Here is a 111,734-nt window from a genome sequence, read left to right as displayed (position 1 = left end):
CGTACTCCTGGCTGCCGAGCACCTCGTGGTGGCTGGTCGGGGCCGGGGCGCTGCTGCTCTTCAGCCCGCCCGGACGGCTCGCGATCGCCGCGGGCGGTGCGCGGCTGCTGCTGCGCGGTGTCCAGCCGGGCCGCTACGCCCGCGGTGGCAGCCTCCACCTGCGGCTCTGGACGGCCGAGCGGCTGGCCGAGTTCACCGGGGCGACCTCGCTGACCGGCTCCTGGCTGGAGCGGTACGCGCGGGCGCTCGGCGCCAAGATCGGTCCGGACGTGGACCTGCACTCGCTGCCGCCGGTGACGGGGATGCTCAGGCTGGGCCGGGGTGCCGCCGTGGAGTCCGAGGTGGACCTGTCCGGCTGGTGGCTGGACGGCGACCGGCTGGAGATCGGCGCGGTCAGGGTGGGCGCGCACGCCGTCGTCGGCACGCGCAGCATGCTGTTCCCGGGCGCCCGGGTCGGCAAGCGGGCCGAGGTGGCGCCGGGTTCGGCGGTCACCGGCCAGATCCCGACCGGGCAGCGCTGGGCGGGCGCGCCCGCGGTCAAGCTCGGCAAGGCCAAGCGCAACTGGCCGAAGGAACGGCCGGTGCGGGGCACGTACTGGCGGGTGATGTACGGCGTCACCGGCCTCGCGCTGACGCTGCTGCCGGTGCTGGCGGGCGGCGCGGCCTTCCTGGTGGCCCGTCCGTTCCTGGCCGGGGGCTCTCCCCTGACGGGTGCCTTCCTCGCCCTCGTCCCGGCGACGCTGGCCTTCGGTCTCGCGTACGCGCTGCTGCTCCTGGTCGGCGTCCGGCTGCTGAGTCTGGGGCTGCGCGAGGGGACGTATCCGACGCACAGCCGCATCGGCTGGCAGGCGTGGACCGTGACGCAGCTGATGGACCTCTCGCGCGAGACGCTGTTCCCCCTGTACGCCGGGCTGGCCACGCCGGTGTGGCTGCGGCTGCTCGGGATGCGGATCGGGCGGGGCGCCGAGGTGTCGACCGTGCTCGCGCTGCCGAGCCTGACGACGGTCGGCGAGGGCGCGTTCCTGGCCGACGACACGCTGACCGCGCCGTACGAGCTGGGTGGCGGCTGGGTGCGGATAGGGCGTGCGGAGATCGGGCGGCGGGCGTTCCTCGGGAACTCGGGGATGACCGCGCCGGGGCGGAGCGTGCCGGACGGCGGGCTCGTCGGGGTGCTGTCGGCGACGCCGAAGAAGGCGAAGAAGGGCACGTCGTACCTGGGTCTGCCGCCGGTGAAGCTGCCCCGGAACACGGCCGACAGCGACCAGAGCCGGACGTACGAGCCGTCGGCGGGGCTGCTGTGGGCGCGTGGCCTCGTGGAGCTGTGCCGGATCGTGCCGGTGTTCTGCTCGGCGGGTGTGGCCGTGCTGACGGTGGCCGCGCTGTGCGTGCTGGGGCCGTGGGCCTGGCTGCTGGCCGGGGTGGTGCTGCTGGCGGCCGGTGCGCTGGCGGGTCTGGTGTCGATGGCCGCGAAGTGGCTGCTCGTGGGGCGGCACCGCAGCGGGGAGCACCCGCTGTGGAGCGGCTTCGTGTGGCGCAACGAGCTCGCGGACACCTTCGTCGAGGTGCTCGCGGTGCCGTGGCTGGCGGGCTCCGTGCCGGGCACGCCGGTGATGACGGCGTGGCTCAGGCGGCTCGGCGCGCGGATCGGCAAGGGCGTCTGGGTGGAGAGCTACTGGCTGCCGGAGACCGATCTGGTGACGCTGGAGGACGCGGCGACCGTGAACCGCGGCTGTGTGCTCCAGACCCACCTCTTCCACGACCGGATCTTGCGGACGGATACTGTTGTTCTCCGTGAGGGTGCCACGCTGGGCCCTGGCGGGATCGTGCTGCCCGGCAGCACGATCGGGGCCCGCACCACGCTGGGTCCCGCGTCGCTCGTCATGGCAGCGGAGTCCGTCCCGGACGACACCCGTTGGCTGGGCAACCCGATCGAGGCATGGCGTCCCTGAAGGCGGGCCACTCGGTTCCGGTGAGCGGTGTGACGGCGCATCCGAGTGGCAACGCAGCGCAGGGAGCAGAAGCGGCAGTGGCAGTCCAGCAACCGGCGGGTTCGGACCCGTACTTCCCGGACCACGGTGACGCGCGGTACCGGGTGCACCGGTACGAGCTCGCGCTGGACTACCGCCCGGGCCCCAACCGGCTGGCCGGGAGCGGCAGGATCAACGCCATAGCGGGGCGTTCGCCGCTGGCCGAGTTCATGCTCAACCTGTCCGACTTCAAGATCGGCCGGGTCCGGGTGGACGGCCGGCAGGCGCACTACACGCACCGCGGCGGGAAGCTGCGGATCCGGCCGTCGAAGCCGGTGCGGCCCGGGGCGGCGTTCACGGTCGAGGTGCACTGGTCGGGCAACCCCAAGCCGGTGAACAGCCCTTGGGGCGGGCTCGGCTGGGAGGAGCTGGAGGACGGGGCGCTGGTGGCGAGCCAGCCGATCGGAGCGCCGTCCTGGTACCCGTGCAACGACCGGCCCGCCGACAAGGCGTCGTACCAGATCTCGATCACCACGCCGTCCGCGTACGCGGTGGTGGCGGGCGGCAGGCTGCTGACCCGGACGACCAAGGCGTCCACGACGACCTGGGTGTACGAGCAGGCCGCGCCCACGTCCAGCTATCTCGTCGGGCTGTCGATCGGCAAGTACCAGACGGTGCTGCTCGGCGATCCGGGTCCTGGCGGGGTGCCGCAGCACGGGCACATCCCGGCGCATCTGCTGCCGGAGTTCTCCCGGGACTTCGCGCGGCAGCCGCAGATGATGGAGCTGTTCCAGGAGCTGTTCGGGCCGTATCCGTTCGACGAGTACGCGGTCGTCGTCACGGAGGAGGAGCTCGATGTGCCCGTGGAGGCCCAGGGGTTGTCGCTGTTCGGCGCCAACCACGTGGACGGGGCCAGGGGTTGGGAGCGGCTGGTGGCGCACGAGCTGGCGCACCAGTGGTTCGGCAACAGTGTGTCCATCGCGGACTGGCGGCACATCTGGCTGAACGAGGGGTTCGCCAAGTACGCCGAGTGGCTGTGGTCGGAGCGCTCGGGGGGCCGTACGGCCCAGCAACTGGCCGTCGTCGCGCACCGGTTGGTGTCCACGCTCCCCCAGGACCTGCGGCTGGCCGACCCGGGCCGCAAGTCGATGTTCGACGACCGGCTCTACGAGCGCGGCGGGCTCGCCGTGCACGCGCTGCGCTGCGCGCTGGGTGACGAGGCGTTCTTCCGGATGCTGCGCGGCTGGACGGGGCTGCACCGGGGCGGGGCCGTGACCACCTCGACGTTCACGGCCCATGTCAACCGGTACGCGGACGAACCGCTGGACGGGCTGTTCGACGCGTGGGTGCGCGGGGTCGCGTTGCCGCCGCTGCCCACGATGTTCCCGGCCCGGCCCGCGCACCCGCCCACCAACGCCGAGTCGGCGTAGGCGGGCGGGACCTGGGCTCCCGCGCCAGCACAATGGTGGTCATGTCCCGACGTACCTCGAAGCCCCGGCCCCTCGCCACGTCCTGCCCCTGCGGTCTCGCCGAGACCTACGACACCTGCTGCGGCCGTTTCCACCGGGGTGCGGCCGCGGCGCCGACCGCCGAAGCGCTGATGCGCTCGCGGTACTGCGCCTTCGTGAAGCGGGACGAGGCGTATCTGCTGCGCACATGGCATCCCCGGACCCGGCCGCCGGGCGTCGACTTCGATCCCGGGATGCGCTGGACCGGCCTGCAGATCCTCGGGGCGAGTGACGGATCGGCGTTCCACAGCACCGGCACGGTGACGTTCCGCGCCTCGTTCAAGGGCGGTTCACTCCACGAGCGCAGTCGGTTCGAACGGGTCGACGGGGCCTGGGTGTACGTGGACGGGGACTTTCCGGGCTGAACTACGGCGCCAGGATGTCGAGTTCCTGCAGGGCCCCCACCGCGATCTCGCGGGTCAGCTCCTCCGCGTGGGCGGCGTCGCCCGCGCGGATCGCCTCGGCGAGGCGGACGTGGAGGGTGACGGCGGCCGGGGCGGGGTCCTCGAACATGACCTCGTGCTGGGTACGGCCGGTGAGGACCTCCGCGACGAGGTCGCCGAGGTGCGCGAACATCTCGTTGCCGGAGGCATTGAGGATCACCCGGTGGAAGGCGATGTCGTGGAAGAGGTAGCCCTCAAGCCGGTGGCCCCTGGAGTTGGCGACCATGCCGAGCGCGCACTCGGTGAGCTGGGCGCACTGCTCGGCTGTCGCGTTCTTCGCGGCCAGGCCCGCCGCCACCGGCTCGATCGCCGAACGCAGCACGGTCAGCGAGCGCAGTTGCGCCGGGCGGTCGGTGCCGGCCAGCCGCCAGCGGATGACCTGGGGGTCGTAGACGTTCCACTCGGCCTTGGGGCGCACCGTCACGCCCACGCGGCGGCGGGACTCGACCAGGTGCATGGACTCCAGGACCCGGACCGCCTCGCGCATCACCGAACGTGAGACGTCGAAGCGCTGGGCCAGTTCGTCGGTGCGCAGAACGCTGCCCGGCGGGTACTCGCCCGCGGTGATCGCGGGACCGAGGTTCTCCAGTACCTGGCCGTGCAGCCCCCGGCCCGATGTGCTCATGCACTCAGCGTACGTGCCGGATCACACCGCCAAAAAGTCAGACTTATTTGCGCCAGGGCCTTGAATAGTCGTACCTAATCGGTTTCAGTTGCGTCGACATCACATGTCGAAGACGAACCAGACGGTGAGGCAGCGATGAGTACCCCCCATGTCGTCGTGGTCATGGGCGTAGCGGGCACCGGGAAGACCACCATCGGTCCCCTGCTCGCGGCCCGGCTCGGCGTTCCGTACGCCGAGGGCGACGACTTCCACCCGCCGGCCAACATCGCGAAGATGTCGGCAGGCACCCCGCTCACCGACGAGGACCGGTGGCCGTGGCTGGACGCCATCGGCTCCTGGGCGCACGGGCGGGCGGGGCTCGGCGGGGTGGTCAGCTGCTCGGCGCTGAAGCGGTCGTACCGCGACCGGCTGCGGACCGAGGCACCCGGGGTCGTCTTCGTGCACCTGGCGGGCGACCGGGCCCTCATCGAGGACCGGATGTCGCACCGGCAGGGGCACTTCATGCCCACCGCGCTGCTGGACTCGCAGTTCGCCACGCTCCAGCCCCTCCAGGAGGACGAGGCCGGGGTCGTGGTGGACGTGTCCGGCAGCCCGGAGGAGATCACCGGGCGGGCCGCCAAGGCACTCGCCGAACGCCCGTAAAGCCCCTTGAAACACCTTTTCCGAAGAACGTCCCCGTACCTGCAAGGGAATCCCCCGTGACCAGACTCAGCGTCGAGATGCTGGCAGCGGACGCACCCGAGCCGATCACCTCGGCCGGTCACGCTCAGCTGGGCATCGCCGTCCTGGCGGGCATCGCCGTCATCGTCCTGCTCATCACCAAGTTCAAGCTCCACGCGTTCCTGGCGCTGACCCTGGGCACGCTCGTGCTCGGCGCGGTCGCCGGGGCGCCGCTCGACAAGGCCATCGCCAGTTTCACCACCGGCCTCGGCACCACGGTCGCCGGTGTCGGTGTGCTGATCGCCCTGGGCGCGATCCTCGGCAAGATGCTCGCCGACTCCGGGGGTGCCGACCAGATCGTCGACACGATCCTGGCGAAGGCGGGCGGCCGTTCCATGCCGTGGGCGATGGTCCTGATCGCCTCCGTGATCGGACTCCCCCTCTTCTTCGAGGTCGGCGTGGTGCTGCTGATCCCGGTCGTGCTCATGGTCGCCAAGCGCGGCAACTACTCCCTGATGCGCATCGGCATCCCGGCTCTCGCGGGTCTCTCGGTGATGCACGGCCTGGTGCCGCCGCACCCCGGCCCGCTGGTCGCGATCGACGCGGTGCAGGCCAACCTCGGTGTGACCCTCGCGCTCGGCGTGCTGGTCGCCATCCCGACGGTGATCGTCGCCGGTCCCCTGTTCTCGAAGGTCGCGGCCCGCTGGGTGGACGTCCCGGCGCCCGACCGGATGATCCCGCAGCGTGCCTCGGAGGAGCTGGAGAAGCGCCCGGGCTTCGGCGCCACCCTCACCACGATCCTGCTCCCGGTCGTCCTGATGCTCTCCAAAGCGCTGGTCGACATCGTGATCGACGACCCCGACAACACCGTGCAGCGCGTCTTCGACGTCGTCGGCTCCCCGCTGATCGCGCTGCTGGCCTCGGTCCTCGTGGGCATCTTCACGCTGCTCCGCCCCGCCGGGTTCGGCAAGGAGCGTCTGACCCCGCTCGTCGAAAGGGGCCTCGCGCCCATCGCCGGCATTCTGCTGATCGTCGGCGCGGGCGGCGGCTTCAAGCAGACCCTGATCGACTCCGGTGTGGGTCGGATGGTCCTGGAGATCTCCGAGGACTGGTCGATCCCGGCGCTGCTGCTGGCCTGGCTGATCGCGCTGGTGATCCGGCTGGCGACGGGCTCGGCGACGGTGGCCACGGTCTCCGCGGCCGGACTGGTCGCGCCGCTCGCCGAGAACATGTCGACGACCCACGCGGCCCTGCTCGTCCTCGCCATCGGCGCCGGTTCGCTCTTCTTCAGCCATGTCAACGACGCCGGGTTCTGGCTGGTCAAGGAGTACTTCGGACTGGACGTCGGGCAGACCATCAAGACCTGGTCGCTCATGGAGACGATCATCTCGGTGGTCGCGGGCGGGCTGGTGCTGCTGCTCTCGCTGATCATCTAGCGGTTCTTCCAGCGGTCTTACGGCTCCTGCGGCCCGTCCTCCTCGCGAGGACGGGCCGTTCCGCCTCCCCCTCCGGCATCCGTTCGTCCCTGCTTTCGCAGCCTGGGCCAAGTCGCTTCCCTGGCACGGGGCTTGGTCCCATCATGAGGTGACTTGGCAGCGGGGGTGTCATGGCGATCTCACTCGGGATGCGCGTATCCGGATTACTTCTCGCGGGTGCGCTGGCGATCGGGACGGCGGCGGCCTGCGGTGGGGGCGGGGACGAACGCTCGGGAGGTTCCGGGGAGACCGGTGTGTCCGGAGAGGCTTCGGGGGGCGGGAGCGGGGGGTCGGGAGGTTCCGACGGCTCCGGTGGTTCCGACGGCTCCGGTGGTTCCAGTGCTTCTGGTGGTGGCGGATCCAGCGCTTCTGGCGGTTCTAACGGTTCCGGTGATTCCGGTGATTCCGGTGGCGGCATGCCGACGTGGAAGCCCTCCGACGACGGCAGTGGGAGTGGCGGGGGCGGCGGGGGCGGTTCCGAAGGCGCGGGCGGGGGTGGCGGCGGCTCCGGCGGAAACGATTCCGGGGGCAGCGGGCCGAGGCCGGCGGAGAAGCCCGACTGGCTGCGGCCGGGCCCGCGTTCGCCCAACACCGAGCAGTCGCCGGATCCGGAGTTCGTCTACGACCAACTCGGGCGCAAGCCCGGCGAGTGCAAGGCCACGCTGGGTGTCATCGAGGCACAGCCGGACAAGACCGAAGCCGCTTGGCAGGTACTGCGTGGCTTGGCCCACGCATGTCTCGCGCTCCAGGGCCGGAGCGGCGGCACATGGGACGAGGCGGCCGAGTCCTACGCCGCCGCCAACGGGGGTGCCGGCACCTGCAAGGGGCGCGCCGCGTATGCCGTACTCGGTGACATGCTGCGGTTCCACCGGCAACACCCTTCGGTCACGGCCAGGTTGAGCGGTTCGGACGAGACCGGCGGCACGGCTGTCTGCACCTTCCGGATCGCCAGGGCGACCCCCGCCGAGGTGAAAGCGGGCGAACAGATCACCGTCCAGGTCAGCGGTGCCCCCTTCAGCCCCGAGGACCTGATCTCGGTCCAGGACTTCCTCATCGGTGGCGAGAAACCGCTGGACGGGCTCACGTTCGTCAAAGGGTCCCAGTCCGGCGACCAGTTCTCCTTCACCACCACGGTCCCGTCCTTCGCCACCTATCCGCGGACGGTCGACATCTGGATGAAGTACGGCGTCGCGGACACCCTCGAGAAGGCCCTCACGGTCGTGGACCCGAATCCCACGGTCCCCTCGCCCGCGGACTCCACCTCGGCCGCCGTCTCCGCGACGCCCTCGTGACCGCCCCCGCCCAACTGCTCCGTCTCCGACGGACCCTGGCCCGCGCGGGCGCGAGAATCGGCCGTACGCCATCCCCACCACCGCCGGACCCTCCAGCGCCGGACCCACCACGGCCCGGCCCACCGGCACCGGATCCCACACCACCCGGCCTCCCGCCGAACCCCACACCACCCGCGCCGGCACCCCCACCCCCTCGCTCGCCCGAACCCCGCAGCTGGCTGGAGCTGATCGGTACCGTCGGGTCCTTCGTGTCCCTCTTCACCGCCGTCCTCTTCTACTTCGGCTGGGCCAGCACCGACCAGGAGACCCGTGCCCTGGGCCTCAGGGACACCCTCTTCCGCCTGTCCACCGCCGACTACCTCCTCCGCAGCGTCGACGCCCTCTACTTCCCGGCACTCGCCCTGGCCGCCGCCGCGATGGTCGCGGCCGTGCTGCACCGCAGGGTGCAGCGGGCCCCGGAGAGGGCCGCGGCCGTACTGCGTGTCCTACGGCACGCCTGGCTGCCCGCGCTGCTCCTGGGCTCCCTGTACTACCTGTCGCCGAGCCTGCTCGACCTGCTCATCCCGCTCGCCGCGCTGATCGGCGTGCTGCTGAGCGCGTACGCCCGCACCAGACCTGAACCCGGGGAGGGGCTCCGGCGTCAGGCGGCCGCGCGGATCTGGGCGCCCGCCCTCCTCGTGGCCGTAGTCGCCCTCTTCTGGGCGGTGTACGCGTACGCCGGGATCATCGGGCGGGCCCGGGCCACCGAGACGGCCGCCACCGTGAACGGCGGTTTCCCCGTGGTCGTCGTGTTCAGCAAGCAGGATCTGCTGATCCGCGGCGGCGGCAGCTGTGTCGCTGCCGTGGCGGAGAAGGGCAGTCCGTACCACTTCCGGTACGCCGGGCTGCGGCTGTTCCATGTCTCCGGCGACCGGCTGTTCCTCGTGCCCCGCTACTGGTCCCCGTCGGACGGCACGTTGTACGTGCTGCGCGAAGGGGATCCGGCGCTGCGGGTGGAGTACGTCAGCGGGGCGGCGCGCCGCAGGAGCGAATGCCCGTAGGGCTCACGGCCGCCACAGGGGGTGTTCGCGTTCCGCCCAGTCCCTGTCCACCGTCCCCGTCCGCAGCCCCCTGCGTGCCTCCGGGTCGCCGAGCGCCATGCCGATGTGGCCCGCGAGGACGATGCCGACGGTCAGGGCGAGCCAGTCGTGGACGAAGGTCGCGCTGGTGCGCCACTGGATCGGGGTGAGGTGGGTGAACCACATCAGCAGACCCGTGCCCAGCATGACGAGGCTCGCGCCGGAGATCCAGGCGGCGTAGACCTTCTGCCCCGCGTTGAACTTGCCCGCGGGGCGCGACGCCCGGCGCTTGTCGCGGCGCAGTGCGGCGCTCAGCCAGATCCGGTCGTGCGGGCCGAAGCGGTTCAGGAAGCCCAGGTCGGCGCGGAAGGCGCGGGAGACCAGGCCCACCAGGACCGGTACCGGCAGGGCCAGACCCGCCCATTCGTGGACGCGGACCACCAGCTCGCGGCGGCCGACGAGTTCGGCGAACTGCGGGATGTACAGACAGGCGGCGGTGGCCACGCAGACGCCCATCAGTGCGGCGGTCGTGCGGTGGACCCACTTCTGGCTGCGGCCGAAGCGGCGGATCCTTGTCCGCGGCGGGGCGTCAGTTCGTAGGTTCATCGTCCCGCCCGTTCGACTTGCCGACCCAGGCGTCGACGTCATAGCCCCGGTGCTCCCAGTAGCCCCGCTCCACGTCCTCGGTGACGGTGATGCCGGACAGCCATTTGGCGGACTTGTAGAAGTACATGGGGGCCACGTAGAGGCGGACCGGGCCGCCGTGGGAGTGGCCGATGTCCTTGTCCTGCATGCGCAGGGCCACCAGGACGTCCGAGCGGCGGGCCTGGTCGAGGGTGAGGCTCTCGGTGTACGCCCCGTCGAAGCAGCTGAAGCGGACGGCGCCCGCCTTCGCCGTCACTCCGGCGGCGTCCAGCAGCCGGGAGAGCCGTACGCCTTCGAACGGTGTGTCCGGGACCCGCCAGCCCGTCACGCACTGGACGTCCTTGACGAGCCGGGTCTGCGGCATCGCCCGCAGGTCGGCCAGGGTGTACGTGCGCGGGCGGGAGACCAGGCCGTCGATCTTGAGCTGGTAGTTCCCGGCGTTCTTGTGCGGTACGGAGGACGTCACCGAGTAGTAGCGGAAGCCGCCCCCGTTGGGGAGCAGTCCCGTCAGGCCGGTGGGGTCCTTGTCGGCGGCGCTGCCGAGGAAGGCCTCCAGGCCGCGTTGCAGGGTGGGGGCGGCTACCACGCCGAGCGCGCCCAGGCCGAGGGTGCCGAGGAGGACGCGACGGCCGACCGGCGTACCGCGCTGCTCCTCGGGTTGTTCGGTGTTCACGTATCCATTCGAACACCCGCGACCCCCGTGGGACCAGGAATCGCGGGTGCTCGTCAGACTTCCGTAACCACTTCTCATCCGGTTCTCAGCGGGCGTCCGGACACCGGGGAGCTACGACACCTCCTCGGCCGCCTTGTCCAGCTGGAACGCCTCGTTGCCCAGGCCGATCCGGGCATGCGCCTCGGGCTTGCGGGCCTTCAGGAACAGGCCCTGCGCCAGGCCCACCACCAGGGCGAGTCCGATGATGCCGGGCAGCAGCCAGCTCAGGGAGGAACCGGGGCCGGCGCCGACCAGGACGTCGAAGTCCTTGACCGTGTAGACGGCGATCACCAGCAGGGCGATCCCCGCGAGGACGGAGGTGGCCAGTCGCCAGGCCTGGGCGCCCGCGGCACCGCGCCGGACGAAGAAGGCGACCACCGAGGCGGAGGCGGCCGCCATCAGCACGATCACGCCCAGGGAGCCGAGGTTGCCGAACCAGGTGAACAGCTGCAGGACCGGCACGGTGGGGTCGCCGGTGGGCTTGTCGTCGGCGATCGCGAAGACGACCACGACGATCACGGACACGGCGGTCTGCAGCAGCGACCCGGTGCCGGGGGCGCCGCTCGCGCTGTTCGTGCGGCCGAAGGCGGCGGGCAGCAGGCCCTCGCGGCCCATGGCGAAGGCGTAGCGGGCGACGACGTTGTGGAAGCTGAGCATGGCGGCGAACATGCCGGTCACGAACAGGACGTGCAGGACGTCGGTGAACGTGCCGCCGAGGCGGGACTCGGTGAGGCCGAAGAGGAGTCCGGCGCTCTGCTTCTGGGACTCGGCGACGATCGCCGAGGGCCCGGTGGCGACGGTGAGGGCCCAGCTGCTGAGCGCGAAGAAGACGGCGACGCCGCCCACGGCGAGGAACATCACGCGCGGCACCAGGATGTGCGGGCGGCTGGTCTCCTCGGCGTACACGGGGGCCTGCTCGAAGCCGAGGAAGGCCGCGATGCAGAAGCACAGGGCGGTGCCGACGCCGGCGCCGCTGAGGGTGTCCGGGTTGAAGGCGTGCAGCGAGAGGCCCTGGGCCGCCGGGTCGGCGACGGCGGCGATGTCGAAGACGACGACCAGGGCGACCTCGACGATCAGCAGGACGCCGAGCACGCGCGCGTTGACGTCGATCTTCAGCCAGCCCAGCGCGCCCACGACCAGGGCGGCCACCAGCGCGGGTATCCACCAGGCCACCGACAGGTCGGTGTAGGTGGCGAACAGGCCGGAGACCTCGAAGCCGAAGATGCCGTAGATGCCGACCTGGAGGGCGTTGTAGGAGACCAGGGCGACGAGGGCCGCGCTCGCTCCGGCCGTGGCGCCGAGGCCTCGGGAGATGTAGGCGTAGAAGGCGCCGGCGTTGTGGACGTGCCGGCTCATCTCGGCGTAGCCGACGCTGAACAGGACGAGGACCACGCCGAGGAGGACGAAGAGAAGGGGCTGGCCGACGATCTTCATCACCGCGAATGTTGTGGGCATGACACCCGCAACGACCATGAGGGGAGCGGTCGCGGCGAGAACGGAGAGCAGCAGGCCCCCGGTGCCGAGGCGGCCGGCGCGCAGGGCCCGGTCCTGCCCCTTGAACGTACTGATGCCGTCGGCGGGCGGTCTGCCCGTACGGGAACTTTCGGTGGTCATGGGGACCGTCCTTCTGAGGGTTCGGGGGTTCACACCGTGCCGAGCGCATGGTCGCGGGCGGCACGGAAGGCGGAGTACGGCTCACGGTCCGGATAGGACCAGGGGGCCGGGGTGGGGCGTTCGCCGATGCGGTGGAAGAGGGCGGCGGCCTCGGCGCCGCGGCCCTCGCAGACCTTCGCGTGGGCGAGGAAGTTGAGGTCGACCAGGCGGCGGGGGTGGTCCTCGTGCTCCCATTCCAGCCACCAGTCGAAGGCGGACTTCATCACCTGCCGGGCCCGGCGTCCGGTCCAGTGTCCGGAGGCGGCCGGGTCGGCCGGCTCCTGCCCGGCGGCGGCCAGGGCCCGGTAGCGCTCGGTGTGCGCGATGACCGGCAGGATGGCGAGCGGGGAGTCGGCGGGGGCCTGCTCGGCGGCCCAGTTGGCGAAGTCGTAGACCTCGTGCAGCGGGTCGGGGCCGGCCCCGGCTCGGCGCTCGGCGAGCCGGGCGACCATCAGATGGTGGGCGTGGTGGTGGTCGGCGTACCGCTGCCGGATCTCGCCGAAGACGTCGGCCACCTCGTCCGCCGCGCCGAGGTCGCGCTCCAGCAGGAGCAGACCGAGCCAGGGGGTGGGGTCGGCGGGCGCGAGCCGGGCCGCGGTCCGGCAGGCCTCGCGGGCGAGGGCGGGCTGCCCCTTGCCCCGCTGGACGCGATGGACGAGGGCGAGGGCGAGCAGCACGGCGGCGTCGGCGGAGTCCGGCTCGGCGACCAGCCAGTCCCGGGCCCACGCGTCGCTGTAGGACTCGGCGGCCAGGACCGTGGCCCGGTGGCCACGCCGGTCCCAGTCGTCTCCCGTCCGGGTGAGCAGCGTTCGGACCGCCTGCCACCTGCCCTGCGCCAACGCGGCGCGCGCGTCGACGAGTTCGGCGTCGTCGAGGGCCGCGTCGAAGGCCTGGGCGGCGCGTTTTCGACTGCGGCCGAAGGAGGGCGGGGGCGGGGACACCGTGTGGGCTTTCCTCACGGAACATGGTTCGTGGTGGGTGGTGCACAGGGGGTGCCCGGCCCGGTGCGGGCAGGCCGACAACCGATACAGGCAGGTCGGCGGGCTGATTCGCACCGCCATCGACTGATCACGGACAGCCAACCCCCCACCTGTGCTTTGCGTCAAGGGTCGAAGGCGCGTTACACGCGTCAACTCTCCATACCTGAGGGGAAGTTGTGAGCGTCCGGTGCTGGTGGGAACGGGTCAAGACCCCACATCTGTGGCGTACGCCATGGCGCCTGCCGCCCGCACACCGCACCATGACGGGAACCCCCCGCCGCCGCGAGGGCGCGGTGACCGCGTCGACGGCTCGAATGCGGGTACTCCCAGGAGCAGGCCGGGCACTGGGACGCTACAGTCGGCGACTACCCCCAGCCGCCCGGCCGGACGATCGAGGTACCCAGCGTGTCGGTTCTGGTTCTGACTCTCGCCGTGAGTGCTGCCTGCTGCCTTGGCTTCGGCTTCGTGCTCCAGCAGAACGCGGCCCGTCAGGCCCCGCTGAGCGACTTCCTCTCACCCCGGCTGCTCCTCGACCTCGTGAAGGTGCCGCGCTGGCTCGGCGGCATCGGCCTCATGGTGGCCGGAATGGTCCTGGGCGCGATCGCGCTCGGTCAGGGCGAGGTGTCCCTGGTCGAACCCCTCCTCGCCACGAACCTGCTCTTCGCCCTCGCCCTCTCCCGCCGGCAGACCCGGCAGCCGCTGGGCCGCCAGGGCTGGGCCGGCCTCGCACTGCTCGCGGGCGGGGTGAGCGCGTTCATCGTGGCGGGCGAGCCGCGCGGCGGCACGGCGGTCACCGATCCGCTGCGCCACTGGCTGATCATCGGCGCGATGATCGGCCTCGCCCTGCTGCTCACCACCTACGCCAAGCGCTCCCGGCTCAGCTCCGGCCCGGTCCTGCTGGCCCTGGCGGCCGGTCTGCTGTACGGCGTCCAGGACGCCCTCACCCGGGTCAGCGGCCAGCGCTTCTCCGAGGGCGGCCTCGCCGAACTGATGACCGGCTGGCAGCCGTACGCCGTGCTGGCCCTCGGCGTCACCGGGCTCGTCCTGGTGCAGAGCGCGTTCGAGACCGCCCCGCTGCGGATGTCGCTGCCCGCTCTGACCGCCGCCCAGCCGCTCGCCGGGATCGTCTGCGGGGTGGGCTTCCTGGGCGACCGGCTGCGCACCGACACCGGCGCGCTGACCTGGGAGGCGCTGGGACTCGCGGCCGTCGTCGCGGGCATCGTGCTGCTGGGGATGCACCCCGCGATGCCCTGTGGAGCCGCCCCGTCGGAACCCGCCCGGAACCTCCAGCCGAGCTGACGCGCGCCCCTGCTTGGATGGGGGGTATGAGCGCTGCTGACGAGATCCTCGACATCGTCGACGAGAACGACGTCGTCGTCGCACAGTCCCCGCGCGGCGAGGCCTACGCGAAGGGCCTGCGCCACCGCTGTGTCTTCATCCAGGCCAGGGACGCCGAAGGCCGTCTCTTCGTCCACCGCCGCACACCCACCAAGCTGGTCTTCCCGTCCCTCTACGACATGTTCGTGGGCGGAGTGGTCGGTGCGGGCGAGTCGTACGACGACGCCGCCCTGCGCGAGGCCGAGGAGGAACTGGGCGTGAGCGGCCTCCCGCGCCCGGCGTACCTCTTCAAGTTCCTCTACGACGACGGGGCCGGCCGGACCTGGTGGTCGGCCGTCTACCAAGTCCACTGCGAGCTCCCGGTGAACCCCCAGGTGGAGGAGGTCGCCTGGCACGACTTCCTGACCGAGGACGAGGTGGAGCTGCGGCTCGGGGAGTGGGAGTGGGTGCCGGACGGGCTGGCGGCCTACGAGCGGTTGCGGGCGTACCGGTCGATGGGGTGACCAAAGGCCCGGGGCACGTGCATGACCCGACGGTGATCGACATCACTGAGGAGGCCTGTGCCGTCCGCTCCCCGATAGGCTCGTGCGCGTGATCGATTTCGCACGGAACGTCCGCGTCTGGTTCGCCCCCGAGGAGGTCCGGCAGGAGGGCCGTACCCCCGACTACCGGTTCTCGCTGGCCAACGAACGCACCTTTCTGGCCTGGCTGCGTACCGCGCTCGCGCTGATCGGCGGCGGCTTCGCCGTGGACCAGTTCCTGCCGGATCTGCGCTGGGGCTGGCGGGTCGGGCTGGCACTCGCGCTTCTCGCGGCGGGGGTGCTGTGCTCACTGCGGGCGGTCAATCACTGGGTGCGGTGCGAGCGGGCCATGCGGCGGGGAGAGGACCTCCCGGCGTCGCGGTTCCCTGCGCTGCTGAGCCTGGTGGTCGCGGTCGTCGCCATCGCCATGGTGTTCGTCGTACTCGTCGGATGGGAGGGGTGAGCGGGGGCGCGGCCTCGGAGCGCGACCCCGGGCTCCAGCCCGAACGCACCCGGCTCGCCTGGCGCCGTACGACCCTCTCCGGCACGGCGTGTGCGGTACTCGGCGTGAAGTCCGCCCTGCACGGCGGCCCGTCGCCCGCGGGCCTCGTCGCCTGCGCCCTGTGCTGCGTCCTCTGGCTGTGCTTCCTGCACCTCGCCCACCGCCGCATCCGCACCCTGGCATCGACCGACAGACCCTCCCGGCTCACCCCGAGACACGCCACGGCGGCGGTCCTGTGCACGGTGGCCCTGGCGGCGTGCGGGGCGGCCCTGGTGCTCTGACCGAGCGCCGGGTCCGGTGAAGTGGCGACGCGGGTCCGGTGCAGACCGTTGCGGCGGCGCGGCCCTCGCGGCACGGTTCCGCAGACACCGTTGCGGTGGGACAGCCCCAGTGGCACCGGCCCCGCCGGGCAACGTCCCGGTGAGCACCTTCCCGGCGGCGCAGTCTCCGCATGCGTGGTCCCCATAGACACCGTCGCGGTGTCACCGGCCCCGCCGGGCACTGCCCCGGTGAGCACCTGCCCGGCGGCGCAGTCCCCGCACGCGCGGTCTGCGCAGGCACCCGCCCCAGTGGCATCAGTCCCGCCGGGCGACGCCCCAGCGAGCATCTTCCCGGCGGCGCGATCCCTCCATCCGCACCGCCCCTGCGGCATCGGCCCCGCTCGGCATCATTCAGGCCGCCGTGGGCGTTGGCCGCGGTCGGCGAGCGGTTCGGTGCGGCTTCGGTGTCTTTCGGGCAGGGCGGCTCCCGCAGCTTGATGCCGAGCCCTGCAGGCCCGCACCCCCCACGGGCCCCGAGCGCCCCCGTCGTCGCAGCGGCGCACGGTGGCGGGCACCAGGGGTCGCGCCACGTGTGCTGAATCTCCCGATATGCGCCCCACCCGTGGCAGCCTGTCCGACGAACATCGCCCGTCGCTTCGAAGGTGAGCACCATGACCACCCTCCACCACGAACACGCCTCCCACACGCACGCCCACGGCCCGGACTGCGGTCACACCGAGGTGCCGCACGGGGACCACGTCGACTTCGCGCACGACGGGCATCTGCACCGCGAGCACGAGGACCACTGGGACGAGTGCGAGCCCGGCGGGCACGTCTCGCACTCGGAGCACGAGCACCGGCACGGCCAGGACTGCGGACACGAGAGCGTCCTGCACGGCGACCACGTCGACTACCTCCACGACGGCCACCGGCACGCCGCTCACGACGGCCACTGGGACGACCACTGACCTGACCGAGAAGCACCGCCGACAGCTCCCCGCCACACCAGGCCGGGAGCTGTCGGCCTATCGTGGGCCGGATCACGTTCGCCGTCCCCCCTGGACGGCATACCGACCAGTCGGCATGATGGTCGGTACCCGTTCACGTGCGTAAGGAGCCCAGATGAGCCCCGATCATCCGCCAGGACTCGATCTCGACCAGCTGCGCGGCCTGCTCGACCGCGAGCGGCCCGGCCTCGTGCACGGTCCGCTGACCGGCCGGCTGATCGAGGGCGGACGGTCGAACCTCACGTACGCGGTGTCGGACGGCACGTCGAAGTGGGTCGTACGACGGCCCCCGCTCGGCCATGTCCTCGCCACCGCGCACGACATGAAGCGCGAGCACCGGGTCATCAGCGCACTGCACCCCACGAACGTGCCGGTGCCGAACCCGGTCCTGCTCTGCGAGGACCCCGAGAACGAGGCGGCGCCCGGATCGCCGTTCTACGTCATGGAGTTCGTCGAGGGCACCCCGTACCGCACCGCCGACCAGCTCGCCCCTCTCGGCCCGCAGCGCACCCGCGACGCCGTGCTGTCCCTCGTCGACACCCTCGTCGAGCTGCACGCGGTGGATCCGGCGGAGGTCGGGCTCGCGGACTTCGGGCGCCCCGAGGGCTTCCTGGACCGTCAGTTGCGCCGCTGGGGCAAGCAGCTGGACGCCTCCCGCAACCGCGACCTGGCCGGCATCGACGAGCTGCACGCGGCGCTCGGCCGCCATCTGCCCGAGTCCCCCGCGGCCACGGTCGTGCACGGCGACTACCGGCTCGACAACGTCCTGCTGGGCGACGACGACCGGATCAGGGCGATCCTCGACTGGGAGATGTCGACCCTCGGCGACCCGCTCACCGACCTCGGCCTGCTGGTGATGTACAGCATGCCGCTGGGCGCGCCCGACTCCCCGGTCTCCACGACCGCCGAGGCCGCGGGGCACCCTGATCCGGCCGAACTGGTCGCGCGGTACGCCGAGCGCTCCGGGCGGGACGTGACGGCGGTGTCCTGGTACACGGCGTTCGCGTGGTTCAAGCTCGCCGTGATCCTCGAGGGCATCCACTACCGCTACACCCTGGGCCAGACCGTCGGCGGCGGCTTCGACCGCATCGGCGACCTGGTCCCGGTCTTCATCCAGCACGGTCTCACCACGCTTCACGACGGCATCCAGGAAGGCTGAACCGCATGGACTTCGCGTTCGACGCGCGCACCGAGGAGCTGCGCACCAAGCTGCTCGCCTTCATGGACGAGTACGTCTACCCCGCCGAGGCGGTCGCGGAGGAGCAGCGCGCCCAGCTGGCCTCGCCGTGGGACACCCCGGCCGTGGTGGAGGAGCTGAAGGCCGAGGCCCGCCGCCAGGGCCTGTGGAACCTCTTCCTGCCCGACGCCGAGTACGGCGCCGGGCTGACCAACCTGCAGTACGCCCCGCTCGCCGAGATCACCGGCCGCTCCCCCCAGCTCGCGCCCACCGCGCTGAACTGCGCGGCGCCCGACACGGGCAACATGGAGGTGCTGACCCAGTTCGCCGACGAGCAGCAGAAGAAGCAGTGGCTGGAGCCGCTGCTGGCCGGTGAGATCCGCTCCGCGTTCGCGATGACGGAGCCGGAGGTCGCGTCGTCCGACGCCACCAACATCACCACCCACATCGAGCGTGACGGCGACGAGTACGTCGTCACGGGCCGCAAGTGGTACATCTCCGGGGCGATGAACCCGGACTGCAAGATCTTCATCGTGATGGGCAAGACGGACCCGGACGGCGAGGACATCCGCCGCCAGCAGTCCATGATCCTGGTCCCGCGCGACACCCCGGGCGTCACCGTGAAGCGCGCGATGCAGGTCTTCGGCTACGAGGACCACTCCCACGGCGGCCACGCCGAGGTGGTCTTCGACCACGCGCGCGTACCGGCCGCGAACCTGATCGGTGAGGAGGGCGGCGGCTTCGCCATCGCCCAGGCCCGTCTCGGACCGGGCCGGATCCACCACTGCATGCGGCTGATCGGCATGGCCGAGCGGGCCATCGAGCTGATGTGCAGGCGGGCCGTTGCGCGCAACGCCTTCGGCAAGGCGCTGGCCCAGCAGGGCGTGGTGCACAACTGGATCGCCGACGCGCGCGTGACCGTCGAGCAACTGCGGCTGCTGGTGCTGAAGACGGCCTGGCTGATGGACACGGTCGGCAACCGGGGCGCCCACACCGAGATCCAGTCCATCAAGATCGCCACGCCGCGCGCGGTGGTCGACATCATCGACCGGGCGATCCAGCTGCACGGCGCGGGCGGTGTCAGCCAGGACTTCCCGCTGGCCGAGTTGTACGCCGGGGCCCGCACCCTGATGATCGCGGACGGCCCGGACGAGGTCCACCAACGGTCGCTGGCGCGGCGGGAGTTGAAGAAGTACCTGTAACGCGGCGCGGGGCCGGCGAGGCGCAACCGCCTCGCCGGCCCCGGTTCCCCCGAGGTGACGGTCAGCTAGCTGGGCGTCGACGCGCTCAGCGTCCAGCCCTGGCGGCACGTGTGCCCGAAGACGCCCACGTCGCAGCCCTCGACCCGGAACGTGTAGGCGCCCGTGGTGCGTTGCACCACCCGCACCCGGCCGGACGTCCCGCCACCCACCTCGCGCTGCGTACCGTTCGGGTCGGCGGCGCTGGTGTAGCGGACCAGGAACCTGTCGTAGCTGTACGGCGACGTCGTACTCCAGTTGAAGTAGGCGTAGCCGCCGTCCTCCCACGCGGCCACGACCATGTTCCGGCCCTGCCGCGGCGACCAGGTGACGTTGCCGTAGTCGAAGTACTGGCGCTTGCCGGCGTAGACGCCGTTCAGGTAGACGTCCCTGGTGTAGCTCCTCGGGCAGCCCAGCCAGCCGCCGGCCCCGCCGAGGGCGTTCCAACGCCCGTTGATGTGCGCCTCGTTCACCGCGATGCCGCACGCGGCCGCCCGGGCCTTTGTCGGCGCCGCCGAGGTCTGTGCCGCGGCCGGTACCGCGGCGGCGGTGCCCAGTGCGAGCAGCGAGCCCAGCACGACGCCCGTCAGGCGTCGGTTCAGTGTCAGCATGGTTCGTTCTCCCCCGTCGGTCCTGCTTTCCTGCCACGAGCATCGCGCCCTCAGCGGCCGGGAGTTGAGGGGCGACGGCCGGGCGGTCCCCGGAACCTCTCCCGGGTGGACCGGGAACCGTTCCCAAGACACCCGGGCGGTCGAACCGGGACGATGAGGGCATGGAGGACGGGCGGGGGCGTACCCGGCGGCGCACCGTGGCGGCGTACGCCCTGCTGGGTCTGGCGCTCGCCCAAGTGACGGCCGGGGCCGTGCTGTTGGCGATGGCGAACGTCCCGGCGCGGGACCTGGTCCGCTACGACATGGTCGTCGACCTGGCCGTGGGTCTCGCCTACCCCGTCTGCGGCACGGTGATCGCGCTGCACCGGCCGCGCAACCCCATCGGCTGGCTGCTGATCGGGTACGGCCTGGGGCACGCGTTCACGGGACTGTCGATCGGCGTGGGCGTCGAGGGGCTGCGGCTGGGCTGGCCGTCCGAGCTGCTGCGCGCGGTCGTCACGATCGGGCGGCACACCTGGATCATCGGCAGCTCGTGGGCGTTCGTCTTCGTGTTCTTCCTGTTCCCCGACGGACGGCTGCCCGACCGCCGCTGGCGCTGGGCCCTGGTGCTGCAACTGCTGTCCTCTCCCCTCGACTTCGCGGTCTGGGCGCGGGACGACTGGGGGCTGTTCCTCGGCACGCCGGCCGAACCCTCGTACCTCCCGGCACCCGACGGCTGGCTGCCCGTGCTCAGACACGTGGAGACCGCCAAGGCCTGTCTGGTGCTGGCCGCCGTGTTCGCCGTCATGGCCATGCGCTACCGGCGCGGCGGGGAACAGGACCGGCGCCGACTGCTGTGGCTGATCGCCGGGATGACACCGCTGGCGCTGAGCGTGCTGCTGCAGATCGTCGGCTTTCCCGCGGTCTACACGTCGTGCTGCACCCTGTTCCTGCCCGCCGCCATCGTGATCGCCGTGGTCCGTCACGAACTGCTCGACATCCGCGTCGTCGTCTCCCGGAGCCTGCTGTACGGCGCGCTCACCCTCGGCGTGATCGCCGCCTACGTCGGCCTCGTCGCCTTCGTGCAGTCGCAGCTCGCCCCGCTGCCCGACCTCCTTGGCCCGGCGCTCGTCACGGTCACCCTCGCCGTCGCCTTCGAGCCCGCCCGGCGGGGACTGCAGCGCATGGTCGACCGGGCCCTGTACGGCGAACGGCACGATCCGGTGCGTGTGGTCTCGCGGATCGGCAAACGGCTCGCGGGGACCGGGGTGGGCGCGGTGCCGGAGGCGGTGGGCGAGGCGCTGCGGGTGCCGTACGCGTGCGTCGACTCCAGGTCGGGGACGGGGAGCGGGAGTTGGGGAACCCTGGCGGGGCCCGTGCACACCGTCCCGCTGGACTACGACGGCCACGACGTCGGCGAGCTGGTGGTCGGCCTGCGGCCCGGGGAGCAGCAGCCGGCCCCGGCGGACCTGGCCGTCCTGGAGCTGCTGGCGGTTCCGCTCGCGGCGGCGTTGCACGCGACCGACCTGACCCGGCAGTTGCAGGTGTCCCGGGAACGGATCGTCGCCGCGCAGGAGGAGGAACGGCGGCGCATCCGCCGCGATCTGCACGACGGGCTCGGTCCGACGCTCGCCGGAGCGGCCTTCCAGGTGGACGCGGTGGGCAACCTGCTGGCGTTCGACCGGGAGCGGGCGCTCGGTCTGCTGGCCGAACTGCGGGCCGAGATCGGCGGCGCGGTCGGGGAGGTCAGGCGTCTGGTGGACGGGCTCAGGCCGCCGGACCTGGACCAGCTGGGGCTGCTCGGCGCCCTGCGGGAGCGTGCCGCCTGGCTGTCCTGCCGTGCCGACGGCACCCCGCTGCAGGTGCGGATCCAGGCCCCCGACCGGTTGCCGGTACTGCCCGCCGCCGTGGAGGTGGCCGCCTACCGGATCGCGGTCGAGGCCCTCACCAACGCCGCCCGGCACGCCCGCGCCTCGCGCGTGGACCTGCGCGTCGAGATCGGTGACGGCCTGTGGCTCGAGGTGTGCGACGACGGCACGCCCACTGCCGGGGACGCGCCGTGGCAGGCGGGTGTGGGCATCACGTCGATGCAGGAGCGCGCGGCGGAACTCGGCGGTCGCTGCACGGCGGGCCGAGGACGGGTGACGGCGAGGCTGCCGCTGTGAGGGACGGTGCGATGACACGGGATGCGCAGGACCCACGGGACCGAACGAAACCTGCGATGACCCGGGATACGCAGGACCCACGGGACCGAACGGAACCGGGTGCTGCGCGCGGCGCCCGGACGATGGAGGTACGAGCGGGAAGCCGGGGCGACGGATCTCGCGGGGCCGCGGGCGAACACCGAGCACCTGAGGACACGCTCCCGACGGCCCCGGCGCCCGAGACACAGATGTACGGGCAGGACGGCAGAGCTCGGGCATTCGGCAGTGGCGCCTTTGCCTCCTGGCAGCAGCAAACGGTCGGGGGCGGAGCGCCCGACGAGACCGGCGCGCCGCGAGAGCTCCACGGAATCCGCCCGTTGCCGCGTCCGGAGCGACCGGCGGGAGGCGGGAGCCCTGGGCTGGGCGGGACCGGCGCGTTCCGCGGCACACCAGGTCCCGAGGCCGCAGCGGAAGACGGCGATGCGCTGCGGGTCGTGCTGGCCGATGACCACCCCGTGGTCCGTACGGGTCTCGCCGCGCTGCTCGAGTCGGTGCGGGACACCAGCCCGCGGGTCCGGGTGGTCGGTGTGGCGGCCAGCGGGCGGGAGGCCGTACGGGCCGCGGTGACGCTGCGCCCGCACGTGATGGTGATGGACATCCGGATGCCCGACCAGAACGGCATCGAGGCGACGCGGGAGATCGGCCGGGTCGCCCCGTCGGTGGCGGTGCTGATGCTGACCATGGTCGATGAGGACGACTCGGTGTTCGCGGCGATGCGGGCCGGTGCCCGCGGCTACGTCCTCAAGGGGGCGGGGCAGGACGAGATCGTCCGGGCGATCCGGGCGGTGGCCGCCGGTGAGGCGATCTTCGGGCCCGGTGTGGCACGGCGCGTGCTCGGGCAGCTCGGCAGGCCGCAGCCGCAGCCCGACCCGTGTCCGACGCTCACCCCGCGGGAACGGGACGTGCTGACGCTGATCGCCGACGGACAGCCCAACTCGGTGGTGGCCGCCCGGCTCGGCCTCTCCCCCAAGACCGTCAGCAATCACATGTCGGCGGTCCTGACGAAACTGGGTGTCGCCGACCGTGCCGGGGCGGCGGCGTGGGCCCGCGAGGCCGGACTCGGCCCCACGCCGGACGCGTAGGGCGCCGTCACGGCCGCAGTGCCCGCAGCAGCAGGTCGGCCAGGTGGTCGGCGACCTCCTGCGGGCTGAGCGGGCCGTCGGGGCGGTACCAGTTCGACAGGTGGTGGACGGAACCGAAGTGGTAGTCCACCACCAGGTCGGCGGGGGTCGCCTTCGAGAAGACGCCCACCTCCTGGCCCTCCTCGATCAGCGCGCGGAAGCGCTCGTGGTACTTCCGCCGCTCGGCGCGCACCTGCTTGTTCTTCTCCGGGCTCAGTTGGTGCATCGAGCGGAAGAAGATCGACGCGTCGTCGAGGTTCTCGATCGTGGTGACGACCACGTCGGCGGCCACGGCCCGAAGACGCTTCTCGATCGGCTCGTCGGTGTTCGCGAGCGCGTCGAGGCGCTCCTGCTGGACGCGCAGCACGCGCGCGTACACCTCGTGCAGGAGGTCGTCCTTGGAGCCGAAGTAGTGGTACAGCGCTCCCTTGGTGACGCCTGCCGCCTCGACGATCTCCTGCACGGAGGTGCGGTCGTAGCCCTGCTCGGCGAAGAGCCGGGTGGCGGCGGCCAGCAGCCGCTGTGGGACGGGCGTACCGTCTCCGTCCGTGGTCCTGGGCACTGTGCCGCCACCTGCCTTCCGAGAGGTCATTCGCTGCCTTGCGGCTGGGAACGCAGTTCCCGACGGAGGATCTTCCCACTGGCCGTCTTCGGCAAGTCGGGCAGGATCTCCACCTGCCGCGGGTATTTGTAAGCGGCCAGTCTCTCCTTGCAGTACGCGGCGAGCGCATCGGGGTCGATTTCGGCACCCGGACGGAGGCTGATGTACGCCTTGACGGTCTCCCCGCGGTACCCGTCGGGCACTCCGACGACGGCCGCCTCGCGCACCGCCGGGTGGGTGTACAGCACGTCCTCGACCTCGCGCGGCCACACCTTGAAACCGGACGCGTTGATCATGTCCTTCTTGCGGTCGACGACGTACAGCCAGCCCTGCGGATCCATGAACCCGATGTCGCCCGTGCGCAGTTCGCCGTCCGGGAAGGTCTCGGCGGTCGCGTCGGGCCGCCGCCAGTAACCGGGCACGACCTGCGGCCCGCGCACGACGATCTCGCCCTGCTCCCCGAACGGCACCTCGACGCCGCTGTCGTCGACGATCCGTACGACCGTGTCGGGCCCCGGCACCCCCACGGCCAGCGTCCCGGACACCGGGTCGACGGGCGCCTCCCGCTCCGGCGGCACGGAGGCGCAGGGCGCGGAGCACTCGGTCAGCCCGTAGCCGTTGCGGATGTACGGCCCGAAGCCGGCCCGGAACTTCTCGACCAGGGCGGGCGGCAGCGGGGCTCCGCCCGAGGAGATGTTGACGAAGGACGAGAAGTGCTCGCGGGTGACGTCCGGGTGGGCGGCGAGCGCCATGAACGCGGTCGAGGGGCCGACCGTGTAGTGCGGCCGGTGCTCGGCGAAGGCCTCCAGGACCACGCCCGACTCGAAGCGGTACGCCAGCACGAGGGTGCCCGCGCTGTTCAGACAGGCTCCGAGCTCGCAGACCATCCCGGTGATGTGGAACAGCGGCGCCATCGCGAAGTACACGGGCGCCTCGGGCAGTGCGAGACCGGTCCGCTGCCGCTCGGCGTTGTACATGATGTTGCCGTGCGTGTTGGTGGCGCCCTTGGGCGTGCCGCTGGTGCCCGAGGTGTAGCTGATCAGCGCGATGTCGGCGGGTCCGGGATCGCGGTCGTCGGGCGCCTTGTGCCCGGCGCGGGCGACCTCGGTCAGGTCGTCGGCGTCCGCGGCCCGCGGCAGCCGCTCGAAACCGAGCACGCGCGCGTCACCGCGGGTCTGGAAGTCCAGCTCGCACCCGGTGAGCACGATCCGCACCGACGAGCCGGCGGCCGTCTCGCGCAGATACGACTCCCAGGCCCGGTCGGTGCAGATCAGCGCGGCCGGCTCGCCGTCCCGCAGCACATGCCCGACCTCGCCCGACTTGTACATGGGGTTGACCGGCACGACGGTGGCGCCCGCCTTCCAGGCGCCGAGCAGCGCGATGACGAAGTGCGGCGAGTTCTGCAGCAGGATCGCCACCCGGTCACCGGGTTCCAGTCCACGGGCGGCGAGGTGCCCGGCGACGGAGTCGCTGAGCTCGTCGACCTCGCGGTAGCTGAGCCGCCCGTCGAAGTAGGCGAGGAAGGGCCGCTCCGGCGCCTCGGCGACGGACCGCCGAAGGGCGTGCACGAGCGAGTCGGCGGGTTCGATCGGACCGCGCTGGGCCGCGCTGAGCAGTCCCAGCCAGGGCTTGGCCGCGTAACGGGAGTCGGTCACCGCGTTCCCTCCCACTTCTGCTGGATGTGGTTCATTCCCGCGAGCCAGCGATCGGGCCGGCCGGCCCGCGCCTGGTAGTACTCGGCGACCTCCGGGTGCGGCAGGATCAGGAAGCGGTCCTCCTCGATCCCACGGAACAACGCCTCGGCCACGTCCTCGGGCTCCACGGCGGTCGGCCTGAGCACCAGGTCCCCGGCGCTCCCGGTGGCGGCCAGCATGTCGGTGCGCACGCCCTGCGGACAGATCGCGTGCACCTTGATGCCGCGGTGCCGGTAGGTCAGGGACAGGTACTCGGCGAAGGCGAGCGCCCCGTGCTTGGTGACGGCGTAGGGGGCGGCCCCGATCATGGTCAGCAGCCCGGCGGCGGACACGGTGGACACGAACCGCCCGTTCCCCCGCTCCAGCCATTGCGGAAGCAGCGCGTGGGCGGCTCGTACATGGGCCATGACGTTGACGTCCCAGGAGGCGGCCCAGGCGGTCTCGTCGAGCGGCTCGTCGGCGTTCCCGCCCCCGAAGGCGACCCCGGCGTTGGCGCAGTAGACGTCGACGACGCCGGTCAGGGCGTCACGAGCCTCGGAGACCACGGCGGAGGCATCCCCGGCGACGGCGATCCCGCCGATCTCCTCGGCGACAGCCTTCGCCCGCCCGGCATCGAGGTCATTGACGACGACCCGAGCCCCGTCAGCGGCGAACCGCCGGGCCAGCGCAGCCCCGATGCCACCTCCCGCTCCGGTGACGATCACTCCGGCATCCTGCAGGGCTTCCACCATCGGTCTCCTTCGACTCCGGCTCGACTGCACGGCCAGACTAACCGGTCGGTATGTCAGAAGGAAGGGTGACCGGAGTGCCCTGAAGGGGCGCGGGGCTGTATCGATGTGCGGCTCCGCCGCGTGGGCGCGACAAGCCACGACGTACCGGCACCCTCCCCACAACCCGCGGGAGCACCTACCGTGCACCTCATGCGCCTATCCAGACGAACCCTGCTGGCAGCAGCAACGGCAACGGCGTCACTGACCTCCGCATCCCCCACCCAAGCAGCACACCCCCACAGACGAACCGGTTTCGAGAACCTCGCCGCGTCCGGCTACTCGGCCCTCGACGGCCAGAAGGTCGGAATCGTCACCAACCCCACCGGCGTCACCCGCGACGTCCGCCACATCGTCGACGTGATGCACGCCGACGAAAGGGTGAACCTCACCGCCGTCTTCGGCCCCGAGCACGGCTTCCGGGGCACCGCCCAGGCAGGCGGCTCCGAGGGCCGCTACGACGACCCGGCCACCGGTCTCCCCGTCCACGACACCTACCTCAAGAGCGGCCGCCCCCTCGCCGACGTCTTCACCGCCTCCGGCGTGGACACGGTGGTCTTCGACATCCAGGACGTGGGCGCGCGCTTCTACACGTACATCTGGACCCTGTACGACTGCATGGAGGCGGCCCAGCTCGCCGGCAAGCGCTTCGTCGTCCTGGACCGCCCGAACCCCGTCACCGGCCGCGAGGCCCTCGGCCCGGTCCTGCACCGGGAGTTCGCGACCTTCGTGGGCAGACAGCCCATCTCCCAGGCGCACGGCATGACCGTCGCGGAGCTGGCCCGCCTCTTCAACGGCGAGTTCCTCAGCGCCCCCGTCCCCCTGGACACGGTCCTGATGACGGGCTGGAGGCGCTCGGAGTTCTACGACGCCTGGGACCTCCCCTGGGTCCCCCCGAGCCCGAACATGCCGACCCCCGACACCGCACTCGTGTACTCGGGCACCTGTCTCTTCGAGGGCACGAACCTCTCCGAGGGACGCGGCACCACCCGCCCCTTCGAACTGCTGGGCGCCGAGGGCATCGACGGCCGCTGGGCCGCCGCCGCGAACGAACTCGGCCTGCCGGGTGTGCACTTCAGGGAGGCCTACTTCGCTCCGGCCTTCTCCAAGTTCCAGGGGAAGACCGTCGGCGGCGTCCAGATCCACGTGCACGACAGGCCCGCGTACGACCCCGTCCGCACCGGGATCGCCCTGCTGGTGACCGCCAGGAAGACCTGGTCCGGCTTCGGTTGGCGCGCGGACAACTGGATCGACAGGCTGACCGGCTCCACTCTCGTGCGCACGATGATCGACGGCGGCGCGGGCACCGACGAGGTCGTGGCCGGCTGGCGGGAGGAACTGGCGGCGTTCCGGCGGACTCGAAAGAACTACCTCATCTACAGATGAGCCATGACGTATGGCCAACGTCGGCCGGTAGCAGGACGATGCGCCCACATCGCACCACTACGGGGGACGAGGGGGCCTGTCATGACGGATCCGGCGATGAGTGTGACGCCGTACTGGGAGCTGACGTTCGACGCGGACGGAGACCCGGACACCGGCCGGCGGGACCGGCTGCTCGCGGAGGTGGTGAACCGCGGAGTCGAGGACCTGGTCGTCTTCTCGCACGGCTGGAACAGCGACCGCTCGGGGGCGACCCGGCTCTACAGCCACTTCTTCGAACCGTTCCCCGCACTCGCGCCCGCGGCGAAGCTCGGGTACGTCGGGGTCGTATGGCCGTCGATGCGGTTCTCGGACGAGCCGATCCCTGATTTCCCGCGGTCCGTGGCCGCCGAGATGCCGCCGCGTCCGGTGCTCGACAAGGACACCCGGCACGCACTCCTGGAGACCTTCCCCGGGCGGGCCACGGTGATCGACCAGTTGGCCCGATTGCTGGACCAGCAGCCGCAGGGGGAAACCGAGTTGGAGGAGTTCGGGAGACTGGTCCGGCTGCTGGTGGAGGTCGTGCCGCCGGGGCCGCAGGCGCTGTTCGCGGCGGACACCCTCGCCGAGGGAGTGCCACAGGACGAGCCGGAGATCTTCACCGGGTCCACCGCGACGGTGTGCGAGGAGTTCGCGCGGGCGCTGGCGCATCTCGAGTCCCCGTCCCCACGGGAGGCCGAGGGGTTCTCGCTCCCCAACCCGTGGGACGGGGCGCACGAACTGCTGCGGCAGGGGACGTACTACGCGATGAAGCGGCGGGCCGGCACCGTCGGCGAGCGTGGACTCGGCCGGGTGATCGGGCAGTTGGCCGGGGCGGCGCCCGGGGTGCGGGTGCACCTGGTGGGGCACAGCTTCGGGGGCCGGCTGGTGTCGTTCGCGCTGCGCGGGCTGCCGCAGGGGGTACGGACCGTCAAGTCCGTCACGCTGCTCCAAGGCGCCTTCTCGCACTACGCGTTCGCGACCCGGCTGCCGCACGACGCGCGCGCGGGAGGGATGCTCCAGGGGCAGCAGAACCGTGTCGACGGGCCGGTGGTGTGCTGTTACTCCCACTTCGACTCGGCCCTCGGCACGCTGTATCCACTGGCGTCCCGCATGGCGGGTGACGCGCAGGGCGTCGCGGCCTTCGACATCGGCCGGGCGCTGGGCGCGAAGTGGGGGGCGATGGGGCACGACGGCGTGCAGGCCGTGCCCGGCACGCCGTCCCTGAAGCTCGCCGACGCTTTCGGGAACCTGCCCGTGAAGGGCTGTGTGAACGTCGACGCGGCGGCGGTGGTCAAGCGCGGCGGGCCGCCCTGCGGCGCCCACAGCGACATCGTCCACCGCGAACTGGCCCGGCTGGTCCTGGCGGCGGGCCGTGTTCACTGACCCGCCGCCGGACCGCCGTACGCCTACCGGTGCGAGGTGAACTCCACCACCTGCTGGAAGGTCGGACGGTTCTGCCAGCTGATGTTGTAGTGCTTGATGCCGCCCAGGGTGCGCTGCACGATCGAGTCGGCGCACCACTGGTCGCCCGCCGAGCACAGGTCGTCGCCGGGATAGACCTGGGCCGCGGTCTTGCCGGACGCGGTCTTCAGGGTGCTGATCAGGATGTCCCGGCAGGCGCTGAGGCTGCCGCCGCCGCAGTACTTGTCGGTCAGCGGTCCCTGCACCGACTCACCGAGCACCGAGCGGATGTCCTTGTCGACGTAGCTCCACCAGCCGAACTGGAAGGAGCTGCCCGCGTGTGCGCCGGTGGGGCCGTGCGCGGCCGACGGGGACTCGTCGACGGACAGGTTGGCCTGGAAGGCGGTGTACAGGTTGCTGCCGAGGCCCGGGGAGAACTCCGCCTGCACCAGCAGCGGCCACCACGCGTCGAGGATGCGGACCGCGTCGGCGTCGGCGTACGCCTTCGAACCCGCCGACGTCTCGGTGCGCTTGCCGCCCGCGGTCAGCCACGCCTGGAGCTTGGTGACCGCGGCCGCCGCCGTGGAGTCGGTGACCGTGGAGCTGTTGACCACCTTCAGCAGGTCCGGGAGCACGTCCTCGGCGCGCAGGTCGGTGAGGGACGCGTCCGCCATGGCCTTGACGAGGGAGGCCCTGGTGACCCCGCCCGCGGCGACCAGTTTCTTCACCCGGTCCTCGAGGAGGTTGCCGCGGTGCACGGACCCGTCGCCCCAGGAGGCCGCCGAGTAGTCGAGCGCCTGTTTGTTGTTCCAGGAGATGTAGTAGTCCTGGTCGATCGAGTTGGGGTGCGCGGAGGCCGGCGTGTAGTCGGCGGTGTTGGTCGCCGGGTCCCAGTTCTTCCAGTCGTACGCCGCCTGCGCCCACACCGGGAACTCGGCGTCGACACCGGCCGCGCGCACCGGGTTGTTGCCGCTGTTGTAGTACGCGGTGTGCGTGGAGTCGGCGTAGAACCAGTTGAAGGTGTAGTTGATGTGCTGCACCGCGCTCTGGAACGTCTGCGGGCTCTTGACGTAGTCCGGGTCGTTCAGCATCTGGAAGCCGATGATCGAGTCGGCCTCGTGCATGTAGGAGGAGCGCAGGGTGGTGTAGGCGACCTTCTTGCCGCCGACGGTCGCCCGGTATTCGACGGGGCCGTATTTCGTGCGGTAGACCCGCATCGTGTACGACCCCGCGGCGGTGCCGTCGGCCGTGGTCGGGGCCCAGGTGTTCTTCTGCTCGATCTTGTCCATGGCCGTGCAGGTGCCGTGGTACAGGTAGTGGTAGTCGTCCTGGCACAGCTCGACGGCGTAGCTGTCGATGATGTCCTGGCCGGAGGTCGTGGCGGACCACGCGTAGTCCTGGCCGCGCCCCAGCTCGACGTACATGCTCAGGCCCGCGAAGGAGGCGCCGCGGGCGCTGATGCCCGGGCCCTGGATCTCCTGGAGCATGAGCAACTGGGGGGCGAAGTAGCCGGTCTGCGGGCCGAAGACGGCGACCGGGTGGCCGCTGGCGGTGTACTTCCCGCTGACCACGAGGGCGTTGGACATACCGCGCCGGGCCGAAGTGAGGGCGTTCGCGGTGGCCGTGGCGGAGGCCGCGCTCGCGCTCTGGTCGGCGCCGGTGCCCGAGGCGTCGTAGACCAGGGGCTCGGTGCTCACCGAACCGGTGTCGGGCATCGCCTGACCCTGCGCGGCGGCGGGCTTGGTGGCGTACGGGAAGCTCTCGCCGTTGTGGACGGTGAGGGCGGCCTCGGGGTCGTTGCGCTCGCGGAAGGACTCCCAGACCGCGGTGCCCTTCGCCACGCCGTACTGCTGCTGGGCGGCCAGCAGCGAGATCGCGTTGTTGACCTCGCCGCCGCCCCCGGAGCCGAACAGGGCGCCGATGACGGAGGCCAGCGCGACCAGGTCGGTGATCTTGAAGTGGTCGATCGTGCCGGCGTTGGTGACGGAGTCCTTGTGGCCGGTCAGGACGTACTCGCCGGGGAAGTACCGGCCGCTGTCGGAGGCGTCGATGTAGGAGTTGATGCCGGCGAGGTAGGCGTTGGCGTCGGCGAGGGCCTGCTGGCCGCGGGCTCCGTTGCTCGCCACGGCGTTGTCGATCTGTGCCTGCAGATCCGCCTCGCTGTAGGGCGCGTTGCGCCAGAACTGCTGCTCCAGGCCCTGGTTGGAGGCGGCGCCGCCCGCGAAGGCGGTCAGCTGGCCGCGTCCCACGTGCCGGAAGACGTCCATCAGCCACAGCCGGTCCTCAGCCGCGGCATAGCCCGCGCCGAACTCCGTGCCGTATCTGGTGGTACCGGTGATGTGCGGTACGCCCGTCTTCTTGTCGCGGACGATCGTCACGTCGCTGCGGTTCGCGGGCTTCTCGGTGGAGGCGACTTGATCGGACGCGACCCCGAACGACGCGTCGTTGAAGAACGTGTTGATCGTGGAATTGGTGAGCGTGGGGTAGCCCTTGGCCAGGTTGGCGTAGGGGCCGAGCTGGTCCTCGGCGTGGTCGGGCTGGGTGCCGAAGGCCTGGTTGAGAAGGACTTGGGCGAGGGTCGCGTTGCCGTTCTCGCCGGGCGGCAGGATGTCGGAGCACTGTCCGCCGCAGTAGTCGTTGGAGGCCGCCGCCGTGGCTGTCGTCTGGGCGAGCGGGGACAAAAGAGCGGCAACCAGGACGCATACGGAAGCCGACTTCAGGAACCCGGAGAGTCTGCCGGGAGTTCTCAGTCTGTCAAGGAGGGTGCGCGAGGTGCGCCGTGGCATGGCAGCTCCAACCGACGGGGGGTGTGCCGGGACGTTACCGCCGGTATCCCCGGTAGTGAAGATGAACATGCGTCAAGTTTTGGCAGGGGTGCGTGGGCTTATGGGGGGCATCGGAAATCGGATGGAGCCAAATCGCTTGTCGATACGTCTATTCGGCAACGCCGTGCGAAGTCCGCACGGCAACGCCGAAGTTGACCGAAGTACAGGTGCAGGTGTGACGGAGGTGCAGGGCGATGGCCGGTTTCCGAAGTCTGGCGAGACAGGTGCGAGACCCGCGGTGCGATCTGGCGCTTCGGCGCTATTCGCTGCGCAAGTGCCTTGAGCGGTTCGCTCCTTACGGGCACAGGGCGACCTGGGACCATTTGTGCTCCCACGCGGGATTCGGTCCCGAGGACCGCTCCCCCGACCCGGCGCGGCTCGTGGCCGCACTGGAGGAGCTGGAGGAGGCGCGTTCGGTCTGGCTGGCCTACGAGGTCGAGTTCGCCGAGCGGCGCAAGAAGGAGAAGTACGACGGGCTGCGCAGGCCGGGCAGTGTGGACGACTGGCACCGGCTGACCTGGGGCGGTTTCGGTGTCGCGTGGTGCGACGACCCCCGGATCCATCCCGCTGAATCGCTGGCCGAGGTGCTGCGCCGGCTGATCTCCGCGCTGGAGCGCGAGCCGGGCGCGGTGTGCCCGGCGTGCGACGGGGAGCGGCTCGTCTGGAAGTACGAACTGGACCACGAACCCTCGACGGGTCCGGTCTGCACGGAGTGCGGAATCCTGGTCCCGCGGCCCGTGCTCACACCCGAGGCCCTGGCGGACGCCAGGCGTGGACGGCTGCTGGTGTCGGCCTAGAGCGAGTGAGCGCCCGGGGTGCGCCGGGGATGCCGCACCCCTTTTTGTCCGGTCCGACCCACCGGGTTGGTCTGTCGGCCGCGACTGGCACCATCGAGGAATGGTGCAGGTGTGTCTGAACGGTCCGCGCGGAGCCGCCGACGGGACGGCGGTGCCGCTCACTCCCGAGACCATGGCGCAGTCGGCGGCCGAGGCCGTCGCGGCGGGCGCCATGGACATCCATGTCCACCCCAAGACGCCGTGCGGACAGGACACCCTGTCGCCGCGCGTGCTCGCGGTGACACTCGAGGCGATCCGCGCGCGCGTGTCCGTCCCGGTCGGTGTGACCACCGGCGCCTGGACCGAACGCGATCCCTCGGCCCGGCTCGCCCGCGTCCGGAGCTGGACCGTGCTGCCCGATCACGCCTCGGTGAACTGGCATGAGCCGGGCGCCGAGGAGGTGGCCGCCGCGCTGATCGACGCGGGCGTCGGCGTGGAGGCCGGCATCTGGTCCGGGACGGACGCCGCTCAGCGGTTCGCGGTGTCCCCGCTCGGGCCGAGGGTGCTGCGTGTGCTGGCGGAGGTGACGGACACCGAGGCGCCGGAGGCTTCGGCACGCGCCCTCCTCACCTCGCTCGGCACGGCGCACGGCCGCCCTGTGCTGCTGCACGGCGAGGACGGCGGTGCCTGGCCGGTACTGCGCCTCGCGGGGCGGCTCGGGCTGGCGACCCGGATCGGCCTGGAGGACACACTGTTCCTCCCGGACCGCCAACCCGCCATGTCCAACGCTCAGTTGGTGGCCGAAGGGCTGCTCCAGTACGGGTGCGCCCAGCGCTCGCCGTGAGGAAGGGCGAGGAGTCCGACGCGCGTCGCGAGGTCGGGATCGCCCTGGGACCGGAGACGGTCGGGGGCGTGGGCGCCCAGCCAGGACCGGAGGACGGGCATGGCGGCCTCCTCGCCGTACAGCCACCAGCGGAAGGGGCTGTCGTCCCCGAGCAGCTCCGGGAGCCACCAGTCCACACACTTCATGAGGTGCGCGTCCGCGACCGGGTGCGGTCGCCACCGGTCGAGCAACGGGGTCGCCGATCTGAGGATCGAGGCGCACAACTCGAAGATCTCCTCGATCGCGTACGGCGGCTCGGGCGTCGCGAGGACGTCCTGCCACCATGCGTGCACGAACGTCTCGACGGCAGTGGCCTGCTCCTTCGGCCACGAGCGCCAGTCGACTTCGGTGAGGCCGTGGTAGCCAAGGCCGAGCGGCCCCAACGCCCCTTCGGTCAGCGCTCGCGCGCCCTGCGGCAGCAGGCGTCGCATCGCGGCGTCCTGGTCGTCGAAGTGACCCGATACCTGGAAGGTGTACTGCCGCACCACGTCCACCGGGATCCGGACATACGGCGTACGCAGAAACGCGATCTCCTCAGGGAGGTCACAGACGCTGCAGGCGGTCTCGCCGGGGCTGGCGAATCCGTTGAAGACGGTCTCGATGTCGGCGAGGGCGGCCTCAAGGGCGTTTGCGTGCATGGGAGTTGGTCCCGTCAGGACTCCGGGCGCGGCGTCGCCGCCGGCCGAAGATCGCGACGCTACCAGGCGCGGGCGGACCTCCACCACCGGATTCCGGGGCCCCGGCCCGCACGCTCCTCCGGGGGCGCCCGGCCCCCGGCCCGTCATGCCTCCCGGCGCGCTTCGCCCTACCGGCCTCCGGGCCGTTCCGCCAACAGGCGCGAGCCCGTCAACCGGTCTCCGACGACGTCGTCCGGGTTGGACAGGACGCAGGTGTCAAGCGAGAGACAGCCGCAGCCGATGCAGTCGGTGAGGTGGTCGCGGAGGCGGTTCAACTGCTTGATGCGTTCGTCGAGTTCGGTGCGCCAGACCTCGGAGAGGCGGGCCCAGTCCTCGCGGGTGGGGGTGCGTTCCTCGGGGAGTTCGGAAAGGGCCTCACGGATCGTGGCCAGCGGGATGCCGACGCGCTGTGCGGCCCGGACGAACGCGACCCGGCGCAGCGCGTCACGGGAGTAGCGGCGCTGGTTGCCCGTGGTGCGCCGACTGTTGATCAGGCCCTTGGACTCGTAGAAGTGCAGGGCGGAGACGGCGGCGCCGCTGCGGGCGGCGAGCTGGCCGACCGTGAGCTCATGGATCTTCTCGGGAATCTGGGGCACCCCTCGAACCCTACCCACGCCGTCACGCCCGCGGTCCGTTGACATGGGCTCTCCGGCCGACCATGCTAAGCAGTCGCTTAGACATGATGTGGCGAGGAGGCGGGACATGGCAGAGCCGAGGATCTTCACGGGCGCCGACGACCTGAAGGCGGCGGTGGGCGAGCAGCTCGGGTACACCGACTGGCTGGAGGTGGACCAGAAGCGCATCGACCTGTTCGCGGACGCCACGGGTGACCACCAGTGGATCCACGTGGATCCGGAGAAGGCCGCGGCGGGCCCCTTCGGCACCACCATCGCGCACGGCTATCTGACCCTCTCCCTGCTGCCGCTCTTCGGACCGCAGCTGATCAAGGTCGAGAACGTGAAGATGGGCGTCAACTACGGGACGAACAAGGTGCGTTTCCCCGCACCCGTGCCCGTCGGCTCCCGCCTGCGCGCCACCGCCACGATCAACGCCGTCGACGACGTGACGGGCGGCGTCCAGGTCACCGTCGCCTTCAGCGTGGAGCGCGAGGGCGGCGACAAGCCGGTGTGCGTCGCGGAGTCGGTGTCCCGGTACTACCTCTGAGCGGCTACTTCGCCGCCCCCACCATTCGCAGTACGAGGTCGGCGTCCAGCGCGCCGACCTCGTCGGGCGTCCAGGGGCCGTCGAGGTTGAACCAGCGGGCCACGTCGACGCAGAGCGACATGACGGCGACGGTGGTGCCCCTGACGTCCAGCACGTCGAACTCGCCGGAGGCCACGCCGTCCTCGATGATCCCGCGCACCTCGGCATCGCACTGCCGGCGCAGCGCGAGGATCTCGGCACGGGCGTCGGGGCCGAGCGAGTCCAGTTCGTACTGGACGACCCGGGCGGTGGTACGGCCGCCGGCGTGCCAGCGGACGAAGGAACTCACGGCCTCCGCGAGCCGCTCGGTCGCGGTGCCCTCGCGGCGGGCCGCGACCCGGAGGATCTCCAGCGCCTTCTCGTGACCGATCCGGCTGATGCGGTGGAGCAGCTCTTCCTTGGTCTTGTAGTGGATGTAGAGCGCGGCAGGGCTCATACCGGCCCGGCCCGCGATGTCCCGGGTCGTGGTGGCGTGGTAGCCGCGCTCGGCGAACGCCTCCACCGCGGCGACGAGCAACCGCCGCGCCGCGTCGGGCGTGACCTCGCCCCACGCCGGCGTCTCGCCGCCGGCCGTCTCCTCCGCCGTACTCATCGCACACCCCTCACCACTGTCGGAGACACCACCATACCGCCGAAGCTGAGCGAGCGCTTAGACACCCCGGTCGACCGAGCCTGGGCCGGGGCCGGGCAGGAAGCGGTTGCGGCGGAGCCGGCACGGGGGCGCAACCGCCGGGACAGCCGGAGGAGGCCGCAGTCGGACGCTGGAGGCGAGGGTGTGGTCGGCCCCCTCGAAGCAGGGCACGACCGGAGTCCATCCCGGCACCGGGCGGGGTCTGCGCCGCTCAGCTCGCAGGGGCGAGCGACCCTCCGAAGCGATGCAGGGCGGCAGCCCCTCGCCGAGCCTGCCTGATCGGCGACCTGGCCCTGACCACCGACGCCGACGGCCGGCCGGTGCCGGCCCACGACCCTCGACCCGCGCACCGGCGTCCGGCTGCCGACGCCACCGAGCCCTCGGGAATCTTCGACAGCCGGTCGGCGCCGCCCGGAGCCGACCGCCGCCGAAGCCTCTCCTGGCCGGCCATGGTCGGCATCCCTCCCCGCCGGTCCGGACAGGACCTGTTCGTATCGAACCGGACCGAAGACTCTCGCCGTCGGCCCGGGCGGAGCCCCTTCGTGTCGGACCGGGTCAGAGCTTCTCGAAGGGGTCGTGCTCGGCCAGCAGCTTCTCCAGGCGGGCCTGGTCGACGCGGCTGACGATCTGACCGGCTTCCTGCCGGTCCCGGATCACCTTGGCCAGCGTGAAGGCGGAGGTGACGAGGTACATGACGGCGATCGCGAGGAAGCCGCGCACCCAGGCGTCGGCGTGCAGCCGGAAGATCCCGACGGCCGTGGCCCCCATGGCCACGGCGAAGGACGCCACAGCCTGGCCGTAGAAGGCTGCCGTGTTCTGCTGCTTGACCGGTGTCTCACTCATGGACAGAGTCTCGGCGCCCGCGGTCCGGGCCACATCCGCTCAGGTACTCAGACCGGTACTCAGAAGGCCGAGACGCCCGTCAACGCCCGCCCGATGACCAGCTTCTGGATCTGGCTCGTGCCCTCGTAGAGGGTCATCACGCGGGCGTCGCGCAGCAGTTTGCCCGCCGGGTACTCGTCGATGTAGCCGTAGCCGCCGAAGACCTGGAGGGCGTTGTTCGCGGCGCGCACGGCGGCCTCCGAGGCGAAGAGCTTGGCCTTGGAGGACTCGACGGCGAAGGGCAGCCCTCGGTCGATCAGGTCGGCGACCCGCCAGGTCAGCAGGCGGGCCGCGTCCACGTCCACGGCGATGTCGCTGATCAGCTCCTGGACCAGCTGATGGCCCGCGATCGGCTTGCCGAACTGCTCGCGCTCACCGGCGTACCGGACGGCCGCGTCCAGGGCGGCCTGGGCGATGCCGACACAGCCCGCCGCCACCGACATCCGCCCCTTGGCCAGCGCGGACATGGCGACGGAGAAGCCCTTGCCCTCCTCGCCGAGCAGCGCGGAGGCGGGCACGCGCACGCCCTCCAGGACCAGTTCGGCGGTGGCCTGGCCGCGCAGCCCGAGCTTGCCGTGGATGGTGCGGCGGGTGAGGCCGGGGGTGTCGGTAGGGACCAGGAAGGCGGAGACGCCCTTGTGTCCGGGCGCGTCCGTCGACCGGGCGAACAGCAGCACCACGTCGGCCCAGGAACCGTTGGTGATGAACATCTTGGTGCCGTCGATGACGTAGTCGTCGCCGTCGCGTACGGCGCGGGTGGCGAGGTTGCCCGCGTCGGAACCGGTGCCCGGCTCGGTGAGGCCGAAGCAGCCGACGTACTCGCCGGAGGTGAGCCCCGGCAGCCAGCGTCGCCGCTGCTCCTCGCTCCCGTGGGCGGCGATGGTCTTGGCGACCAGGCCGAGCGAGACGGACACGATCCCGCGCACGGAGGAGTCGCCCCGTCCGAGCTCCTCGGTGACCAGGCAGTACGCGAGGTGGTCGCCGCCCGAGCCGCCGTACTCCTCGTCGATCGTCAGCCCGAGGAAGCCGACTCCGCCGAGCTTCTTGACGATGGACCGGTCGACCTCCTCGGCGCGGTCCCAGGCAACGACATGGGGGGCGATCTCACGGTCCACGAAGTCCCTTGCGAGCCGCCGGACGGCGGACTGCTCCTCGCTGAGCCCCAGGTCGACCACGAGATCACCTCACTTGAGAAGGACACCTTTAAATTAGCACTGCTAGTTTACGTCGCGCAGCCCTACTATGTGCGCCATGGCCCGACCGCGCAAGCCCCTCCTCAGCACCGACCGGATCGTCGAGACGGCACGCGCGCTCGTGGACGCGGAGGGCCTGGCGGCCCTGTCCACGCGCCGGCTGGCGGCGGAACTCGGGGTGAGCGGCCCGTCCCTGTACAACCACTTCGGTACGAAGGACGAGATCCTGGAAGCGGTCGCCGACTCGGTGAGCGTCCAGGTCGACCTGTCGATGTTCGAGGGCGACCGCGACTGGCGGACCGCCCTGCACGACTGGGCCGTCTCCTACCGCAGCGCCCTGCGCGACCATCCGAACATCGTCCCGGTCCTGGCCCAGGGCCCCGGCCGCCGCCCCGCGGGGCTGCGCCTGGCCGACGCGGTCTACGGCGCGATGGTCGACGCGGGCTGGCCACCGGCGCAGGCCACGTCGATCGGCGCCCTGATGCGGTACTTCGTCATGGGCTCGGCGCTCGGTTCCTTCGCGGGGGGCTTCGTGGACGACGCGAGCGCGTACGATCCGGCCGACTATCCCCACCTCGGGCAGGCCCACCTCCTCGCCGAGCAGCAGGAGAAGATCGACGAGAGGGCGTTCGAGACGGGGCTCAGGGCCCTGCTGGACGGGCTGGCGCAGCAGTACGAGCAGGTACGGCAGACGGTGTGACGACACTTCGGCGGTGACCGAACCGTTCGGGGCGCATGCTGGATCCCATGACCCAGGACCCGCAGGCAGCCCGGCTGGCGAGGCTCGCCGCTCTGATCGCCGACGAGACCCGGGCCACCTGTCTGCTGGCCCTGCTCGACGGCCGGGCCTGGACGGCGGGTGAGCTGGCCCGCCGGGCGGGAGTCGCCGCGTCGACGCTGAGCGAGCACCTGGGCAAGCTGGTCGCGGGCGGGCTGCTGACGCAGGAGCGACAGGGCCGCCACCGCTATGTGCGGCTGGCCGACGCGAGGGTGGCCCACCTTGTCGAGGACCTGGCGGCGCAGGTCTCCCCGGACATCGCCCAACGGCCGCGAAACCTGCGGGAGTCGAGCGCCGACTCGGCGATGGCCAGGGGCCGCACCTGCTACGACCACTTGGCGGGCCGCCTGGGCATCGCACTGACCGATGCCCTGACGTCTCGTCAACTCCTCGTTCAGGACACGGGTTTCGCCCTCACGGACGCGGGACTGGCCTGGTTCGGGACGACAGGCATCCCCCTCGACCGCAAGGGCCGCCGCCCCCTCGCCCGAGCCTGCCTCGACTGGACGGAACGCCGCCCGCACCTGGCGGGGGTCGCGGGTGCGGCCCTGTGCCGACACGCCTTCGCCGAAGGCTGGTGCGTACGGATCGGCTCGGAGCGGGCGGTGAGGGTGACGGAGGTGGGCGAGCAGTCCCTTGCCGAGTTGCTGGGCATCGACGCGAAGGCCCTGCGCCGGCATCCCCGTCCGAAATCCGCGAGCCATGGACCCCACCCCTCTCTAGCCTCAGGAACGTGATGAACTCCGTCCGCCGTACCGAACTCCTCGCCACCGCCGCGGCCACCGTCACCGTCGTCCTGTGGGCCTCCGCCTTCGTCTCCATCCGCAGCGCGGGCGCCGCCTACTCGCCCGGCGCCCTGGCCCTGGGACGACTGCTGTCCGGCGCGCTCGCACTGGGCGCGATCTGCCTGATACGACGAGAAGGACGCCCCCCACGCGAGGCCTGGCGCGGCATCGCGGTCTCCGGCGTCCTGTGGTTCGGCTTCTACATGGTCGTCCTGAACTGGGGCGAACAACAGGTGGACGCGGGCACCGCCGCCCTGGTCGTGAACATCGGCCCGATCCTGATCGCCCTGCTCGGTGCCCGCCTGCTCGGAGACGCGATGCCGCCCCGGCTGCTGGCCGGAATGGCGGTCTCCTTCGCCGGTGCGGTCACCGTGGGCCTGTCGATGTCGGGCGAAGGAGGATCTTCCGTACTCGGCGTGATCCTTTGCCTCCTCGCGGCGATCGCCTACGCCGGTGGAGTGGTCGCCCAGAAGCCCGCGCTGAGCAAGGCGAGCCCGTTGCAGGTCACGACGTTCGGCTGCCTCACCGGAGCCGTCCTGTGCCTCCCCTTCGCCGGCCAACTGGCCTCGGAAGCAGCGGACGCCCCCCTCTCCGCGACCCTCAACATGGTCTACCTGGGCGTGTTCCCGACCGCTCTGGCCTTCACCACCTGGGCCTACGCCCTCGCCCGTACGACCGCCAGCCGGATGGGCGCGACCACCTACGCGGTGCCGGCCCTGGTCGTCCTGATGTCCTGGCTGGCCCTGGGCGAGGTTCCGGGCCTGCTCACGCTCGCGGGAGGGGCACTGTGCCTGGCGGGTGTGGCGGTGTCCCGCTCCCGCGCACGGCGCACGGCCGCCACTGCGCCGACGACCCCGGAGCCACGGCTTCGGAAGGCGTCGGACACCGCGTGAACGCGGCGCACCTGGGCCGGGGCGTCGGGCAAACCGTCGCTCAGAACACCACCAGCGCCCTGCCGCCCTTGCCCGCCAGCATGTTGTCGAACGCCGCCGGGATCCCGTCCAGTGCGATCCGTTCCGTCACGAGGGACCCCAGGTCCAGCCGGCCCGCCCGCACGTGCTCGGCCAGCACCGGCAGGTCCTCGGCCGGGTTCGAGTTGCCGTAGACACAGCCCGCGAGGGTGCGGCCCCAGTGGAAGATCTCCAGGGCGTTGAAGGTGACCTGCTGCTCCTTGCCTCCGATGCCGACGACCGTCGTACGGCCGCCGCGGCGGGTGGAGTCCCAGGCGGCGCGGATGGTCGAGGCGCGGCCGACGCACTCGACGGCGACGTCGACGCCCTGCCTGCCGGTGAGTCCCCGGATCTCGCGGGCGGTGTTCTCCGAGGCCACCACGTAGTCGGTGGCTCCGGCGGCGCGCGCCAACTCCTCCTTCTCCGGGGAGACATCGACCGCGACGATCCGCGAGGCACCGGCGATCCGCGCGGCCTGGAGTGCGGCCAGGCCCACTCCCCCGACGCCGTACACGGCCACCGTCTCGCCCTCCCGGACCCGTGCCGAGTGGTGGACGGCTCCGTAGCCGGTGAGGACCGCGCAGCCCAGCAGGGCGGCGTCCGTGAGGGGGATGCCGTCGGGGAGGGGCAGCAGACAGGACTCCGGGACGACCGTCTCCTCGGCGAACGCGGCGACGTTCAGGCCGGGGTGGAGATCGGTGCCGTCGGCAGTGCGGGCGTAGACCTCGGCGGCGCCGTTGAGGGCGTTGGCGCACAGCCACACCTCGCCGAGCGAGCAGGCATGGCAACTCCCGCAGGACGGAGCCCAGTTGAGAACCACTCCGGCACCGGGCGCCACCCCGGTGACCCCCTCCCCCACGGCGACGACCGTGCCCGCGCCCTCGTGGCCGAGGACGGCCGGGACGGGGACGCGCATGGTGCCGTCGGACAGGGACAGGTCGGAGTGGCAGACCCCGGCGGCGGCGAGGCGGACGCGGACCTGGCCGGGGCCGGGATCCGGGAGGTCGATGTCGGTGACCTCCAGGGGTGCGCCCACGGCGGGAAGGACGGCGGCACGAACCACGGAACGGCTCCTCAGAACTGGAGGGACTTGGTCTGGAGGTACTCGGCGAGGCCGTGCGAGCCGAGCTCTCGGCCCACCCCGGACTGCTTGTAACCCCCGAAGGGGGCAAGGGGGTTGAAGCGGCCGCCGTTGATGTCGACCTGCCCGGTGTCCATCCTGCGGGCGAAGGCCACGGCCTCCGACTCCTCGCCGGCCCAGACGGCGCCCGCGAGGCCGTAGACCGTGCCGTTGGCGATGCGCAGGGCGTCCTCCTCGTCCTCGTAGCGGAGGATGGACAGGACCGGGCCGAAGATCTCCTCCTGCGCGATCGTCATCTCGGGTGTCACCTCGGCGAAGACCGTCGGGGCGACGAAGTAGCCCTGTTCGCGCGGGGATTCGGGGCCGCCGGCGACCAGCCGGGCTCCTTCGGCCACGCCCTTCTCGATGTAACCGCGCACCCTCGCCTGCTGCTTGGCGTTGACCACCGGTCCGATGCGCTCGCCGTACTTCGCGGCGGCCGCGGCGGCGAGTTCGACGGCCTCCTCGTACTGTTCCCGGTGGACGAGCATCCGGGTCCAGGCACTGCAGGTCTGGCCGGAGTTGGACATCACGTTGGCGACGCCGACGTTGACCGCCTTGGCGAGGTCGGCGCTCGGCAGGATGACGTTGGCGGACTTGCCTCCCAGTTCCAGGGCGACCTTCTTCAGTGCGGCACCGGCACTCGCGCCGATCTGCCGGCCGACGGCGGTGGAGCCGGTGAAGGAGACGAGGTCGACGTCCGGGTGCTCGGCGAGGGCCTGTCCGGCGACCGGGCCGAGACCGGTGACGAGGTTGAAGACACCGGCCGGGACGCCCGCCTCGTGGACCGCCTCGGCGAAGAGCTGGGCGACCAGGGGGGTGTCCTCGGCGGGCTTGAGGACGACCGTGCAGCCCGCGGCGAGGGCCGGGGCGACCTTGGCGACGATCTGGTGCAGCGGATAGTTCCAGGGCGTGATCGCGCCGACCACGCCGATCGGCTCGAGATGGACGGTGGAGTTGCCGGCCTTCTCCTCGAAGGGGTGCGTGGCCGCGAGCTCGGCGTAGGAGGCGGCGACCGCGATGGGCACGGCGGCGTGGACGTTCTGCGAGAACTTCAGGGGCGCGCCGAGCTCGGCGGTGATCGTCTCGGCGATCTCGTCCTTGCGGGCGGCCAGGACGTCCCGGAGGGCGGCCAGGCGGGCGGCCCGCTCGGCGGGGGCGGTCGAGGCCCAGGCCGGGAGGGCGGCGCGGGCGGCCCGTACGGCGGTGTCGACGTCCTCGGCGGTGCCGGCCGGGACCCGGCCGACGACCTGTTCGTCGGCCGGGTTCACGACCTCGATCAGGTCCCGGCCGGCGGCCGGGCGCCACTCGCCGTCGATGTACATGCCGTCGTGCGCCTTCATGGTGCGTCCTCCCGGGCTGGGCCGTGTCGCGTCGTACCGTGCCACATAAACTAGCGGCGATAGTTTTCTTGCGCCAGGGCGGGCCGGACCGTCGAACCGCCCCCGGAGGACTCCCGTCTCACCCCTCCAGGTCCGGAAGCCGGGCCGGGGACGGGCAGATCCGTTCGCCGTGCTGGTCGAAGACGAAGAGGTGGGAGATGTCGACGAGGAGGGGGACCTGCATGCCGCGGCGGAGGTCGATGTCCGGGGTGGTGCGCACGACGAGGTCGCCGGGGAGGCGGTTGTCGGACGGGGCGGGTTCGGGTGCGGTGTCCTGCGGGTCCTCCAGCACCACCACCGGGCCCGCCCGCAGGGATCCCGCGCGGTCCCTGAGACGGTCCAGGACCGTGCCCTCACGGCGGCGGCGCCGGGGCGGCCGCGGGGCGGGCCGCGGTGCCTCCAGGTCCGGGACGAAGGCGGAGCGGGAGCCGGTGTTGAAGTGCACGAGGACCTCGTGGCCCTGGAACTCCACATGCTCGACCAGGCCGGTGATCGGCATCTCACCGGGGCGGGCGGAGGCGGGCTTGGCGATCCGGATCGCCTCCGAGCGCAGGCCGACGATCACCTCGCGGCCCTGCTGGACGCGGAGCAACTGGTGGTCCAGGCACAGGGGTTCGGGCAGGCGCAGGTACTGCTTGCCCAGGCTGATCGTCATGGCGCCGTCCAGCGGGGCCCGGACCAGGCCGCGCAGCAGGTTGATGCGCGGGGTGCCGATGAAGGCGGCGACGAAGACGTTGCGGGGCAGCGCGTACACCGAGCGCGGGGAGCCGACCTGCTGGAGGACTCCGCCGCGCAGGACGGCGACCCGGTCGCCGAGCGACATCGCCTCGGCCTGGTCGTGGGTGACGTAGACCGTGGTGACGCCCAACTCGCGGGTGAGGCCCACGATCTCGGCGCGCAGGTGGTTGCGGAGCTTGGCGTCGAGATTGGACAGCGGCTCGTCCATGAGGAAGGCGGAGGGGTGGCGGGAGATGGCCCGGCCCATCGCCACGCGCTGGCGTTCACCGCCGGAGAGCTGGCCCGGGTAGCGGTCGAGGATGTCCTCAATGCCCAGCATGCGGGCGGTGGCGTCCACGCGTGCGCGGGGGTCCTCGCCGGGGGCCTCGATGCGCAGCGGGAAGCCGATGTTGCCGCGGCTCGTCATGTTCGGGTAGAGGGCGAAGTTCTGGAACACCATCGCCATCCGCCGCTCGGAGGGCAGCAGGTCGTTGGCGTATTCGCCGTCGAGCCTGAGCTGCCCCTCGGTGATCTCCTCCAGACCGGCGATCATGCGCAGCACGGTGGACTTGCCGCATCCGGAGGGGCCGAGCAGGACGAGGAACTCGCCGGGCGCGATGTCCAGCGAGAGCCGGTCCACCACCCGGGTTCCTCGTGTGTAGGTCTTGCTCACGTCGTGCAGGGAGATGGCGCGTGTCATGGCAGTGCCCCCGAGGGCGAACTGTGCGAACGCTGGTGCTCCGCGGTCGGACGCCACGTGCGGGTCGAACGGGGCGTGTGAGTCACGGAAGTTAACGGAAAGTGCGCCCCTCGGGGAAGACATGTGCGGGATTGGGACACTCCGGTCCGGCTGTCGGGAAAGCGGATGCCTCGATTCAGTGGGTGGCGGGGGCGCGGATCAGGGCGAGATGGGCGAATACGACGACGTTGCCGGAGTAGCCGGTTCTGCGGTTGTAGTTGCCGCCGCAGGTGATGAGCCGCAGCTCGGGGCGGGCCCTCGGGCCGTAGACCTCCCGGTTGGGGAAGTGGTCCTTCTCGAACTTCCGGATGGCGTCGACGGTGTAGACGGCGGTACGGCCATCCGCCCGCCGCACCTCGATCCGGCGCCCGGGTTTCAGTTCGGTGAGTCCGGCGAACACCGCGGGCCCGGTGTCGGTGTCCAGGTGCCCGACGGCGACGGCGGTGCCCCGCTGGCCGGGGGACGGTCCGTCGGCGTACCAGCCCACGAGGTTGTCGTCACCGTTCGGCGGGGCGGTGAGCTTGCGGCTCCGGTCGAGGCGGAGGTTCATGACCGGGGCGTCGACGTCCAGGTAGGGGATGAGGAGGCGGGTGGCACGGGAACGGGGCAGGGGGCGGCGCCCCGGCGGGTGGTGCTTGCCGGGCGGTGAGGCGTGCCGGCGCGCGCCCGCGGGCGTTCCGGTGCGGGGCTTGCCGGCGACGGCACCGGGCGATGCCGCGCCGGGGCGGGGACGGCCCGCGCCGGTACCGGCCGGCGCCGGTTTCCCCGCGCCGGTACGGGCGTCCGGGCGGACCTTCGCCCCGGCGGCGCCCGAGGCCGTCGGCTTCGTCGCGGCGGCGGCCGTACCCGTCGGCTTCGTCGCGCGGGCGGCCGTACCCGTCGGCCGTGCTGCGCCGGTCCCCGTACGCGCCCCCGTGCCGTCCCACTCGGACCGTGACCCGTGCAGTCCCGTCCCCGCCGGCGGCCGGTCCGAGGTCGCCGCACGGGCGTCGACGCGGGCCCCCTGGACGGCCCCGGACCCGCCCGGCGGAGCGAGCGCGGTCGCTTCGCCGGGCTGTTCGTCCTGGGCCCACTGGAGGCCGCCCACCAGGAGGGCGACGGCGAGGACCGCCGTCCTCGTGAGGCGGTAGGCGCGCGTCCGGTACCACGGCCTGCGGGTCCGCCTACGCGGCGCCATGCGTACGGCGGCGCAGCCGGAACCAGGTCGCCCCGCCGACGGCGACGAGGCCCACGGCGGCGGCACCCGCGACCGAGGTGAACGCGTCGTCACGGGCGAGTCCGCCACCGCCGGCCGGCGGGCCGCCGTGGGGGCCGCCGCCGCCCGGGCCGGGCCTGTCCTTGCAGTCGACCTTGAACACCTTGTGCTTGCCCGCACCGTTCCCGTCGACGATCTTCCAGGTCAGCTTGTAGTGGCCCGCGGGGAGCATGAGGTTCGAGGTGACGCCGGACCCGTTGGCGAGGGTGACGACTCCGGAGAGCGTGGCGGTGGTCCCGGCCTGCGCGGACTGCGGCTCGATGGTCCAGTTGATGCCCTGGGCCACGTCGAAGTTGAAGGCGTCGAGGTAGAACAGGCAGACCTTGGGCTGGTTGAGGTGGGCGGGGGACTGGGTGCCCGCCATGTGCACCTTGACGTCTCCGTTGTCACCGGGGGCGGCGACGGCGGACGGCGTGGCGAGGAGCAGCGTTCCGGCGGCGAGCGCCGTCAGGGCGGCTGCTCTGCGGGGACGGGACGAGGTCGACATACGAGACCCTCCGAATCAGGTGATTTACATACAAACTGCACCTGATTCGATGTCACATCCGAGGCGCTCATGGGGGGACCATCGTCCGACACACCGTCAGATATCGCTCTTACGGCTCAAGGGGCGGCGCACCCGGGACGCCTCGGCGGACTCCCCCGAGGGCCGCCGCGACGACCGCAGCGCGACCCCCGACGACACCAGCAGCAGTGCGCCGAGCATCACGAACGGCGCCGCCACGCCCGCGACCCCGGCGACCAGGCCCGCGGTGGCGGGTGCGGCGACCTGCCCGAGGCGGTTGCCGGTCAGCCGCAGGGCCAGGGCGGTGGAGCGGGCGCCGTCGGGGGCGGCCTGGACGACCGTCGTCATGGACAGCGGCTGGCCGACGCCGAGGCAGAAGCCGAGCAGGGCGAGGACGACGGCCAGCGCCCACACCGGGACCGGCAGCGCGATGCCCGCGCACAGCAGGGCCGCCAGCAGACACGTCACGGTGAGGAGCAACGCGCGCCCCAGCAGCCGTAGCAGAGGGGTCAGCACCAGGCGGCAGGCGATCGTGGCGGCCGCGCGCAGGCTCAGCAGCAGACCGATCACCGAGGGGGCGATGCCCCGGTGCTCGCCGACCACCGGGAGGTACGCGGTGAGGATGTCCGTGGCGGACAGCACGGAGAGGCTCACGAAGATGCCTCCGGGCACGCCCCGGGCACCCAGGATGGTCCGTACGGGCACTCGATCGGCGTGGCCGGTACGGGAGTCGGCCGCCGTGTCGCGATGCTCGATCCGCCACAGCGAGGTGAACGCGACCGCCGCTCCGGCACCCGCGACGAGCAGCGCCAGCGCACTGGTGCCCGCCATGTCGGAGCCGCCGATCAGCGCGCCCGCCGCGACCGGGCCCACGAGTTGGCCGAGGGAGGCGCCGATGGTGAAGTGGCCGAAGTTGCGGTCCTGTTCGTGCGGGGCGGACTGCCGGGCGACGAGCGACTGCGCACCGATGACGAAGCAGAGGTGGCCAAGGCCCATCACCCCGCTCCAGACCGCCATCGCCCACAGGGAGTCGGCGGTCCCGCTCAGCGCGCAGCCGCCCGATATCAGGACCACGCCGACCGGCAGCAGGGGCGCACAACGCCCGTGGTCCGTACGGCGGCCCAGCGGTACGGCGGCGAAGAGCGGCAGCAGCGCGTACACACCGGCGATGACACCGATGGCCCGCTCGTCCGCGCCCAGCGCCAGGGCCCGGTAGGAGACGGCGGGCCGCGCCATCGACACCGCCCCCTGCGCGAAGCTGAAGGCGATGACGAGGCGGAGCAGCCAGCCGCGGTTCCCACCGGGCCTCACCACGACGTTCTCCATGAGGTGATCAGATGATTCCGAAGAGGATGCCCGCTCCGAGGATGATCAGGCTGGTGAGCGCCGCCCACTTGACCACGAACTTCGTGTGGTCGCCGAACTCCACCTTGGCCATGCCGACCAGGACGTAGACGGCCGGGACGAGCGGGCTGGACATGTGCAGCGGCTGGCCGACGAGGGAGGCGCGGGCCATCTCCAGCGGGGTGACACCGTGCGCCGCGCCGGCCTCGGCGAGCACCGGCAGGACGCCGAAGTAGAAGCCGTCGTTCGACATGAAGTAGGTGAGCGGCAGGCTCAGGACGCCGGTGACGAGGGCCATGTGCGGGCCCATGCCCTCGGGGATGACGTCGACCATCCAGCGGGCCATGTGGTCGACCATGCCGGTGCCCTGCAGAACGCCGGTGAAGACGGCGGCGGCGAAGACCATGCCGGAGACGTTGAGGACGTTGTCGGCGTGGGCGGCCAGACGGTCCTTCTGGTCCGGGATGTGCGGGAAGTTCACGGTGAGCGCGAGCGCGGCGCCGAGCAGGAACAGCACCGGGATCGGCAGCCACTCCATGATCATGGAGGTGAGGAGGGTGGCCGTGAGGAGCGCGTTGAACCAGTACAGCTTGGGGCGCAGGGTGGGCCGGTTCGGGTCCAGGACCTGGAAGCGCTTCAGCTCGCCCGCGGCGTCATCCGCGTCGGCATCGGAGGCGTCCGTGCCGCCGGTCCCCAGCGTGCTGTTGCCCGTGCCGGACGTGCCGGAAGTGCCGGTGCCCGAAGCACCCGAAGCGCCCGACCCGGCACCCACCAGGACCGTCTCGGACTCCGCGGGCTCGAGGACCTCCTGCAGCGTCAGCGTGCCGAGCCGCTTGCGCTCGCGCATGCCGAGGACGTACGAGAGGACGAAGACGCCCAGCAGACCGACGGCGAGGGCCGGGATCATCGGCACGAAGATGTCGCTGGCGTCGAGCTTCAGCGCGGTGGCCGCGCGGGCCGTCGGGCCGCCCCAGGGCAGCGTGTTCATCACGCCGTTGGCCATGGCGGCGACACCGGTCATCACGACCAGGCTCATCTTCAGGCGCTTGTACAGCGGGTACATCGCCGAGACGGTGATCATGAAGGTGGTCGAGCCGTCACCGTCGAGGGAGACGATCGCGGCGAGGATCGCGGTGCCGACGACGATCCGCATCGGGTCGGCCTTGGCGAACTTCAGGATGCCGCGCACGACCGGGTCGAAGAGGCCGACGTCGATCATCACACCGAAGTAGACGATCGCGAACATGAGCATCGCCGCGGTGGGGGCGAGGCTGGTGACGCCTTCGATGACGTAGTCACCGAGCTTGGCGCCCTTCCCGACGAAGACACAGAACAGTGCCGGGATCAGCACGAGCGCCGCGATCGGCGACATCTTCTTCATCATGATCAGGACCAGGAAGGTCGCGATCATGGCGAAGCCGAGGATGGTCAGCATGAGTGGATACCTAACGTTCGCCCTTGAACTCCCACCGGAGTCGGCAGTGCGATGACGTTAGGTCCCGTCAAGTGGCGTTAACAAGACGTTGACATGCGAGCAATAAGCGCAAAACTGCTGGTCACGGCTTTGCGCTGCTCACAGGGTCACTACCGCGGCCAGTTCCACCGGTACACCGTTGAGCACCGCGTTGCCCGAGAGCGGGTCGAGCAGGCTGCCGTCGAGGAGCTGGTTGACGTTGACGCCGGGGTCCTTCGCCGCGTGACCGAGGCGAGTGCCGGGCCGGTCGTGGCCCCAGCCGTGCGGCAGGCTGACCACGCCGGGCCGTACGCCGTCGGTGAGTTCGGCCTCGGTGACCACCTCTCCCCCGGCGCCCTTGATCCGTACCGCGGCGCCGTCCGCGAGGCCCAGCCGTTCGGCGTCCTCGGGGTGGATGTGCAGGGTGCAGCGATTGGTGCCGCCGGTGAGGGCGGGGACGTTGTGCATCCAGCTGTTGTTGGAGCGGAGGTGCCTGCGGCCGATGAGGACGAGTCCGTCGGCTGTGCGAAGGAGGGCCTCCCGCAGCCTGGGCAGGTCGTCCGCGATCGGCTGCGGCAGCAGTTCGATCTTGCCGCTCCTGGTCTTCAGGGGTTGCGGCAGCCGGGACCCGAGCGGCCCGAGGTCGATGCCGTGCGGATGCGCGAGCAGCTTCGTCAGGCTCAGCCCGTCCGGTCGTACGCCGAATCCGTCGCCGTAGGGGCCGAGGCGCAGCATCATGTCGAGCCGGCGCTCGGGGCCGGTGTCGCCCTTCAGGAGGGTGGCCAGCTCCTGTGGATCGCGGCCGTGGACCGGGGAGTACGGCTCCTTGACCGCCTTGCCGAGGGTCTGGCCGATGACCAGGTCGTCCACCGCGGACGGGTCGGCGCCGTGCATGCCGGTCGCGGCGAGGACGAGCCGGGCGAGGATCTCCGTCTCCGCCGTCCGGCCGGGTTCCAGCGGGACGGCGGGGCGGGTGTAGCGGACCTGGTTGCGCACGGCGAGGGTGTTGAAGGCGAAGTCGTGGTGCGGGCTCTGCGAGGGCGGGGGCGGCGGCAGTACGACGTGGGCGTGGCGCGAGGTCTCGTTGAGGTACGGGTCCACGCTGACCATGAAGTCGAGGGAGTCCAGGGCCTTGTCGAGCCGGTCGCCGTCGGGGGCGGAGAGCACGGGGTTGGCGGCGACGGCGATGAGCGCCCGGACCGGCTCGCCCTCCGCCGTCTCGGTGTCGATCTCCTCGGCGAGCGCGGAGAGCGGCAACTCCCCCTTGGCCTCGGGGTGTCGGCTCACCCTGGAGTGCCAGCGCCCGAGGGCGAACCCGTGGCCGGGTCCGGCGGGCCGGGGTGTGCGGTCGGTGGCCGCCTGCGGGAAGAGGGCGCCGCCGGGCCGGTCGAGGTTGCCGGTGAGGATGTTGAGCACGTCGACGAGCCAGCTCGCGAGGGTGCCGTGCGGGACGGTGCAGCTGCCGATCCGGCCGTATACGGCGGCTGTTGGCGCGGCGGCGAGTTCGCGGGCGAGGACGCGGATGGTGTCGGCGGCGACGTCACAGGCGTCGGTGACGGCGTCCGGGGTGAAGTCCCGTACGGCTTCCCGGAGTTCGTCGATCCCTTGGAGATGAGGGGTCAACTCCCCTGTGTCCACGAGGCCTTCCTCGAAGAGCACGTATGCCATGGCGGCGAGCAGCAAGGCGTCCGCGCCCGGCCGGATGGCGATGTGCCGGTCGGCGAGCTTGGCGGTGCGGGTGCGGCGGGGGTCGATGACGGTGAGGGTGCCGCCGCGGGCCTTGAGGGCCTTGAGCTTGCCGGGGAAGTCGGCCGCGGTGCACAGACTCCCGTTGGACTCCAGGGGGTTGGCGCCGATGAGCAGCAGATGGTCGGTGTGGTCGAGGTCGGGCACCGGGATGGCGTTGGCGTCGCCGTACAGCAGCCCGCTGGAGACGTGCTTGGGCATCTGGTCGACGGTGGACGCGGTGAAGATGCTCCGGGTGCCGAGCCCCGCGAGCAGCACCGTCGGGTAGAGGGCTCCGGCCATGGTGTGGACGTTGGGGTTGCCGAGGACGACCCCGACGGAGTTGGCGCCGTGCCGGTCGACGACCGCCCGGATCCCGGCGGCGACCGTGTCGAAGGCCTCCTCCCAGGTGGCCTCGCACAGTTCTCCGTCGCGTCGCACGAGGGGGCCGCGCAGCCGGTCGGGGTCCCCGTCGACGGCCCCGAAGGACGCCCCCTTCGGGCAGATGAACCCCTTGCTGAACACGTCGTCACGGTCACCGCGGGCACCGGTGACACGGGTTCCCTCGATGGTGAGGGTCAGCCCGCAGGTGGCCTCGCACAGGGGACAGATTCGCAGGGCGGTGCGGGACACGGGTCCTCCTGGGGGCAGCGGCGCCTTTCCGGGTGAGCATACCGACCGGTATGCACGACGGGGAGGCCTTCTCCGGCGAATTCCGGCAGGAGTGTCAGTCCAGCACCCGTGCCAGATACGCCCGCAGCATCTCCCGGGCCTCCTGGATGATCCGTTCGTCCCCCTCCGGCGCCATCCGGAAGGCCAGGTGGACCAGGGTGTCGGCGGTCTCCACGGCGATCAGGAAGGTGCGGCGCAGGTCGTCGTCGGGCTCGCGGGAGAGGTAGCCGGAGAGGAGCTCGGTGAGACGGTCGGCGACGCGGTGGTTGGGTTCGGAGTGGCGGGCGCCGACGGGGATCTGGTTGCCGAAGTCGACGAGGGAGAAGCCCGGCGCGGTGCGCTTCATCGCGAGGTACTCGTCGAGGACGACGTCCATCACCATGCGCCAGCCGCCTTCGTCGCCGGATTCCGCGAGGCGGTCGGTGACACGGGCCGTGAAGCGTTCGAGGTTGCGCTGGGCGAGGGCGTCGACCATCTGCCGCTTGTTGCCGAAGAAGCGGTAGACCGAGCCGATGGGAACGCCTGCGCGCAGCGCGACGGCACGGGTGCTCAGGGTGTCGTAGCCGACCTCGTCGAGGAGGTCGGCGCAGGCGTCGAGGATTCTGGTCAGCCGTTCGGCGCTGCGCCGCTGCACGGGGGCGCGGCGAAGCGAGGTCGCTTGGGGCACGGGCTTCATCGGATACCTCCGAGGAAACCCCGGCCATCAGGCCGGGGTTGGGGCACCTCCCGCTTGCGGGGGAGAATCGGACTCCTGCGGAGCAGGGCAGGGAACTGTGATGCGCCGCCAGGGCGAATCGCAGTGCTCTGACTCGCGGATTTAAACTTGACCAGTGGTGACGCTACTTTGTGAGCATGACCGCGAACCACGTGAAGCGGGCGTTCAAGTACCGCTTCTGTCCGACGGATGCGCAGGCGGCTGAGCTGTCGCGCACCTTCGGATGCGTGCGGAAGGTCTACAACATGGCGCTCGACGCCCGCACTCAGGCGTGGACGCGGCAGGAACGGGTCAACTACAACCAGACGTCCGCGATGCTGACGGCGTGGAAGAAGACCGAGGAGCTTGCCTACCTGGGTGAGGTGTCGTCGGTTCCGCTCCAGCAGACGCTGCGGCACCTGCAGGTGGCATTCACCAACTTCTTCAGCAAGCGGGCGAAGTATCCGCGCTTCAAGTCGAAGAAGAAGTCCCGCAGGAGCGCGGAGTACACCACCAGCGGTTTCCGCTTCCGTGAGGGCAGGCTGACTCTCGCGAAGATGGCTGAGCCTTTGGACATCGTGTGGTCGAGGCCGCTGCCCGAGGGTGCGCAGCCGTCTACGGTGACCGTGTCCCAGGATGCGGCCGGACGCTGGTTCGTGTCGCTGCTCTGCGACGACAAGATCCCCCCGGCCCCGGTCACCACGAACGCGGTCGGCATCGACCTGGGCATCACGTCTCTGGCGACGCTGTCCACCGGGGAGAAGATCACCAACCCGAAGCACGAGCGCAAGGACCGGGCCCGGCTGGCCAGGGCTCAGCGGGAACTGTCCCGCAAGGCCAAGGGTGACGGAGCCAACCGGGCCAAGGCCCGCCGGAAGGTCGCCCGTGTCCATGCCCGGATCGCCGACCGGCGCCGGGACTTCCTGCACAAGCTGACCACTCGTCTCGTCCGTGAGAACCAAACGGTCGTGATCGAGGACCTGACCGTCCGCAACATGGTCAGGAACCACAAGCTTGCCCGCGCCATCTCCGATGCGGCGTGGAGCGACATGCGGATGATGCTGGAGTACAAGACCGCCTGGTACGGGCGGGAACTGGTGGTCGTGGACCGCTTCTTCCCCAGCTCCAAACTGTGCGGTGCCTGCGGAACGATCCGGGCGAAACTGCCGCTCAATGTCCGTACGTGGACGTGTGAGTGCGGCGCGGTCCATGACCGGGACGTGAACGCGGCGGAGAACCTTTTGGCCGCCGGGCTGGCGGTGTCTGTCTGTGGAGCCGGTGTAAGACCTCAACGGGAGTCCTCCCGGACGGGGCAGTCGGCGATGAAGCAGAAAACCCCACGGCGCGAGCCGTAGGAATCCCCCTCGTCCACGAGGGGGAGGAAGTCAAGATGCCTTTCCGCCGTGGTGGTGGGGGTGGTGGTCCGGTCTCCCCGTCCGGTCCCGGTGAACCCCGACACCTGGTACGGGGCCCGGGGGCCCTGGGCAGTCATCGGCCGCCGATGCTCGCCGTGGACTGCGGTTCCGATGCCGTGACGTCCGCCGTGCTCTCCACCGGGTCGCCGTCCACGGCCCACACCGTGCCGTCGTCGGCGTACAGCCGGGCGGTGACCGTGTGGGTGCCCTGGGGGACGTACGCGGCGGCGAGGCGGTAGGCGGGGGTGCGCAGGGTGGTGACGGGGCGGTCGTCCACGAAGAGGACGGCGACGCCGTGGCCGGAGGCCGCCTTGGACGTCGTACCGGCGGGCGAGAAGGCGAAGTTATCGACGGTCAGGCGCACGGACCAGCAGTCGTCCGTGGCCGGCTGCACCTCTATGCCGACGTCGGGAGCGCTTCTCTGATCCACCTCTCGGTAGTGCCGCCCCTCGTGATCGGTGTCGCCGAGGACCTTGCCCACCGGTGTGACCGACTCGCCTTCCCTGTGCTCCTGCGCCCCAGTGGTGCCACAACTCACGGATCCGGTCATCAGCAGGACACAGACCGCGAGCACGGCAAGGAGTCCCCGCGTCCACGACATGCCGGGGAGCGTAGAACACGGGTACGACACTGCGAATCCCCCTGGGGTCTGGTTCCGGTCCTCCTCCCTGAGGAGGTGACGGGTGGGGAAACGGTTCCACGGGACGCCCTCTTGCACTGGCGCAACCGCAATCCTACGGTGATGCATAGGAATCAGACCGCAAGGGAGCGATCATGAACGGGGACCCCACGACCTCGAGCGGCGACGCGGCCGTCGGAAGGGCGAACGCGCGGAAGACCGCCGAGGGCCTGGCCCACCTCTCCGGTTTCGGCAACGAGCACGCGTCAGAAGCCGTCCCCGGCGCCCTGCCCGAGGGCCGCAACGCCCCGCAGCGCGCCCCCCTCGGCCTGTACGCGGAGCAGCTCAGCGGCTCGGCGTTCACGGAGCCCCGCGCCCACAACCGCCGCTCGTGGCTGTACCGGATCCGTCCGTCGGCCGCGCACCCGGCGTTCACGCACACCCACAACGGCCGGATCCGTACGGCCCCCTTCACCGAGTCGGTCCCGGACCCGAACCGGCTGCGCTGGGACCCGCTGCCGCAGCCCGCGGAGGGTACCGACTTCCTCGCCGGCCTGTGGACCCTCGGCGGCAACGGCGACGTCACCCAGCGCACCGGCATGGCTGTGCACCTCTACCACGCCACCGACTCGATGGACCGTGTCTTCAGTGACGCCGACGGCGAGCTGCTGATCGTCCCGGAGCGCGGCGGGCTGCTGCTGCGCACGGAGTTCGGACTGCTGCATGTGGAGCCGGGACATGTGGCGCTGATCCCTCGTGGGGTCCGCTTCCGTGTGGAGCTCCTTGATGAGTCGGCCCGGGGTTATGTGTGCGAGAACTACGGGGCGCCCTTCCAGCTCCCCGACCTCGGCCCGATCGGCGCCAACGGCCTGGCCAACGCCCGCGACTTCCGGGCCCCCGTCGCCGCGTACGAGGACGTCGAGGGGCCGGTGGAGGTGGTCAACAAGTTCTGCGGCAACCTCTGGACGGCGACCTACGACCACTCCCCGCTCGATGTCGTCGCCTGGCACGGCAACCATGTGCCGTACGTCTACGACCTGCGCCGTTTCAATGTCATCGGCAGCATCTCCTACGACCACCCCGACCCGTCGATCTTCACCGTGCTGACGTCCCCTTCGGACACCCCCGGGCTTGCCGGCGTCGACTTCGTGGTCTTCGCGCCGCGCTGGCTGGTCGGCGAGGACACCTTCCGGCCGCCGTACTTCCACCGGAACGTGATGAGCGAGTACATGGGCCTGATCGAGGGCGCCTACGACGCGAAGACCGCTGGAGCAGGGGGCTTCGTGCCCGGCGGCGGCTCGCTGCACAACATGATGTCGGCGCACGGGCCCGACCGGGAGACGTTCGACAGGGCGAGCGCGGCCGAGCTGAAGCCGCAGAAGGTCGACGACGGCCTGGCGTTCATGTTCGAGACGCGGTGGCCGGTGACGCTCACCGCGCACGCGGCCCGGGCCGATCACCTCCAGCCGCACTACGACGACGTGTGGCGGGGCCTCGAACGCCACTTCCGCCCGTTGCACTGACCGATCCGCGGAAGGTACGGATAGCCCGTGACCTCCTTCGCTCCGGACTCGATCGTCCTGAACCGCAAGCTGCCGCTCTGGTACCAGGTGTCGCAGTCCCTGCGCGCCTCGATACTCGGCCGCTCACCCGAGGACCCGCTCCGCCTGCCCACCGAGGAACAGTTGGCGGCGCACTACGGCGTGAGCGTCCTGACGATGCGGCAGGCGCTCAAGGAGCTGGAGGACGAGGGGCTGATCACCCGGCACCGCCGTCGGGGCACCTTCATCGAACCGGCCGCCCTGCGGGGCGCCCCGGTCCGGCTGCTCGGTTCGGTGGACGCGATCGTGGCCCAGCAGTCCGGTATGACGACCGAACTGCTGGAGCACGGCAAGTCACCGGTGCCGACCGAACTCGCCGAGCACTTCCCGGAGTTGGACGAGGTGGCGACGTACCACCGGCTGCGCAGCGACGAGAAGACCGGCGAACCGACCAACCACGCCCGCAACTACGTCCGTCCCGAACTGGCGGCCCGCATCGACCCGTCCGACCTGCTGCGCTGGCCGATGACGAAGGTGCTCAAGGACGTCGTCGGCGCGGACATCAGCCGCATCACGGACACCGTGGAGGCACGGCTGGCGGACCCGGAGACCGCGCGCCTGCTCCAGGTCCCGCTGCTGAGCCCGATCCTGCACTACACCGGAGTCACCTACGACACGGCCGGCCGGGTGCTGGACGCGGCGGTGATCCATTACCGGGGCGACCAGTTCTCCTTCTCGGTGACCCTGGACGCCACGTGAACGCACGGTCAGTGACAAGTCGTACGATGCCCAGCGTGACGCACGACGACGCTCCGCCGCTGGCGGACCTCATGCCGTGGTCCGTCGCACCGCCGCGGCTCGGCCGGGGGTGGCCGACGGGACCCGACGCGGCATCCCTGAAAGCCCGCTGGGATGCCTTGCTGAAGGCCGAGGGCCCCGACCGGGAGGCCCTGTTCGAGCCGACGCGCTCGCGCACCCTGCGCTCGGCGGTCGGGCAACTGCCGGGGCGGACGGGCGGCACGGAGCGGCTCGCGCGTGCCTCCGGTCCCTGCCCGGAGCCGGTACGGGTCCTGCACGCGCCCTTCGACGAGCAGTGGCTGATCCCGGACCACCGTCTGATCGACGCGGCCCGGCCCGAGTTGTGGCGGGTTGCCGACGACGACCAGGTGTTCGTGGTGGAGACGCCCGCGCATCCGCAGGGCGCCCGGCTGTTCGCGACCTCCGTGCTCCCGCTGCTCCGGCCCGGCCTGATCCGCCCGCTGTACCGGCGCCCGGGCAGCACCGAACCGAACCTTGCCCCGGGTCTCCTGGAGCACCTGCGGATGCGGCTCGGGATCGCGGTGGAGCCCCTGGACGTCCTCGGCTGGATCCTGGCGGCGGTCCGCCCGGACCTCACCGTGCCGCTCACCGACGATCCCGAACTCTGGTCCCTCGGCGTCGAGTCGGGCCGCCGCACGCTCTGGCTGATGCGACGGCACGGCGACCGCCCGAAGCTCCCCGGAGGCCGCCGCCCGTACGTCCGCGCGCCGCTCCCGTCCCGCCCCCTGGTCCTGGACTACGACCGCGACGAGGAGGCCCTGCTGCTGGACGAGGGCCGCATCTCGCCTGTGCCGCCCGAGGCCTGGGACTTCGAGGTGGCCGGAGTGCGGGTCCTGGAGCAGTGGTTCGCGGCCCGGGTCGCCGAGCCCGAACCCGGCACCCTGGCGGCGATCCGCCCGGCGACCTGGCCGCAGACGTGGACGTCGGAACTCCTGGAGCTGATCGCCGCGCTGGCCCTGCTGGCGGAACTCCAGCCCCCGTGGGACGAGTTGACGACCAGCATCACGACAACCGAGCTGCGCAAGGCCCGAGTGCTGCCGGTAGCGGAGTCCGCACGCAAGCCGGCATCGGTCTTCGATCACCACGAAGAGGGCCCAGAAGGCCAGTTCACGCTGCTGTAGACACCCCAGGGGCGCGGGGCTGCATGCACTTGCGGCTCCCGCCGCGCGGGCGCGACCAGCCAAAACGCACCCGGCACGCAACCAGTCACCCTGGCGGCGCGAACCCGTCCAGCACCCGCCCCAGCATCCGCTCGAACACCGCGTCCAGATCGATCGGCCCCGCGTCCTCCATGAACGACGCCGCCAGCCGCGGATACGCCCCGGACGCCACCTGACTCCCCAGGTACGCGATCCGGACCGCGTTCTCCTGCTCCTCGGACCACGGCAGCGACCGCACCCGCTCGGCCGTGGACAGCTCGTTCGAGACGTACGTCGTCACACAGCCGTTGAGCATCGCGACCAGCTCGATCTTCGTACCGGAAGGGGCGTCAAGCGGGTCGAGGCAGACAAGGCAGTGCTCCAGATACCTGAGCGTGTTGGGGCTGAAGCCATAGACCCCCGACATCAGCCGCACCATCCAGGCGTGCCGGTGCATGAGCGCCTTGGTCTGGCGTGCGTTGCGCAGCATGTCGGCCCGCCAGTCACCGGTCGGCTCGAACAGCTCGTGCTCCCCGCTCACCGCGTCCACCATCAGCTCGTACAGGTCCTCCTTACGGGGGACGTAGTTGTACAGCGACATCGTCCCGCAGCCCAGCTCGGCCGCGACGTGCCGCATGGACACGGCCTCCAGCCCCCCGGCATCGGCGAGCCGCACAGCAGCCGCCGCGATGTCGGCCCGGCTGAACGCGGGCCTCGGACCACGCCCCGTCCGCTCAGGACGCGCCCAGATCACTTCGGGTACGGCCGCTCGGCCTGCCATCGATCATCACCTCGGCCACCATCCTAGTTACGTACAGCGTACGTAGTGCGCTATGGTCACCCCATGACTTCTACGTACGCTGTACTTAGTGAAGGTCTGGAGAAGCGGTTCGGGGAGGTCCATGCCCTGCGCGGGTTGGATCTCGCGGTCGCCCCGGGCACGGTCTGCGGCATCCTCGGCCCCAACGGCGCCGGCAAGACCACGGCCGTACGGCTGCTGACGACGCTGCTGCGGCCGGACGCAGGTTCCGCGCGGGTCGCCGGGCACGACCTCGTCCGGGAGCCGGCGGCGGTACGCCGGGCCATCGCCGTGACCGGGCAGTCCGCGTCGGTCGACGGAGACCTCACCGGACGGCAGAACCTCCGGCTGTTCGCCCGGCTGCACCGGGTGCGGGGGCCGGCCGAGCGGGCCGTCGACATGCTCGACCGCTTCGGACTGACCGACGCCGCCGACCGGCCCACGTCCACCTATTCCGGCGGTATGCGTCGCCGCCTCGACCTGGCCGCGAGCCTGGTCCGCCGCCCCGAGATCCTGTTCCTCGACGAGCCGACGACCGGGCTCGATCCGGCCAGCCGCAACCTGATCTGGGATGCCGTGCGCGATCTCACCGCGGACGGCACGACCGTACTGCTGACCACGCAGTACCTGGAGGAGGCCGACCGGCTCGCCGACGACATCGCCCTGGTGGACAAGGGCCGGGTGGCGCACACCGGTTCGCCGTCCCAGCTGAAGGCGCTGATCGGGGCGCACGTCGAGATCGTCGTCGCGGACGCGGACGTCCTGGTGAAGGCGGCCGGCGTGCTCGACCGACTCACCGGCGGGGAACCGTCGTTCGACCACGAGCGCAACTCGGTCGGCGCGGTCACCCGGGACACCACGCTCACCCTGCCCCGGCTGGTGCGCGAACTGGACGCGGCCGGCGTGCCGTTGCTCGACGCGAGCATCCGGCCGCCGACCCTCGACGACGTCTTCCTGCGACTCACGAAGGAGCATGCGGCATGAGCATGTTGGCCTACGACGGCACCGCGATGCTGGGCCGTCAGCTGCGGCGGGTCCGGAACAACCCGGGGCTGCTGATCCTGACCCAGACCATGCCGATCACCATGCTGCTGTTCTTCGGCTACGTCTTCGGCAGCGCGCTGGCGATGCCGGGCGAGCAGTACCGGTCCTTCCTGGTGCCGGGTCTGCTGGTGGCGACGGCGGCGAACGGGATCATGACCGGGATGTTCCAGGCGGCCCAGGACGTCCACCGGGGCGTGACCGACCGGCTGCGCACGCTGCCGATCAGCCGGGCGGCCGTACCGCTGGGGCAGTCGGTCGCGGACGTGGCGGTGACGGCCGCCGGGATGGTGCCGTTCCTGCTGGTGGGGCTCGCGGTGGGCTGGCGCGTCGAGGGGTCCGCGCTCCAAGCGGCGGGCGCCGTCGGGCTGTTGCTGCTGTTCCGGTTCGCGACGACGTGGATCGGCATCTTCCTCGGCCTGCTCACCGGGAGCGAGGAGGCCGCCGGTCAGCTGGGCGGCGCGACGTTCGTCCTGCCGCTGCTGTCCAACGCGTACATCCCGACCGAGGGGCTGCCGGGCTGGCTGCGCACGCTCGCCGAATGGAACCCGATCAGCGCGGTGACCACGGCCCTGCGGGACCTGTTCGGGAACGCGCCCGTGCCGGAGGGGGCCGCCTGGCCGGTGGCCCATCCGATCGCCGGGTCGCTGATGTGGTGCGCGGTGCTGCTCGCGGTCTTCGCACCGCTGGCCGTACGCCGGTACGGGCGCGGCGAGGGCTGATCACGCCACCGGACTCAACGTGCGCGCACGGCAGGGGTGTTACGGGTGGGGTGGTGGTGCGGGGGACGTGCCCCGCACCCGGCGAAATCACCTGGCGCCGCTGCATGCCGTGGGGATGACGGACGGGAGCGCAGCGGGACGCCGGGACGGTACGACCGCCGAGCGCGGGTCGGGAACCTCTGAACCATGGCCCCTGTGGGGCCGGTACGGCTCAGCGACCGCCGAACAGCGAACGGCGCAGTCGGCGCAGCGGCGCGAACAGCGAGACGCGACGTACGCGCGCTCCCCTGCTGTCGCCGCGCTCCTTGGTGGTGTCACGCGCGGTCAGCTCACGCATCAGCAACGTCGCCTCGGCTGCCTCCCGCTGCGGGACAGCAGGTCCCGACAGCACTGAGAGATGGCGGTCGAGGCGCGAACTGGTCGCGCTGCTCCCGCAGGTGATCGCAGGGACCCTCGCCCTGCGCACTGCTATCTGTTCCATGTCACTCCCCACCCGTACGAGTCCACCCGGCCCGGGCAGGTTAACCCTATCGCCCCGTCGGGGCACACGTGTATCGGCGTCACAGGATTCACCTTCCCCATAAGGGTGTTGACCACCCCTCTTTGATTACTCTCCGAATCCAACCGATTTCAGGGCGAGTTGGACAACCGGCTGAGTAGTGGGCTGCACTGAGCCCCCGCCGGGCTCGACCGTCACAGCCAGTGATGTAGCGGACTTGTCGAGTCCGGTCGCGACCAAGGGCGTGTCGGCGGCGAAGAGCCCCAGGGAGCGCGGTTGCTCGCCGGAGCGCATGAGCCACAACTGGCGCACGCGGCCGCTCGGGGGCGCGCTGTACCCGCTCAGGGTGACGACCGCGCGCCCCTCCGATGCGGAAGCGATCACTCCGATGGTTCGGCCCTGTGCGTCCTGGCCACGGGTCGCGAGCGCGTCCGAGGCCCGGAGAACGTGGGCGATCTCACTGGCCTGGGCCTTCTGCGCGTCCAGTTCGTCCTGGGTCCGGTTGGCCTGGACGGCGAACAGGGAGGCGACGGCGAGAGCCGCGGCGGCGGTGGCCGTAGCGAAGGGCACGAACAAGGAGCGGCGCCGCTGCCTGGGCAGTGGCTGGGTCCCCCACACATGGGCCGGCAACTGCGACTTGCGGCCGCGCCCCGGTCCCCGCTGCCGTGCGGGCCCCCGGTGCCGGTCGGACTCGCGCGGCCGCACCGGCTCCCACTGCCGGTCGGACCCGTGGTGCGGGGCCGGCTCGCGGAGCGAAACGGGCTCCTGCGGAGTCGCGCGCACGGCGGCCAGCACCCGGTCGCGCATCGCGGGCGGCGCCGGGGCCGCCGCGGACCAGGCGAGCCGTACGGCGTCCTCGGACAGTGCCCGCACCTCGGCGGCACAGCTGTCGCAGCCCGCCAGGTGCCGCTCGAAGCGGACCCGTTCGGCGGGCTCCAGCGCGTCGAGCGCGTAGGGAGCCGCCAGGGAATGGAGGTCCTCGCTGCGGAACCGGTCACTCAGACTCATGCGACACCTCCCAGGCACTCGCGCAGCCGGGTCAGCCCGTCGCGCATCCGCGTCTTCACCGTACCCAGCGGCAACGAGAGCCGCTCGGCCACTTCACGGTACGTGTAGCCGTCGTAGTAGGCGAGGGTGACGGACTGTCGCTGGAGTTCGGTGAGCCGCTCCAGGCACCGGCGCACCCACTCGCGTTCGAGGCCCGCCTCGACCTCCTCGGTCACATGGTCGAAGGCAGGGGGGTGGGCCCGGTTCGCCTCCCGCTGCTCGCGCTCGCCCGCCGCACGGGCGCTGCGCACCCGGTCGACGGCGCGGCGGTGCGCGAGGGTGAGGATCCAGGACATCGCGCTGCCCTTGCGGGGGTCGAACCGCGCGGCGGACCGCCAGAGTTCGAGCAGCACTTCCTGTGACACCTCCTCGGACTGCGCCTGGTCACGCACCACCCGGCGCACGAGCCCGAACACCGGCCCGGACACGAATCCGTAGAGCTCCTCGAACGCCCTCTGGTCCCCGCCCGCCACGAGCACCAGAAGCTCGTCAGCCTCCAACTCGTCGCCCCCTCCCGCAAAGCCGCACCTGGGCCGTCCCGCCCCACGTGGTATTCGCAACGAACACACCTCCGGATGGGGTTACGGATGAGAAGGCCGAAAGCGCGGGTCGAGCAGCAGAAAAGAAGTTTTGAGATTCGACCAATCCGGCCCGCCCACCGCTCCGAATCACCGAGCGTCAGGCAAGTTGGACTGAGGACGGACGGCATGACACCTATCTCCAGGAGCGGCTCGGGACGCGGCAGTATCGCGACCCTCATCTGTGGCGCGCTGGCCGCCGGGGGGCTCGTAGCCGCCGGTGTGGCCACGCTGGAACCCGGGGCGGCCTCCGCCTCCAGTCACCGGGAGGCCCCCCTGATCTCGGGGCAGCCCCAGTACGACAACACGGACGTGTACGCGTTCGTCAGCCCCGACAAGCCGGACTCGACGACGATCGTCGCCAACTGGATCCCGTTCGAGGAGCCCGGGGGCGGGCCGAACTTCTACCAGTTCGCCGAGGACGCGCAGTACGACCTCCACATCGACAACAACGGTGACGGGCAGGGCGATCTGCTGTACCGCTTCACGTTCAAGACGCACGTCAAGAACAAGAAGTCGTTCCTGTACAACACCGGTGTGGTCGAGAGCCTCGACGACCCCGACCTGAACGTCACGCAGACGTACGACATCGACCTCTTCCGGCTGAAGTACGGGAAGGTCGAGTACAAGACGAAGGTCGCCGACGACATCCCGGTGGCCCCGTCGAACGTCGGCAAGGCGTCCATGCCGAACTACGAGAAGCTGCGCGACCAGGCGGTCTACAAGCTTCCCGGCGACGCGACGGCGTTCGCCGGCCAGGCCGACGACCCGTTCTTCGCGGACCTGCGCGTCTTCGACCTGCTGTACGGCGGCAACCTCAGCGAGGTCGGCAACGACACACTCAAGGGCTACAACGTCAACTCCATCGCCCTGCAGGTCCCGACGGAGATGATCGCCGAGTCGTCGCACCAGCCCATCGTGGGCATCTGGTCGACGACCCAGCGCAAGAACGCGCAGGGCTACTACTCCCAGGTCTCGCGCCTCGGCAACCCGTTGGTCAACGAGGTCGTCAACCCGCTCAAGGACAAGGACAAGTTCAACGCGTCCTCGCCGTGGGACGACGCTCAGTTCCTGAAGAACGTGACCAACCCCGAACTGCCGAAGCTCATCGAGGCGATCTACAAGATCCCCGCCCCGAAGGAGCCGCGCAACGACCTCGTGGACGTCTTCCTCAAGGGTGTGAAGGGGCTGAACCAGCCGCCCCACGTGCGCCCCGCGGAGGAGCTGCGCCTCAACACGTCCATCAAGCCCACCGATTCTCCGAAGCGGCTCGGTGTGCTTGATGGCGACAACGCCGGGTTCCCGAACGGGCGCCGGCTCACCGACGACGTGATCGACGCCTCGCTGCAGGTCGTCGAGGGTGAGCTGGTCGGGTCGAAGAACGACCTCGGTGACGCGGTCGACAAGAACGACAAGGACTTCGAGAAGTCCTTCCCGTACGTGGCGCTGCCGACCGAGGGTTCCCGGGGGCCGCTGGCGAAGGGCACGAGCGGCGGGAACGACGTCCGTAACCAGCTCGGCGACGCGCTGTCCCCGGCCGGGTCCTCCGGTTCGGACAACATGACGCTGATCGCCGCGTCCGCGGGTGCCGGTGCGGGTGGTATCGCGCTCATCGGGGCGGCCCTCATGTGGTGGCGCCGGACGCGGGAACGCGCCTACTAGGCCTCCCGCCTCCCCCATATACCGGCGCGGCCCGCACGAAGCCGTCCCCCACGGTGCGGGCCGCGCCGTGACACACGAACACGAACGAATCAGGAGAGGTCCATGTCCGGGTCTACGACCGACAGCGCGGCGGAGAGCGAACACGACGGGTCGCCGGAGACCGTGGAGCCCTCCATTCGGACCGACGAACCCTCCGCGCACGCCGACGAGGAGAAGGCCGCCGCCGTACGGCGGGTCTCCGAGGCCGGGCGGCGCTGGCGGGCCGCTCAACTCGCCGGGTGCGCTGCCCTGTTGGCCGTGGCCATGACGGGTGGGTCGATCGCTTTCGGTGCCCTGCGGGACGGCGGGACCGCCACCGTCGCCAGTTCGTCCGCGGCCGTCTCTCCCGGGCTCATGGCCAGCGGGGACCTCGATGCGAGCATCAAGGCGATGCAGGCCCATCTCCGCAGCCAGCCCAAGGACTTCGGCGGCTGGGCCGGCCTCGGGCTCGCCTACGTCGAGCAGGCCAGGACGAAGGGCGACCCGTCGCGGTACCGGCAGGCCGAGCAAGTGCTGAAGAAGTCACTGCAGTTGTCGGCGGACAACGAGCAGGGACTCACCGGTCTCGCCGCGCTCGCCGCCGCCCGGCACGACTTCAAGGACGCCCTCGCCTACGCCGACCGGACCCTGAAGCAGAACCCCTACAGCGAGCGGGCCCTCTCCTCCCGGATCGACGCCCTCGTCGAACTCGGCCGCTACGACGAGGCCTCCAAGGCTGCCGACCTGGCGGACGAACGGCGGCCCGGCATCCCGGTGTTCACCCGGTACGCCTACGTCCACGAGCTGCGCGGCGACGTCCGCACCGCCCGCGGTGTCCTGGAGCAGGCCCTGTCCACCGCGACCACCCCGGGCGACATCGCCTACGTGGCCGGCGCGCTGGGCCAACTCGCCTGGAACCAGGGCGACTACGACACGGCCCTGACCGACTACGCCCGCGCCCTCGCCGCCGACGACACCTACCTCCCCGCTCTGGAGGGCAGGGCCCGCGCCCAGGCCGCGAGCGGGGACCGGGCCGCCGCGATCAAGGGCATGGAGAACGTCGTGGCCCGGTATCCGCTGCCCGGCCCGCTCGTCGAGCTCGGTGAGCTGTACGAGGACCGGGGCGCCGACGGCGACCGGGCGAAGGCGAAGGACCAGTACACCCTCGTGGACGCCTGGATCGCCCTCGCCCGCGCCAACGGCGTCAACGCCGACCTCGACACCGCGCTCGCCGCCGCCGACCACGGCGACAAGGCCTCCGCCCTCAAGGCCGCCCGCGCCGAGTGGGCCCGCCGGCACACCGTGCACACCGCGGACGCGCTGGCCTGGGCCCTGCACGTCAACGGCCACGACAAGGAGGCCCTGGCGTACACCCGGCAGGCCACCGCCACCGGCTACCGCAACGCCTCCTTCCTCTACCACCGCGGGATCATCGAACTCGCCACCGGCGACCGGAAGGAAGGCCGGAGCCATCTCACCTCCGCCCTGAAGCTCAACCCCGGTTTCTCCCCCCTCGGCGCCCGTGAGGCCCGCAAGGCCCTCAAGGAGGCGTCCAAGTGAGGCCCCGCCGTCTGTTCGCGTCCGTCACGGCCGTCCTGACGGCGGCTTGTGCGCTCGCGCTGCTCCCTTCCAGCAGCGCGAGCGCGCACCCCCTCGGCAACTTCACCGTCAATCGCTACGACGGTCTCGTCGCCGCCCCCGGCGAACTCCGCGTCGCCCACGTCGAGGACCTCGCCGAGATCCCGGCCACCCAGGCCAAGCCGGACATCGAGAGGCTCGGCATGACCGAGTGGGCCGCACAGCGCTGCCAGAAGGCGGCCGAGGGCGGCAAGGTCACCGTCGACGGCCGTACCGTCGCCCTCACCGCCAAGAGCAGTCACGCGCGCGTACGTCCCGGCCAGGCCGGGCTCGACACCCTGCGCGTGGAGTGCCGGCTGACCGCCCCGCTGCCCGAGGACGCCACCGTGACCCTCGGCTTCCACAGCGCGGGCACCGACTCCGGCCCCGGCTGGCGCGAGATCACCGCGCGCGGCGACCGGATGACGCTCGCGAAGTCGGACGTGCCCGCGAAGTCGGTGTCGAACGAACTCACCACGTACCCGACGGAGTTGCTCTCCTCCCCCGCCGACACCGTGACCGCCTCCCTGCGCGTGCGGCCCGGCGGAGCGGCCCTCGCCCAGGAGCATTCGGACGCCCCGGCCGCCTCCGTGCTGCCCCGTGGCGCCGACCGCTGGACCCGCGCCCTGGACTCCCTGGTCGCCCGCCACGACCTCACCCTCGGCTTCGCCGCGCTCGCCCTGCTCATCGCCGTGTTCCTCGGCGCGATGCACGCGCTCGCCCCGGGCCACGGCAAGACCCTGATGGCCGCGGTGGCCGCGGCCCGCGGCGGCAAGGCCCGGATGAAGGACGTGCTGCCCCTGGCCGCCTCCGTGACGGTCACCCACACCCTGGGCGTGGTCGCCCTGGGCCTCCTGGTCACGGCCGGCTCGGCGGCGGCTCCCTCGGTGATCGCCTGGCTCGGGATCGCGAGCGGGGCGATGGTGACCGCCGCCGGGGTCACCCTGCTGCGACGGGCCCTGCGAGGCCGCGCCCACCAGCGGCCCGGGCATGAGCACGGGCACGGCCCCGGGCAGCACACCCACGACCACCCGCACGCGGCGGAGAAGCCCGAGGAGCGCTCCCTGGTCCTGGTCGCCGCCCGCACGGAGACCGTCCCGGCCACGGCTGAGGCACACACCCACTCGCACACGTCCGGCCACAGCCACGACCACGACCACGGACATGGTCACGGCCATGATCACCAGCACGGCCACGGACACACCCACGATCACGACCACCCCCACTCCCTCGAACACAGCCACGGCGGCTCCACCCACACCCACGCCGTCGCCCCCACCGTCCGCGGCACGATCCTCCTCGGCTTCGCCGGCGGTCTGGTGCCCAGCCCCTCCGCCGTCGTGGTGCTCGTCGGTGCCGCGGCGCTCGGGCAGGCCTGGTTCGGACTGCTGCTCGTCGTCGCCTACGGCGTCGGACTGGCCCTGACTCTGACCGCGGCCGGATTCGCCGTCGTCAGGCTGGGTAGCGGAGTCACACGGGTGCTGGACCGGCGCCCCCGCCTGGCGGCGAGCCCGCTGACCGCGTTGGTGCGCAGGACGGCACCACTGATGTCGGCGTTCGTCGTCGTGGCCCTTGGGGCTGGTTTGGTGCTCAAGGGGGCGGCATCCGCACTCGGCTGAGCTACTTTTGTGGAGAAATGACGCGAAGTCGAGCGGAGTGCGAAGTGGGGGACGTCCGTGTCCGAAGATCCGGGCAGTGAGCGAGTGATCGCGGGCCGCTACCGCCTCCTGTCCCCGCTCGGCGAGGGCGGCATGGGAACCGTGTGGCGGGCCCGTGACGAGGTGCTGCAGCGCGAGGTCGCCGTCAAGGAGGTACGCGCCCCGCACGGACTGCCGACGCAGGAGGTGGAGCGGTTGTACGCCCGCCTCGAACGCGAGGCGTGGGCGGCGGCGCGGGTGACGAACCGCAATGTGGTGACGGTGTACGACGTGGCCGCCGAGGACGGCCGGCCGTGGATCGTCATGGAGCTGGTGCGCGGCATCTCGCTCGCTGAACTCCTGGACGCCGAGGGCCCGTTGAGCCCGCAGCGGACCGCGCACATCGGTGCGGAGGTGCTTTCCGCACTGCGGGCCGCGCACGAGGCCGGGGTGCTGCACCGCGATGTGAAGCCCGCCAACGTGCTGCTGTCGAACGACGGCCGTGTGGTGCTCACCGACTTCGGCATCGCCCAGGTCGAGGGCAGTTCGGCGCTGACGATGACCGGCGAGGTCATCGGCTCCCCCGAGTTCCTCGCCCCGGAGCGGGCGCTGGGCCGCACTCCGGGTCCGGAGTCCGACCTGTGGTCGCTGGGCGTACTGCTCTACGCCGCCGTCGAGGGCAACTCCCCCTTCCGGCAGAACACCCCGCTGAGCACCCTGCGCGCGATCGTGGACGAGGAGCTGCCGCCGCCGTACCGGGCCGGTCCGCTCACCCCGGTGATCGAGGGGTTGTTGCGCAAGGATCCGGCGCAGCGGCTGCCTGCCGGGCAGGCCGAGCAGGAGCTGCGGATCATCGGGGCCGGGGGTACGCCCGGCGCGGACACCGCGCGGGCGGCGCAGTATCCCCCGACCGTCGCGGCGCCCTTCCCGCAGGAACCGCCGACGACCCCGTACCGGCCGGCGCCCACACCGGTCTCCACTCCCGCCACCACGGCCTCCAGGGCCCCGGACCGCAACCGTCGCGCGGGCTTCGTCCTGATCGCGGGTGTGGTGGCCCTCGCGCTGGCGATCGCGGGGCTGACGTACGCGCTGCTGAACCGGGACAACGGCGACAAGGACGGGGACACCGCCAAGGACCCCGGTTCGTCGGTGAGTTCGCCCGCGCAGACCGACACCGGCACGGACGGGCCCAGCAAGGAGAACCCGCCCTCAAGCCAGCAGGAGAGCACCACGAGCGCGCCCCCGCGGCAGTCCGTGGACGTCTCGCTGAAGGGCTCGAACACCGACTACTCCGGCAGCTGCCCGCCGGACCAGTCCGCGGCGCCCACCTTCACGGCCACACTGACGGTCGGCCGGCTCCCGGCGACGGTGACCTATCGCTGGGTGTCGAAGAACGGTTCGCTGAACGGCAGTTGGAAGACGCTCACGTTCCCGGAAGGCGGCGACAGGACACAGCAGGACCGGCAGGGCGTCACCACGCAGGACGACAGCGGTACGTTCCAGGACGCCATCAGCGTGGAGGTCCGCGACCCGGTCCACGAGACGTCCAACTCGGTCCCGTTCTCGCTGACCTGTGTGAAGGAGACCCCGACCCCGACGGGCGAGGCCTCCCCCACCGAGTCCCCCTGAGGGGTCAGGCCGCGCTGTTCAGGACCGGGAGGTAGCCGCCGGACTGGCCGGCCGCGGTCGGGTGGTAGGACTGGCCGATGTTGAGCAGGTCGAGGCTGTGCAGCCAGGCGCTGCCGGAGCAGAGTTCGTGCCCGGTGAAGGTGGGGCGGACGTCGCCCCAGGCGAAGCCGTGGTCCGCGGCGCGCTTGGCGGTCGCGGTGTCGAGGTAGTCGGCGGCGCCGTTGATCGCCTTCCGCTTGGTCTCGGAGAGGCCGAGGCAGGTGGCGCCGAGCTTGTAGAAGCGGGGGTAACCAAGGACCACCACACGGGCGTTGGGGGCCCGGCCGCTGATCGCCGAGTAGACGCTGTCCAGTCGACCCGGCAGCGTCGAGTCGACGTACGCCTTCGCGGTGTTGATCCGGGCCAGGCACGAGCTGTCGGACTGGAGCACACAGGTCGTCATGACGTCGGCGAAGCCCGCGTCGTTGCCCCCGATGCTGATCGAGACGAGGGCCGTGGCGGAGCTGAGCGGGGTCAGCTGGTTCGCCAGGACATCACCCGTACGAGCGCCCGAGCACGCCGTGAAGGCGAACGACGAGGGTGAGTGGGCGGCCGCCCAGAGGTAGGGGTAGGCCTTCGTGCTGCGTTTGCAGTCGCCGCTTGAACTGATGTAGCTGCCTGCGCCGACACCCGAGGAATAGGAGTCGCCCAGGGCCACATACGGGCCTTCGGCGGCGTGGGCGGTGCCTGTCCCGGTGAGGACGGCGGCGAGGGCGAGGAGGAGCGAGCCGACGTACGCGGCAAATCGGGAACGTCTCATGGAACCTCCCTTTAGCAGGATCTCTGCCACATCCGTCGTAGCAAGCACACGAATCGACGGGAAGTGTCCATGCCAAAATCGGCAATGATTTCGTGAACATGACAGGTTTGTTGACGCCTCCTCAACTCCCTTGTTCTACGCCCGTAGACGGCCCAGTCTTTACCTCAGCCCGGAGCGGAACGCGACGCTCCCGGTCGTGTGCGCGATCACGTGCACGCCCCCCACGGACGCGCGCCCGACCCAGGCGCGCGTCGCCCATGAGGAGGACCCCCTCGTAATGGCACATCTGCGTAGCAACACGTTCCGGTTCGCCGCGATCACCGGCCTCGCGACCGCCGCCCTCGTGGGCGGGCTCACCGCCCTGCCCGCCGAGGCCGCTCCGGCCGAGGGCAAGGTCCTCGCCGCCGGCTCCCCCACGGCCGTCAAGGACAGCTACATCGTCACGCTCAAGAAGAACGCGGGCTTCACGTCCTCCTCGAGCGAGGGCAAGAGCCTCATCAAGGAGTACGGCGGCTCGGTGAACAAGACGTTCGGCGCCGCGCTGAACGGCTACACCGCGACGCTCTCCGCGGCTGAGGCCAGGAGACTCGCAGCCGACCCGTCGATCGCCACGGTCGAGCAGAACCAGACCGTGCACCTGACCGACACCACCCAGTCCAGCGCGCCCTGGGGCCTGGACCGCTCCGACCAGACAGCGCTCCCGCTGTCCGGCACCTACACCTACCCGGACTCGGCGGGCAGCGGTGTGACGGCGTACGTCATCGACACCGGCGTCCGCATCACCCACTCCCAGATCAGCGGCCGGGCGAGCTACGGCTACGACGCCGTGGACGGCGACACCACCGCCTCGGACGGCAACGGTCACGGCACGCACGTGGCCACGACCATCGCCGGCACCACCTACGGGATCGCCAAGAAGGCGAAGATCGTGGCGGTCCGGGTGCTCGACAACGCCGGCTCCGGCACCACCGCGGGTGTCATCGCGGGCATCAACTGGGTGACCGCGAACCACAGCGGTCCCTCGGTCGCCAACATGTCCCTCGGCGGCGGCGCCTCCACCACCCTGGACGACGCCGTGGCCAACTCCATAGCCAGCGGCGTCACTTACGCGGTCGCGGCGGGCAACAGCAGCGCCAACGCCTCCTCGTACTCCCCGGCCCGCGTCGCCGCCGCGATCACGGTCGGCGCCACCACCAGCACGGACGCCAGGGCCAGCTACTCCAACTACGGCTCGGTCCTGGACATCTTCGCCCCCGGCTCCTCGATCACGGCGGGCTGGTACACCAGCGACACCGCGACCAACACCATCTCCGGCACATCGATGGCGACCCCGCACGTCGCGGGCGCGGCCGCGGTCTACCTGGCGGGCCACACCTCGGCCACCCCGGCCCAGGTCGCCACGGCCCTGGTGAACGGCGCCACCACCGGCGTCGTGACCAGCGCGGGCACCGGTTCACCGAACCGGCTCCTGAAGATCGTCCCCTGACCCCGACGCACACCCTCTGAACGGCCGTTCCCCGGAGGCGCCCCGCACCTCCGGGGAACGCTCATGCCCAAGTCCGTACCTGTCCGTCTTGACGCCCCCCATGTCACTGAGCGACATTGAAGTCCGGCATCCGGCGCTTTCTGGGGGGAAACGTCGCCCATGCAGATCACACGCACCCGGACATCTTCGGGAAAGTCGGGCAGAGAGCTCACGCCACTGCTCGCGGGCGCCGCGACCGCCGCGGGGGGACTCGGCGCGCTGCTCGCGCTCACCGGCTCCCACTCACCGCTGCGCGCACCGCTCGTGCTGTTCTTTCTGCTCGCCGCGCCCGCCGCCGGCATCGCCGCCGCACTGCGCGGACTCGATCCGTTCGCCCGGACACTGGCCGCGCTGGCCGGCTCTGTCGTCCTCAACATGCTGGTCGCCCAGGGCATGTTGGCCACCCACCGCTGGTCGGCGGGCGGCGGTGTCGTGGCGATGGCCGTGATCAGCGCCCTCATCCTCCTGTCGGTGCTGCTCCTGCGGCGCCGTACGGCGAAGGGCCGGGGCGTCTGACATGGACCTCAGCGTGTACCGCCCCGGTGAGCTGAGTGCCGCCGACCGGGCGGCGTGGACGGCCCTGCAGTCCAAGGCCCATCTCCAGGGCTCGCCCGGGCTGGCGAACCCGTTCCTGTCCCCCGAGTTCACGCTCGCGGTGAGCCGGTACCGACGGGGTGTGCGGGTCGCGGTGGCACGGGAACGGGGCGAGCCCGCCGCGTTCTTCCCGTTCCAGCGAACCGCCACCGGCGTCGGCCGGGCCGTCGGTCTCGGCGTCTCGGACGCCCAGGGTCTGGTGCACCGGCCCGGATTCACCTGGGACGCACGGGAGTTGCTGCGGGCCTGCGGGCTCGCCGTGTGGGAGTTCGACCATCTGGTGGAGGGCCAGGGGCCGTTCGAGACGAGCGCCGCCAAGGGCTTCGCCTCCCCGGTGCTGGACGTGGACCAGGGGTACGAGGCATATCTGGACCGACTGCGGGAGCGCTCACCGAAGTTCACCCGGACCACGCTCGCCAAGGAGCGCAGGCTGCACCGCACCGCGAGCGAGCTGCGCTACGTCCACGACGAGCGCGACCCGGCCGTCCTGCGCACGCTGATGGGCTGGAAGTCCGTGCAGTACCGCAGGACCGGCCGCAGCGACCGCTTCGCGCACGAGTGGATCTCCGGACTCGTGCGGCAGTTGTTCCACACCCGCTCCGAGTCGTTCGCCGGGCTCCTGTCGGTGCTGTACGCCGACGGGAAGCCGGTCGCCGCTCACTTCGGGCTGCGCACCGAGCGCGTGCTGGCGTGCTGGTTCCCGGCGTACGACCCGGAGTACGCGAAGTACTCCCCGGGCCTGATCCTGCATCTGCGCATGGCCGAGGCGGCCGCCGCCGACGGCATCGCGTACCTCGATCTGGGCCGGGGCCACAAGGAGTACAAGGACTCCCTGAAGACACGGGAACTGACCGTGTCGGAGGGGTGGGTGACCCGTCGGCACCCGGTCGCGGTCGGACACCGCGTCCGCCGGGTTCCGGTACGGGCACTGCGCAACGCCGTGGTGACGCGGCCGGAGCTGTTCGAACCCACCGACAGATTGTTGAAGAAGGTGGGAAAGATCCGCTCGGTTCCGTCTGTAACGGTCAAACCAACAAAAACGTGAGGCCTCGTTCCAGGTCTTGCCATAGGGGTTCAATCGTCAATACCGTCATACATCACACCCGCACCGTCCCGTCATCGAGCGGCTCTAGGGGAGGGCTCAAGGACCGCGACGGGGGGCGCGGGGCGCGGTAGGGGGGTGCCGTGCTCGGTGACCGCACTTGTGACCGAGTCGTGCCGCGAGACCGGCTGTCGTCTTTTTGGGACAAGCACAGGCAACAAGCACAGGACGACGACGGTCGGCCAGATTTGCCAGCTCACCCGGCAGGTACGGAGATTCCTTCCGGCATGCCGTGAGTGAGAACCCCCCTTTCGAACCGGAGAAAAAAACCGGACCGCCCAGGGGCGGGCGGTCCACCGGACGAGAGGGAACCAGACTCATGAGTTCAGTTCTGCGCCCGCCGACTACGGGCCAGGATGTGCCTGTAGCCGGCCAGTACCGACCGATCACCACTCATCTGGCCATAGCGCCACCGGTGAGCGTGGTCATACCCGCCATGAACGAGGCGGAGAACCTTCCGTACGTCTTCAAGACCCTGCCGGACTGGATCCACGAGGTGGTTCTCGTGGACGGCAACTCCACCGACGACACCGTCGCGGTGGCCCGCGGGCTGTGGCCCGAGGTGAAGGTCGTCAAGCAGCACGGCAAGGGCAAGGGGGACGCCCTGATCACCGGGTTCGAAGCCTGCACCGGTGACATCGTCGTCATGATCGACGCGGACGGCTCGGCCGACGGCAACGAGATCGTCTCCTATGTGTCCGCCCTCGTCTCGGGCGCGGACTTCGCCAAGGGGTCCCGCTTCGCCAACGGCGGCGGCACCGACGACATGACCTTCATCCGCAAGCTCGGCAACTGGGCGCTGTGCACCATCGTCAACCGCAAGTTCGGCGCCCGCTACACGGATCTCTGCTACGGATACAACGCGTTCTGGCGGCACTGCCTCGACAAGATCGACCTCGACTGCACGGGCTTCGAGGTGGAGACCCTGATGAACATCAGGGTGGTCAAGGCCGGGCTCAAGGTGCAGGAGATACCCAGCTACGAGTACCTCCGCATCCACGGCGCCAGCAACCTGAGGGCGGTCCGGGACGGTATCCGGGTGCTCAAGGTGATCCTCGGTGAGCGGTCCAACCGGCGTGCGCTGCGCCGCCGTACCCGCCACTCGCCGATGCTCGACTCGGGCCGGGGAGAGGTGTCTTGAGCGATCCCGACATCTCCGTCGTGATCTGTGTGTACACCGAGGACCGCTGGGAGGACATCCTCGCGGCGGTCGCCTCGGCGCGGACGCAGTCGTACACGGCCCTGGAGACGCTGCTGGTCGTCGACCACAATCCGGCGCTGCTGGATCGACTGGCCAAGGAGTACAAGGAGGCCGGGGAGGTCCGCGTGTTCGCCAACGCGGGCCCCCGCGGCCTCTCCGCGGGGCGCAACACCGGGATCGCCGCCGCGCGCGGCGAGGTGATCGCCTTCCTCGACGACGACGCCGTCGCCGAGCGCGACTGGCTGCGCCACTTCGCGGGGGCCTACACCGACCCGCGGGTCATGGCGGTCGGCGGCCGTACGGTGCCGATCTGGGCGTCGGGCCGGCGCCCTGCCTGGTTCCCGGAGGAGTTCGACTGGGTGGTCGGCTGCACCTACAGGGGCATCCCGTCCGGCCGGGTACGGGTGCGCAACGTCCTCGGCGGCAACGCCTCCTTCCGCCGCAGCGCCTTCGACGCGGCGGGCGGCTTCGCCACCGGCATCGGACGGGACGGCGACAAGCGGCCGCTGGGCTGCGAGGAGACGGAGCTGTGCATCCGGCTGAGCCGGGCCAGACCGGACGCGGTCCTGCTGATCGACGACCGTGCGGTGATCCACCACCGGGTGCCCGCGGCACGCGAACACTTCGGGTACTTCCGCACACGCGCGTACGCGGAGGGCCTGTCGAAGGCGCTGGTGGCCCGAAGTGTCGGCGCGGGCAAGGGACTTGAGTCGGAACGCCGGTACGCCACCCGGGTGCTGCCGTCCGGGGTGGTGCGCGGGCTGCGGGACGCCGCGCTGTCCCGGCCGGGGGGCGCGGGCCGGGCGGGCGCGATCGTCGCCGGGGTGCTGACCGCGGCCGGAGGGTATGTCGTCGGCAGCGTCCGGGCGCGGCGGGGAGGAGCCACGTTCTCGGTCGCGGAGATCGAGGGGGGAACGCATGCCTGAGCCGCCTGTACCGATCCTCATGTACCACGCGGTCGCGACCGACCCGAACGACGCCACCCGCGTGCTGTCGGTGTCCCCGGAGTCCTTCGCCGAGCAGATGGAACTGATCGGCGGGGCGGGACTCACGCCGGTCAAGGTCGCCGACCTCGCGGCCCGTTGGCGTGACGGCCGCCCGCTGCCCGAGCGGCCCGTCCTGATCACCTTCGACGACGGCTACGAAGGCGTGCACCGCCACGCCCTGCCCGTGCTCGCCAAGCACGGCTTCACGGCCACGGTGTTCGTCTCCACCGGCTGGATCCGGGGCGCGTACGACACCGGCGGCGGCCTGGACACCATGCTGGACTGGGACCAGGTCCGCGAACTCGCCGCGGCGGGCGTGGAGATCGGCGGCCACACCCACACGCACCCGGAGCTCGACCAGCTCGACGACGCCGCGCTGCGCCACGAGCTGATCCACTCCAAGGAGATCGTCACCGACGAACTCGGCACCGCACCGGCCTCGTTCGCCTATCCGTACGGCTACTCCAGCCGCCGGGTGCGCGAGGCGGTGCGGGAGACCGGGTACGGCCAGGCGCTCGCCGTGAACAACGGCCTGGCGCGCCGACGCCAGGGGCCGTACGCGCTCACCCGTCTCACCGTGCGCCGCGCCACCACCGCCGAGGAGTTCGAGCGGCTCGTCCAGGGCCGCGCGATCGCCCGGGACTTCGCCAGGGACCGTGCCCTCACCAAGGGGTACGCGTTGGTCCGAAGAGCACGACAGGTCCGGCGGAAGGTCTCCCGTTCCCGTGTCTGACACGACGACCACGACCGAGCCCGAGTCGACCGCGGCCAAGGCGCCCGAGCAGTCGGGGCGCCGTCTTCGGCTGCCCGGCCTGGGCAGGGGCGCCGGCGGCGGCAACCAGCTGTTCCGCAACGCCTACGCGCTGATGCTCAACACCGGGATCTCCGCGGTGCTCGGGCTCGGCTTCTGGCTGGCGGCAGCCCGCTACTACTCCGAGTCCGCGGTCGGCCAGGGCTCCGCCGCGATCGCCGCGATGAAGTTCCTCGCCGGCCTGACCGCGGTCACCCTGACCGGGGCGCTGGCCCGCTTCATCCCGGTGGCGGGCCGCGCCACGGGGCGGCTCATCTTCCGTACGTACGCGGGCAGTTCGCTGATCGTGGCGGTGGCCGCGGTCGTCTTCCTGCTGACGCTGGACGTGTGGGGGCCGTCGTACCGCTTCCTGCACGGGCCTCTCAACGGCCTCGGGTTCATCGCGGCCGTCGTCGCCTGGAACGTGCTCACACTCCAGGACGGCGTGCTGACCGGGCTGCGCAACGCGCCCTGGGTGCCGGTCGGCAACACGGTGTTCTCCGCGGTGAAGCTGGGGCTGCTGGTCGCCTTCGCCGTGGCGATCCCCACGGCCGGAGTCTTCGTGTCGTGGGTCGCGGCCATCGCGATGTCCGTACTGCCGCTGGGCTGGCTGGTGTTCCGCCGTCTGGTGCCCCGGCATGTGAAGGCCACCGAGGACCGCGCCGAGCCGCCGTCGCTCAGGGAGATCGGGCGCTTCCTCGCCGGCGACTACACCGGATCGCTGTTCTCGCTCGCCGTGGTCTACCTGATCCCGGTGATCATCGCCTCGCAGGTCAGCTCCGAGGACAACGCGTACTTCTACATCACCACGACGATAGGCGGCACCTGCAACCTGCTCGCCATCAACATGGGCGCCTCCCTGACCGTCGAGGGCTCGCACGACCCGGGACGGCTGTCCGCCAACACCCGTGCCGCGCTCAAGCGGATGGCCCGGATCATGCTGCCGGTGGCCTCCGTCCTGTTCTTCGGGGCCCCCTGGATCCTCGGGGTGTTCGGCGAGGGCTACGCGGACGCGGCCACCCCGCTGCTGCGCTGGTTCGCGGTCGGCGCGGTGCTCCGGGTCGTGATGGAGACGTACTTCGCGGTGCTGCGCGCGCAGAGCCGCACCGCCGGACTCGCCTGGATGCAGGGCCTGTTGTGCGTGCTGGTGCTCGGCCTGACCCTGCTGCTGCTGCCCCGCATGGGGCTGACCGGGGCGGGCGTCGCCGAGATCTCCGCGCTCGCGGTGATCGTCGCGCTCGCCGCGCCCAAGCTGTACCGGACGATCCGGCAGGCACCGGCTCCCGAGATCCCCGAGGGCGCCGCTCCCGACGGTGACCTCGCCGACCTCGGGGCGCGCGAGGTCACGGCCGGCGGGCGTACCCGCCGCCCCGGTTGGGCGCTCGACCAGGACACCCTGGCCCTGGGCATCCACGTCGACTTCGACCACCAGGAACGCCGTCCCGACGTACGCCCGGGCCCCGGCACCCCGCCCACCGGCACGCCCATGGAACGCCCGGCACGCGACCGGCCGACCTGGGCCCTGAGCAAGCTCCCCGACCTCGGACTGCCCGTGGAGAACCGGGAGCCCGGCTCCGAGTCCTCCCTCGGGCCGTCCGAGGCGGAGGTGGACGCACCGTTCGAGGTGGCCTTCGACGCGGGCAAGGACCCCGTACCGGGAGAGGGGCCCGAGGTACGGGAAGAGGTGGCCGTGCCCGTGGAGTCGGCGCAGCCGCCGGGTCCCCTTCCGCCGCTCTCGTGGCGGGAACGGCTGCGGCCCACCCGGAGCGGACTCGTCCTCGGCTGTCTGCTGGTCGCCGCGCTCCTGCTGTACTGGGTGCCCGCGGCCCGTCTCGGCGAGTCGGACCTGGACCGGATGGGCGGGTTCGGGCTGATCTCGATCCTGCCGCCCGCCACCCTGCTCGGAGCCGCCCTGCTGGTCGCGGTCTTCGCCTCGCTGCTGTGGCTGGGCCGCGAGCACAAGGCGCTGCTGCTGCTCACGCTGGTGGCGACGGTGGTCTCCCTGCACGCGCTGCCCGCGGTGATCGAGGCCGAGCCCCGGTTCGCGACGGCCTGGCAGCACCTCGGGTTCATCGACTACATCGACCGCACCGGATCCGCGGTCCCCGACCTGGACGCGCGCTGGAGCTGGCCGGGCTTCTTCGCGGTGGCCGCCTTCGTCGCGAAGGCCTGCGGGGTCACGGACTTCACCGAGGTCATCCGCTGGTGGCCGACGGCGATCCAACTCGCCTACTTGGTACCGATGTTCCTGCTCGTACGGCACATGCGGGCGAGCTGGCGGGCCAAGTGGACCGGCATCTGGATCTTCGTGCTGAGCGGCTGGGTCGGCCAGGACTACTTCTCCCCGCAGGGCTTCACCTATCTGCTGTACCTGATGTTCGTGGCGGTGCTGCTCGTCTGGTTCCGGGCACCCCGTGTGATCTGGACGAAGAGGCGCCCCGGCGAGGCGGAGGTCGAGCCGACGAACAGCCGCCAACGGGCCGTGCTACTAGCGGTGTTGATCGGTCTGTTCGCGGCGAGCGTGCCCGCCCACCAGCTCACCCCGTTCATGATGCTCGGTGTGCTGGCGGCACTCGTGGTGTTCCGCCGCAGCGAACTGCGGGGTCTGCCCGTGCTGTTCGCCGTGATGGTGACCGCCTGGATCTGCTACATGGCCGAGCCGTACTGGTCGGGCCACTTCGACGAGCTGTTCGGCGGGGTCGGCGGCGTCGGCGGCAATGTGTCCTCGTCGGTCTCCGGCCGTATCGAGGGCGGCAGTTCGACCCACAAGCTGGTCCTGTATGTACGCGTCCTGCTGGCCGGCGGTGTCATGGCGCTCGCCTGCTACGGCTGGTGGCGGCGGCGCGACCACAAGTACCGGGAAGCCGCGCTGCTCGTCCTCACCTTCGTCCCGTTCCTTGGCTTCGGCATGCAGTCGTACGGCGGCGAGATGGCGCTGCGCGTCTTCATGTTCGCCCTGCCGGGTGCCGGTCTGCTCGCGGCGCTGGCGCTGTTCCCGCGTACCGGTGTCACCGCGAAGGAGCGTGAGAAGGACCGGGTGAGCCTCGCTCCGGTGGCCGCGTTCATGGCCGGTCTGCTGCTCATCGGGGGCTTCCTGGTGGCTCGTTGGGGCAACGAGCCGTTCGAGCGGATCCAGCCCGGTGAGGTCGCCGCCATGGACTACGTCTACGCCCACGACGACCCGACGGTCCGAGTGCTGTGGCTGTCCAACGACACGGTGAACAATGTGACGCCGGCGATGCCGTGGGGCGCGAAGGACATGGAGAAGGTGTCGTACGTGCCGACGCTGGCGCCGCCCGACCCGGTGCTGGTGTCGAGCCTGGTCAAGGCGCTGAAGGACGCGGGCCCCAACTCGTATCTGATGGTCAACGTCAGCCAGGTCACCTATCTGCGGCTGGACGTGGGCTATTCGCGGACGTGGGAGCCGCGGCTGCTCGACAACCTCGACAGCCGCAAGGAGCTCAAGCGGGTCTTCACCAACGACGACGCGACCGTCTACGCGCTGCGGGACCAGCCCGCGGGGAAGGTTCCGAAGCCCGACCCCGGGCCGATCGGGCCGCAGGTGACGTGGACGTCCTGGTCGGTGGTGGGGGCGCTGGCCGCGCTGGCGCTGATCCTGCTGCTCTCGGCGCGTGAGGTGGTCCGGGTCGCGGTGCGGCCGAGTGTGCGGCAACTGCGGTGGCTCCAGAGCAGTTTCTGGTTCTCGCTGCCCCTGCTCGCGGTGTTCCTGGCGGCGCTGGTCCAGCGGTTCCTGACGATGAAGTAGGTGTGCGGTCGGAGAGAGGTCAAGTGGCTCAGCGGCTGAGCCACTTGACCTCGTACGCCTGCATGTCGAACCGCTTGCCGTCGACGTCCGCGCTGATCCTCCGGTTCAGGGTGTTGACGACCAGGACCGTCCTGTCGGTGGCGAGGACGCGGACGTTGGGCACGTCGTCGGCGGCGACGGGGACGGTCCGGTACTGCGTGCCCGGCGCGAACGCGGCGCTGAAGCGGCTCAGCAGGCCGAACATGGGCAGCTCCCGGCCGCCGTCCGCACCGCTGGTCGGCGTCCACAGGCAGCCCGCGCAGTCCGTGCCCTTCTCGTTCTCCGGGTTCCAGTAGAGGGCGGAGGTGGTGCCGCCCTTGGCCAGCGCGATCATCCCGGCGGCCTGGACCGCGACCCGGCGGTTCTCGGACCAGCCCTCGCGTTCGTCCCGGCTGTCGGCGGGCTCGACGTAGTACTCGGCCCACCACAGCGGCAGGTTGCCGGTCTGCTTCCGCACCCAGCGGCTCACCGCGGTGAACTTGTCGGTGGCCGCGAACTCGTTCGGCAGCAGTTCGTCGTCGTTGGTGTAGCTGGAGCCGTCGACGACCACGAAGTCGGCGCCGGCCTTGTGCTGGTTCCAGTAGTCGAAGGCGTCCAGGATCCGCTGGTCCATGGCGCCCCAGGCGCCCTTGAAGGTCGCGGAGGCGTCCTCGGAGCGTGGGTCGACGCTGTCCATCACGAGATACGGCCCGCCCACCATGATCTTGGGGTCGACCTTCTTCAGCGCCTTGTAGACCAGGTTGTACAGCTGGGTGTAGCCCTCGTAGTCCCAGCGGGCCTCGCCGTCGTTCCAGAAGCCCTTGAACTCGTTCCAGACGATGAAGTGCCGTACGTCGGGATAGCGCTTGGCGACGGTCGCGGCGAGCGCGGCATAGTCCTTGAAGTGCGCCGGTTCCGGGGCGGTCTCCAGGGCTGCCTTGCTCCAGTCGGTGCTGCCGACGCCCGCCTTGCCGCCCTTCATCCAGTCCGGCGCACAGCACAGGGTGATGACCGGGGTGGAGCCGGAGGCACGGATGAAGTCGACGCGCCGGTCCAGGTCCTCGAAGTCGTAACGCCCCTTGACCGGCTCGGGGTTGTCGGCGCCCCACCCCATGACGGCCTGGTTCTGCGGCAGCCCGCCCGCGTCGGCCAGCATCCCCTCGACGCGCTCGGTGGCCGCGGAGCTGCCCTCGTCGGCGCTGAACTGGGTGTGCGTGAACCCCCAGCCCACCTCCGGGGTGTCCGCGTCCGGCGTGGTCGTCGGAGCGCCGTGGATCTTGTCACCGTTGCGCGATGTGCCGTCGGTGCCCGCGCCGTTCCCAGGAAGCGTGTTGAGGAGGGTCACGAGCAGCGCCAGGGCCGCCGCGCCCACACCGAGCAGAGCGGTGAGCCGCCACCGCAGTGCCCCCGAATTCCACCCATGACGTCCCATTGAGGGCAACGGTAGCCGCGAACACACCTGTGCGGGCAGAGGTCGTGGATGCACAGCTCTGTAACAGCAGGCAGCGGACAGACCGGAAGCACGGGCCCGCGCGACACAACCGGCGCGGCACGGAAACCGGGTGCGTATGGGGGTCTTGTGCCGGATCATGGCCCGCATGTCTGCGAACCCACACGACGCGCTGCCGATCCGGCTCAACGTCGACGACAGCGACTCGCCGTCCGACGTCGTCGACGCGCTGTTCCTCGGCCGCTTCGCGACGGGCGAGCAGCCGTACTCGCACGCGGCCAACATCGACCGGGTCCGCTCCGGGGCCACCCTGCTGCCGCCGGGCGCGAAGGTGCTGCGCGTCGCGCGGGACGACGACCGCAGCGCGACGCTCGCCGAGGGCGACGGCTGGACCCTGCTCGTCTCCCGCTGGAACCGCGGCGCCGACGTCACGGTGACGGCGACGGAACCCGAGCTGGCGAAGAAGGTCCTCGACCAGGCCACCGACGGCGCGACGGACGAGCCGGAGCCCCAGCCGGAGAACGTGACGATGGGCTTCTGGTACGTCTCCCCCAGGCGTGGCCCGCACCGCACCACCCGGCAGATCTCCGCGGGCACCTGGGACGAGGTCCGGGAGAACTACACGGCACCGGTCGCGGACGCCATGGACCACCTGATGAAGACGGTTCCGGAGAACATCGCGGGCCGTCTGCTGCTGCTCCACGGCCCGCCGGGCACCGGCAAGACCTCGGCCCTGCGCACCCTCGCCCGCTCCTGGCGGGACTGGTGCCAGGTGGACTGCGTCCTGGACCCGGAGCGTCTGTTCAGTGACGTCGGCTATCTGATGGACATCGCGATCGGCGAGGAGGACGCGGCCGGCAAGGGCCGCTGGCGGCTCCTGCTCCTGGAGGACTGCGACGAACTGATCCGCGGCGAGGCGAAGCACACGGCGGGCCAGGCCCTGTCGCGGCTGCTGAACCTGACCGACGGACTGCTCGGCCAGGGTCGCAACGTCCTGGTGGGGGTGACGACCAACGAGGACCTGGAGCGGCTGCACCCCGCCGTGGTCCGCCCCGGCCGCTGTCTGGCCCGCATCGAGGTCGGCCCGCTGACCCGCGGGGAGGCGGTGGGGTGGCTCGGCACCGAGGAGGGCGTCGGCCGGGAGGGCGCGACGCTGGCGGAGCTGTACGCGCTGCGCCGGGGGACGTCACCGACGGCGCTGCCCGAGCCGCGGGGAGACGTCGACGCCGGGCTGTACCTCTGAGATCCGCGGCCGGTGCTTTCATGGAGGTATGACCCTGCACGTCGGCACGTCCGGGTGGCAGTACAAGGACTGGCGTGACGTCCTGTATCCCGCCGGCGTGCCGGTGCGGCTCTGGCTGGAGGAGTATGCGGCGCACTTCTCGACGGTCGAGATCAACAACGCGTTCTACCGGTTGCCGACCCGGGAGAACTTCGAGACGTGGCGGGACCGGCTGCCGCAGGGCTTCGTGGTGGCGGTGAAGGCCAGCCGGTACCTGACCCACATCAAGCGCCTGAAGGACCCCGAGGAGCCGGTGGAGCGCCTGATGAGCCACGCCGAGGGCCTGGGCTCCCGCCTGGGTCCGGTGTTGCTGCAGCTGCCTCCGACGCTGCGCGCGGACACCGCACTGCTCGACGGATGCCTGCGGTGCTTCCCGCCCCGCACACGCGTCGCGGTCGAGCCGCGCCACGACTCCTGGTGGACCCCCGAGGTACGCAAGGTCCTGGAAGCGCGGGGCGCGGCCCTGTGCTGGGCCGACGTACGGGCCCGCCCCGTGACCCCGCTGTGGCGCACCGCCGACTGGGGTTACGTCCGCTTCCACGAGGGCCGCGCACAGGCGTGGCCGCACTACGGCAGGCGGTCCCTGGAGACCTGGGCCGAGCGGATCGGGGAGACCTGGAGCGGGGACCAGGACGTGTACGCGTACTTCAACAACGACCCGAACGGCGCCGCCGTAAGGAACGCGACGATGTTCGGGTCCCTTGCTCAGCTCTCCCCGTAGGCCGCCCGCAGCGCGTCCCGCACCGCGGCGAGAGCCGCCGGCTCGTCCAGCCCGAGCCGCCGGGCCCGCTCCACGTAGGCCTGGGCGGCCGACGCCAGTTCCCGTTCCGCCGCCGAGCCCGCCTCGGCGACGAACGTGCCGTTGCGCCCCCGCGTCTCGATGACGCCGTCGCTCTCCAGCGCCCGGTACGCCTTGGCGACGGTGTTCGCGGCCAGCCCGAGCGACTCGGCGAGCCCCCGCACGGTCGGCAGCCGGTACCCCACGGGCAGCACCCCCGCCCGCGCCTGCTCGGAGATCTGCACTCGCACCTGTTCGTACGACGGCGCGCTGTCATCGATGTGGATCTTCAGGGTCACGGGCCGATTGTCCCGCACCCACCGGAAAATGAGAGGCCTCCGCGCACGCTCCCACGTAACGTGCGCCTTCATGACCGTGATCGTGCGCGACCTCCGCCCACAGGACCCGGCCGACGTCGAGGACTTCAGCCACGCCCGTCACCTGGCCCTCCCGTTCGTGCTGTGGACCCCGGCCGGGATCCTGCACCGCCTGGTGCACACCCACCCGGACGCCCGCTACCGCTCTCTCGTGGCCGAGGAGGACGGCGAGGTGATCGGCACGGCCCAGGTAGGCCTCTCCCATGACAGTCCGGAGCCGGGCCAGGGCTACCTCAACATCTACGTACGCCCGGACCGCACGCGGCGCGGCGCCGGCGCCCTGCTCGTCCGCACCGCCGAGGAGCATCTGGCGGCACACGGCGCGACCAGGCTGTTCTCCTGGGTCCTCGACGAGCCGCAGAACCGCGCCTTCGCCGAGCGGCACGGCTACCGGGCCAGTCGCTCCGCCCACTTCCTCCGCCTGGACCTGACGAGCGGCACACTGCCTCCGCTCCAGTCCCCTCCCCCGGGCGTCGAGCTGCGCACCGCCGCCGACTTCGCGGACGACCCGCGCCCCTTCTTCGAACTGGACGCGGAGACCACGATGGACGAACCGAGCGACGTGGGTGCCGAGTTCACGGACTACGACCTGTGGATCGAGGAGAACTGGAAGCACCCGCTCCTCGACCACGCCCTGACCTCGATCGTCCTCGTCGACGGCCGCCCCGCCGCCTTCAGCGCCGCCCATACGGACGGCGCCGGCCGCTACGCCACCGCCATGACCGGCACCGCCCGTGCCTTCCGTGGCCGCGGCCTCGCCAAGCTCGCCAAGAACCACTCCCTGCACCACGCCCGCGCCGCCGGATACACCGAGGCCCTCACGGGCAACGACGCCGGAAACGAACCCATGCTCGCGATCAACAAATGGTTCGGATACGCGATCCGCGCCACGGAGGTACGTCATGTCCGCGAACTCACCTGACCCGAAGCCCCTCCTGGACGTCGTCCTGGTCAAGGCGGGCCGCACGAAGATCCGTTACGAGGCCGAGCTGCTCACCGACGACGGCACCCGCATCACCGTCCGCGCCCCCTGGGCGGGCAAGGGCGTGCGCGATTTCGGCTTCGTCCGCTTCGAGCCCGGCGACGTCTTCACCGAGCACTACTGGCGAGACCGCTGGTACGCGGTGAAGGAGGTCCACGACGCTTCCGGCACCTTGAAGGGCTGGTACTGCGACATCACCCGCCCGGCGACCCTGGACGGCGCCGAACTGGTCGTGGAGGACCTGGACCTCGATCTGTGGGTCTCCGCGGACGGCAGGGAAGTACTGCGCCTGGACGAGGACGAGTTCGAGGAGAGCGGCCTGGCGGAGAGGGACCCCGAGGCGGCGTCGGCGGCGATGGCAGCCCTCGACGACCTGGCGAAGCTGGCCGACGCGGGCGGCGCGTCAAGCCACGGCGAACAAGCGGCCGACGCACCTCGCTGGCCCCCGATCCACTAAGGCCTGTCCGGCGGATCATGCCGGCGGCGCGGGCCTGGCACGCACATCTGCGCTGACAGGGCGCCGTTCCTTGGAGCCGGCCTGCTCCGCCGGACAGGCCCTAGTCGCTCCTCACCACCACCGCATACCGCTCGTCATCCACTTCCTTCCCCCACAACACGGAGTCCCCCGACAGCCGCTCCACGAGCACATGTCCCCCGAGTGGCTCCGCCAGTCCGGCCAGCACCTCGGCCGATATCCCGACCGAGCCCCACACGCCCTCCACCAGCACCAACCGCCCACCCGGCCGCAACAACCCCCACCACCGCCGCAACACCCGGCCGGGATCCGGCAGCGCCCACAGCACATGCCGTCCGAGCACCACGTCGAACCGCTGCTCCCCCACCGGCGGCATCGCCGCGTCACCGGTCAGGAACACCGCGTCACGCCCGGCGAGCTTCGCGCGAGCCAACTCGACCATCGCCGGGGAGAGATCCACCCCGGTGACACGGTGTCCCTGCTCGGCCGCGAGGAGCGACAGGCTCCCGGTCCCGCACCCCAGATCAAGGACATCGGAGGGCATCGCCGGCAGCCACTCCCGCAGCCGCTCGGCCCAGGCCCTGCGCACCTCGGGGTCCCGCAACCCGTGATCCGCCTCGTCGTCGAAGGAGGCCGCCTCGGCGTCCCAGTCCACGCCCCCGACACCACTGTTCTCCGTCATGTGCCCAAGAGTGACACCCGCCACTGACAATCGAATCGTGACAGCCGCCACTGACAGATCAGGGGCCGATGAGGAACTCTCCCCCAAAGGGTCTACCTCCGTGAGAACGCGGAACTCGGTAGGCACTGAAGGAGGCAGCCATGCGCCGCACTACCGTGCAGAAGCCCCTGAAGAGGACGGACACCCGCCGGATCCGCGAGGAGGCCGACGAACGCCCCGCGGGACGACCCGAGGTGCGGAAGGACATCGCCCGCACCTGGTGGCCGGACGGCTGACGGCGCCTGCCATGCCCCGTCTCAGACCAGTCGCTTGCGGTAGTGGACGCGGTCATAGGGCCCGTCCACTCGCCGTTCCACGACCTCATAACCGAACTTCGGGTAGATCTTCTGGTTCTCCCACATCAGCGCGTTGGTGTAGAGCCTGACCTCGGACAGGCCGCGCGCACGCGCGTGTGCCTCGACGAACCGCAGCAGCCGTCCTCCCACGCCCTGTCCCTGGGCGCCGGGGTGGACGGCGATGGTGTCGAGGTACAGATGGTCCGCGTGTTCCTCGACCACCACGAGCCCGACCACGGGATCCCCTGTGACGAACACCCGCCCCGCGGCCACGTTCGCCGCGTGGTCCCGTTCCATGGGCTGCGGCACCTGCCCGATGCGCTCGATGTAGTGCTCGAACGCCGCGTCGGCCACGGCCTTCACGGCCGACACGTCGGCCGCCTCGGCGGCCCGGATCTGCTCGTTCGTCATGCGCGCACGCTACCGACCTGATCTCCGGCTCAGCACCCCCTTAAGAGAGCCATAAAGATCGCCACCGACCGTCACAAGCTGGGGATTTCACGGTTTCTTTGATCCGGCACCCGTCAGTTCCGGTTCCGAGGAGATCCCCCATGCCCGCACGCCGCAAGGCCGCCGCAGTCGCCGCTGTCGGCCTGGCCCCGCTCGCTCTGGCCGCGCTGGCCGCCGCGCCCGCGTCCGCGCACGGTTCGATGGGCGACCCGGTCAGCCGGGTCTCGCAGTGCTACGCGGAGGGTCCCGAGAGTCCGAGGTCGGACGCGTGCCGGGCGGCGGTCGCGGCCGGCGGCACTCAGGCGCTCTACGACTGGAACGGCATCCGCATCGGCGACGCGAACGGACGGCACCAGGAGCTGATCCCGGACGGCAGGCTGTGCAGCGCGGGCAACGACGAGTTCAAGGGGCTCGACCTGGCCCGGGCCGACTGGCCGGCGACGAGCGTGCGCAGTGGGTCGTACACCTTCAGGTACCGCGTGACGGCCCCGCACAAGGGCACCTTCACGGTGTACCTCACCAAGCCGGGCTACGACCCCTCGCAGCCACTGGCCTGGGACGACCTGGACCTGTCGAATCCGGTGGCGAAGGCCACCGACCCGGTCGCCTCGGGCGGCTTCTACACGTTCTCCGGCACACTGCCGGAGCGCTCCGGCAGACAGCTCCTGTACGCGGTCTGGCAGCGCTCGGACAGTCCGGAGGCGTTCTACTCCTGTTCGGACGTGTCTTTCGGCGGCGGCTCCGGCGGTGCGGCGAGTGGTTCCGCCCCTGCTCCGAGTGCTTCCGCTCCCTCCGAGGAACAGATCGAGGACGGGGCCGAGGAGTCGACGGTCGAGCACCACGGGCACGGCGACAGCGACGCGAGCACGTCGGCGGAACCGGTGGCGGACATCGCGAGCACCCCGGTCAACGGCCCCAAGGCTGCGGGGACTTCGCAGCGCCTCGCCGAGACGGGCGGGGACGGCAGCACGTCGTATCTCGCGATGGGCGGGGCGGCCGTCCTCGCGGCGGGCGCGGCGATCCTGTTCGGCTCGGTGCGCCGGCGTGCGGTGAACGGCGGTGGACGGCAGGGCCGTTGACCCGATGAACTCCGGGGCCTGACCGGCGGCTCAGGCCGGACAGGCCCCGGCGCCACTCAACTCAGCGCCGACGCGCAGGTGGTGGTGGAGGCATGCGCCGGGTCCAGGGCGTTCGCCACCTCGTGGAAGGCGATCCGGTCGAACAGTCCGATGGCCACGTGTTCGGAGAGATCGAGCGGGCACAGGTCCTGGAGCAGCACGTTGTGGACGCCGGATCCGCTGAGGAACTGGCTCTGGTACGGCGTCACGACCTCGTCGTACCTGGTGGCGAGGACCGTGTACCTGACGCCGGGGACGGTGTCGCCGCCCTCGTTGAGCTTGGCGAGGAAGGCGGAGCCGGCGACCTGGTCGGCGAGGGCGGGGGTGTTGGTGGTGAGGAAGTCGCCGATGCCGGGGAAGTACGGCAGCAGGTTGGTGATGCCGGACAGGGTGGTGCCGTGGTTGTCGGGGGCGATGCCGACGAGGGCGTTCACCTTGGCGGCTCCGCCGAGGAACTTGAGGTAGTAGCGGGGCATCAGGCCGCCCTGCGAGTGGCCGACGAGGTCGGTCTCGGTAGCTCCGGTGGCGGCGAGCACCTTGTCGACGAAGGTCTTCAGCTGTTCCGCCGACTTGTCGATCGGGCCGAGACCGTGGATGAGGGGCACGCCGGGCAGTTGGCCGTAGTCGAAGGAGAAGAGGCAGTAGCCGCGGTCCTCCAGGTACGGGGCGAGTGCCAGCCAGTTGTCCGTGGCGTTGGCGAAGGTGCCGTGCACGAGGACGACGGGGCGGGGGTGGGCGGCGGAGGGTTTGCAGGACCAGTCGTTCCAGCCGTGGCTGGGGGCGTCGGCCGCCTGGGCGGCACCGGCGGCGGGGACGACGGCGACCGCGGCGGTCAGCAGCAGGGCGGCGAGGGGTCTGAGCAGTCGTTTCCAGGGCAGCATCGTGTGATCTCCTTGCGGCTCAAGGGAGGTGCGATGGCCTTACGCCCTGTGACCCGGATCACGAGGATGCTGTTCAATTCGAAAATTACGGACGAGTAGTGCACTTGTGAAGTTACGCGTCAGTAAAAACTTCCAGTGATAACCGCGTCGGATGCATCTGCTGATGAAACGTCACCAGGCGGGCCTGATGGGACCATAGGGAGCAATGCGCCCCAATCGCTCGTACAACGCGCGCACTTCACTCTCACCGAGTACATCGACCCACGTCCGTACGGCCTCGGCGGCAGCCTCCTCCGCCGCACGGGTGCAGGCCCATCCCCGCTCGGTCAGCACGACGAGCCGGGCCCGCGCGTCCGCGGGATGCGGCCGCCGCTCGGCATACCCCTTGCGCACGATCTCGTCGACCAGCTGACTCGCGGCCTGCTTGGTCACCCCGAGATGGGCCGCGATCTCGGTGACGGTCGCCCCGTCCGGCGCGAGCCGCGCGAACGCGAACCCATGGGCGGGCCGCACCCCCTCGAACCCGCGAGCGAGGACTCCGTCATTGATGCGCTGGGTCAGATCACTGGCGGCGGCGAGCAGGGCGGCGGTCAGGGCGAGGGCTTCGGAGTTCTGCACTCAGGCATTGAAACACCCTTGACGAATTGGTCAAGCAGCTTGACTATGAATCCATATAGTCAAGCTGCTTGACCATTTCTCGATCGGTCCCGGAGGCCACCCATGCCCGTAGTCCGCTCGTCCGATGCCGTCACCCATGAGATCCACGGCGCCCGCTTCGTCTCGTACGCCACTCCCCTGACCGGTGCCAAGGAGCTCTGCGCCTGGCGCGGCGAGATCCCCGCGGGGACGAAGGCGCCGGCGCACACCGTCAACCGCGAGGAGATCTTCCATCTGCTCATCGGCGAGCTCCTGATCACCCTCGACGGCACCACCCACCGGATCACCGCCGGCGACACGGTGATCATCAACCCCGGCGCGACCCTGGCCGTCGAGAACCCGACCGCCCACACCGCGATCTCCTGGGTCACGACCTCCATCGGCCTGGAGGCGGAACTGGCCGACGGCACCCGCATCACTCCCCCGTGGGCCAACTGACCGCTACGCCGCCAGCGTTCCGGGCAGCACCGCGAGCGGGCCGAACCTGGCCCGGGCGCGGTCCGCGGCCTCCTCGATGCGGCGGAGTTTGTCGTCGAGGGGGTCGAAGGTGAGCTGGTGGGAGGCCTGTTCGGCGGGGTCGAGGCCCTCGGCGCGGAGGGAGATCGAGCGGACCCGGGCCCGTTGGAGACCCAGCGCCTCGTACATTCCGTAGGCCGCCCGGGTCAGGGCCGCCGAGTGCGCGGTGGGTTCGCCGAGGGTGCGGGTGCGGGTGGTCGCGCTGCGGTCGGCGTAGCGGACGGTGAGGGTCAGGGTGCGGCAGACCTTGTCGAGGGCGCGCAGTCGGGCGCCCAGTTCCTCGGCGGCGGAGAGCAGGGCACGGCGGTGCCGACCGGGGTCCAACTCGTCGCGGATGAAAGGGCGTTCGGTGGCCAGAGAGCGTGAGACACCGTTCGGGACCACCCGGCCGCGGTCCACGCCGTTCGCCTTCTCGTGCAGTTCGCGGCCGGCCTTCGCGCCGACGAGTCGCTGGAGCGTGGACAGGGGTGCGGTGGCGACCCGGCCCAGCGTGTCGAGGCCGTACTCGCACAGGGTGCGAGCGGTCGCGGCGCCGACGCCGGGGAGCGCGGCGACGGGCCGGCCGGCGAGGAAGTCCACCGCCGCGTCCTCGGGAACCGCGCAGGTCGCCCCGGGCCGGGCGGCCTTCAGCGCCATGCGGGCCAGCATCGGCCCGGGCCCGGCGCCGATCACACAGTCGACGCCGTGCAGGGCGAGGGCGCGGACCCGGATCACCGAGGCCAGCTCGACGGCGTCCCGCTTGAAGTACCGTTCCGCACCCCGCAGATCGGCCAGTGCCCCGTCCGGTGGCAGCGCCTCGACGACCGGCGTGAACTCCTCGAGGAGACCGAGCAGTTCGGGCAGGGCCGCCTCCCGCGTCGGCGGCAGCTGGAAACGTACGCAGAGGATGGTCATCCCGCACTCCCCGGACTCTGGTGCCACAACTTCCGTACCTGTGAGGCCTCTTGACCCGCCGGTCGCAGATCGGCCCACGGATGCAGTTCGTATCCCGTCGGCATTTGGATTCGCCGGCCGCCGGTCGGATCACCGGTCACGTCACCGGACCGCTCCGGCACCGGCACCGCCAGCCGCGCCGCCACCGCGTCGAGACCTTCCCCGTCCCGCAGTTCGACCAGTTCGGCGAGGTTCCAGGCGGCCGAGCCCACCACGCTGAGGCTGCGCGGGCCCCGCCGTTGCACCACTCCGCGCACCAGCAGCAGCCAGGAGTGGAAGACGGTGTGCGCGCAGGCGTCGTGGGAGTCGTCGAAGAAGGCGAGGTCGACCAGGCCGGTGCCGTCGTCCAGGGTGGTGAAGATGACCCGTTTGCCGGACCGGATCGGCGGGGTCTGGGTGGCCGCCTTGGCGCCCGCGACCAGCACCGCCTCCCCGTGCCTCGCTTCCCGCAGCCGCTTCGCACTGGCCACACCCAACTCCCGCAGGAACTCCTGGTGGTCGTCCATCAGGTTGCGCGAGACGTCCATCGACAGCACCCCCAGTTCGGCGCTGAGCCGCTCCACGGAGGAGAGATCCGGCAGCCCGGCCGGGGCGGTCTTCCGTCCGCCGGCCAGGGGGAACTGCCTGCCACCCGCGCCCCGTCCGCCCCGGTGCAGCTCGGTCAGGTGCAGTTGCAGATCGCGCCTGTTGGCGCCGAACGCGTCCAACGCCCCTACCTGGGCCAGCCTTTGGGCCACCGGACGGCTCGGCCGCCCCCGTTCCCAGAAGTCCAGCAGTGAGGCGTACGGCTGTCCCTGGGCGATCCGCGCCGCCTCGGTCTCGCTGATGCCGTGCACGTCGGAGAGGGCCAGCCGCAGTCCCCACACCATCGGTGATTCAGACACCAGTTCGATACGGTGAGCGACCGCCGACCGGTTCACGTCCAGCGGCAGGATCGGCACCCCGCGCCGCCGCGCGTCCGCCAGCAGCAGCCGCTTGGGATACATCCCGGGGTCGTGTGTGAGGAGCCCCGCATAGAAGGCGGCCGGGTGGTGCGCCTTCAGCCACGCCGACTGGTACGTCGGTACGGCGAAGGCGACCGCGTGCGCCTTGCAGAAGCCGTACGACCCGAAGGCCTCGACGATCTCCCAGGTCCGCTGAATCGTTTCCGCGCCGTATCCGTTCGCCGCCGCGTGCTGCGCGAACCAGAACCGGATCCGCCCCTGCGACTCCGGGTCGGACAGCCCGCGCCGCACCCGGTCCGCCTCGCCGCGCCCGCAGCCGGTCATGATGTCGACGATGTCGATGATCTGCTCGTGGAAGACGACGACCCCGTACGTCTCCTTCAACGGCCGCTCCAGGTCCCGGTGCGGATATCTGACGGGCGCCCGCCCGTGCCGTGCCTCGATGAACGGCCGCACCATGTCGGCGGCGACCGGACCGGGCCGGAAGAGCGAGATGTCGACGACGAGGTCGTGGAAGGTCGCCGGCTGCAACCGCCCCACCAGGTCCCGCTGCCCCGGCGACTCGATCTGGAAGCAGCCCAACGTCTCGGCGGACCGGATGAGTTGATACGTCGCCGGGTCGCCCGGCGGTACCGCGTCCAGGTCGACCCGCTCCCCCGTGCCCCGCTCCACCTCGGCGACCGCGTGCGCCATCGCCGACTGCATCCGCACGCCGAGCACGTCGAGCTTGAGCAGCCCGAGGTCCTCGACGTCCTCCTTGTCGAACTGCGACATGGGCAGTCCCTCGCCGCTGGTCGGCACGACCGGCGTACGGCTCAGCAGGGACGCGTCGGAGAGCAGCACCCCGCACGGATGCATGGCGACACCGCGCGGCAGGGCGTCGAGGGACTCGACCAGCTCCCACAACCTGCCGTGGCGCTGCTTCTCCCCTGCCAGCGCCTTGAGTTCGGGCAGCTCCTCCAGCGCCGCGCGGGCGTCGCGGGCCCGGATGTGCGGGAAGGACTTGGCGATGCGGTCGATGTCGGCGGGGTCCATCGACAGGGCCGCCCCCACGTCCCGGATCGCGTGCCGCACCCGGTACGTCTCCGGCATCGCGACGGTGGCGACCCGCTCGGTGCCGAACCGTCCGATGATCGCCCGGTAGACCTCGAGCCGGCGCGCGGACTCCACGTCGATGTCGATGTCGGGCAGGACGAGCCGCCGCGTGGACAGGAACCGCTCCATCAGCAGCCCGTGCTCGACGGGATCGGCGTGGGCGATACCGAGGAGGTGGTTGACCAGGGAGCCCGCGCCGGAGCCGCGGGCGGCCACCCGGATCCCCATGTCCCTTACGTCGTCGACGACCTGAGCGACCGTCAGGAAGTAGGAGGCGAAGCCGTGGTGGGCGATGATGTCCAGTTCCTCGTGCATCCGTTCCCAGTACGCGCTCTTGCCCGTGTACCCCTTGCGCACCATCCCCGCTGCCGCCCGCGAGGCCAGCGTCCGCTGGGCGGTGCGCCGGCCCGCGCCGACGAGACGCGCTTCGGGGAAGTGGACGGTGCCGATACCGAGGTCGTCCTCGGGGTCCACGACACACTCGGACGCGGCCGTCTGCGTCTGCTCCAGCAGCCGGTACCCGGTCTCGCGCCGGAAGCCCGCGGCCTCGACGATCCGCTCGGCGGCCTCCAGCATGGCACCGGCGTCCTTGAGCCAGGCCTCGCCGGAGTCCAGCTCCCCGGCCGCGCCTACGGGGACCAGTCGGCGGGCGGAGTCCAGGACGTCGGCGACCGGGCCCAGGCCGGCGTCGGCATACCGGACGGCGTTGCTGAGCACGGGCCGGATCCGCTGTTCGGCGGCGAAGCCGACGGTGCGGGCGGCCAGCCGCAGGGAGCCGGGCCCGGTGCCCTTGCGCCCGTGCCAGACGGCTTCGAGCCGCAGGGCGTCGCCGTAGGTATCCCGCCAGGGGGCGAGGAGCCTGGCGGCCCGGTCGGGACGGCCGGCGGCGAGAGCGCGGCCGACGTCGGAGGCGGGCCCGAGCAGCACGGTCAGCCCGTCCCCCCGGTTCTCGGCCCAGGGCAGTACAGGCATGCCCTCCGCACCCTTGCCGGAGTGCGCCACCGTGACCAGCCGGCACAGGTCGGCCCAGCCGCGGGCGCCGTCCCTGGCGAGAAAGGTGACACGGGGAGTCGACTCATCGACGAAGGCACCTCCGCGTACGGGAGCGCGGCGCCGCTCCTGCCGTACGGGCCCGGTCTCCTCCACCGCCAGCTCCACCCCGAACACCGGCCGCACCCCGGCCTTCGCGCAGGCCTTGGCGAAGCGGACCGTGCCGGCGAGGGTGTCGCGGTCGGTGAGGGCGAGGGCGTCCATGCCCCGCTCGGAGGCGCGCTCGGCCAGGCGCTCCGGGTGCGAGGCGCCGTAGCGCAGGGAGAACCCGGAGGTGGTGTGCAGATGGGTGAAGCCGGGCATCCGCACCTCCCACCATCGAATATCGAACACCAGTTCCTTACCGCCTCACCTCCACCATAGACCAACTTTCGAACTCTTGTACGAGTCCCACTCGACCACCTCCCACCTGCGAAAACGTCCACCGGTGACCGTTCAGGCTTGGGTCGGTTGCCGGAGTCGGCGAGTTCAGGACGGCGGCAGTTCCGTGTCGAGCCTGTCGGCAGGCACTCGCTCGATGCGGGTCCAGCCTCTCCAGCCACGCTCCTTCAGGATCGCCAGCAGCCGCACGGCGTGCGGTGAGGACTCGACCATGGTCGAGTCCAGCAGGTCGGCGAACTGATCGTCGATGCCGTCATCGGCGCCCACCTCGCCGGCCTCCACAGCGCGAACCATCAAGCGCTCCATGATGTCGGCGACCTCGACGATCCGCGGATCGTCTGCCGGCCAGTCGAGTGCCCCGCTGAGAAGGCTGTAGAGCTTCACCATGTCGGGGTCGTCCAGCTCCTCGTGCTTCTTGGCGATCACGGAGTCGATCGAATGCGGCACCTGAGCTGCGATCATGATCCAGGCGTCCCGTTCCATCTCGATGTACCGCTCCTCGACGCCGAGCCCGCGCAGCCGGTCGAGGTAGTCCACGACGCTCCGCGGAAGCGCGAGGTGCTCTCCGACCGCGAGTCGGGCGAGCCGGCTGCGGGTGTCCTGCAGCCGCCGGATCTCGGCGCGCAGATCCTTGTCGATCTCCTGGACGCCGTCGGCGAACTCCTCCGGGCCGGCGTCGAGAAGTTCCTGCACCCGGGCGAGCGGCACGCCGGCGTCTGCGAGAGTGCGGATCCGGATCAGTCGTACGACCGCGACAGCGTTGTAGGTCCGGTATCCGGACCGGTCGCGCTCGGGCTCCGGCAGCAGTCCGATCTTGTGGTAGTGACGGACCGCCCGTACCGTCACCCCGGCGTACGCCGCCAGTCGGCTGATGGTGAGCATGGGTCTCAGCCTGCCTCAGGCGATCTTCCGGCGATAGGCGGCCATCGCGAAGACGTACGCCACGACGAGGATGCCGACGCACCACGCGAGGGCGGTCCAGATGTCGTCGCCGACCGGCTGCTGGGCGAACAGGTTGCGGATCGTGTTGACGATCGACGTCACCGGCTGGTGCTCGGCGAACCAGCGCACCGGGCCGGGCATCGTCGTTGTGGGCACGAACGCCGAGCTGACGAACGGCAGGAAGATGAGCGGGTAGGCGAACGCGCCCGCTCCCTCGACCGACGACGCGGAGAGCCCGGGAATCACGGCGAGCCAGGTCAGCGCAAGAGTGAACAGGAGCAGGATGCCGGCGACCGCGAGCCATGCCGACACCCCCGCCCCTGAGCGGAAGCCCATGAGCACGGCGACGCCCACGACCAGCACGAGCGCGATCAGGTTGGCGACCAGAGAGGTGACGACGTGGGCCCACAGCACACCCGACCGCGCGATCGGCATGGACTGGAACCGCTCGAAGATCCCGCTCTTCACATCGGTGAACAACCGGTACGCGGTGTAGGAGACGCCCGACGCGACGGTCATGAGCAGGATGCCGGGCAGCATGTAGTCCACGTACGGGACCGACCCCGTATCGATGGCACCGCCGAACACGTAGACGAACATCAGCATCATGGCGACCGGCGTGATGGCGGTCGTGATGATGGTGTCCATGCTGCGTGTGACATGGCGCAGGGTCCGCCCCGTGAGCGCGGCGGTGTCGCTGAAGAAGTACGCGGTCATCCTTGTCCCCCGGTTGTCGTGCCAGTGGTGTCGCTCTTGTCGCCGCCGCCGACGACCGCGAGGAAGATCTCCTCCAGAGTCGGCTGCTTCTCGACGTACTCGACCTTGGCGGGCGGGAAGAGCTGCTTGAGCTCGGCGAGGGTGCCGTTCACGATGATCCGGCCCTGGTGGAGGATCGCGATCCGGTCGGCCAGCTGCTCTGCCTCCTCCAGATACTGCGTGGTGAGCAGCACCGTCGTTCCATGACCGGCGAGCTCCTTGACCGCGTCCCACACCTCGATGCGTGCCTCGGGGTCGAGTCCGGCCGTCGGCTCGTCCAGGAAGATCACCGGCGAGTTCCCGATGAGGCTCATCGCGATGTCCAGCCGACGGCGCATCCCACCCGAGTACGTGGACACCCGCCGCGCTCCCGCCGCGCTCAGCGAGAATCGCCTCAGCAGGTCGTCCGCGGTCGCGCCCGGGTCCTTGAGGTGGCGCAGCCTGGCGACCAGGGCGAGGTTCTCCCGACCGCTGAGGATCTCGTCGACGGCCGCGAACTGCCCGGTGAGACTGATGGACTCCCGCACGTTCGCCGGTTGCGTGGCGACGTCGAAGCCGTTGACGCTCGCCGTCCCCGCGTCGGCCTTCAGGAGCGTGGCGAGGATTCTCACGGTCGTGGTCTTGCCTGCCCCGTTGGAGCCGAGCAGGGCGAAGATGCTGCCCTGCGCCACGTCGAAGTCCACACCGCGCAGTACTTCGAGTTTTCCGTACGACTTCTCCAGACCCTGCACGCGCATCGCCGGACCGGCGATCGTTTGGGCCGCCATGGTCATCTGCCTCCTTTGCGGAGCTGCTCCACGCGACTGCGGGGACGCCCCTGCCGGAAGGATGGAGGGTTGCCCCTGCGTCAAGGTCAAGCGGTCTCGGACCACGGCATCCGGATCGCCGACGCCGATGCGGACCGTCCCGTGTCGCGTTCCCATCGGGCGAGGGGCGACGGCATCGGACCACAAAGCCGGTCACCTGCCGGCTCAGGGCAATCGCGCACGCCGAACTCGCCCTTGGTCCAGCGTCTTTCAGAGGCGGGGTCCGTCATGAACCGGACCGTAAGAGCGGCTGGAACGGACGGTGGCGTGGCCGGCGGAGTGCCGCCGCCCGCACCGTCGCTCCGAACGCGAGGCCGACCGCCTTCTGGCCCTCGCCGGTCTCACCGCTGCTCTGCTCTGCTGTCGCAGGCCGGCGAACCGGCCCACGACGAACGGCGGTCTGGCATGATCCGTGAAGTGATCCGGACGATCCCGCACTGCCGCTGACCTGCCGCTCAGCGTCGATCCATCCCGACGAGGTGCCCCATGACCGACTACCTGGCTGCCACCATGGCCATGCTCGGACCGGCTCAGAACCGCTATGCAGAGCCGTCGGCATGGGACCGCCTCCACGCTGAACTCGGCATACAGCTGCCGCCCGACTACCGGGTCATTGTCGATGCCTACGCCCCGGTCCAGCTCAACGGCCACCTGCACCTCGCCCACCCGGCGACCGAGCGCTGGAACCTGGGCCAGAAGATCCGGGACACCGCCCGGGCCTGGTCCCAGGTGCCCTGGGACGAGCTCGACCTCGACGCGGATGAGGACCCTCGTCAACTGTTCGGACTTGAGGAGTTGAGCTTCGGCACCCGCAACGGCCTGTGGCCGATCGCGAGCACGGACCGGGGAGAAACGATCTTCCTCGACGCGGCCGCCGATGTCACGAGGTTCCTGGTCAGCTATGACGAAACCTGGGTGGAGCACCGCGTGAGCTTCGCGGAGTGGCTCTATCGCTACCTGGTCGGTGAAGACATGACCGGCCCCAACAGCGCAGCCTTTTACCCCGGCCCTGTGAAACTGCAGCACCTCCCGATGTCCGCCGACGAACGCCCCGAGCCCTGGTACGGCCCGGACCGCGGCATGTGAGACGCCGACACGGCAGGGGACGGCCCCGTCCTCCGAACCCCTTCTACGGAAGGCGCGCGCGGGGAAGCCACCCAGCCTCAAGCGCCCACAACCGTGAACGGTGCCATGCCCCCGAGCACACACAGAAGTCCCGCCCCTCGCGCGAGGGGCGGGACTTCACAGCGCCGGGCCCGTCAGCCGATCGACGTCCCGGTTGCCGACAGTGCCTGCGTCACCGGCTGGAAGAACGTCTCCCCGCCGGAGGTGCAGTCGCCGCTGCCGCCGGACGTCAGGCCGATCGCGCTGCTGCCGGAGAACAGTGAGCCGCCGCTGTCCCCGGGCTCCGCGCACACATCGGTCTGGATCAGCCCGTTCACGATGTCGCCGTTGCCGTAGTTCACGGTCGCGTCCAGGCCGGTGACCTTCCCCGAGTGCACCTGGGTCGTGGACCCGCTGCGTGTCACGGACTGACCGACGGTCGCCGTCGCCGCCCCCGTGATCGCCTGCGCGGACCCGTTGTAGAGGTCCACCTCGCTGGGGTGGTCGACCTCGGCCGTGTACTTCACCAGCCCGAAGTCGTTGTCCGGGAAGCTCGACACCTCGTTGGTGCCGATCTGCTTCCCGCTGGAGTCCGACCAGGTCGAGATCGCCTCGGTGCAGTGTCCCGCGGTGAGGAAGTACGGCTCGCCGCCCTTGACCACGTTGAACCCCAGCGAGCACCGTCCTCCGGACCCGGAGATCGCGTCACCGCCGGCGATGAAGGGCTTGAACTCCGCCTTCGTGCGCTGGAGTTCGGCCACCGGCCCCAGTCCGTCGACCACCTTCGTGAGCTTGGTCCACTCGGCGTCGGACACCGTGCGGTCGGCGGTGACGACGACCTTGTTGGTCGTCGGGTCGGTCACCCAGGACGTCCCCGGGATGGTCGCGTCGCTCTTGAGCGTCGTGTGCGCGCTCTTCAGCTCGGCGAGGGAGTTCGCGACGATTCTCGCCGAGGCCCCGGCCGCCGACACGGTTCGCGCCGCGTCCTCGTCGAGCACGTTCACCACGAGACTCTTGGTCTTCGCGTCGTAGAACGTCCCGGCCGCGTCCGCGCCGAGATCGGCCCCGAGTGTCGAGGCGAGCTTTCCGGCCGCGAGGGCCGAGAGGGTCTTGACCTCGGGTGAGGCCGGCGTCTCGCTGGCGTTCGCAGTCTGCAAGGTGACTCCCGCCGCGACCAGTGCGGCAACGCCCGCACCTGCCACGACGATCCGTCGCCCGGGTATCCGTCGGTGCTTCAACTCGCGTCCTCCTGTGGGGGGTCGGCCCAGGAGAGTGTGGGGTTCTCAGGGGCCGGAAGGCTGGTTGACAGGCGTCCACTCTTCCGAACCCGGCAGGGGGCGCACAAGGTTGACTTCAGGACGCGCGTAGAACGCGGTTGCACGCCCCTCGCGACTTGACCGTGCACAGTCACACCAGGCGCATTCGCGCTGCAAACACTACGCGCGAGTAACCCATCAGCGGTGCGTGAGGTCTAGTCCTGTCTTGAATCCGACCCTTCGGGGACGGAATCCGGACGGGGCGCGGGAGACGGGAGTTGCTCCTGCACCGGTTGCTGGACAGCCGACGGCGCCACTGCCTGCGCGGGCGCCACAGGCTGCGCGGGCGCCACCGTAGGCTGCGCCCGCTCCAGGAACCGCAGCAACTCCACCGGGAACGGCAGCACCAGCGTCGAGTTCTTCTCCGCCGCCACCGCCACCACCGTCTGCAGCAACCGCAGTTGCAGCGCGGCGGGCTGCTCGGACATCTCCTTGGCCGCCTCGGCCAGCTTCTTCGACGCCTGGAGCTCCGCGTCCGCGTTGATGACCCGCGCCCGCCGCTCCCGGTCCGCCTCGGCCTGCCGGGCCATGGACCGCTTCATGGTCTCGGGCAGCGAGACGTCCTTGATCTCGACCCGGTCGATGGTGACGCCCCACTCCACGGCCGGGCTGTCGATCATCAACTCCAGCCCCTGGTTGAGTTTTTCGCGGTTGGAGAGCAGATCGTCCAGCTCGCTCTTGCCGATGATGGACCGCAGCGAGGTCTGCGCCATCTGCGCGACCGCGAACCGGTAGTCCTCCACCCGGACGATCGCCTCGGCAGGCGAGGTCACCTTGAAGTAGACGACGGCGTCGACCCGCACCGTGACGTTGTCCCGGGTGATGCCCTCCTGCCCGGGCACCGGCATGGTCACGATCTGCATGTTGACCTTCCGGAGCTTGTCGATGCCCGGAACGATCATCGTGAACCCCGGCCCGCGCACGTCGGACCGCAGCTTGCCGAGACGGAAGACCAAGCCCCGTTCGTACTGTTTGACGACGCGCGCAGCCGCCATCGCGTACACCGCTCCGGCAGTCACGAGCGTCGCTCCCGCCGCCACCAGCTCCTCGACCATTGCGGCCCCCCAGGGTCCGAACCAGGCGCTCAAGGTGTGTACTTCGACGGTAACGCCGGGATGTTCGCGTTGGGGAGACGGAGGACACAGGTGGTCCACGGCATCAGGACACAGGACGGCCGCCGGCTGGCGGTCGAGGAGTACGGCGATCCGGACGGCACACCGGTGGTGCTGCTGCACGACACCCCGGGCTGCCGCTCCGGCGTCGTACCCCGGGAAGTCGTCACCGCGCACCCGCACATCCGGTTCATCGCCTACGACCGCCCCGGCTACGGCGGTTCGGACCGCCTGCCGGGACGCCGGGTGGCCGACGCCGCCCGGGACGTGGCGGAGCTGGCCGGTGCCCTCGGGCTCGGCCGCTTCTCGGTGCTCGGCCACGCCGGCGGCGCCCCGCACGCCCTGGCCTGCGCCGCCCTGCTGCCCTCCCGGGTACGGCGGGCGGCGGTGCTGGCCTCACCCGCACCGCCGGACGCGCGGGACCTGAGCTGGTTCGACGGCATGGCCGAGTCCCACGTCGAGGAGTTCACCCGGGCGCTCACCGACCCGCTCGCCTTCGCCGGACGCCTCGCGGCCCGCGCCGCCGACATCCGCCGCGACCCCGCGCAGCTGCTCGTCTCCGTCCGCGACGGGCTCACCGACTCCGACCGGCGGATCGTGTCCACCCCGGCCGTCGGCGAGATGCTGCTGCGCGGCTACCGCGAGGCGCTGCGCGATTCGGCGTACGGCTGGCTCGACGACGACCTCGCCCTGCTCAGCAACTGGGGCTTCGACCCGGCGGACGTCACCCGGCCCGTCCTGCTGTGGCACGGCGCCCGGGACACGTTCTTCCCGGCCGGCCATTTCAAGTGGCTCATGAACCGGATCCCCCGCGTGCGCCCCGTCCTGGAGCCGGACGCCGGCCGCTTCGGGGCGCTGGAGGCCCTGCCGGCCGTACTGGACTGGCTCTGCGCGCCACCGAAGCAAACACCGAAGCACATACCGAAACCGACCATGCCGTGATCACGGCGAACCCCCGTACGCCAGACGCGTACGGGGGCTCACCAGGTGTCGGCTGCGCTTCAGGTGGTTCGGCGGTCCTAGAAGACGCTCACGCCGTACGCGCTCAGCGCCTCGGTGACCGGCTGGAAGAAGGTCGTACCGCCGGAGGAGCAGTTGCCGCTGCCGCCGGAGGTCAGACCGTAGGCGACACCGTTGCTCCCGTACAGCGGGCCGCCGGAGTCGCCGGGTTCGGCGCAGACCGTGGTCTGGATCATGCCGTAGACGACGTCTCCGCCACCGTAGTTGACGGTCGCGTTGAGCGCGGTGACCCGGCCGCTGTGGATGCCGGTGGTGGAGCCGCGGCGGTTGACCGTGGTGCCCACGCTCGGGGTGGCGGCGCTGGTGATGTCGACGCTGCCGACGGTGCCGGAGATCGACGACACGGGGTAGCTCGTCGAGTACTTGACGAGGCCGTAGTCGTTGGTCGGGAAGCTGGACCCGGCCGTCGAACCGAGGGTGGTCGTGTGCCCGGAGTTCGACCACCAGGTGCCCGCGCCGTCGGTGCAGTGACCGGCGGTCAGGAAGTAGTAGGTGCTGCCGCTGCGGACGTTGAAGCCGAGGGAGCAGCGCCAGCTACTCGCATAGATGGCGTCGCCGCCTGAGATCAGCTTGTTGAACTTGCCCGGGGTCCGCTTGATCGTGAGCGCGTCGGCGTTGCCGCCGGCCTGCTCCTTGATCTTGGCGATCTCGGCCTGCGAGACCGTGCTGTCGGCGGTGACGACCACACGGTTGGTCTTGCTGTCGACGGCCCAGGCGGTGCCGGGGATGTCGGCCTTGAGCACCGAGCTGCTGGCGCTCTTGAGTTGGGCCGTGCTGAACGGGGTCGCAGCGGTCGCGTTCGCGCTGGGGACCGCGATCGCGGCCGCGGCCACGAGGCCGGTGGTACCGGCGATCAGCCGGGTCCGTCTCGCAATGCCACTGCGGGGGGTGGTGCGCTTGATCCTCACGTGTCGTTCCCTCCCAGGGGAATTCGGGGGCCCGCGTGGGGTCGGGGCCCGTGAGGCGCAGTCGGGGGCGAACGCGTCCGGATTTCGAACACGTTGTGCCCCTGACAAGCGCTGAGGGGGAGTATTCGGCCGACCGGCCGGTAGGCGCAAGGGCGCCTTTCGGCCGTCAACCTTTGAAGCATCTTTACGATCCCCGTGAACCGGCGGCTCACCGGACCAGATTGCGCTCCCCCGCCGCGACGGCGACGCCCAGGGTGTTCCCCGGCGGCGGGAACGGACAGATGAAGTGGTCGGCGAAGGCGCACGGCGGCAGCACCGCGCGGTTGAAGTCGACCGTCGTACGCCCTTCGGCGTCCGGCGCGGCCGGGTACAGGAAGCGGAACCGGTAGCTGCTGTCCCCGCTTGTCGTATCGCCGAAAACCGCCCACAGCGAACCGTCGCCGAGGACCGCGACCTTGAGCACCGACTCCTGCCCGTCGATCTCGAACGTCACCTCGCCGCCGAGCACGAACCCCCGCTCGACGCCGTCCGCGTTCGGGACGCGGACGGTCCGCCGCGTGTCGTACGGCGTGAAGCGCCCCGGCACCGACCAGCGCGGGTCGTACGACGTGGCCTCGATCCCGCGGAACGCCCGCCGGGCGGCGGAGCCGGGGTCGAAGTCCCGTACGCCCCAGACCCCTTCGCGCACCAGCACGACCAGTCGGCGCTCGCCGAGGGACGCCCGGGAGGCTCCCACCGGTCCGAGGTCGGCGGACAGCCTTGCCTCACCCGCGAAGGGCCGCCCGTCGACGCTCGGTCCGTCCGCCTCGGTGGCGGTCAGCACCACCGCGTCGTCCGTCAGGGTCCAGGTCCCCGGGAGATCCGGGAGCCGCCCGTCCGGGTGGTCCGCCAGCCAGTAGGTGCCGACGAGCGCGAGCGGCCCGTAGGGCTCGGACACCTCCTGGACGCGGTGCTCGTGCCAGTGCTTCCACGCGTCGGACGCGTCCGTGGTCATGTGATCAGTCCTTCTGTGCGGTCTGTGCGGGGTCGGGAACCCCGAGGTGCGAGTGCAGGGTGGTGCCCCGGTACTCCGTGCGGAACGCGCCGCGCTCCTGGAGCAGTGGGACCACCCGGTCCACGAACTCCTCGAGGCTGCCCGGGGTGGGATGCGGGACGAGGACGAAGCCGTCGGCGGCCTCGCGCCGGACGAATTCCTCGAGTTCGGTGGCGACCGCCTCCGGGGTGCCGGCCAGGAACCGCGGGCGCTCCGCCTCGATCGCGCTCCGCCGGATCGGCAGGCTCTTCTCCTGGGCCTCGGTGGCGGTGTCGCCGAGGACGACGCTCACCACGGGCATGATCCTCAGATCGTCGGGGGCGCGGCCGTACTTGGCGAGGCGGCGCTTCACGTCGGCGTAGCGGGCCTGGCCCTCCGCGAGCGGGCTGTGCCGGCCGCCGTGTCGTCCCGGGGAGCCGATTGCGGGCCCCGGGCCGGAGAGGAGGACGTCGGCTGTCGCGGCGGCCAGCTCCCGTTCCTCCTCGCAGTCACCGGCCTGGATCACGACCGGATGCCCCTGCGGCGAGCGCGGCACGGTGAACTCGCCCGCGATGTCGAAGTGCCGCCCGCGGTGCGCGAACGGCCGCGCCACCCCGTCCGGTGTCCAGGAGTCCCACAACTCCCTCGCCGCGTCCAGGAACTCGGCGGTACGGCGGTACCGGTCGGCCCGGTCCAGGAAGCCGCCGCGCCGGAAGTTCTCCCCGGTGGCGGCGTCCGCGGAGGTCAGCACGTTCCAGGCGGCCCGGCCCCCGCTGAGGTGGTCCAACGTCGCGAACCTGCGGGCGAGTCCGTAGGGCTCGTGACAGGTCGCGTCGACCGTGGCCGCGAGGCCGAGGTGTTCGGTGACACCGGCGAGGGCGCCCAGGACGGTGACCGGGTCGGGGTGGCAGGCCGCCTCCAGGTCCTGGTGGTGGCCCCGCCGTTCGTACGGCCCCTCGGCGAGGAGGAGGAAGTCGAACAGTCCCCGCTCCGCGGTGCGGGCCAGGCGTTCGAAGGACGAGAACTCGATCCGGGACGTCGAGCGCCGATCCGTTCGGCCGGTGGTGTCGCCGGCGCCCGGGAAGCGCACGGCGAGATGGATCTGCCGACGGCTCATGCCACTCCCCCGGCCACGGCGTACTGGTTGGCCGGCCTGGCCAGACCCAGGTGCTCCCTGAGCGTGCCGCCCGGATAGAAGGTGCGGAACAGTCCGCGGTGCTGGAGCAGCGCCGCCGTGCCGTTGACGAGCCGTTCCAGATCACGGAACGGTTCGGCGGGCGTGAGGTGGAAGCCGTCGACGGCTCCCTCGGCGTGCCAGGTGGCGATCAGTTCCGCGAGGTCGACCGGGCCGCCCCGGTAGAGCGGCCCCCGCGCGCTCTGCCGGGGACCGCCTCCGCCGTGCCCCGGCTCGGCCGCGTGCTCGCCGTCGCCGAGGTCGACGAGCAGGCCCGCGAAGACCCGCAGTTCGTCGGGGTCGCGGCCGAACCCGGCTGCCTGCGCCCGGAGTTGGTCCCGAACGGCGGCTGTCTGCGCGGTGCTCACGGCGTGCACCAGAGCCACGTCGGCGTACCGGGCGGCGGTCCGCCGGGCGGCCGCGTCGGTGGCGTCGACGACACGGACCGGATGGCCCTGCGGGGGTCTCGGCACGGGGGAGGGGCCCTTGACTGAGAAGGTCGTGCCCCGGAAGTCGACGGGATGCAGCGTGTCCCGGTCGGCCGGCACCTTCTTCTTCCCGGGATTGTCCTCCCGGCTGTCCCACAACTTGGCGGCCACGTCGGCGACTTCCCCGGCCTCCTGCCACAACGCGTCGGCCGGGTACGGGGGTTCCCCCGCGTCGGCGAGGCCGAGCGCGGCGGGGTGCGGGCGGCCGAAGAGACGGGCCTCGCTCGCGGTTCCCGACACATCGAGCCGCCAGCCGGCCCGCCCCTGGCTGAGCCAGTCGAGGGTCGCGACGGCTGCCTGGACGTGGAAGGGCTCGGTGTGCGTGGTGGTCACGGTGGGCACCAGGCCGATCCGCCGGGTGGCGGGCACGACCCTCGACAGCACGGCGAGGGCGTCGAGGCCGGGCCGGGCGAAGGTGTCGTGCAGCGTCACGAAGTCGAACCCGCCGCTCTCGGCGAGCCGTGCGAGGCCGACGTAGGAGGCGGCGTCGTAGGCGGACGGCTGGTCGACGGCGGCGGCGAGATGCAGCATCACAGCACCTCCGGGAGAGAGGCCCGTGCGGGTTCGGGCCGCGGGTTGTCCAGCACCTCGGCGGGCGCCCCCTGCTCGACGATCATCGTGGTGCGCTGATCGGCCAACACCTTGATGACGTCGAGGACTTCACCGGCGAGCCCGGGGCCGAGCGCGGAGACCGGTTCGTCGGAGAGCCCCGTCGGCCCTCCGGAACCGGGCGGACCGAGGCTCCTGTGGAGGGAGCTGATGTCGACCATGACACTCATCGCTGGACTTCCCTGTCGTGCACGTGACGTGCGCTTCCGGATGACGTGGACCTTCCAGGTGGCTCAGGCGGCCGCACGGCCGGCGAGCGCGCCGAGCAACAGCAGCGCGGACCGCGCGGTCGCGTCGTTCTGCCGGAACGCGGGCCCGCCCGTGCGCGGCCGGGTGAAGGCACCGGGTGTACGTCCGTCGGTGTGCGGCCCGAGCGCGAAGCGCCGTGGGTGCGGCCGGCCGGACCGGTCCAGGACCCGCCCGTCGGCACGGTCCACGCGCAGCAGGCCGTCCGGGCTCTCGGCGACCCCCTCGGCGTGCAGCCGGCGCAGCAGCGGATCGAGGGCCCGCCGGACCGTCGGCTCGGGCAGCCGTGCCTCGACCAGTGCCCGTGCCTGGACCGAGAAGCCCGGCACGGTGGGGCTCGACGCCCGGAACACCCCGTCCTCGGCACGGACTTCCATGTCCGCGCCGACGAACCTCAGCACTCCGGCCCGGGACAGCGCGAGCAACTGCCGCAGCCGGGGCCCGGGGGGCCCGGAGGCGAGGTAGCTGAAGAAGCCGTGCCACCACCCGCCGATGTCCCCGAGCCGGACCAACTGCCCGTAGACGGAGAGCAGTCCGAGGAAGACGGCCAGGTCCGGGCTGTACGCGGGATCATGACCGCGGCTCAGGTCGGCCTCGACGTACTCCCGCAGCCCTTCCTGGAGTTCCTCGTGTGTGGCGTACCGCGCTCCCTCCAACGGCCGGTCGAGCGCGGCGAGGTCGAGCCGGTCATGGGGGTCGGGCACGGCGGAGACCACCAGGGTCTCCCGTTCGGCGGTGTCGTCGATCACCGCGTACTTCTCCTCGAAGTCGGCCCAGGACATCGCGGTCCGCTCCGGGTGCACGGTGAACAGCCGGTGGTAGTGGGCGAATCCGAGCTCCTTCTCCACCAGCGGCCACACGTCCCGCGAGAAGTCGAAGCCCGCGGGCCGGGCAAGGAGCGCGTCGGTCTCGGCCGGCCCCAGGAAGCGGGGCAGCGGCGGCCGCTCACCGGTCCAGTCGTAGCCGATCTTCGAGTGGTACGGCACTCCGCGCCGCGATCCGACGTACAGCACCGGCTCCCGTCCCGACGGGAGGTAGGTGTCCCCGTCGTACCGTCCGCCCCGGCCCTCGGTGAGCAGCACCATCAGGTCCACGAAGGCGAGCCCGAAGCCGCGGACCAGGACGGGTTCGCCGGGCGCGAGCGTGGACAGGTCGCTGTCGGCGGTGAAGTCGGGCGGCAGGTGGACGAGGTCGTGGGTGCGGGCGTAGGCCGCCAGGTCGCGCTGTTCGTCGTCGAGTTCGGCGTCGAGGTGACCCAGGGCAAGGACGACCAGGTCGGCGGCGAGCGGCTGCGGGCGGTCCTCCAGCCAGACCTGCTGCGTTCCCTCGCGCGGCCCGCTGACCCGCAGGGCGCGGTGCGGATGGTGGTGGACGGTGACGCTGTCCGGGAGGGCCGCCACCGCCTGCTCGTGCACCCAGCGCAGATACCCGCCCTGGAGCTGCCGGTCCGCGAAGGTGCGGCCGTCGATGCCGGCCCACTCGTGCAGTGTGGGGCCCTGGCGCACGGGTCCGGCCATGTCCACCGTCTCGTCGGTGAACATGGTGACGTCCTCGGCGTGCGAGTTCATCCACAGCAGCGGTGACTGCGCCGCGCGCCAGATGCGTCCGGCGCCGGGCGGATGCGGGTCCACCAGATGGATGTCGAGTCCTTCATGGCCCGAACCGTCGTACAGCTCGGGCGCGTTGGCGGCGATCCGCTCGATCAGGCCGGTCCCCCGCGGTCCGGCCCCGACGATGACCAGCGAGCGCCTCATCGGGTGCGCTCCGAGCCGCGGGCGCGGGGCACGAACGCGAACGGGACGAGGTGCGGGGATTCCGCGTGCTCCGGTGCGTCCGGTGCGGCGGGGGCTTCGGCGAGGGTGTCGCAGGACATGCGAGGACTCCGTGGCATCGAGTCGTTCGAACTCGGACGGGTGCCTTCACACGGGTGCGGCCGAGCCCCTCAGCAGGACCGCCCCTTGAGACTACGGGTGCGTTTCCCGGCCCTGTCAAGGCTGTCCATACTGTGAGCGGTACGTCTCAAGTCAGTTGACGCCTCACCGAATGCCTGTTCCACTTACCCCATGCATCCACAGCAGTGGCTGGTCAAGCGCTCCCACATCGACCTCGGTCGAGTGTGGTCCTCTTCCTGTTGAGCTGACCCACTGCGCGCCCCGATTCCGTAGGGCGCCTTTTCGCGTTCGCCCCTTTCTCCGCCTTCACACGCGCCTCCCCTCACCCAGCGCTGTTCTCCCGCAAGCGACCGACCCGCCACGCGCACCCCGCGTAGGTGCGGTCATCGCCGCGGGAGTCCGCTCCTCGCCGTCCGCGCCCTCTCAGCAGTCGCACCCGCAATCGCAGCAATCACACCCGTCCCCACAACAGCTGCAGCACTCGCAGCAGTCCCCGCAGTCGGCGCCGCGGCACGCCCCGTCCCGCCGCCGGCCGCTCCACGGATCCTCGAACGTCCCGCAGCACATCTGACACGTACAGGCGAGCCCCGCCCACACCGCGCACCCCGCCACCAGCCCCCGCCGCTCCCGCCGGGACGGCGGCTCCGGTGGCGCGCTGAACGCCCGCTCCACGGAGTTGTGCAGCTCGTGCACCAGCAGCACATGCGCCAGCTTCGCGTCGGCGAACTCGACCTCCCGCAACGCGAGCCGCACCCCGTGGACGGCGTCGTCGGCGAGCCTGCGCGCTTCCTCCAAGGACGTCCCCGTGGCGGTGAGCGGATTCCACGCCCCCGACGCGGCGTCGGCCGCCCTGTCCTCCACGGCGTCCAGCAGATGCGCCAGCCGCCCGAAGAGCCGCCCGGCCTCGGCGAGCGCGGCGGCGTTCCGGGGCCGCCCCGCCAGCACGGCCGTGTGCGCGAAGGCGGCCGCCGTCGCGGTCTCGGTGGGTTCGGTGACCGTCAGGATCGGCGTCCCGGGTCCGGCCAGCGCCTCGACACCGAACTGCCGCTCCACCGCGTCGACCAGCACACCGGTGTCGAACCCGACATCGAGCCCGGTCCGTTCCCCGGCCCGCCCCCACCCCTCGGCGACCCTGCGCGCGGCGACCGCCACCGGCCGCCGCGCCAGCATCCCGTCCCCGTCGGCGACATGGTCGCGCACCTTGGCCGAGGCCAGTACCAGCGAGACGGCGGCCGCGAGCCGCGCTCCCTCGCCCTGTGCCACGGACGCGGTCCGCATTCCGCGCAACGGACACGGTCCCGCCGTGCGCCTTCCGCCGGATTCGGCCCCGGTCTGAGCCTCCGTCAGAACCGATATCAGCAAGCCGTCGCAGTTCGTGACGACCCTGGCGAACTGGCCGTGGTCCTTACGGAGAGCGAGACACAGCCCGCACAAATGGGCCATCCACTGGTTCCCGAGGTTTTCTCCGAGCCGATGACGGCAGGGCCTGACGATTCCGAACATGACGATCCCCCGTGGTCAGTGCGGTGTTGGGCGGCGGCATCGTACCGGCCGCCCGTTCACCCGTACGCTCCGTTCATCACCCATACGCCGTGAAGAATCATATTTCACTCACAGTCAGCAGCCGTATGGGATGCGACCCTTGGGGCACCCGGGCTCTCGACGGATTCGCTGTGCACCAGTACCGTCACAAACCCCCCGCGCGGCGGCTATTCACTTGGCGCGCGATCCGCATCATGGATGACCATAGGGAAACAGAAGCAAGAGAAGACCGCTGTGAGAGGAGGCGTCCATGGGATCGGTGCGCAAAGCGAGTGCCTGGCTGGGCCTCGTTGACGACAACGATGACGAGCGTTACTACGACGACGACGGATACTCCGAAGGGACCGAACAGCCCGGGGATGCCTGGGTCACCGACCCGCGGGTCAAGGTGGCCACGGACGTCGCCGAGGAGAAGGGCCGCCGGATCGGCACCGTGACCCCGGACAGCTTCCGGGACGCGCGGGCCATCGGCGAACTGTTCCGTGACGGTGTCCCCGTCATCGTGAACCTCACCGCGATGGAGGCGGGCGACGCCAAGCGCGTCGTCGACTTCGCGGCCGGGCTGATCTTCGGGCTGCGCGGTTCCATCGAGCGTGTGTCCACCCGGGTGTTCCTGCTGACCCCCGCCAACACCGAGATCGTGAACGGCGATCCCGCGCAGCACCGCACGGACGGCTTCTTCAACCAGAGCTGAGGCAGGGCCGCTCGCCGGCCCTGCCCCAGGCAGTGTTCACCGGAAGGCGTCCAACCCGGTGAGTGCCTTGCCCAGTACCAACTGATGCATCTCGACGGTGCCCTCGTACGTCAGCACCGACTCGAGGTTCGTCGCGTGCCGCATCACGGGGTATTCGAGGGAGATCCCGTTGGCACCGAGGATCGTCCGTGACGTACGGCAGATCTCGATGGCCTCGCGGACGTTGTTGAGCTTGCCGAAGCTGACCTGCTCGGGACGCAGGCGGCCGGCGTCCATGCGCCGCCCCAGATGGTGGGCGAGCAGAATTCCCTTGTGCAGTTCGACCGCCATGTCGGCGAGTTTGGCCTGGGTGAGCTGGAAGCCACCGATCGGCCGCCCGAACTGCTCCCGCGTCTTCGCGTAGTCGACAGCGGTCTCGAAGCACGAGCGCGCCGCGCCCATCGCACCCCAGACGATGCCGTACCGGGCGTGCGACAGACAGCTCAGCGGACCCTTGAGTCCGACGACCTCCGGCAGCACGGCGTCGGCGGGCAGGCGTACGTCGTCGAGGACGAGCTCACTGGTGACACTGGCCCGCAGGGACCACTTGTGCTTGATCTCCGGCGCCGAGAAGCCCGGCGTGTCGGTCGGCACGACGAATCCGCGGATCCCGTCGTCGGTCTGCGCCCACACCACGGCGACCCCGGCGACCGACCCGTTGGTGATCCACATCTTGCGCCCGTTCAGGACCCAGTCCGTGCCGTCCTTCTTGGCGTACGTCCGCATGCCGGCGGGGTCGGAGCCGTGGTCGGGTTCGGTGAGCCCGAAGCAGCCGATGACCTCACCGGCGGCCATGCGCGGCAGCCAGGTCTGCTTCTGCTCCTCGCTGCCGAACCGGTGGATCGCGTACATGGCGAGAGAGCCCTGCACGGAGACGAGGGACCGGATCCCGGAGTCGGCGGCCTCCAGCTCCAGACAGGCGAGCCCGTACTGCACGGCGGAGGCGCCGGCGCACCCGTATCCCTCCAGGGACATGCCGAGGGCGCCGATCCCGCCGAGTTCCCTGGCCAGTTCCCTGATCCCGGGCAACTCGCCCTTCTCGTACCAGTCGGCGACGTACGGCAGGACGCGGTCGGTGGCCCAGGTCCGCACGGTCTCGCGGATCGCCAGGTCCTCAGGGTCCAGCAGGTCGTCGATGCCGAGGGGGTCGGCGGGGTCGAACGGGGGCATGGCACATCCTCCGGCAGACGGGCTCCAGCGGGCGGCGCCTCGAAACTAGCACCGCTAATTAAACTTCCGTGGCCGACGGTACAGCGCGGTGTCCCGCGCAGCCAGAGCGCCGCTCACGCCGAGACGCGGGACGGAGCGACCTCGCCGACCTCTCGGGGCGCCGGAAGCTCCACCGCCGCCGTGGACTCGCCGCACTGCATCGCGCGCGGCAGCCGCAGTGCCATCGCCGCGCCCAGCAGCAACAACCCCGCACTCACCAGCAAGGTCACGTGCAGCCCGTGCACGAAGGAGTCCCGGGCGGCCCGGCGCAGGGCGACGCCCGCGGATCCGCCGAGGTGCCCGGCGACGTCGTAGGCCTCGCCCAGGGAGTGCCCCGCCGACTTCGACGCCGACTCCGGGACCCCAGGCACGCCCACGAGCCCGGGCGCGTAGGCCGCGTTCATGACGCTGCCGAGCAGGGCGATGCCGATGCCCGCGCCCAGCTGGTAGGAGGTCTCGCCGATCGCCGCGGCCCCGCCCGCCTGGTCCGGCGGTGCCTCGCTGAGCATCGACTCGTACGCCCCGAAGAGCGTCGTCTCCAGCCCGAACCCGAGCAGGACGAACCCGGCCAGCAGCAGCCCCGTGTTGTCCGTCTCGTCCATCCCGGTGAGCAGCAGCACGGCCACCGCGGTGAGGCAGAACCCGACGCTGACCATCCGCCGTGGCCCGAACCTCCGCAGCAGGCGCGCCCCGGCCAGCCCGGCGGCCATCGCGGCGATCGTCAGCGGCAGCAGCCGCAGTCCGGTCTCCAGCGGGGAGAGGTCCAGGACCAGTTGGAGATACTGCGCCGCGATCAGTTCGAGGCCGACCAGGGCGAGCATCGCCAGCACGATGCAGCAGACCGAGGTGCTGAAGGCCGGGCGCGCGAACATCCGCAGATCCAC

General features: G+C 71.1%; 104 protein-coding genes (2 of these 104 only partly in view). 51 read left to right on the top strand and 53 right to left on the bottom strand.

The genetic code is table 11. The annotated features are described in order from the left end of the window. From ACFYRX_RS11995 to ACFYRX_RS11985, 3 genes are all read left to right on the top strand, one after another. A protein-coding gene (locus tag ACFYRX_RS11995) for a Pls/PosA family non-ribosomal peptide synthetase (RefSeq protein WP_389098499.1) crosses the window boundary here: on the top strand, nt 1-1,949 show its 3' portion. It extends 1,915 nt beyond the left edge of the window; 1,949 of the gene's 3,864 nt are visible here — the last part of the coding sequence; the start codon falls outside the window, past its left edge; the stop codon is at nt 1,947-1,949. 77 nt (nt 1,950-2,026) lie between these two features. Next, nucleotides 2,027-3,397, top strand: coding sequence for a M1 family metallopeptidase (locus tag ACFYRX_RS11990; RefSeq protein WP_389098497.1), 1,371 nt, complete (start codon nt 2,027-2,029; stop codon nt 3,395-3,397). A gap of 32 nt (nt 3,398-3,429) precedes the next feature. Then, a complete protein-coding gene (locus ACFYRX_RS11985; RefSeq protein WP_389098495.1) occupies nt 3,430-3,840 on the top strand; it encodes a YchJ family protein in 411 nt (136 codons plus the stop codon). Nucleotide 3,841: 1 nt separating this feature from the next. On the opposite strand, the gene ACFYRX_RS11980 is transcribed toward ACFYRX_RS11985, so the two are convergent. Then, entirely contained in the window at nt 3,842-4,543 is a 702-nt protein-coding gene (locus ACFYRX_RS11980) for a FadR/GntR family transcriptional regulator (RefSeq protein ID WP_389098494.1), read from the bottom strand. Between the two features lie 135 nt (nt 4,544-4,678). Here ACFYRX_RS11980 and ACFYRX_RS11975 point away from each other — a divergent pair, with 135 nt between their 5' ends. The 4 genes from ACFYRX_RS11975 (at nt 4,679) to ACFYRX_RS11960 (ending at nt 9,010) form a co-directional block, all read left to right on the top strand. Continuing rightward, complete coding sequence (locus ACFYRX_RS11975; protein WP_389098492.1) at nt 4,679-5,185, top strand: gluconokinase; 507 nt, start codon at nt 4,679-4,681, stop codon at nt 5,183-5,185. Nucleotides 5,186-5,241: 56 nt separating this feature from the next. Next, nucleotides 5,242-6,639 (top strand): GntP family permease, encoded by a 1,398-nt coding sequence (locus ACFYRX_RS11970; RefSeq protein WP_389098491.1) that lies wholly within the window; start codon nt 5,242-5,244, stop codon nt 6,637-6,639. Between the two features lie 455 nt (nt 6,640-7,094). Next, on the top strand, nt 7,095-7,970 hold the full coding sequence (locus ACFYRX_RS11965) for a hypothetical protein (RefSeq protein WP_389098490.1): 876 nt from the start codon (nt 7,095-7,097) through the stop codon (nt 7,968-7,970). Nucleotides 7,971-8,218: 248 nt separating this feature from the next. Then, on the top strand, nt 8,219-9,010 hold the full coding sequence (locus ACFYRX_RS11960) for a hypothetical protein (protein WP_389098488.1): 792 nt from the start codon (nt 8,219-8,221) through the stop codon (nt 9,008-9,010). Nucleotides 9,011-9,013: 3 nt separating this feature from the next. On the opposite strand, the gene ACFYRX_RS11955 is transcribed toward ACFYRX_RS11960, so the two are convergent. The 4 genes from ACFYRX_RS11955 to ACFYRX_RS11940 all read right to left on the bottom strand — a co-directional run bounded on the left by ACFYRX_RS11955 (nt 9,014) and on the right by ACFYRX_RS11940 (nt 12,979). Then, nucleotides 9,014-9,634, bottom strand: coding sequence for a cytochrome b/b6 domain-containing protein (locus ACFYRX_RS11955; protein ID WP_389098486.1), 621 nt, complete (start codon nt 9,632-9,634; stop codon nt 9,014-9,016). Next, nucleotides 9,618-10,346 (bottom strand): molybdopterin-dependent oxidoreductase, encoded by a 729-nt coding sequence (locus ACFYRX_RS11950; RefSeq protein WP_389098484.1) that lies wholly within the window; start codon nt 10,344-10,346, stop codon nt 9,618-9,620. The genes ACFYRX_RS11955 and ACFYRX_RS11950 overlap by 17 nt, the downstream gene beginning before the upstream one ends. Before the next feature lie 111 nt (nt 10,347-10,457). After that, complete coding sequence (locus tag ACFYRX_RS11945; RefSeq protein ID WP_389098482.1) at nt 10,458-11,999, bottom strand: APC family permease; 1,542 nt, start codon at nt 11,997-11,999, stop codon at nt 10,458-10,460. Between the two features lie 29 nt (nt 12,000-12,028). After that, entirely contained in the window at nt 12,029-12,979 is a 951-nt protein-coding gene (locus ACFYRX_RS11940; RefSeq protein WP_389098480.1) for a hypothetical protein, read from the bottom strand. Between the two features lie 444 nt (nt 12,980-13,423). Here ACFYRX_RS11940 and ACFYRX_RS11935 point away from each other — a divergent pair, with 444 nt between their 5' ends. From ACFYRX_RS11935 to ACFYRX_RS11905, 7 genes are all read left to right on the top strand, one after another. Next, complete coding sequence (locus ACFYRX_RS11935; RefSeq protein ID WP_389098479.1) at nt 13,424-14,317, top strand: DMT family transporter; 894 nt, start codon at nt 13,424-13,426, stop codon at nt 14,315-14,317. 26 nt (nt 14,318-14,343) lie between these two features. After that, the gene (locus ACFYRX_RS11930; RefSeq protein ID WP_389098477.1) at nt 14,344-14,859 is read left to right on the top strand and encodes an NUDIX hydrolase; all 516 of its coding nucleotides are present in this window, start codon (nt 14,344-14,346) and stop codon (nt 14,857-14,859) included. Nucleotides 14,860-14,947: 88 nt separating this feature from the next. Next, a complete protein-coding gene (locus ACFYRX_RS11925; RefSeq protein ID WP_389098475.1) occupies nt 14,948-15,340 on the top strand; it encodes a YidH family protein in 393 nt (130 codons plus the stop codon). Further along, on the top strand, nt 15,328-15,660 hold the full coding sequence (locus ACFYRX_RS11920) for a DUF202 domain-containing protein (protein ID WP_389098473.1): 333 nt from the start codon (nt 15,328-15,330) through the stop codon (nt 15,658-15,660). Before ACFYRX_RS11925 ends, ACFYRX_RS11920 begins: the two co-directional genes overlap by 13 nt. Before the next feature lie 650 nt (nt 15,661-16,310). Next, nucleotides 16,311-16,607 carry a hypothetical protein gene (locus ACFYRX_RS11915; RefSeq protein WP_389098471.1) on the top strand — a complete coding sequence of 99 codons (297 nt, stop codon included), beginning with the start codon at nt 16,311-16,313 and terminating at the stop codon, nt 16,605-16,607. A gap of 154 nt (nt 16,608-16,761) precedes the next feature. Continuing rightward, on the top strand, nt 16,762-17,805 hold the full coding sequence (locus ACFYRX_RS11910; protein WP_389098469.1) for a phosphotransferase family protein: 1,044 nt from the start codon (nt 16,762-16,764) through the stop codon (nt 17,803-17,805). 5 nt (nt 17,806-17,810) lie between these two features. Then, nucleotides 17,811-19,025, top strand: coding sequence for an acyl-CoA dehydrogenase (locus tag ACFYRX_RS11905; RefSeq protein ID WP_389098467.1), 1,215 nt, complete (start codon nt 17,811-17,813; stop codon nt 19,023-19,025). Between the two features lie 65 nt (nt 19,026-19,090). Here ACFYRX_RS11905 and ACFYRX_RS11900 read toward each other — a convergent pair whose 3' ends face one another. Next, on the bottom strand, nt 19,091-19,672 hold the full coding sequence (locus ACFYRX_RS11900; protein WP_389098466.1) for a hypothetical protein: 582 nt from the start codon (nt 19,670-19,672) through the stop codon (nt 19,091-19,093). A 161-nt stretch (nt 19,673-19,833) separates the two neighbouring features. Between ACFYRX_RS11900 and ACFYRX_RS11895 the strand changes: the two genes are divergently transcribed. After that, complete coding sequence (locus ACFYRX_RS11895) at nt 19,834-21,816, top strand: sensor histidine kinase (protein WP_389098464.1); 1,983 nt, start codon at nt 19,834-19,836, stop codon at nt 21,814-21,816. Nucleotides 21,817-22,289: 473 nt separating this feature from the next. Beyond that, a complete protein-coding gene (locus ACFYRX_RS11890) occupies nt 22,290-22,937 on the top strand; it encodes a response regulator (protein WP_389098462.1) in 648 nt (215 codons plus the stop codon). A gap of 7 nt (nt 22,938-22,944) precedes the next feature. Here ACFYRX_RS11890 and ACFYRX_RS11885 read toward each other — a convergent pair whose 3' ends face one another. The 3 genes from ACFYRX_RS11885 to ACFYRX_RS11875 are packed head-to-tail and all read right to left on the bottom strand — an operon-like array spanning nt 22,945 to nt 26,002. Further along, nucleotides 22,945-23,538, bottom strand: a complete 594-nt coding sequence (locus tag ACFYRX_RS11885) for a TetR/AcrR family transcriptional regulator (RefSeq protein WP_389098460.1) — start codon at nt 23,536-23,538, stop codon at nt 22,945-22,947. A gap of 26 nt (nt 23,539-23,564) precedes the next feature. Next, nucleotides 23,565-25,232 carry a class I adenylate-forming enzyme family protein gene (locus tag ACFYRX_RS11880; RefSeq protein WP_389098459.1) on the bottom strand — a complete coding sequence of 556 codons (1,668 nt, stop codon included), beginning with the start codon at nt 25,230-25,232 and terminating at the stop codon, nt 23,565-23,567. Continuing rightward, nucleotides 25,229-26,002, bottom strand: a complete 774-nt coding sequence (locus ACFYRX_RS11875; protein WP_389098457.1) for an SDR family oxidoreductase — start codon at nt 26,000-26,002, stop codon at nt 25,229-25,231. The genes ACFYRX_RS11880 and ACFYRX_RS11875 overlap by 4 nt, the downstream gene beginning before the upstream one ends. 189 nt (nt 26,003-26,191) lie before the next feature. Here ACFYRX_RS11875 and ACFYRX_RS11870 point away from each other — a divergent pair, with 189 nt between their 5' ends. Beyond that, nucleotides 26,192-27,424, top strand: a complete 1,233-nt coding sequence (locus ACFYRX_RS11870) for an exo-beta-N-acetylmuramidase NamZ domain-containing protein (protein WP_389098455.1) — start codon at nt 26,192-26,194, stop codon at nt 27,422-27,424. An 81-nt stretch (nt 27,425-27,505) separates the two neighbouring features. Continuing rightward, on the top strand, nt 27,506-28,825 hold the full coding sequence (locus tag ACFYRX_RS11865; RefSeq protein ID WP_389098453.1) for a serine-threonine protein kinase: 1,320 nt from the start codon (nt 27,506-27,508) through the stop codon (nt 28,823-28,825). Nucleotides 28,826-28,848: 23 nt separating this feature from the next. On the opposite strand, the gene ACFYRX_RS11860 is transcribed toward ACFYRX_RS11865, so the two are convergent. After that, nucleotides 28,849-31,629 (bottom strand): penicillin acylase family protein, encoded by a 2,781-nt coding sequence (locus ACFYRX_RS11860; protein WP_389098451.1) that lies wholly within the window; start codon nt 31,627-31,629, stop codon nt 28,849-28,851. 233 nt (nt 31,630-31,862) lie between these two features. On the opposite strand from ACFYRX_RS11860, the gene ACFYRX_RS11855 reads away from it, so the two are divergent. Together ACFYRX_RS11855 and ACFYRX_RS11850 are read left to right on the top strand one after the other, a co-directional pair. Next, entirely contained in the window at nt 31,863-32,465 is a 603-nt protein-coding gene (locus tag ACFYRX_RS11855) for a hypothetical protein (RefSeq protein ID WP_389098449.1), read from the top strand. Nucleotides 32,466-32,565: 100 nt separating this feature from the next. Beyond that, nucleotides 32,566-33,288: a 3-keto-5-aminohexanoate cleavage protein gene (locus tag ACFYRX_RS11850; RefSeq protein WP_389098447.1), complete on the top strand. Its 723-nt coding sequence runs from the start codon at nt 32,566-32,568 to the stop codon at nt 33,286-33,288. Here ACFYRX_RS11850 and ACFYRX_RS11845 read toward each other — a convergent pair. Beyond that, nucleotides 33,234-33,965, bottom strand: a complete 732-nt coding sequence (locus ACFYRX_RS11845; RefSeq protein ID WP_389098445.1) for a hypothetical protein — start codon at nt 33,963-33,965, stop codon at nt 33,234-33,236. The two genes, ACFYRX_RS11850 and ACFYRX_RS11845, sit on opposite strands and share 55 nt — an antisense overlap. A 167-nt stretch (nt 33,966-34,132) precedes the next feature. After that, entirely contained in the window at nt 34,133-34,600 is a 468-nt protein-coding gene (gene soxR / locus ACFYRX_RS11840; RefSeq protein WP_389098443.1) for a redox-sensitive transcriptional activator SoxR, read from the bottom strand. Between the two features lie 106 nt (nt 34,601-34,706). On the opposite strand from soxR, the gene ACFYRX_RS11835 reads away from it, so the two are divergent. After that, on the top strand, nt 34,707-35,168 hold the full coding sequence (locus ACFYRX_RS11835; protein WP_389098441.1) for a MaoC family dehydratase: 462 nt from the start codon (nt 34,707-34,709) through the stop codon (nt 35,166-35,168). A 4-nt stretch (nt 35,169-35,172) separates the two neighbouring features. On the opposite strand, the gene ACFYRX_RS11830 is transcribed toward ACFYRX_RS11835, so the two are convergent. The 3 genes from ACFYRX_RS11830 to ACFYRX_RS11820 all read right to left on the bottom strand — a co-directional run bounded on the left by ACFYRX_RS11830 (nt 35,173) and on the right by ACFYRX_RS11820 (nt 37,895). Continuing rightward, nucleotides 35,173-35,799: a TetR/AcrR family transcriptional regulator gene (locus ACFYRX_RS11830; RefSeq protein WP_389098439.1), complete on the bottom strand. Its 627-nt coding sequence runs from the start codon at nt 35,797-35,799 to the stop codon at nt 35,173-35,175. Between the two features lie 594 nt (nt 35,800-36,393). Then, nucleotides 36,394-36,681 (bottom strand): YiaA/YiaB family inner membrane protein, encoded by a 288-nt coding sequence (locus tag ACFYRX_RS11825; protein WP_389098437.1) that lies wholly within the window; start codon nt 36,679-36,681, stop codon nt 36,394-36,396. 59 nt (nt 36,682-36,740) lie between these two features. Further along, a complete protein-coding gene (locus ACFYRX_RS11820) occupies nt 36,741-37,895 on the bottom strand; it encodes an acyl-CoA dehydrogenase family protein (RefSeq protein ID WP_389098435.1) in 1,155 nt (384 codons plus the stop codon). A 76-nt stretch (nt 37,896-37,971) separates the two neighbouring features. On the opposite strand from ACFYRX_RS11820, the gene ACFYRX_RS11815 reads away from it, so the two are divergent. The 3 genes from ACFYRX_RS11815 to ACFYRX_RS11805 are packed head-to-tail and all read left to right on the top strand — an operon-like array spanning nt 37,972 to nt 40,369. Then, nucleotides 37,972-38,613, top strand: a complete 642-nt coding sequence (locus tag ACFYRX_RS11815) for a TetR/AcrR family transcriptional regulator (RefSeq protein WP_389098433.1) — start codon at nt 37,972-37,974, stop codon at nt 38,611-38,613. A 35-nt stretch (nt 38,614-38,648) separates the two neighbouring features. Then, nucleotides 38,649-39,428, top strand: coding sequence for an ArsR/SmtB family transcription factor (locus ACFYRX_RS11810; RefSeq protein ID WP_389098431.1), 780 nt, complete (start codon nt 38,649-38,651; stop codon nt 39,426-39,428). Further along, a complete protein-coding gene (locus ACFYRX_RS11805) occupies nt 39,428-40,369 on the top strand; it encodes a DMT family transporter (protein WP_389099088.1) in 942 nt (313 codons plus the stop codon). Before ACFYRX_RS11810 ends, ACFYRX_RS11805 begins: the two co-directional genes overlap by 1 nt. Nucleotides 40,370-40,409: 40 nt before the next feature. Here the strand turns inward: ACFYRX_RS11805 and ACFYRX_RS11800 are convergent, their stop codons facing one another. From ACFYRX_RS11800 to ACFYRX_RS11760, 9 genes are all read right to left on the bottom strand, one after another. After that, nucleotides 40,410-41,489 carry a Zn-dependent alcohol dehydrogenase gene (locus ACFYRX_RS11800; protein ID WP_389098429.1) on the bottom strand — a complete coding sequence of 360 codons (1,080 nt, stop codon included), beginning with the start codon at nt 41,487-41,489 and terminating at the stop codon, nt 40,410-40,412. 11 nt (nt 41,490-41,500) lie between these two features. Continuing rightward, nucleotides 41,501-42,889 (bottom strand): aldehyde dehydrogenase family protein, encoded by a 1,389-nt coding sequence (locus tag ACFYRX_RS11795; RefSeq protein ID WP_389098427.1) that lies wholly within the window; start codon nt 42,887-42,889, stop codon nt 41,501-41,503. Between the two features lie 118 nt (nt 42,890-43,007). After that, entirely contained in the window at nt 43,008-44,345 is a 1,338-nt protein-coding gene (locus ACFYRX_RS11790; protein ID WP_389098425.1) for an ABC transporter ATP-binding protein, read from the bottom strand. Nucleotides 44,346-44,520: 175 nt separating this feature from the next. Then, a complete protein-coding gene (locus tag ACFYRX_RS11785; RefSeq protein WP_389098423.1) occupies nt 44,521-45,561 on the bottom strand; it encodes a class F sortase in 1,041 nt (346 codons plus the stop codon). Further along, nucleotides 45,548-46,126, bottom strand: coding sequence for a hypothetical protein (locus tag ACFYRX_RS11780; protein WP_389098421.1), 579 nt, complete (start codon nt 46,124-46,126; stop codon nt 45,548-45,550). The genes ACFYRX_RS11785 and ACFYRX_RS11780 overlap by 14 nt, the downstream gene beginning before the upstream one ends. A gap of 96 nt (nt 46,127-46,222) precedes the next feature. After that, a complete protein-coding gene (locus tag ACFYRX_RS11775) occupies nt 46,223-47,455 on the bottom strand; it encodes an MFS transporter (RefSeq protein ID WP_389099086.1) in 1,233 nt (410 codons plus the stop codon). Nucleotides 47,456-47,477: 22 nt separating this feature from the next. Continuing rightward, the gene (locus ACFYRX_RS11770) at nt 47,478-48,923 is read right to left on the bottom strand and encodes a CitMHS family transporter (RefSeq protein WP_389098419.1); all 1,446 of its coding nucleotides are present in this window, start codon (nt 48,921-48,923) and stop codon (nt 47,478-47,480) included. A 138-nt stretch (nt 48,924-49,061) separates the two neighbouring features. Continuing rightward, nucleotides 49,062-51,299, bottom strand: a complete 2,238-nt coding sequence (locus ACFYRX_RS11765; protein ID WP_389098418.1) for a molybdopterin oxidoreductase family protein — start codon at nt 51,297-51,299, stop codon at nt 49,062-49,064. Between the two features lie 94 nt (nt 51,300-51,393). Continuing rightward, nucleotides 51,394-52,014 carry a TetR family transcriptional regulator gene (locus tag ACFYRX_RS11760; RefSeq protein WP_389098416.1) on the bottom strand — a complete coding sequence of 207 codons (621 nt, stop codon included), beginning with the start codon at nt 52,012-52,014 and terminating at the stop codon, nt 51,394-51,396. 176 nt (nt 52,015-52,190) lie between these two features. Between ACFYRX_RS11760 and ACFYRX_RS11755 the strand changes: the two genes are divergently transcribed. Beyond that, on the top strand, nt 52,191-53,387 hold the full coding sequence (locus ACFYRX_RS11755) for an RNA-guided endonuclease InsQ/TnpB family protein (protein ID WP_389098414.1): 1,197 nt from the start codon (nt 52,191-52,193) through the stop codon (nt 53,385-53,387). A 133-nt stretch (nt 53,388-53,520) separates the two neighbouring features. Here the strand turns inward: ACFYRX_RS11755 and ACFYRX_RS11750 are convergent, their stop codons facing one another. Further along, on the bottom strand, nt 53,521-54,048 hold the full coding sequence (locus ACFYRX_RS11750) for a hypothetical protein (RefSeq protein ID WP_389098412.1): 528 nt from the start codon (nt 54,046-54,048) through the stop codon (nt 53,521-53,523). Between the two features lie 173 nt (nt 54,049-54,221). On the opposite strand from ACFYRX_RS11750, the gene hmgA reads away from it, so the two are divergent. From hmgA to ACFYRX_RS11735, 3 genes are read left to right on the top strand one after another with little or no spacing between them, the layout of a single operon-like run. Beyond that, the gene (hmgA, locus tag ACFYRX_RS11745) at nt 54,222-55,589 is read left to right on the top strand and encodes a homogentisate 1,2-dioxygenase (protein WP_389098411.1); all 1,368 of its coding nucleotides are present in this window, start codon (nt 54,222-54,224) and stop codon (nt 55,587-55,589) included. Nucleotides 55,590-55,616: 27 nt separating this feature from the next. Continuing rightward, nucleotides 55,617-56,366, top strand: coding sequence for a GntR family transcriptional regulator (locus tag ACFYRX_RS11740; protein WP_389098409.1), 750 nt, complete (start codon nt 55,617-55,619; stop codon nt 56,364-56,366). A 26-nt stretch (nt 56,367-56,392) separates the two neighbouring features. Next, nucleotides 56,393-57,547, top strand: coding sequence for a type ISP restriction/modification enzyme (locus tag ACFYRX_RS11735; RefSeq protein WP_389098407.1), 1,155 nt, complete (start codon nt 56,393-56,395; stop codon nt 57,545-57,547). Between the two features lie 85 nt (nt 57,548-57,632). On the opposite strand, the gene ACFYRX_RS11730 is transcribed toward ACFYRX_RS11735, so the two are convergent. Next, nucleotides 57,633-58,346 (bottom strand): TetR/AcrR family transcriptional regulator, encoded by a 714-nt coding sequence (locus ACFYRX_RS11730; protein ID WP_389098405.1) that lies wholly within the window; start codon nt 58,344-58,346, stop codon nt 57,633-57,635. A 63-nt stretch (nt 58,347-58,409) separates the two neighbouring features. Between ACFYRX_RS11730 and ACFYRX_RS11725 the strand changes: the two genes are divergently transcribed. Beyond that, nucleotides 58,410-59,348 (top strand): ATP-binding cassette domain-containing protein, encoded by a 939-nt coding sequence (locus tag ACFYRX_RS11725; protein WP_389098403.1) that lies wholly within the window; start codon nt 58,410-58,412, stop codon nt 59,346-59,348. Next, a complete protein-coding gene (locus ACFYRX_RS11720) occupies nt 59,345-60,127 on the top strand; it encodes an ABC transporter permease (protein ID WP_389098401.1) in 783 nt (260 codons plus the stop codon). The genes ACFYRX_RS11725 and ACFYRX_RS11720 overlap by 4 nt, the downstream gene beginning before the upstream one ends. 211 nt (nt 60,128-60,338) lie before the next feature. Here the strand turns inward: ACFYRX_RS11720 and ACFYRX_RS11715 are convergent, their stop codons facing one another. From ACFYRX_RS11715 to ACFYRX_RS11705, 3 genes are all read right to left on the bottom strand, one after another. Then, on the bottom strand, nt 60,339-60,608 hold the full coding sequence (locus tag ACFYRX_RS11715) for a hypothetical protein (RefSeq protein WP_389098399.1): 270 nt from the start codon (nt 60,606-60,608) through the stop codon (nt 60,339-60,341). A gap of 126 nt (nt 60,609-60,734) precedes the next feature. Further along, nucleotides 60,735-61,634, bottom strand: a complete 900-nt coding sequence (locus ACFYRX_RS11710; RefSeq protein WP_389098397.1) for an anti-sigma factor domain-containing protein — start codon at nt 61,632-61,634, stop codon at nt 60,735-60,737. Beyond that, complete coding sequence (locus ACFYRX_RS11705) at nt 61,631-62,173, bottom strand: sigma-70 family RNA polymerase sigma factor (protein WP_389098395.1); 543 nt, start codon at nt 62,171-62,173, stop codon at nt 61,631-61,633. Before ACFYRX_RS11705 ends, ACFYRX_RS11710 begins: the two co-directional genes overlap by 4 nt. A gap of 207 nt (nt 62,174-62,380) precedes the next feature. Here ACFYRX_RS11705 and ACFYRX_RS11700 point away from each other — a divergent pair, with 207 nt between their 5' ends. From ACFYRX_RS11700 to ACFYRX_RS11685, 4 genes are all read left to right on the top strand, one after another. Continuing rightward, the gene (locus ACFYRX_RS11700) at nt 62,381-63,913 is read left to right on the top strand and encodes a DUF4331 domain-containing protein (protein WP_389098393.1); all 1,533 of its coding nucleotides are present in this window, start codon (nt 62,381-62,383) and stop codon (nt 63,911-63,913) included. A gap of 102 nt (nt 63,914-64,015) precedes the next feature. After that, on the top strand, nt 64,016-65,491 hold the full coding sequence (locus ACFYRX_RS11695; RefSeq protein WP_389098391.1) for a tetratricopeptide repeat protein: 1,476 nt from the start codon (nt 64,016-64,018) through the stop codon (nt 65,489-65,491). Further along, nucleotides 65,488-67,167 (top strand): sulfite exporter TauE/SafE family protein, encoded by a 1,680-nt coding sequence (locus ACFYRX_RS11690; RefSeq protein ID WP_389098389.1) that lies wholly within the window; start codon nt 65,488-65,490, stop codon nt 67,165-67,167. The genes ACFYRX_RS11695 and ACFYRX_RS11690 overlap by 4 nt, the downstream gene beginning before the upstream one ends. A 57-nt stretch (nt 67,168-67,224) precedes the next feature. Continuing rightward, nucleotides 67,225-68,814 (top strand): protein kinase, encoded by a 1,590-nt coding sequence (locus ACFYRX_RS11685; RefSeq protein ID WP_389098387.1) that lies wholly within the window; start codon nt 67,225-67,227, stop codon nt 68,812-68,814. A gap of 4 nt (nt 68,815-68,818) precedes the next feature. Here ACFYRX_RS11685 and ACFYRX_RS11680 read toward each other — a convergent pair whose 3' ends face one another. Continuing rightward, complete coding sequence (locus tag ACFYRX_RS11680) at nt 68,819-69,613, bottom strand: SGNH/GDSL hydrolase family protein (protein ID WP_389098385.1); 795 nt, start codon at nt 69,611-69,613, stop codon at nt 68,819-68,821. 277 nt (nt 69,614-69,890) lie between these two features. On the opposite strand from ACFYRX_RS11680, the gene ACFYRX_RS11675 reads away from it, so the two are divergent. The 7 genes from ACFYRX_RS11675 (at nt 69,891) to ACFYRX_RS11645 (ending at nt 79,577) form a co-directional block, all read left to right on the top strand. Then, nucleotides 69,891-71,099: a S8 family peptidase gene (locus ACFYRX_RS11675; RefSeq protein WP_389098384.1), complete on the top strand. Its 1,209-nt coding sequence runs from the start codon at nt 69,891-69,893 to the stop codon at nt 71,097-71,099. A gap of 159 nt (nt 71,100-71,258) precedes the next feature. After that, complete coding sequence (locus ACFYRX_RS11670) at nt 71,259-71,654, top strand: hypothetical protein (protein WP_389098382.1); 396 nt, start codon at nt 71,259-71,261, stop codon at nt 71,652-71,654. A gap of 1 nt (nt 71,655) precedes the next feature. Continuing rightward, a complete protein-coding gene (locus ACFYRX_RS11665; RefSeq protein ID WP_389098380.1) occupies nt 71,656-72,777 on the top strand; it encodes a GNAT family N-acetyltransferase in 1,122 nt (373 codons plus the stop codon). A 376-nt stretch (nt 72,778-73,153) separates the two neighbouring features. Beyond that, the gene (locus ACFYRX_RS11660; protein ID WP_389098378.1) at nt 73,154-73,975 is read left to right on the top strand and encodes a glycosyltransferase family 2 protein; all 822 of its coding nucleotides are present in this window, start codon (nt 73,154-73,156) and stop codon (nt 73,973-73,975) included. After that, complete coding sequence (locus tag ACFYRX_RS11655) at nt 73,972-74,961, top strand: glycosyltransferase family 2 protein (RefSeq protein ID WP_389098376.1); 990 nt, start codon at nt 73,972-73,974, stop codon at nt 74,959-74,961. The genes ACFYRX_RS11660 and ACFYRX_RS11655 overlap by 4 nt, the downstream gene beginning before the upstream one ends. Further along, nucleotides 74,954-75,754, top strand: a complete 801-nt coding sequence (locus ACFYRX_RS11650) for a polysaccharide deacetylase family protein (protein WP_389098374.1) — start codon at nt 74,954-74,956, stop codon at nt 75,752-75,754. Before ACFYRX_RS11655 ends, ACFYRX_RS11650 begins: the two co-directional genes overlap by 8 nt. Then, entirely contained in the window at nt 75,747-79,577 is a 3,831-nt protein-coding gene (locus ACFYRX_RS11645; protein ID WP_389098373.1) for a lipopolysaccharide biosynthesis protein, read from the top strand. The genes ACFYRX_RS11650 and ACFYRX_RS11645 overlap by 8 nt, the downstream gene beginning before the upstream one ends. A 28-nt stretch (nt 79,578-79,605) precedes the next feature. Here ACFYRX_RS11645 and ACFYRX_RS11640 read toward each other — a convergent pair whose 3' ends face one another. Next, complete coding sequence (locus tag ACFYRX_RS11640; protein ID WP_389098371.1) at nt 79,606-81,027, bottom strand: xylan 1,4-beta-xylosidase; 1,422 nt, start codon at nt 81,025-81,027, stop codon at nt 79,606-79,608. A gap of 166 nt (nt 81,028-81,193) precedes the next feature. Here ACFYRX_RS11640 and ACFYRX_RS11635 point away from each other — a divergent pair, with 166 nt between their 5' ends. Further along, nucleotides 81,194-82,288: a DUF5925 domain-containing protein gene (locus ACFYRX_RS11635; protein WP_389098370.1), complete on the top strand. Its 1,095-nt coding sequence runs from the start codon at nt 81,194-81,196 to the stop codon at nt 82,286-82,288. A 28-nt stretch (nt 82,289-82,316) separates the two neighbouring features. Then, nucleotides 82,317-83,048: a DUF72 domain-containing protein gene (locus tag ACFYRX_RS11630; RefSeq protein ID WP_389098368.1), complete on the top strand. Its 732-nt coding sequence runs from the start codon at nt 82,317-82,319 to the stop codon at nt 83,046-83,048. Here the strand turns inward: ACFYRX_RS11630 and ACFYRX_RS11625 are convergent. Next, the gene (locus ACFYRX_RS11625) at nt 83,033-83,404 is read right to left on the bottom strand and encodes a GntR family transcriptional regulator (protein ID WP_389098366.1); all 372 of its coding nucleotides are present in this window, start codon (nt 83,402-83,404) and stop codon (nt 83,033-83,035) included. The two genes, ACFYRX_RS11630 and ACFYRX_RS11625, sit on opposite strands and share 16 nt — an antisense overlap. A 70-nt stretch (nt 83,405-83,474) precedes the next feature. Between ACFYRX_RS11625 and ACFYRX_RS11620 the strand changes: the two genes are divergently transcribed. Together ACFYRX_RS11620 and ACFYRX_RS11615 are read left to right on the top strand one after the other, a co-directional pair. After that, nucleotides 83,475-84,404 (top strand): GNAT family N-acetyltransferase, encoded by a 930-nt coding sequence (locus ACFYRX_RS11620; RefSeq protein WP_389098364.1) that lies wholly within the window; start codon nt 83,475-83,477, stop codon nt 84,402-84,404. Further along, a complete protein-coding gene (locus ACFYRX_RS11615) occupies nt 84,385-84,921 on the top strand; it encodes a DUF402 domain-containing protein (RefSeq protein WP_389098362.1) in 537 nt (178 codons plus the stop codon). Before ACFYRX_RS11620 ends, ACFYRX_RS11615 begins: the two co-directional genes overlap by 20 nt. Nucleotides 84,922-85,021: 100 nt before the next feature. On the opposite strand, the gene ACFYRX_RS11610 is transcribed toward ACFYRX_RS11615, so the two are convergent. Continuing rightward, on the bottom strand, nt 85,022-85,621 hold the full coding sequence (locus tag ACFYRX_RS11610) for a class I SAM-dependent methyltransferase (RefSeq protein ID WP_389098361.1): 600 nt from the start codon (nt 85,619-85,621) through the stop codon (nt 85,022-85,024). Between the two features lie 140 nt (nt 85,622-85,761). Between ACFYRX_RS11610 and ACFYRX_RS11605 the strand changes: the two genes are divergently transcribed. Next, the gene (locus tag ACFYRX_RS11605) at nt 85,762-85,896 is read left to right on the top strand and encodes a hypothetical protein (protein WP_360941478.1); all 135 of its coding nucleotides are present in this window, start codon (nt 85,762-85,764) and stop codon (nt 85,894-85,896) included. Nucleotides 85,897-85,917: 21 nt separating this feature from the next. Here ACFYRX_RS11605 and ACFYRX_RS11600 read toward each other — a convergent pair whose 3' ends face one another. Further along, a complete protein-coding gene (locus ACFYRX_RS11600) occupies nt 85,918-86,367 on the bottom strand; it encodes a GNAT family N-acetyltransferase (protein ID WP_389098360.1) in 450 nt (149 codons plus the stop codon). 140 nt (nt 86,368-86,507) lie between these two features. Here ACFYRX_RS11600 and ACFYRX_RS11595 point away from each other — a divergent pair, with 140 nt between their 5' ends. Next, entirely contained in the window at nt 86,508-87,485 is a 978-nt protein-coding gene (locus ACFYRX_RS11595) for a lytic polysaccharide monooxygenase (protein WP_389098358.1), read from the top strand. A gap of 56 nt (nt 87,486-87,541) precedes the next feature. Here the strand turns inward: ACFYRX_RS11595 and ACFYRX_RS11590 are convergent, their stop codons facing one another. Together ACFYRX_RS11590 and ACFYRX_RS11585 are read right to left on the bottom strand one after the other, a co-directional pair. Next, on the bottom strand, nt 87,542-88,405 hold the full coding sequence (locus ACFYRX_RS11590; protein WP_389098356.1) for an esterase/lipase family protein: 864 nt from the start codon (nt 88,403-88,405) through the stop codon (nt 87,542-87,544). 171 nt (nt 88,406-88,576) lie between these two features. Continuing rightward, the gene (locus tag ACFYRX_RS11585) at nt 88,577-89,023 is read right to left on the bottom strand and encodes a MarR family winged helix-turn-helix transcriptional regulator (protein WP_389098355.1); all 447 of its coding nucleotides are present in this window, start codon (nt 89,021-89,023) and stop codon (nt 88,577-88,579) included. Nucleotides 89,024-89,125: 102 nt separating this feature from the next. On the opposite strand from ACFYRX_RS11585, the gene ACFYRX_RS11580 reads away from it, so the two are divergent. Then, nucleotides 89,126-89,500: a cupin domain-containing protein gene (locus ACFYRX_RS11580; protein ID WP_389098354.1), complete on the top strand. Its 375-nt coding sequence runs from the start codon at nt 89,126-89,128 to the stop codon at nt 89,498-89,500. Between the two features lie 3 nt (nt 89,501-89,503). On the opposite strand, the gene ACFYRX_RS11575 is transcribed toward ACFYRX_RS11580, so the two are convergent. The 5 genes from ACFYRX_RS11575 to ACFYRX_RS11555 form a co-directional block, all read right to left on the bottom strand. Then, nucleotides 89,504-90,472 (bottom strand): hypothetical protein, encoded by a 969-nt coding sequence (locus ACFYRX_RS11575; RefSeq protein WP_389098352.1) that lies wholly within the window; start codon nt 90,470-90,472, stop codon nt 89,504-89,506. Beyond that, the gene (locus ACFYRX_RS11570) at nt 90,469-93,903 is read right to left on the bottom strand and encodes a DNA polymerase III subunit alpha (RefSeq protein WP_389099084.1); all 3,435 of its coding nucleotides are present in this window, start codon (nt 93,901-93,903) and stop codon (nt 90,469-90,471) included. The genes ACFYRX_RS11575 and ACFYRX_RS11570 overlap by 4 nt, the downstream gene beginning before the upstream one ends. A gap of 165 nt (nt 93,904-94,068) precedes the next feature. Continuing rightward, the gene (locus ACFYRX_RS11565) at nt 94,069-94,863 is read right to left on the bottom strand and encodes a MerR family transcriptional regulator (protein ID WP_389098351.1); all 795 of its coding nucleotides are present in this window, start codon (nt 94,861-94,863) and stop codon (nt 94,069-94,071) included. A gap of 15 nt (nt 94,864-94,878) precedes the next feature. Beyond that, nucleotides 94,879-95,640 carry an ABC transporter permease gene (locus ACFYRX_RS11560; RefSeq protein ID WP_389098350.1) on the bottom strand — a complete coding sequence of 254 codons (762 nt, stop codon included), beginning with the start codon at nt 95,638-95,640 and terminating at the stop codon, nt 94,879-94,881. Continuing rightward, the gene (locus ACFYRX_RS11555; RefSeq protein ID WP_389098348.1) at nt 95,637-96,446 is read right to left on the bottom strand and encodes an ABC transporter ATP-binding protein; all 810 of its coding nucleotides are present in this window, start codon (nt 96,444-96,446) and stop codon (nt 95,637-95,639) included. The genes ACFYRX_RS11560 and ACFYRX_RS11555 overlap by 4 nt, the downstream gene beginning before the upstream one ends. Nucleotides 96,447-96,971: 525 nt before the next feature. Here ACFYRX_RS11555 and ACFYRX_RS11550 point away from each other — a divergent pair. After that, complete coding sequence (locus ACFYRX_RS11550; protein ID WP_389098346.1) at nt 96,972-97,571, top strand: SMI1/KNR4 family protein; 600 nt, start codon at nt 96,972-96,974, stop codon at nt 97,569-97,571. Nucleotides 97,572-97,744: 173 nt separating this feature from the next. Here ACFYRX_RS11550 and ACFYRX_RS11545 read toward each other — a convergent pair whose 3' ends face one another. After that, nucleotides 97,745-98,827 carry a S1 family peptidase gene (locus tag ACFYRX_RS11545; protein WP_389098344.1) on the bottom strand — a complete coding sequence of 361 codons (1,083 nt, stop codon included), beginning with the start codon at nt 98,825-98,827 and terminating at the stop codon, nt 97,745-97,747. Nucleotides 98,828-99,060: 233 nt separating this feature from the next. Then, nucleotides 99,061-99,960 (bottom strand): slipin family protein, encoded by a 900-nt coding sequence (locus tag ACFYRX_RS11540; protein ID WP_389098342.1) that lies wholly within the window; start codon nt 99,958-99,960, stop codon nt 99,061-99,063. A 90-nt stretch (nt 99,961-100,050) separates the two neighbouring features. On the opposite strand from ACFYRX_RS11540, the gene ACFYRX_RS11535 reads away from it, so the two are divergent. Continuing rightward, nucleotides 100,051-100,959 (top strand): alpha/beta fold hydrolase, encoded by a 909-nt coding sequence (locus tag ACFYRX_RS11535; protein WP_389098340.1) that lies wholly within the window; start codon nt 100,051-100,053, stop codon nt 100,957-100,959. A gap of 77 nt (nt 100,960-101,036) precedes the next feature. Here the strand turns inward: ACFYRX_RS11535 and ACFYRX_RS11530 are convergent, their stop codons facing one another. The 8 genes from ACFYRX_RS11530 to ACFYRX_RS11495 form a co-directional block, all read right to left on the bottom strand. Beyond that, nucleotides 101,037-101,945 carry a S1 family peptidase gene (locus tag ACFYRX_RS11530; protein ID WP_389098338.1) on the bottom strand — a complete coding sequence of 303 codons (909 nt, stop codon included), beginning with the start codon at nt 101,943-101,945 and terminating at the stop codon, nt 101,037-101,039. Nucleotides 101,946-102,153: 208 nt separating this feature from the next. Next, complete coding sequence (locus ACFYRX_RS11525) at nt 102,154-102,939, bottom strand: DUF1684 domain-containing protein (protein ID WP_389098336.1); 786 nt, start codon at nt 102,937-102,939, stop codon at nt 102,154-102,156. Nucleotides 102,940-102,943: 4 nt separating this feature from the next. Next, nucleotides 102,944-104,074, bottom strand: a complete 1,131-nt coding sequence (locus ACFYRX_RS11520; protein ID WP_389098335.1) for an LLM class flavin-dependent oxidoreductase — start codon at nt 104,072-104,074, stop codon at nt 102,944-102,946. Continuing rightward, nucleotides 104,071-105,150 (bottom strand): LLM class flavin-dependent oxidoreductase, encoded by a 1,080-nt coding sequence (locus ACFYRX_RS11515; RefSeq protein ID WP_389098334.1) that lies wholly within the window; start codon nt 105,148-105,150, stop codon nt 104,071-104,073. The genes ACFYRX_RS11520 and ACFYRX_RS11515 overlap by 4 nt, the downstream gene beginning before the upstream one ends. Continuing rightward, nucleotides 105,150-105,398: a hypothetical protein gene (locus ACFYRX_RS11510; protein WP_389098333.1), complete on the bottom strand. Its 249-nt coding sequence runs from the start codon at nt 105,396-105,398 to the stop codon at nt 105,150-105,152. Before ACFYRX_RS11510 ends, ACFYRX_RS11515 begins: the two co-directional genes overlap by 1 nt. Nucleotides 105,399-105,461: 63 nt before the next feature. After that, on the bottom strand, nt 105,462-107,228 hold the full coding sequence (locus ACFYRX_RS11505) for an FAD/NAD(P)-binding protein (RefSeq protein ID WP_389098331.1): 1,767 nt from the start codon (nt 107,226-107,228) through the stop codon (nt 105,462-105,464). Beyond that, on the bottom strand, nt 107,225-107,347 hold the full coding sequence (locus ACFYRX_RS11500) for a hypothetical protein (protein WP_389098329.1): 123 nt from the start codon (nt 107,345-107,347) through the stop codon (nt 107,225-107,227). Before ACFYRX_RS11500 ends, ACFYRX_RS11505 begins: the two co-directional genes overlap by 4 nt. Before the next feature lie 442 nt (nt 107,348-107,789). After that, nucleotides 107,790-108,869 carry a DUF5685 family protein gene (locus ACFYRX_RS11495; protein WP_389098327.1) on the bottom strand — a complete coding sequence of 360 codons (1,080 nt, stop codon included), beginning with the start codon at nt 108,867-108,869 and terminating at the stop codon, nt 107,790-107,792. A gap of 289 nt (nt 108,870-109,158) precedes the next feature. Here ACFYRX_RS11495 and ACFYRX_RS11490 point away from each other — a divergent pair, with 289 nt between their 5' ends. Continuing rightward, complete coding sequence (locus ACFYRX_RS11490; protein WP_389098325.1) at nt 109,159-109,602, top strand: cell division protein SepF; 444 nt, start codon at nt 109,159-109,161, stop codon at nt 109,600-109,602. 36 nt (nt 109,603-109,638) lie between these two features. Here the strand turns inward: ACFYRX_RS11490 and ACFYRX_RS11485 are convergent, their stop codons facing one another. Together ACFYRX_RS11485 and ACFYRX_RS11480 are read right to left on the bottom strand one after the other, a co-directional pair. Then, nucleotides 109,639-110,811, bottom strand: a complete 1,173-nt coding sequence (locus ACFYRX_RS11485) for an acyl-CoA dehydrogenase family protein (RefSeq protein WP_389098323.1) — start codon at nt 110,809-110,811, stop codon at nt 109,639-109,641. Nucleotides 110,812-110,924: 113 nt separating this feature from the next. After that, nucleotides 110,925-111,734 carry the 3' portion of an MFS transporter gene (locus ACFYRX_RS11480; protein ID WP_389098322.1) on the bottom strand. 801 nt of this gene lie beyond the right edge of the window, so 810 of the gene's 1,611 nt are visible here — the last part of the coding sequence; its start codon lies beyond the right edge, outside the window; it ends in the stop codon at nt 110,925-110,927.

Origin of the sequence: Streptomyces sp. NPDC005374 (assembly GCF_042872225.1) — a bacterium.
Lineage (GTDB): Bacteria > Actinomycetota > Actinomycetes > Streptomycetales > Streptomycetaceae > Streptomyces.
The sequence above is the reverse complement of the archived record's forward strand: the minus strand, read 5'-3'. Positions and strand labels throughout refer to the sequence as shown.

Coding starts and splice junctions, on each gene's coding strand:
- ACFYRX_RS11985 (WP_389098495.1), top strand. CDS start 3,430: ATGGTGGTCATGTCCCGACGTACCTCGAAGCCCCGGCCCCTCGCCACG.
- ACFYRX_RS11980 (WP_389098494.1), bottom strand. CDS start 4,543: ATGAGCACATCGGGCCGGGGGCTGCACGGCCAGGTACTGGAGAACCTC.
- ACFYRX_RS11975 (WP_389098492.1), top strand. CDS start 4,679: ATGAGTACCCCCCATGTCGTCGTGGTCATGGGCGTAGCGGGCACCGGG.
- ACFYRX_RS11965 (WP_389098490.1), top strand. CDS start 7,095: ATGCCGACGTGGAAGCCCTCCGACGACGGCAGTGGGAGTGGCGGGGGC.
- ACFYRX_RS11955 (WP_389098486.1), bottom strand. CDS start 9,634: ATGAACCTACGAACTGACGCCCCGCCGCGGACAAGGATCCGCCGCTTC.
- ACFYRX_RS11945 (WP_389098482.1), bottom strand. CDS start 11,999: ATGACCACCGAAAGTTCCCGTACGGGCAGACCGCCCGCCGACGGCATC.
- ACFYRX_RS11930 (WP_389098477.1), top strand. CDS start 14,344: ATGAGCGCTGCTGACGAGATCCTCGACATCGTCGACGAGAACGACGTC.
- ACFYRX_RS11920 (WP_389098473.1), top strand. CDS start 15,328: ATGGGAGGGGTGAGCGGGGGCGCGGCCTCGGAGCGCGACCCCGGGCTC.
- ACFYRX_RS11915 (WP_389098471.1), top strand. CDS start 16,311: ATGACCACCCTCCACCACGAACACGCCTCCCACACGCACGCCCACGGC.
- ACFYRX_RS11910 (WP_389098469.1), top strand. CDS start 16,762: ATGAGCCCCGATCATCCGCCAGGACTCGATCTCGACCAGCTGCGCGGC.
- ACFYRX_RS11905 (WP_389098467.1), top strand. CDS start 17,811: ATGGACTTCGCGTTCGACGCGCGCACCGAGGAGCTGCGCACCAAGCTG.
- ACFYRX_RS11900 (WP_389098466.1), bottom strand. CDS start 19,672: ATGCTGACACTGAACCGACGCCTGACGGGCGTCGTGCTGGGCTCGCTG.
- ACFYRX_RS11895 (WP_389098464.1), top strand. CDS start 19,834: ATGGAGGACGGGCGGGGGCGTACCCGGCGGCGCACCGTGGCGGCGTAC.
- ACFYRX_RS11875 (WP_389098457.1), bottom strand. CDS start 26,002: ATGGTGGAAGCCCTGCAGGATGCCGGAGTGATCGTCACCGGAGCGGGA.
- ACFYRX_RS11870 (WP_389098455.1), top strand. CDS start 26,192: ATGCGCCTATCCAGACGAACCCTGCTGGCAGCAGCAACGGCAACGGCG.
- ACFYRX_RS11865 (WP_389098453.1), top strand. CDS start 27,506: ATGACGGATCCGGCGATGAGTGTGACGCCGTACTGGGAGCTGACGTTC.
- ACFYRX_RS11860 (WP_389098451.1), bottom strand. CDS start 31,629: ATGCCACGGCGCACCTCGCGCACCCTCCTTGACAGACTGAGAACTCCC.
- ACFYRX_RS11855 (WP_389098449.1), top strand. CDS start 31,863: ATGGCCGGTTTCCGAAGTCTGGCGAGACAGGTGCGAGACCCGCGGTGC.
- ACFYRX_RS11850 (WP_389098447.1), top strand. CDS start 32,566: ATGGTGCAGGTGTGTCTGAACGGTCCGCGCGGAGCCGCCGACGGGACG.
- ACFYRX_RS11845 (WP_389098445.1), bottom strand. CDS start 33,965: ATGCACGCAAACGCCCTTGAGGCCGCCCTCGCCGACATCGAGACCGTC.
- ACFYRX_RS11835 (WP_389098441.1), top strand. CDS start 34,707: ATGGCAGAGCCGAGGATCTTCACGGGCGCCGACGACCTGAAGGCGGCG.
- ACFYRX_RS11830 (WP_389098439.1), bottom strand. CDS start 35,799: ATGAGTACGGCGGAGGAGACGGCCGGCGGCGAGACGCCGGCGTGGGGC.
- ACFYRX_RS11825 (WP_389098437.1), bottom strand. CDS start 36,681: ATGAGTGAGACACCGGTCAAGCAGCAGAACACGGCAGCCTTCTACGGC.
- ACFYRX_RS11815 (WP_389098433.1), top strand. CDS start 37,972: ATGGCCCGACCGCGCAAGCCCCTCCTCAGCACCGACCGGATCGTCGAG.
- ACFYRX_RS11810 (WP_389098431.1), top strand. CDS start 38,649: ATGCTGGATCCCATGACCCAGGACCCGCAGGCAGCCCGGCTGGCGAGG.
- ACFYRX_RS11805 (WP_389099088.1), top strand. CDS start 39,428: ATGAACTCCGTCCGCCGTACCGAACTCCTCGCCACCGCCGCGGCCACC.
- ACFYRX_RS11795 (WP_389098427.1), bottom strand. CDS start 42,889: ATGAAGGCGCACGACGGCATGTACATCGACGGCGAGTGGCGCCCGGCC.
- ACFYRX_RS11790 (WP_389098425.1), bottom strand. CDS start 44,345: ATGACACGCGCCATCTCCCTGCACGACGTGAGCAAGACCTACACACGA.
- ACFYRX_RS11785 (WP_389098423.1), bottom strand. CDS start 45,561: ATGGCGCCGCGTAGGCGGACCCGCAGGCCGTGGTACCGGACGCGCGCC.
- ACFYRX_RS11780 (WP_389098421.1), bottom strand. CDS start 46,126: ATGTCGACCTCGTCCCGTCCCCGCAGAGCAGCCGCCCTGACGGCGCTC.
- ACFYRX_RS11770 (WP_389098419.1), bottom strand. CDS start 48,923: ATGCTGACCATCCTCGGCTTCGCCATGATCGCGACCTTCCTGGTCCTG.
- ACFYRX_RS11760 (WP_389098416.1), bottom strand. CDS start 52,014: ATGAAGCCCGTGCCCCAAGCGACCTCGCTTCGCCGCGCCCCCGTGCAG.
- ACFYRX_RS11755 (WP_389098414.1), top strand. CDS start 52,191: ATGACCGCGAACCACGTGAAGCGGGCGTTCAAGTACCGCTTCTGTCCG.
- ACFYRX_RS11750 (WP_389098412.1), bottom strand. CDS start 54,048: ATGTCGTGGACGCGGGGACTCCTTGCCGTGCTCGCGGTCTGTGTCCTG.
- hmgA (WP_389098411.1), top strand. CDS start 54,222: ATGAACGGGGACCCCACGACCTCGAGCGGCGACGCGGCCGTCGGAAGG.
- ACFYRX_RS11735 (WP_389098407.1), top strand. CDS start 56,393: ATGCCCAGCGTGACGCACGACGACGCTCCGCCGCTGGCGGACCTCATG.
- ACFYRX_RS11730 (WP_389098405.1), bottom strand. CDS start 58,346: ATGGCAGGCCGAGCGGCCGTACCCGAAGTGATCTGGGCGCGTCCTGAG.
- ACFYRX_RS11725 (WP_389098403.1), top strand. CDS start 58,410: ATGACTTCTACGTACGCTGTACTTAGTGAAGGTCTGGAGAAGCGGTTC.
- ACFYRX_RS11720 (WP_389098401.1), top strand. CDS start 59,345: ATGAGCATGTTGGCCTACGACGGCACCGCGATGCTGGGCCGTCAGCTG.
- ACFYRX_RS11715 (WP_389098399.1), bottom strand. CDS start 60,608: ATGGAACAGATAGCAGTGCGCAGGGCGAGGGTCCCTGCGATCACCTGC.
- ACFYRX_RS11710 (WP_389098397.1), bottom strand. CDS start 61,634: ATGAGTCTGAGTGACCGGTTCCGCAGCGAGGACCTCCATTCCCTGGCG.
- ACFYRX_RS11700 (WP_389098393.1), top strand. CDS start 62,381: ATGACACCTATCTCCAGGAGCGGCTCGGGACGCGGCAGTATCGCGACC.
- ACFYRX_RS11695 (WP_389098391.1), top strand. CDS start 64,016: ATGTCCGGGTCTACGACCGACAGCGCGGCGGAGAGCGAACACGACGGG.
- ACFYRX_RS11680 (WP_389098385.1), bottom strand. CDS start 69,613: ATGAGACGTTCCCGATTTGCCGCGTACGTCGGCTCGCTCCTCCTCGCC.
- ACFYRX_RS11675 (WP_389098384.1), top strand. CDS start 69,891: ATGGCACATCTGCGTAGCAACACGTTCCGGTTCGCCGCGATCACCGGC.
- ACFYRX_RS11670 (WP_389098382.1), top strand. CDS start 71,259: ATGCAGATCACACGCACCCGGACATCTTCGGGAAAGTCGGGCAGAGAG.
- ACFYRX_RS11665 (WP_389098380.1), top strand. CDS start 71,656: ATGGACCTCAGCGTGTACCGCCCCGGTGAGCTGAGTGCCGCCGACCGG.
- ACFYRX_RS11660 (WP_389098378.1), top strand. CDS start 73,154: ATGAGTTCAGTTCTGCGCCCGCCGACTACGGGCCAGGATGTGCCTGTA.
- ACFYRX_RS11650 (WP_389098374.1), top strand. CDS start 74,954: ATGCCTGAGCCGCCTGTACCGATCCTCATGTACCACGCGGTCGCGACC.
- ACFYRX_RS11640 (WP_389098371.1), bottom strand. CDS start 81,027: ATGGGACGTCATGGGTGGAATTCGGGGGCACTGCGGTGGCGGCTCACC.
- ACFYRX_RS11635 (WP_389098370.1), top strand. CDS start 81,194: ATGTCTGCGAACCCACACGACGCGCTGCCGATCCGGCTCAACGTCGAC.
- ACFYRX_RS11630 (WP_389098368.1), top strand. CDS start 82,317: ATGACCCTGCACGTCGGCACGTCCGGGTGGCAGTACAAGGACTGGCGT.
- ACFYRX_RS11620 (WP_389098364.1), top strand. CDS start 83,475: ATGACCGTGATCGTGCGCGACCTCCGCCCACAGGACCCGGCCGACGTC.
- ACFYRX_RS11615 (WP_389098362.1), top strand. CDS start 84,385: ATGTCCGCGAACTCACCTGACCCGAAGCCCCTCCTGGACGTCGTCCTG.
- ACFYRX_RS11610 (WP_389098361.1), bottom strand. CDS start 85,621: ATGACGGAGAACAGTGGTGTCGGGGGCGTGGACTGGGACGCCGAGGCG.
- ACFYRX_RS11605 (WP_360941478.1), top strand. CDS start 85,762: ATGCGCCGCACTACCGTGCAGAAGCCCCTGAAGAGGACGGACACCCGC.
- ACFYRX_RS11600 (WP_389098360.1), bottom strand. CDS start 86,367: ATGACGAACGAGCAGATCCGGGCCGCCGAGGCGGCCGACGTGTCGGCC.
- ACFYRX_RS11595 (WP_389098358.1), top strand. CDS start 86,508: ATGCCCGCACGCCGCAAGGCCGCCGCAGTCGCCGCTGTCGGCCTGGCC.
- ACFYRX_RS11590 (WP_389098356.1), bottom strand. CDS start 88,405: ATGCTGCCCTGGAAACGACTGCTCAGACCCCTCGCCGCCCTGCTGCTG.
- ACFYRX_RS11580 (WP_389098354.1), top strand. CDS start 89,126: ATGCCCGTAGTCCGCTCGTCCGATGCCGTCACCCATGAGATCCACGGC.
- ACFYRX_RS11575 (WP_389098352.1), bottom strand. CDS start 90,472: ATGACCATCCTCTGCGTACGTTTCCAGCTGCCGCCGACGCGGGAGGCG.
- ACFYRX_RS11570 (WP_389099084.1), bottom strand. CDS start 93,903: ATGCCCGGCTTCACCCATCTGCACACCACCTCCGGGTTCTCCCTGCGC.
- ACFYRX_RS11565 (WP_389098351.1), bottom strand. CDS start 94,863: ATGCTCACCATCAGCCGACTGGCGGCGTACGCCGGGGTGACGGTACGG.
- ACFYRX_RS11560 (WP_389098350.1), bottom strand. CDS start 95,640: ATGACCGCGTACTTCTTCAGCGACACCGCCGCGCTCACGGGGCGGACC.
- ACFYRX_RS11555 (WP_389098348.1), bottom strand. CDS start 96,446: ATGGCGGCCCAAACGATCGCCGGTCCGGCGATGCGCGTGCAGGGTCTG.
- ACFYRX_RS11550 (WP_389098346.1), top strand. CDS start 96,972: ATGACCGACTACCTGGCTGCCACCATGGCCATGCTCGGACCGGCTCAG.
- ACFYRX_RS11540 (WP_389098342.1), bottom strand. CDS start 99,960: ATGGTCGAGGAGCTGGTGGCGGCGGGAGCGACGCTCGTGACTGCCGGA.
- ACFYRX_RS11525 (WP_389098336.1), bottom strand. CDS start 102,939: ATGACCACGGACGCGTCCGACGCGTGGAAGCACTGGCACGAGCACCGC.
- ACFYRX_RS11520 (WP_389098335.1), bottom strand. CDS start 104,074: ATGAGCCGTCGGCAGATCCATCTCGCCGTGCGCTTCCCGGGCGCCGGC.
- ACFYRX_RS11515 (WP_389098334.1), bottom strand. CDS start 105,150: ATGCTGCATCTCGCCGCCGCCGTCGACCAGCCGTCCGCCTACGACGCC.
- ACFYRX_RS11510 (WP_389098333.1), bottom strand. CDS start 105,398: ATGAGTGTCATGGTCGACATCAGCTCCCTCCACAGGAGCCTCGGTCCG.
- ACFYRX_RS11505 (WP_389098331.1), bottom strand. CDS start 107,228: ATGAGGCGCTCGCTGGTCATCGTCGGGGCCGGACCGCGGGGGACCGGC.
- ACFYRX_RS11500 (WP_389098329.1), bottom strand. CDS start 107,347: ATGTCCTGCGACACCCTCGCCGAAGCCCCCGCCGCACCGGACGCACCG.
- ACFYRX_RS11495 (WP_389098327.1), bottom strand. CDS start 108,869: ATGTTCGGAATCGTCAGGCCCTGCCGTCATCGGCTCGGAGAAAACCTC.
- ACFYRX_RS11490 (WP_389098325.1), top strand. CDS start 109,159: ATGGGATCGGTGCGCAAAGCGAGTGCCTGGCTGGGCCTCGTTGACGAC.
- ACFYRX_RS11485 (WP_389098323.1), bottom strand. CDS start 110,811: ATGCCCCCGTTCGACCCCGCCGACCCCCTCGGCATCGACGACCTGCTG.